This is a genomic window from Streptomyces natalensis ATCC 27448, from assembly GCF_000935125.1.
Classification (GTDB): domain Bacteria; phylum Actinomycetota; class Actinomycetes; order Streptomycetales; family Streptomycetaceae; genus Streptomyces; species Streptomyces natalensis.
Genome location: NZ_JRKI01000032.1, coordinates 1 through 85,443 on the forward strand (window position 1 = coordinate 1; position 85,443 = coordinate 85,443).

Sequence of the window (85,443 nt, forward strand, 5' to 3'; positions counted from 1 at the left end):
CACACGAGGGGCGGTACGAAACACGGGAATCGGAAGGTGGCGGGGCAATGAGGGGCGGAACGGCGGAAGGCGGGGCGGAAGCGGGACCCAGCACCAAGCCCAGGGCGGCCGAGGCCCCGGGACGTGGGGGCGGCCGGGCACCGGCCGGGCGCGGCAGCGGCGGCATAGCGGTGGGCGGGAGGACAGGAGGCCGGGGAGCGCCTCGCGCCACATCCGTGCAGGCTCGGTCTGCGCCTTGTTCGAAAGCAGCCAGATTTCGGCGTGCGGCGCAACGGGCGGCCTTCCTTTGAAGGAACAGGACGGGGGGCGACAGGGTGTTGGGTGGCGGTGCGGCGGCCCGGCCGAGCGAAGGGCCATGGTGGTTACCCCAGGCGGCTGAAGACCCAGCGCAGAAGTTCCCGGTCGACGCGGGTGCGGCCGGTGCGCTCCAGGCCGATACGGGCATGGGCGGTCAGCTGGGCCCAGGCCCGGAAGTTTCCGTGGGCGGCGTGGCGGTTGGCGAAGTCGATGTCGTCGGGATCGGCGTCGGCCCAGACGGGGTGGAACAACGGGATAACCTGCCGCACTTCGTCCTCGGCAAGGCGGGTGAAGTGCTGCCAGATGAAGATGCGGGAGGACAGCATCGGTTCGCGGCGCAGCACGGTGTGGCAGCCTTCGCCGCCGACGAAGATGATCGCGAGCTGGGTTGAGGGTTCGTCCCACAGGTAGCGGAAGTATTCGAACGCTTCGCCGTTGAGCCATTGAGCCTCGTCGACGAGGAGGGTGCGGGGGCGTTCCGCCAGGGCGTTTTTCAGCAGGCAGTCGAATTCGCTGGGGTGGCGCGGCGGGTGGCCGGGCAGGTCGAGTGCGGCGAAGAGTTCGTAGCGGACCGCGCGGGCCGTGGGGCGGGCGCGGAAGGTGACGCGGCGGACGTCCTCGTGCGGTTCGAGTTCGTGGAGGTAGAAGTTGACGGCGACGGTCTTGCCGAAGCCGGCGCCGCCGTGGATGCACATCATGGCGCGCGCCTCGACGGTGTCGCCGATGTTGTCCCGGGCGGTGAGCAGGGCCCGGGTAGTGACGACCTGCGCATCCGGCAGATCCACGTACTGGTATGCGGTGACGGTCACGGCTTCCTCTTATCGGAGTGGCTGGGCTGCGCGGGCGGTTCGGTTGCGGGCTCATCGCAGGAGGTGGGGGGCTGGGGTGCGGCCAGGGCCGGCGGAGTGTGCCAGTGCGCGGGCGGCGCGGCGGGTGGGATCAGATCGGGCAGCGCCAGCTCGGACAGATCCCTGGCTGCGTCCCCGGTGAGTTCGTGGTCGGCCTGTGAGCTTGTGAGCGCGTCGAGTCGGCGAGCCTTCTGGGGGACGGTGGCGGGAGCGAACCGGTCGCGGCGCAGCTTCTCGGCCGCCTTGACCTCGGCCCGCAAGCGGCGGGCCCGCCGGGAGCGGGCCTGGCGCAGCGCGGACAGCTGTTCGGGGGTGGCGGCGTCGGCCAGGTGCGCGGTGCCCAGGTGACGGCCGCTTGGGTCGCAGACCTCGATCTCATGGTCGTGGTGGGGCATGAAGCGCACGGTCACGTCACGGCCGGCCTGTCCGGTCATCCAGTCGGCGTGTAGTCGCGGTTGCGGAAGCGCACGCCGTGGCTGGTGATGGCGCGCAGGCGGCCATCGTCCTCGAGCGTGAACGACCACACGTCCTGGGCGGGGATGTCGTTGAGCGGGGTCGGGTCGGCCTGCCAGGCCTGAAGCGGGGTGGTGCCGTTCAGGGCGTCGGGGTGGTGTTCGGTGTTCCACCACGTCACCCAGGCCAGCAGCTGCTCGGTGAACTCCTCGAACGACATCGGTGGCCCATCCGGGCGCCGGTCGGGGCGGCGGTCGGGTTTCTTCTTCTTGGGGGTGTAGCCGGGCAGGGCAGCAAAGAGCATGCGGGAGGCGTTGAGGTTGAGGTTCTCCACCGTGCCCTTCAGGTGGGGGCTGTAGGGCGGCAGGACGGTGAGGTCTGCATCCAGCGCGGTCAGCGCGGCGGACACAGTGCGCGAGAGGAAGTCCTTGCCCCTGTCGAACCGCACCTGCTCGGGCAGCCCGCCGAAAGGCCCGTAGGGCTCGCAGCGCAGGACCGCGGAACGCAGAGCGGCCAGGACTGAGGCGCGGGTGGGAGGGCCGGGGGTGACGGCGAGGCCGGTGATGGCCTTGGTCGCACAGTCGATGAACCACGTGACGTAGGGAGGGACGAGGTCGCCGTCCGCGTCGACGCGCAGCGGGGCCTGGACGTGATCGGCCTCCCAGACGTGGTTACGCCAGGTCCGGGGGCGTTTGGCGAATACGTCCAGGGCGCGGGCGGCGTCGGGGCCGCCTCGGTAGCTGGCCCGCTCCCCTGGTGTGGTGTCCCGGCGCAGAGCGCGCAGGAACGTCGGCAGCGACGGTACGGGGTCCAGCAGCGGCACAGATGCGGGTGGGGCGCCGCCCGGAACGGAGGCGGCGGGCCGCGAGCCGGGGTCGATGTTCGTCGAGGTGTCGGTCTCCTCGGACGGCTCGGTATCGGCGGCTGCCTGGGCTCGGGCGACAAGTTCACGGTGAACCGCAGAGGCGTTACCGTGCCAGTACGCCAACAGCACCCGGATCTCGGCGGTGATCTCGAACCTCTCAGTACGGCGCACTCCGGGATGCGCGGCGCTCTGCGGTGTGGCGGTCGCATCCGCCAGCCATCGCCACACAGTGCGGTCCGAGACGTTCAGGCACTGGGCGGTGGTGTGCACGTGAGCGCGGGTGAGCCGACGCTGGGCACGCAGCGCGAGCAGACGGCGTACGGCCGGGGCGCGCAGTGCGGTCAACGACGCGGCGTCCAGGACGGGTTCGGGTCGTGGTGGCTCAGGGGCGCTGTGGTCGGAGGTGGACGCGGTCAAGGGAGGTCCTTCGGCCTGGGTGGGGTGTGGCTGGTCAGGGGGTGGGGCCGAGGCGGGAACAGGCACGCGACAGTAGAGCCCGGTCAACCGCGCTCTCGGGGCTGCAGGCGAGGGCTGCGTACGCGTGGGAGGTGATCTTCGCCCAGGTACGGAAGTTCCCCTTCGCGCACGTGGCATCAGCGTGCAGCAAGTCGGCTTCGGCCGCGGTGTCCCACAGCGGGTGGAACAGACGCAGCACGGTGGGGATTTGCTCGGTGTCCAGACGTGGCGTCTGCTGCCAGGTCAGCACCCGGGAGGCCAGCGCGGGAGCACGCGCGAGGGTCCGCTCGGCGCCCGTGCCGCACAAGACCATCGTCGTCTCGGTGGTAGGGGCGTCGATGAGCAGGCGCAGGTAGTCCAGCTCGGGCGCGGCGATGCGCTGCACGTCGTCGATGACCAGGACACCCGGCGTCTTCAAGGCATCGATCAGGGCACGGTCTGCCGTGTCCGTGCGGTTCGTCAACGACATGGCGGGCAGGCCGAACGCGGTGAGCAGCGCGGCCCGAAGCTGCGGCAGAGCCGGCTTCACCGACAGCACCGCGTGGCGTACCGGGTCACGGCGTGGGAGCAGGCGCAGCGCCTGGTGGACCGCGACCGTTTTGCCATGCCCGGGATCCCCGTACACGCACAGGACGCCACGGGCAGCTGTCGTGTGTGCGATCGCTTCGGTCACCTCCCCTACCTGCCTCGTCGCCACGACATGCGCGCTGGGCACGTACAGACGCACGCCCTCGGTGAACGGAGACGTGCTGGGCGTATCAGCACGATCGGCGCCGTCCTTCGGGGCTGGGTCGGCGACCGCGGGCTGAGCCTGGCCGGACTCGTCGATGGTGCCCGGCAACGCCAGCTCGGCCAACGCCCGGTCATAGCGGTCTGGATCCATCCGGGCGTAGCCAGGACGGGGAAGGTCAAGGACACGCCCTGCACGTCGTTCCCGGGTCACCGCGTGGTGCAGCGTCGACAACGACGGCAGTCGGTCCCGGTCCAGAGCGGGAAGCACGTCATCGGCGTGCTCGGCCATCCAGCGATGCAAGGCCTTCACGTTCCCGCCCAGCTCCCCCAGCTGGGCCCACAACACGTCCGTCAACGTGAACACCCCACGTCGTGCGGCAGGCTCGATCCGGCCCGTCTCCTTCGCCACAGCCAGCCAACGCCACACCGTCCGTACGTTGACCCCTGCCGTCGATGCGGCGATCCGGACATGCACCGTCTGCAGCGTCCCCACCTCATCGAGTGCGAGCAGGCGACGCACCACCACCTGCCGAGCCATCGCCCGGTCCCACGCCCGAGAAGTCGTAGCCGAGTTCTCGGCCACCACCGGCAGCGACCACGGTGAAGATGACGGATCAGCAGTCATGCCCTCCAGCACACACCCGCCGCCCTGACCGAGAACACAGGAATGGGCATCCCCATGACAGCCACAGACCCGGTGTGCTAGGCCGAACTCGCGTGCCACGACAGCGAATTGGCCACTCCGTGACAGCCGAGATCCAGCAGTTCCCACCACTGAACATGCCGGTCAGCAGACCATCCATCACGCCAGAACCCGCTGCCGATCAACCCACTGCCACAGCAACACACATTCACAAGGCCCTGCGCGAGGTCGATGAGGACTGGAACCCAGCGTGGCCGGCGGAATGGCAGCGGCACTACGCGGCCGTGCGGGAGATGCTCGCCGAGGAGAGCCACAGCGCCCTGGCCTACGTAGAGCCGGGGGTCACGGTCCACGGGATGGACATCGGCCGCTGGCTGGCACGGCAGCGCAAACACGACGTGTGGCAGGCGCTGATGGACGGGCAGCGCAAACGCCTGGCGGAGTTGGGGGTGGAGCCACTGGCCAAGGCGCCGAGGCCGGCCTCGGCCGCCGGGGGTGGCCGGGCGGCGGCGTGGGAGCGCAGCCTGGCGGCGGCGCGGGCCTACCTCGCGCGGGAAGGCACGCTGACCGGAGTGCCGCGTGGGCACGTGGAAGTGGTGGTGCACGAGGGCGAGCCCCACGCCGTGAAGCTCGGCGCGTGGATCTCCAACCAGCGTTCCCGGCAGGCGTCCTTGCCGGCGGAGCGGGTGGAGGTTTTGACCAGCCTCGGAGTCATCTGAACCGACCCGACACGACGAAGGGCGCCCGGATGCGGGCGCCCTCCTCACATCCCACCCGAGGCATGCGCCGAGCTACGCCCGTACCCGACACTGCGAAGCGAAATCCCGCACCGATCACTACATTCCGAGACGATCACTGAACTCGCAATTCAGACCGCTGCAACTTCCGCAGCCCCACGAAAACCCCAGCTCGACGCCAGACCACACCACAACCGAAATCCTCAAACGATCACTAAATCCCCAGGTCAGCACTTCGCCCATCTAGTGATCGACAACAGATTTGTCACGCGCGCTCGCGGTCGCCGGTGTCCTCGATGAGGCGGACGAGCACGTTCTCGTCGCTTCCGTAGAGACCGATCCAGTCACGCCAGGTGCGGCGCGCGGTGGCCTCGGCAGCCCATTCTTCGGTGACGGCGGGGCCGTTTGCCGTGAAGCGGAGGACAGCCGGAGCCACCACGCTCATCCGTCAGCAGTGGCCAGGCTCAGGGCTACCACTGGACAAGCACGGCGCCCGCCTGGCCCGGGCTGCCTGGCTCACCGTCGCCTGCCGCACTGCCGTCGCCTCCGTTGCCTCCGTAGAGTGTGCCAAGGTTGAGTGTGTCCCCGCTGGTGCGGTCCTCCACCGAACCTCCGTTGCCGCCGCCTCCGCCGTCGCCTCCGATACCGCCACGGCCTCCGGCCCCGCCCGCTCCGTACCCGGGCTTGCCCTCAAACTGAGGATCGGTGGCGGCGGGAGCTCCGGCGCCACCAGCCCCACCCGCTCCGCCGTGACCGTACCCCCGCACCTTCGGGGAAATTTGGGAAATATCGTCGCCAGAATCGCCGACCGCACCGGGCTGCCCGGCGGAGCCCGCCCGGGGCGCGCTGGTCCTGCTGTCGGCCGCCGCCTCGGGCAAAGCAGCGTCCAGCGGGGGGCTGCCTGGCTGTCCGCCCTCCCCTGCCGGGTTGCCCGCCGCACCGCCGTCACCGATGCTGCTGTCACTGCCGGCCCATGCACCGCCACCGAAGCCATAGGTGGTGGAGGGGACGGTGAAGTCCGCTGCGGCACCTCCGCCAGCCTTGACCACCAGCACATCCTCCGGTTTGCGTCCCGGCGTGGCCAGCAACGAGCTTCCGCCATCCCCCGGTGCGTTCCCGTGCTGCCCTTGTTTCCCGCCGGACCCGTGGTTCCCGCTTGCGCCGCCTGAACCCCCTGCCCCGCCGGGGGCCTTGGCCCCGGGCGAACCGCCCGCGCCCACGGTCACGGACAGCATTTCACCAGGAGTCACCTCCAGGACGCAGTGAGCGTAGGAACCGCAGGCGCCGCCCGCGCCGCCGCCGCCACCGGCGCCCCCTCCACCGTGGCCACCGCGTTCTCCGTCATACGCCTTACCTCCTTCCCCGTGCCCGAAGGCGTCCCCGCCCCCGTAGCCGTCGCCGCCGCACCCGCCCCCGCCGCCGCCCGCGCCGCCCGCGCCGCCGCCGCCGCCCTGGCCCGCGCCCCATGCCGAGACGGTCACGCGGGTGATCTTGTCGGGCACGATGAAGCCATAGGTGCCGGGCTGGTCGAAGGTCTTGCGCCGCCCGCCCTTGTCGACCTCACCGCCGGCCACCTGATAGACGGCGTCACGGGCCTTGCCGAAGACGCCGCCCAGTCCGCCGGTGCCCTTGTCCGTGTCCGGATCGATGACGCCCCCGGCCAGCGTGTACGCGGAGTCGCGCCACAGGCCCAGCATCGAGTCCCCGGCACCGTCGTAGGAGGCAGCGCGGTCGCCGAAGCACTCCAGGAACCACAACTGCCAGCCCCGCGGGAGCCCGTACTCGTCCCGGTACTGCACGACATAGGCTCCGGAGCCCTTGCTACGGACGGACGTCAGCGTCATGCCGCTGTTCACGTTGGAGATGACGCATGCCCCCGCCCCCTGGTCGAACACCCGCCAGCCGGCGCTGTTCCAGGGCCTGCCGTTGCCGGTAGACCCGAGTTGCTCGACATGCGCGGATTCGGACGTGCTGTGAGCAGCGACATGCAAGTCGAGGCCGCTGTGCTTGTTCGTCAGCGACGTCACCCACACATTTTCGGTCGAGTTCGCTTTTGTGACCGGCCTCCCATTCTCGCCATGAAGGGCGCGCCCCCGGGTTGCCCACACCTGGCTGGCGAATTTCTCCTTGGCGACTTTGCCCCCGTGCAGTGGCTCCAGCACCACCCGGGCCGAATCCGACTTACTGGCGCCCTGCACCGTCAGATACAGGCCCGACATGGCGTTCCTGATCAGATAGACGCCATCGTCAAGGACCCTCTCCTGCGACGTGACCATCAGCTCCTCCTCACAGCAAAGACAACCGAAAGATCGTCACCCACCGTAGATGATTAATCCACGTTAAGTAGCGATCAATTCGGTCAACCAGGACCCTCACTACGCGCAAACCCCAGCCCAAAGGCCAGCCACTGCCTCTCGGCGCGATTCGGGGCCCGCGGCCCGGCGCCGACTTCGACGTACACGTCGCCACCTTCGACGTCCTGGCCGTCGGCGACCGCGATCTGCACCCTGATGCCGTTCTGGACCACGACAAGACCCATCTGCCCAGCCACCCACCCCGCTGGCAACCTCATCCGGCCAGAGACCAGTACCTCAGACTCCATCCCGCCAGCCACGACACCGCTGGAGCAATACGAATCCCACGATCTCCACTACTTTCCAGACCTACATCAATAACTCCAGGTCACAGCCATATCTACAACCAGCACCCGACAAAACATGCAGCCCAGACCACGCATGACAGCACATCAAAAAATCCATAGGTTCCCACAATCGCCGCTGGTCAGAACGCTGCCCAAGTGGCAACCATCTCCGGATTCTTCAGATGGTCGCGGTGTGCTCGCTGGAGAACGACGCGGTCCTCAACTCGTTGGGAGTGCGGACCACCACCAACCCGATCCAGCTCGCCCTGTGGGCTGGGTCCGGGCCGGTCGTCGTGTTCGCCACGTACGCCTCCCTGGTGGACCGCGAGGACATCGACGCACCCGAGGGCCAGCGCAAGGTTCGCGGGCCGCTGGAGGCTGCCCTGGCAGGCGGAGACCGGCTGTACGGCCAGCGCATGACCGGCTTTGACCTCGCGATCGTGGATGAGGCCCACGGCACCGCCGGTGATCTTGGGCGGCCGTGGGCGGCGATCCACGACAACGCCCGCATCCCGGCGGACTTCCGGCTCTACCTGACCGCGACCCCGCGCATCCTCGCCGCGGCCCGGCCCCAGAAGGGCGCGGACGGCCAGGAGGCGGAGATCGCGACCATGGCCGACGACCCGGCGGGCACGTACGGCGCGTGGCTCGCAGAGCTCGGACTCTCGGAGGCGATCGAGCGCGAGATCCTCGCCGGGTTCGAGATCGACGTCCTGGAGATCCGCGACCCCTCCCCCGTTTTCGGGGAGTCCGAAGAGGCCCGGCGCGGGCGGCGCCTGGCGCTCCTGCAGACCGCGCTCCTGGAGCACGCGGCGGCGTACAACCTGCGTACCGTCATGACGTTCCACCAGAAGGTGGAGGAGGCCGCTGCGTTCGCGGAGAAGCTGCGGGAGACCGCGGCCGAGCTGTACGTCAACGACGCCTCAGACGAGGACCTGGCCGCCGCGGACCGGTTGCCGAAGTCGTCGATCGACGCGGAGTTCTACGAACTCGAGGCCGGCCGTCACGTCCCGCCGGACCGGGTGTGGTCGGCGTGGCTGTGCGGCGACCACCTGGTGGCCGAACGCCGGGAGGTATTGCGCCAGTTCGCCAACGGCATCGATGCGGCAGGGCGCCGGGTGCACCGCGCCTTCCTCGCCTCGGTGCGGGTGCTCGGGGAGGGCGTGGACATCACCGGCGAGCGGGGCGTGGAGGCGGTGTGCTTCGCCGACACCCGCGGCTCGCAGGTGGAGATCGTGCAGAACATCGGCCGGGCACTCCGGCTCAACAAGGACGGCAGCACGAAGGTGGCCAGGATCATCGTTCCGGTGTTCCTGGAGCCAGGCGAGGACCCGACAGACATGGTCGCCTCCGCCAGCTTCAAGCCGCTCGTGGCCGTGCTCCAAGGGCTTCGCTCACATGACGAGCGCCTGGTCGAGCAGCTCGCCTCCCGCACGCTCACCAGCGGCAAGCGCAAGGTCCACGTCCGTCGTGACGAGGACGGGCAGATCATCGAGGCTGGCGGCGAGGTCGACGGCGAGGACCAGGAGCAGGACGACACACAGGCCGCCGCCGAAGCGGCTCTGCTCCACTTCTCCTCTCCGCGCGACGCAGCCACGATCGCGGCGTTCCTGCGCACCCGGGTCTACCGGCCGGAGTCGCTGGTATGGCTGGAGGGCTACCAGGCCCTGCTGCGCTGGCGGGCGGAAAACGAGATCACCGGCGTCTACGCCGTCCCGTACGAGTGGAGACCGAGGTCGGCGTCACGAAGGACTTCCCTCTCGGGCGGTGGGTGCACCAGCAGCGCAAGGCGCTGCGGGCCGGGGAGCTGGAGAACCGGCGCAAGGTCCTCCTGAACGCGCCGGAGGCCGGGATGGTCTGGGAACCGGGCGAGGAAGCGTGGGAGGCCAAGCTCGCCGCGCTCCGGTCCTACCGGCGGGCCACCGGGCACCTCGCGCCGCGTCAGGACGCGGTGTGGGGTGAGGGCGAGGCGATGGTGCCCGTAGGGCAGCACATGGCCAACCTCCGCAGGAAGGGCGCGAAGAATGGCCTGGGCAAGGACCCGGAGCGGGCCGCCGTGCGCGCGGCGCAACTGACGGAGATCGAACCGGACTGGGACTGCCCCTGGCCGCTGGACTGGCAGCGCCACTACCGGGTGCTCGCCGACCTGGTCGACGCCGACGGCGTTCTGCCCTACATCGCGCCGGGCGTCGTCTTCGACGGCGACGACGTGGGCAAGTGGCGGTGGCGGCAGCAGGAACCGGGCACCTGGGCGCAGCTCCTCCCCGAGCAGCGGGAGCGGCTGACCGCGCTCGGCATCAAGGCCCCTGCGGCCCCGTCTCCTGCCCCGTCGGCGCCCCGTGCGACGAAGGGCCCGAGCAAGGCACAGCAGGCGTTCCAGCGCGGCCTGGTGGCCCTCGCGCAGTGGGTGGCGCGGGAAGGCGCGGACCGGGCGGTGCCGCGCGGCCACAGCGAGGAAATTGCGGTCGGCGGCGAGGCGGAGCCGGTGGCCGTGAAGTTGGGCGTGTGGGTCTCGAACACCAAGGCCCGGCGCGACAAGCTCAGCGCGGAGCAGCTGGACTCGCTGCGGAAGCTGGGCATCGACTGGGCCTGACGGTCCGGCGCTGAGCTGGAGTGTGCGAGATCCCGGGGCCGCGATGGCCCCGGGATCTCGTGCGTGAGCCTTCCGCCACCACGTCTGACCGAGCCGGTGCGCACCGCCAACAACGGTCAGGAGCCGGTCGACGGCCGCGAGCGCCATCGGATGCTCGGCATCCGGGAGCTGCGCCGTGCGCATCTTCCCGAGCACTCCCTCATCCTCATCGCCCGCCTTGATGGCCCGCGCCTGGTGATTGGCCATGACGAAGTCCAGCTTCTGCTCATCCATGAGCCCGGACGTCGGGGCCAGCGCGGGTCCTCCCCCTTCGTGAGCGCTTCGCGGCTCCGCAGCCATGCTGGGCCAATGTCTTCTGCCAGTTCGATCCGCCACCGGCCGACGAGGACAACGAGCGCAGCGACGACCTTGCGCTGACGGCGCGGCGGAAGCTTCCGTGTGAGACCGACAGCCTTCGCCGTGGGGCGTCGTTGTTCGGCCGCGCTGAAGTGGGGGAGGTGCGGCTTGGGACTGGCCGTCGTTCAGGACCTCCGTTCGGTCCGCACGGTGCCGGGTCCGGAGGAGCGACCGACACCGGACCCGACGTCCTCGCCCGCAGGCATCCTGCGCGCGACAGCAGCAAACGGTGTCACCCCAGGTCCATCGACTTCGGGCTGATCACGGCGAAGGTGGCGCCCTGCGGATCGGTCACCATGGCCATCCGTCCGGCCACCATGTCGATGGGCTCCTGAAGTGCCGCGCCGCCGGCCGCGGTCACCTTTTCGACGGTCGCGTCGGTGTCCGGCACTGAGAAGTACGTCAGCCAGTGCGAGGGCGTGTCGGGCGGCATCTGCTCGGGCATCGGCTGCATACCGCCCACCGGGCGGTCGCCTACCTTGAGCGCAAAATAGTTCTCGGCGCCCGCCATCTCCATGGCGGCGCTCTCGATGCCGAAGGATGCCTGGTAGAAGGCAGCGGCAGCGGAGCGGTCGGTGGTGTTGAGCTCGTTCCAGATCAGCGCGCCGTGCTCGTTGACGATGCCGGCGCCGGGGAAGTCCACCGCCTGCCAGATACCGAACACGGCGCCCGCCGGGTCGGCGGCGATACACATCCGGCCGAGCGTCATCATGTCCACGACCGGCATCTGGATCGTGCCGCCGGCGCTGCTCACGGCCTGGGCGGTGGCGTCCGCGTCGGCCGCCGCCAGATACGTGGTCCATACGGTGGGCGGCGGGGGCTGGCCGTCCATTGTCATCGCGGCCATGATGCCGGCCACCGGCTTGCCGTTCAGCTCGCACACGGCATAGCCGCCGGTCTCGGGCGGCCCGATCTCCCCGGTCCACCCGAAGACGCTGGAGTAGAAGTCGATGGCGGCTTGCTGGTCCGGGGCCGCGAGATCGACCCAGCAGGGGGTCCCGGGCTGATAGGCGGAGGTGACTTCGGGCATGTGGCCTCCTCGGTGGGGGCGCCTGCCGCGTCCGTGCGGCGGGGAAAGGAAGCAGGGCAGCGCGCCGCAGGGACACGTGGCGCTCACCTTGCACACTTCCCGTCCGCCGAGCCCGCCACTCGGATACGCGACGGCGCCGCCCATACGAGCGAACGGCGCCGTGGCGCGCGGCGGTGAGGCCGAGGCCGTCAGGCGATGTCGAGCGTGGCCCGGTCCGGGCCGAGGTGGTTGCCGGGGGCCAGACCGGCGAGGGCGGCCAGACACGGCGGGAAGTCTGTCGTACTGGGCGCGGCTACCGGACATGCGGCTGCGCCGCGATGGCGTACACCGGAGGTATGGCCGACACGCAGCGGACCTTCGCGATGCGCTCCGGCCGGCCCGACCAGACCGACGCCATCGCCGGCCGCATGAACCCCAACCCCCTCGGTACGCGGGCCCATCCAGCTCATCGAAGCCGAGGCCCTCCTGCGCGTATGGGGCGACGGCGGCATCCACCCGGACGACGCCGCCCAGCGCCAGGCCCTCGAAGACTTCGCCGCCGCCGAGATGGTCACGCGCGGCGACATTGTCGACCAGCTCCACGACAACGTCGCCTACAGCCTGCCGTTGCTTCCCGAGCCCCCACCGGACGGCACCTCTACGATGTCACTGCCGTACTGACACCCGCCATGGCCAGTCCGGTGACATCTCGTGTCCAAACCCGCGGGCATCTCGAGGCTCTGGCACGGCAAGCGTGAACCGGTGACTGACTGTGGCCATGTGGCGTTGTGATGGGTGTACGAGTTACCGGAGCCTGGCCACCTGTTGCCCCACCTGTCGGACGTGATCATCAACAGCATCGAGGGGGACGGCGCAGAAGTGCACATCCGCGCCCAGCCCCGCGCGCCGAAGGCACGATGCCCGGATTGCCGGGCCTGCTCGGCATCGGTCCACAGTCGGTACGAGCGTCAAGTCGCTGATGTGCCAGTCAGCGGTCAGCCCACGCGGATCAGCTTGTGCGTGCGCCGCTTCTTTTGCCACAACGATGCGTGTCCGCGCCGGACGTTCGTCGAGCAGGTGGAGAGTCTGGTCGGGCGTCGTCGGCGTCGCAGCATCCGGCTCTGTCAGGAATTGACCTCGATAGGTCTGGCGCTGGCGGGGCGAGCTGGCGCCAGGTTGGCGGAGAAGCTGTCGATCACGGTGAGCCGTATGACACTGCTTCGTCTGGTCCGAGCCATCCCCGACGACCGGCCCGTGATCCCAAAGGTCGTGGGCATCGACGACTTCGCTCTACGCAAGGGCGCCGTGTACGGCACCGTGGTGATCAACATGGAGACGCACCGTCCCATCGACGTGTTCGCGGAGCGCGACGCGGAGACCGTCGCCACCTGGTTACAGGCCCACCCCGGCATCCGGATCATCTGCCGGGACCGTGCTGGCGCGTACGCGGACGGCTGTCGGCTCGGCGCTCCCGAGGCCACCGAGATTGCGGACCGGTGGCACCTGTGGAAGAACCTCGGCGAGGCCGTGGAGAAGACCGTCGTGGTACACCTCGACTGCCTGCACGAACCCCCTGATGAAACGCCCGAAGCACAGACCACGGGCACCCCCGGTGAACGCGGTGCAATGACCGCAACAGCGGAGCATCCGCTCCCCGGCGGAACGTCGGTACAGGAAGCCGTATCGGAGAGTCGCCTCTCCCAGCGGACCTGCGAGCGTTACGCGGCCGTCCAGGAACTCGTGGCCAAGGGCTACTCCCTCAACGCCATGAGCCGGGAACTGGGGCTCTGCTTCCGCACTGTCCAACGCTTCGCGCATGCCACGACCGCCGACGCGTTGCTCAGGACGGTGAACCGCGGTAGCTCGCTCGACCGCTTCAAGCCTTACCTGCACCATCGGTGGAACGAGGGCTGCACCAATGCCACCACCCTGCACAACGAGCTGCACAACCTGGGGTGGCGGGGCAGTTCGCGCACGGTGAGCCGGTACGTCCAGCAGCTCCGCGCCCTGGAAGATCCACCGACTACGACCCCGGTGCCGCCCAAGCCCCGTCGTGTCGCCGGATGGATCATGTCTGACCCCAGCCATCTCGGATCCGCCGCCACGGTGCAACTGAAGAACATCCTCGCCCGGTGCCCGGAACTCCAGGCCGCCCACGGACATGTAAGGGCATTCGCCGAGATGATCCAGACCCTGGGCGGCGCCCTGCTGCCGCAGTGGCTCCAGCACGTCCGGGCTAACGATCTCCCCGCTTTCCACGGCTTCGCGAACAGTCTCGAACGCGACCTCCCGGCAGTCACCGCAGGTCTGACGCTGTCGTGGAGCAACGGGCCGACGGAGGGAACGGTGAACCGCATCAAGATGCTGAAGCGCCAGATGTACGGCCGCGCGAAGCTGGACCTCCTCCGCTGCCGAGTCCTGTACGCCACGTAGCGCGGCCACGGTCAGCCATCGGTTCACGCCTGCCGTGCCATTGGCAGGTGACCGGAAGTGTCGTAGCCCGAGCGGCGCGCTCGACCGTTTACGGGAGAGGCCGACCCCGGGTGCACGTCACTCGTCCCCCTCCCTCGCGTCGTAGTGCGCTTTTTCCGCCTCGTACCGCCTCTTGTCGCGCTCCGCCTTTTTCATATAGGGCGCCTTGTCCGGCTCGGACAGCTCGGACCACTCCCTCCCGAGGATCTTCCCGATCTCGCCGAATGAGACGTCCGGGTTCTCCTTCTTCACACGCTCGCGGTTGTCCTGGGAGTAGAACATGTAGGCAGACAGGGGACGCTGGGGGGCGTTGGCGTCCTTCTTCCGGCGAGAGCGGTGGGCCCGGTCTCCATCCTCGGCCTTACTACGCCTGGTGCGCTTACTTTCGGCAGTCTTCGTCGCTCTGGGCATCGGATCTCCGGTTCTCGAAACGGCGGGCGTGGGGCGGTCAGGCTGTCTGCTCGTGGACGCTGTCGAGGACGTCGTCGACGGTCTTCCAGCCGTGGACGTCCTCGTAGAGCTCGTCGATGTCGAGCTCCATCTCCAGCACTGCCGCCAGGTTGATCAGGGTCATCTCGTCGGCGCCCAGATCGGTGGCGAGGTCGGCCTCGGGGCGCAGGGCCTGGGCTTCGCACTCCAGCATGTCCGCCATGATGACCTTGGCCTGGGCGATCAGCGGTTCGTCGTCGAGACGGCCGCCAGCGGCCTGGTAGAGCGTGTCCCGGACAGTCTCGGCCGTGTTTCGAGGCCCGTCCTCTCTCACTCCCGGTGTACCGCCCGCTGCCTGGAACACCGCATCCCGTGCCTGGCCTGCCATGTCCTCCGGCCCGCCGAAAAGGCCACCGCTCATTGTCGTCTCCCTCCGAGCCCTGGACCACTTTGTGTGATCAGTCTGGTCTCCGCGGACACGAGTGGGCGCGGCTGGTTCCAGCTGTCGGGCAAGTCCACCCTTGTGGGTGTAGCCGACGGTGATCCGGGGCGGGAATCACAGGAAGCTCCCTTCGAGCGGGGCGACCACGCGGGAGGCGCCGAGAACCGCCGAGGCCGTGGCCCTACTCCGTGTCTGGGACGTCGGCAGCATCGAACCGGGCAACGCTTTCGATGGCCGCGTCCGACAGGTGAGGGAACAGGCGATCAAGCCCCGGTAGCTCGTACACCCATCACAACGCCACATGGCCACGGTCAGTCACCGGTTCACGCTTGCCGTGCCAGAGCCCATCTCGATGCCCAACGACAGAGACACCCCTGAGTTCCCGCTGAAGCATCCTCAGCGATTCCGAACTCTAGAAGATCTGATGCCCCGGGTATCGCTGCTGCGCGTCGTCTCGTAGACCTCGATCGCCTCAACTCGGAAGTTGATCACGATCCCCCCCAGATCGTCGATGCCGGCCTAGAACGTTGAGCTGACAGCTCGGGAAGATCTAGAGCGCCTACACGGTTCGGGCTCCTGGCCAGCGTGATCAAGGTTCGGCGCCACTGGACAACGAACCGTATGCGGGAGCAGTGCCATACCCGACCTAGAATCGAACTTGTGAGCGATACCCCTCCGCTACCTCCCGATCTTCCCCGGCTCCAGGCAATCGCGACGTACCTTCAGCTGGAGCTGGAGCGCGTGCGCCGTCGGATGGCAGAGGTGGAGCGGTGGGAGGCCACCCGACGGGCGTCGGCGCGGCCGGCGGTGCCGCCGGAGTGGACGCTGCAGATGGACATCGGAGCGGATCCGCAGCCGGTCGCCGTGCACCACGGCCAGTGCACCATGCGCAGCGCCAGGATGCGGAAGATCTCCCGCAGGGACGCGATCGAGGCGCTGGCCGTCGGCGTCCAGCCCTGTGTCCTGTGCCGGCCCGATCGTGAGCTCCAGGTCGACTGAGGAATGCCGCCGCGCCCCGCCGGATTGTCATGAGGTTGAGAGAAAGGTTTCACCATGACCACACCCACATCGAACGCACCGAGCCCCGTGCCACTCAGCTGTGCACTCAAGGATGTAGGAAGGTGCGCGCGGTGCCACCAGAGCTGCCAGAGGTACGGCGCGGGCGGGAACCCGCTGTGCGCTACCTGTCGCGCCAAGATCGAAGCCGCCCGTCAGAAGCCGACGAGAGGTGTCTGAGGCGCGGCTACTGGTGCTGGATTCCGGTGGCCTCTGCCGTCGGCTGTGAGCCGGCTGCCAGCGTATGCCAGCGGCCGGACAGCAAGCCGTAGAGGAGGGTGTCGGTCCATTCGCCGGTGTTGATGTTCAAGGTGAACTCGGGGCGCCGGCCTTCGAGATCGAAGCCGGCACGTCCCAGCAGGCGAGCCGAGCGCGTGTTGCGGGCGTCGCATTCGGCGGAGACCCGGTGCAGTCCCCGGCGGAAGAGGTCGCCGAGCACGGCGTGGACGGCTTCGGTGGCGTATCCCTGGCCGTGCAGGGCCGGGGCGAGGGTGTAGTCGGCCTGCAAGCGGTTGTCGTGGAGGTTCACACCGAGGTCGCCGGCCAGGCTCCGGTCGGCTTTGAGCTCGATGGCGTACTGGAACCAGCCGGGCTGCTCGGGGTCCTGCTCGCTGTAGACGCGGGCCTGGTCGGTGGCGCCTTCGGGGGTCAGGGGCGAGGGCCATGCCTGGTAGCGGGCTATGCCCGGGTCGTTGCGGTAGGCCGCCATGGGAGCCGCGTCCTGGATGCGGAAGCGGCGCAGGACCAGGCGCGGGGTCTCGATCTCGATCATCGGCGCAGTGTCACACGGCATGGCGGAACACAACTGTGCTGTCGGCCGGGGCCGTGGTCGACCTACTCGGTGGTGTGGTCGGTGTCGGGGAGTTGTGGAGGGAAGTGCCGGTCCAGGATCGACGCCCACTGGTGCAGGACGACGAAGCCGGTGGTGTCGGCCTGCGCCTGGACCAGTTCGGTCAGGGCGTCGATGAACGGCTGGGCGGCTGTGCCCGGCGGCATCGCGGCGGCGGCCTGCTTGAGGGCTTCGTGCGCGGCCGGGAAGACGCCCTTGGCCCAGGCGTCTTGTTCCTTGATCTGCCGGGATCCTGCCTCCCAGTTGATCTGCATGATGGTGAACTGTGGGCAGTCGGGCGCGTGCCAGATCTCTATCGGAAGCCCGACCCCGATGCGGGTGTTGGCCGGGTCGGGTCCGGCAAGGCAGTCGGGGCACAGGTTGCGCTCGGTCTCCGGCGTCTCGCTCATCGCGGCCCTTCTGTTCCTACGGGGAGGCAGAGCCTGCCATGGGCGATCACCGGCTGACCAGAGCTTTCCGCCGTGCGTGCTCAGCTTCGTGACCTCGGGGTATGGCCATCGCTGGTGGCATCGTCCAAGGTGGTGCGGTGAGCGAGAAGTACCCCGTTGAGATCACTGATGAGATGCGCCAAGCCATGGACGCGGCTCGGCGCCACGGCTTGCAGAAGGACCTGCGCACCCTGGCCGCCAACATCCGGGCCGATGCAGAAGGCCGGTATGCCGGCGCGGAGCCGGGGTGGCAGGCCGGAGTCGAATGGGCTCTGCTCTGCATCGAGAACACTGCCAGCCAGCTGACCGACAGCAGGTCGTAGGCGCTGCTCTTGACGTGCCGTGGTCGGGTGCGGGAGCCGCCAAGGGGTGGCGCCGGACGAGTCGAAGCGGCCGTGCTGGTGGCATTTCGGCCACCCCGGCCATCGGTCATCAGTCACCCTGCCCGGCCAGCGGCCACCATTGGCACCGCCGCGGCTGACTGGCCATCGGCCATGGCCGATGGCCGATGGCCGATGGCCGATGGCCGATGGCCGATGGCCGATGGCCGATGGCCGATGGCCGATGCTTGTATATCGGTCATCGGCCATCCGCATCAGGGCAGCCGTGGCCGGTGCGACACACCGGCTCCCTCACGCTTCAGACTTCCCGGCTGTCGAGCAACCGGAAAAGCCCCGGCGCCCACACCCGCCCTTCGCACACGTCGCAGTCGCACTCGTGCATGCACCGCCCGCACGACAGCTCATCGCAGAACGGATCTGGCCCGTGCCACTGGTGCGCGGGATCCGGGTCCGGGCACCCCCACGACGCACAGCTCCGGTCCTTCGACCACGTGGGATAGATGACGTGTTCGCGCCGCCCTTCGATCCCATGAGCCAGCGGAACGCCGGGGCACTCGAACCGGGAGGCCCGGCCACCCTCCCTCGTCAGGAAGGCGGCCCGGCACCGCGAGCACTGGTACCGCTGCTCCGGGCGCTTGATCAGGTGGTGAGTCACCGGACTACCGACCGCTGGGACCGGGATGTCGTCGTGCTTGCGTCGCGGATACCCCGGGCACCACGCCGCACAGCGGATACCCGAATGCTTACCCCACCCCGGATACCCGGCGGTGAGCAGGGCTTATTCGCTGCGCGTCGGACACGGCCATCACAGCGCAGCGCATCGGTCACCCCGCCGTGAGCTAAACACCGCACCGCCATGACCGACCGGCCACCGTCGGCCATGACCGATGGCCGATGCCGGAAAATCGGCCATCGGTCATCGGTCATGCAGCGGACCGGCCATGACCGATGGGGCACGGAATCCGCCACCGCCCGTGTGCTCCCGATCGGGCATCGGCAATGGCGCCCATGATCAACTTCGCGCGACGGCCTCGCCCGGGTGGCTGACGTCTCGGTGTGCGGATGACCGGTCGACCGATGCCGGAAGCCAGGCCGTACCGCACCAGCAGCTGGAGCGCGTGTGCCGGCGGATGGCCGAGGCGGAGCAGCGGGAGGCCGCGCGCCAGGCGTCGGCGCGGCCGGCGGAGTGGCCACTGCAGGTGAGGGTCGGGCCGGTTCCGCAGCCGGTCGCCGTGGCGCCTCGGCGCGTTCCGCCTCCCACTGTGCGACGAGCCGCGGATCCGGCCCGCAAAACACGTGCCGGAGGCGGCCACCCTCACGGGCCGGAGCCTTGGATGCGCTCCGGGCTCGCTTACGCTCCGCTTCCTCTCGCCGCGTCTGCTCTGCACGCTCATCGATTTGGCGACGGATCTCTTCGACACGCTCAACGGAGCGGCGCATGTCCGCGAACATTGCCTTCACGCGATGCTGCTCCTCTATGCCATGGGGAAGCGGCGGCAACCTGCGGGCAGCATTCTTGGCATCCTCGCCGCTTACCCCGGTTTTGCGGGCCGTCCGCAGACGGGCCGTGTACGCCTCCCGGTCGGTGACGTGCACGTCATCCGGGCATAGGTCTGCGAGGTACAGCGCGCGTGCGCCATCCGCCGTGGGCGTCAACGGGTTCCCGCGACGGGCACGGTTCAGCATCCCGGATCCGACGAGCATCAGCAGGCGGTCCGTACGCGTCTTATGACCCTGCCCGCCATTGGCTCCGACGATCCGCGGCTCGCCATCGGCACCGAGCATCAGTCGGCCCGTAGCCGCTGCCCGCAGCGCGTCGTGAATCAGCCGCGACCACCCCAGCTTCGGCACAATCTTCCGCGCGTCCTCAAGATCAATCTCTGCCTGCACCCGCGCACGAATCTCCGCTTCAGCCACCATGTCCGCGAGATCCGCGACGTCTGCCGCCCGGTCCCGCGCATCCGCCTCCGACGGGTCCGCTTCCGCCAGCGACGCAGGCGCGTACTCGCCGTACCGCGCCGCGCTCTCCGCAGCCACCGCGGCTGCCCCCTCCGTCGGTTCCGCGTCGTCCTGAGCAGCTGCCAGCTCCGCGTCGCCGAACAGCCCGCCGTCCTCCGGCGGGGCCGAGGGGCGCGGCTGGCGACGCTTCGGCGCCACGTACAGGTCTGCCAGCTCTTCCGCGCCGAACAGCGATTCCTCGGTGGTCACGACCGGAGCGGAAGAGGCGGCCACCTCAGTCACGAACAGCCCGTCGGCCAAGGACAACTCGGCGCGCCGCCGGTCCTCCGCGATCTCGTCGCACTTCCGGCAGGTGCGCATGATCCGGGACGCCAGTCCCATGGAGGCGGACTCCGGGTCGACCGGGTTCGGCGCGAACTTCCCGCAGTAGCCGTTGACCTTGCCCGCGTCCTGGCGGTGCAGCTCCGTCGCGTTGCTCTTGGTGGTGGCGTAGTGCATGGCAGTCCCCTTCTCGTAGTGGTGTCTGGTGGTGGATGCTCAGGCGGCGATCAGCAGGTTGTGCGCCGTCTGCCGTGCCCGGTCGGCAGCCTCGGTACGGGTCCCGCGCTGCATCTCGTCCCACTGCGCGTACGTGATCCGCGGCTCAACGTCGGCCCAGAAGCGGATCAGGTCCTCCGACGCCCGTGCGTAGGCGATCGTGGCCGGGCCGCTGAACAGGTCGCGCGGGTTGATGCCCTTCGCCGCGGCCTTGCGGTTCAGCAGGTTCCCGCGGCACCAGTCCTCCGCGCGCTCCCACTGCTCCTCGCAGTGCGCCCGGTAGCTCGAACGCGACTCGGCTTGAGAGTAGGCAGCGCGGGCCGACTCCTGCTCCTGCTCGCGCTCCTGCTCCCACAGTGCGATGCGGAGGATGCGTTCGCCTTCGATGCGCACCGCGGCGTCAGCGTCGCTCTCCAGCGGGAGGGCATCGCAGCCGGCCCAGATGTCGACGTCCGTTGCGTCATCGGCCAGGAACAGGTCCCCGAACAGGTCGTTGGCGCTGTCCTCCAGTTCCTGCCCGGCCAGGTCGGAGCGCAGCGCACGCAGTGCGTATGCCAGCTCTTCCCAGTCCATCGCGGGCAGGTGGCAGGTCGGCGCCTGAGCGGGACGAGCCGGCGACATCTCCAGGCGGATCTCCCGGAGTTCGCCCTGAATCGCCTCGAAGCTCATTGCCGACCCCTTCCGTGCCGTCCATCTGGTGATGCCACCATTTTAGTATGTGTCACATACCAAAACAAGAGAATGGTACGTGATTCATACGTGACGTGAGTCACGTCTATGCGGCGAGGGGGTCGCGGGACCTTGCCGCGCCCGGAAGTAGCCGGCGACGACACAGTCGGCGGCAATGGGGGGTGCCCGCACAGCAAGAAGACCCCCGAGGCAATCCCCGGGGGTCTAATGCTGTTCGAGACGCCGTTACGTCGCGGACGTGGCGCGGCGGCGCATGTCCTCAATCGCGTGCCGAGTGACGCCGTACAAGTCGGCCAAGCGCTGCGGAAGGCCCCGCTCAACTTCGGCTTCCTTGGTGGCGAGAGCCGCAGCATCCCGCTCCGCCTCCGCCTCCCTCAGTGCCCGCTCGGCCGCCTTGACCTTCTCCTGGGCCTTCAGAAATGCCTTCACGGTGCCGTCTTTCAGGTCCGCTTCACTCAACGCGTGAGGGTTCGGCTGCCGCTTCGGTGAATTCGCCATGCGCGCGATGGTACATGGCACGTACCACGATGGTGAATACGCCAGCGCTGTATATGAGCCAAGACGCAGCGCCTCCCAGGCCATGCCGCACCAGAAGCTGACGAGGTCCACTGGACCACACACCGCGCCACGCGGTCCCAAACGAAGAGGAGAAGGGCCTCTTCCTCCTCCTGAGGAAGAGGTGTCAGCAGCGGGGACCGCATACCCACATGCCCTGACCTGCATCAATTCGCCGGTGCTCCGAAAGCACCTGGTACGCACGGTGGTACTAACGGTGGTACGTACGGTGGAATGCACGATGGAACGCACGGTGGTACCTACGGTGGTACCAGTGCGGGGCTGCTTCCATGTGGCATCGATCAGTCCTACGGACCGGCCAGAACTCCCGGGGCCGAAGCCGCGAAACAGAGCAACCCGACACCGTCATCCCTCCAACTGCACACACGTCTTCCCTGCCGGCGCAGCCGATCGGCTGCCACAGGCAGAACGGGAGCGCCGGAGGGGACTCGTGGAGGCTGCGCTGACTGCGGGGTGATGTTGAGTGCGGTCACTCAGGCAACCGGCGCCTGAGTCGTAACCGGTCCCGCGGCCTGCCGCAGCGTCGTCTGAAGACGGCACCCAGACACCCTCCAAAAGGTCCTCGGCAAGCGGATACCCGCGGTGGGCGGTGCGGATACCCCACCGGTTACCCAGCTGGATACCCCGATTGACCTGCTCCTTTGTCCCTTTGGGGCAAGCAGTTTGGCAAGGGGTGCTGAGCAGAGTTCACGGCAGTCGATCCGGAAGGAGCCTGCCGTGGATGCCGTACAGCCGACGCTGGTCACACGTCTGAACGCCGAGTGGGAATGGCTGTGCGCCGACCGCGGCAACGCCGAGCGCGTGCGCTCCTGGATGCTCGCCGCCGGAGTGCTGGACGAGGACCAGGCCCCCACCGATCTGGGTGACCTCAGTGTCCTGCTGCGAAAGCGGGCCGACCGTGACGGACCGGAATTCAGCGATGCCTGGATGGGCGTCCTCCTGCACCGGGTCAGCTCGGGTAACGGGCGGGACGCCGAGGTAGCCGCCCGTGTCCTGGTCCAGGCGATGCTCCCGTGCGCCGTGGGAATGACGCGCCGATCCGTGCGCAGCGGCGAGCGCCCCGAGGACGTGGCGCAGTTGGTGATCGCCTCCTTGTGGGAGGTGGTGCGCAGCTATCCGGTGGCGCGGCGGCCGCGACAGCTCGCGAGGAATCTGCGCATGGAGCTGTGGCATCGCGTCTCGCGTGACCTCAAGCGGGAGCTGGCGGTTCTTGCCGAGCCCCTGGATGAGGTGTGGGCGTGCGAACTCCCCGGTGGGGACGACCCTTCGCACGCCGCGGAGCCGACGCTGCTGGCACAGGCCGCCGAGAAGGCCGGCCTTCAGGGCGCGGTGGATGCGGTCGAGGAGTTGGAGGGCGCTCGGGGCGAGGTGGTGGCGCTCCTGGTGTGGGCGCTGGAGGAGAAGGTCCTCACCCAGGAGGCGGCGGTCGAGGTCTGCGATTTCTACCGCGAGGGTGCGCCGCAGGATGCCGAGGCGGCGCGGGTGTCGGGAGTGAGTTCGGTGGCGCTGCGTCGCCGGCGGAGCCGGGCGGTGGCGCGGCTGCGGCAGGCGGCGCCGCAGTGGGCGGAGGCGGCGTGAGCAGGCCGTCAGAAGTTTTTCGGGTGCCGGTGTCACATCAGGGCCGATCTGGCTCCCCTCTCTTTGATGTGCGGGGATTCCGCGCACCGAGCACAGCGGAGGGAGCCGTCGTGACGGAGGGGCTGGGACATGAAGGGGATGCCGTGGAGCTGAAGGAAGAGGAGCTGCGGCTGGTGGCGATCCGTCGGCGGGCGACGCAGCTGGCGGTTGCGCTGGTGACCGAGCCGTTCTCGGCCGACACCTACGCGCAGCTGCGGTCGTACGTGGAGCGGGACGCCGATGAAGCACAGTTCTTGGTCCGGGAGGTGCTGGCGCTTCCGCCGGCTCGGCTGCGTGAGCGAATCGCCGAGCTGACCCGGGTCAACCGGGCCAAGACCGTGCAGGGCGAGGTGTCGGCGTGACAACGGTGTTCGGTCCTGCGGGCTACGGAAAGAGCCAGGCCCTGAAGGCGGTGCTCAGGAACCAGCTGGTGGCTGCTCGCCGCGACGGCAGCCGCGTCTGGTTTCTGGACCCGATGGGTAGTTGGGGTCCTCTGCTCCGCAAGGGGTCGCGGTCATGAAGTGGCGTCGCAACGAGGAGGCGCCAGCGGTGGAGGAATCCGCTGTCCCGGACACCGGATGGGCCACGACGTCCCTTTCCACGGGCGCGATGGCGAACTGGACGGCTGTGGTGCGGTGGAGCGCCTGGGGTCTGCTGCTGGCCGGGCCGCTGCTCGGCGGGTGGGCCCTGGCCTCCAGCACCCACCCGGTGCCAGTGCCCACGCGGGCGGAGAGGCCACGGGCGCAGCCGGCGTCGTCGGATGCGGTGGCACCGGCGGGCTTTGCCGAGCTGTACGTCGCCGCCTATGTGAAAGCCGGTGCCAGTGACGCGGCCGCGGAGGAGCTCGCCGCGTTCTACCCAGCGGCTCGCTCCATGACCTGGCCGACGCAGGACGGGGTGGAGCGCGCGGAGTCGGCGTCGGCGGTGCAGGTGCGGCAGATCTCGGCCGGCTACTGGTCGGTGACCGTGGCCGCACAGATCACCGGCTCGTCGAAGGACGGCGAAGGCCGCATCCGGTACTTCCAGGTACCGGTGCGCGCCACGTCCACCTCCAAGGGCGCGGCGTCGGGATGGGTGGCGGCCGCGCTGCCTGGCGAAGTGGCGGCCCCGACCGGGGGCAAGGGCGCAGCGCCTGAGCTGTCGTACGGATCGGCGCATGCGCCGTTGGCTTCCGACCCGGCGGTGCAGACGATCAACGGCTTCCTGGCCGCGTACCTGACGGGCCGGGGCGAGATGGACCGCTACCTCTCCCCCGGTACGACGCTGCACGCGGTGCGGCCGGCTCCGTACACGTCGGTGACCATCACGCAGATCGCCGACCACGGCCCAGGCCCGGCCGAGGGCGCCGAAGCCCAGACCCCGCCCGACGGTGTCCAGCGTCGGCTCCTGGTCGACGTCGAGGGCGAAGGCAGGCACACCAGCAGCCGTCCGATGACGTACGCGGTCAAGCTGCGCGCCCGGGGCGGCCGGTGGGAAGTCGCCGCGCTGGAAGCCGCACCCGCCCTGGCGACGTCCGACAGCTCTTCACATTCTCCGGAAGGACAGGACTCATGATCATGCAGATGGCAGGCGCCATTTCCGACGCCAACAGCCTCGTCACCCAGATCCAAAACTTCTTCCTCGTGGGCGTGCTGGGGCTGATGTACACCGTCTCGATCGCCTATGTGTGGGGCCAGACCAAGAGCGTGCTCAAGGCAGGCGTCGCGGCCATCGGCGGGGCTGTGGTCATGGCCATCGTGTTCAACATGACCTCGGTGCGGGACAAGATCGGTGAGGACATCAAGAACCCCTCCGGCAAGACCACCGGTGCTGCGGTCCGCGTCATCGACCGCATCGGCCCGCTGGACGGTGACCGGCGATGAGCACCGCTGTTCAGCCCGAGCCGCTGATCGGCCGCTGCTACACCAAGGCCCGCCGGCACCAGAACGTCGTCGGCAACTGGCCCGGCGGCGGCCGGATCTGGGGCGGCCCCTACACATGGCCGCAGATCGCCGTCGCCGCAGTCACCCTCGCGGCGCTGCTGCTCACCGCCGGGCTGTGGGCGCACCATGGCCTGCTCGACGCCGTGCCGCTGGTCGGTATTCCTTACGCCCTGGCCATGGTCGTGGGGCGGGTGCACGTCGATGGCCGCAGCCCCCTGGCTGTGGCGGCCAGTGCCCTCGGCCTGGCGGTGAGCGGAAACGCCGGCCGGATGGACGGCCGCCCCGTACGTCAGCCCAGGCGTGGTGCGGCGGTGGGCGTCTGCACGCTGACGTGGCAGCCGCCGACCGGGACAGACAGCACGAGGGCTCAGTCGGAGGCCGAACCCACCCCCATCAAGCCGGTGCGCACGGCTCCCGCAGCAGGCGCCCGGCCGATCGCGCCGGCCACCGACCGGCCGGTCGTCGACGCGCCTGTGGTGCGGGTGGCGTCGGGCGTGGGCGCACTGCTCGCCGCCCGCACCGCCGACCAGCCCGCCACCACGAACACGAACGAGCGGGGGCAGTGATGCGGATTCCCGTACGGCACATCGCCGGAAACGTCATCTGGACCCGTCACGGCACCTGTTGGGCGCTGTGGCGGGTGGAGGGCAGCGGGCACGCGCAGTCCTCCCGCACCGTGAAGGAACGCCGCCTGCGCGCCCTGGAATCTCTGGTCAAGCAGCTGCACGGCGAAGCGATGCTGTTGAGCCTGTGCCCGCAGGTCGACCCGGCCGCGGTGGTGCGCCGCATGACCGACGGCGTCGACCTGGCCGTGAGTGAGCGCTACGCGCAGCTGGCGACGCGTGTGTGGGACCAGCTGGAGCGCATGGAGCTGACCAGCCGTGTGGACTGGCTGGCCGTCCCGCTGACCGCCAGCAGCAAGAAGCAGGCGGCGGGCATGGCGTTCGATGCGGCTCGCGCGGAAATCGCTCTGCAGCTGGGCCTGCTGCCCGCACCGGTCAGCGCCCGCGAAGAGGAGCGCCGGATCAAGCAGGCCCAGGCGCTCGCCGGGACCTGGCCCTCCACGATCGCCCTGCAGCCCGCAACCGAGGCGGAAATCCTGTGGATCTACGGGCACAGCGCGCGACGCGGGGTGCTGGAGCCCCTGCTGCCCGAACCGGATCAGGGCACCGGGCGGAGCCGCGGCCGCGGAGCGGCGGCCCTGGGCGAGGTCATTCTTGCGGAGAGCGCCACTCCCGCCACCGACGCCGGCGAGGAAGAGGAGGCGCAGCACAAGGGCCGGTTCGGGCGGCGCTGGTTGCAAGTTTCCACGGAGTGGGGCGAGTCCTACCAGACCTTTCTGTCCCTTGCGGAGATGCCCGAGCGGTTCGTCTTCCCCGGCTCCGAGTACCTCGCCGCGCTGGACGAGTTCGGCTTTCCGGTGGACTGGGTGATGCGCCTGAAGGTCACCCCCGGTGCCGTCGCCAACGCCAAGGCGCGCCGACAGGCCAATGAGTTGGCGAACCAGCCCGGTGAGTACGAGGGGGAGCTCTCCGGTGTGCCGTCGCACGTGCACGAGGCAGCCGAGGACATGGAGGACTTCCGCAGCGCGGTGACTCGGTCGAAGTCCGAGGTCGAGGTCCAGGCCATGGGCACCCTGTGCGTCTGGGGTACTACCCCGGCCGAGGCCGAGGCCCGCGCCGCCGACCTCAAGACCCACTTCGGGGAGAACGACTACACGTTCATCCGCCCTATCGGGGAGCAGGAGCGGCTGTTCTACGGAATGCTGCCGGGCGCCCGCACTCCGAAGATCATGCTCAGCTATGCCCAGGTGCTCCTCGCGAGGGACTTCGCGATGGCCGGTGCCTTCGCCGGTTCGGCACTGGGCGATGCCAAGGGGCCGCTGTACGGGCTGCAGCTGTCCGGCGGCGGCACCCGTCCCGTGCTGACCGACTGGTCGCTGGGGCCGCGCAAGTCCGCCTCTGCCTCCGCGGCATTCATCGGGGAGCTCGGCGGCGGCAAGAGCGTTGCGATGAAGTCCGCCGTCTACGGCATCCTCGCCGCCGGCCGCAAGACCGATCAGCCCGGCAGCCGCGGACGGGCCGTCATCGTCGACCGCACCCCGCAGCAGGAATGGGTCCGCTTCGCCAAGGCCTGCCCCGGCACCACCCAGGTCATCACCATCGACGACCAAGCCCAGGTCTCCCTTGATCCGCTGCGCACCATCCGCGACCGCGCACAGGCACAGCGCCGCACCGAGAGCTTCCTGACGCTGCTGCTGGGCATCGCCCCGATGAGCGACCAGGGCGTCGCGCTGTCGGAAGCGATCGAGGCGGTCCTGGCCGGCCCAGCGCCGTCCATGGCAACGCTGGTGGGTGAGCTGCAGAGCCGGGGGAAGCGTGATGCGACCTCTCACGCGGTGGCGCGCAAGCTCGGCTCGGTTGCTCGCAAGGACCTGGCCCGCACCATCTTCGACCCCACTTTGCCCGTGGTGGACACCTCGAAGGCCGATGCGATCGTCTTCGCCACCGCCAACCTGGCGCTTCCCAAGGAACACGAACTGGCCGCCGACCGGCTGGCGACGCTGGAGTTCGAGAAGGTCTTCGGTCGGGCAGCGCTGTATCTCATCGCGGCGCTGTGCCGGGAAGTGTGCTTCGCCAACCCGCACGAGTTCTGTGTGGCGGTGTGGGACGAATGCTGGTGGCTGACGTCCTCCCCCGAAGGCATGAGCCTGCTCCTGGAGCTCGTACGCGACGGCCGCAAGCACGACGCCGGCGTGTTCGCCGGCAGCCACGATGGCGAGGACATCGGCCCGAAGGAATCCGCCATGGGGCAGGTCATCCGTGGCCTGTTCCCCCGCAAGTTCCTCTTCCGGCAGACCGACGTCACCCTCGCCAAGCGCGGCCTCGCCTTCCTCGACCTCGACCCGAACGACGAGGACCTGGTCGAGCTGGTCACCACCGGCCTGTCCCCCATGGACGTAGCTGACGAGATCCGGGCGCAGCGCGCCGGCGAGTGCCTGCACCGGGATCTGTACGGGCGCATCGGCGGGATGCAGGTCGTCATCCCGGCCGACCCCGAGGCGGAGGCCGCCATTCACTCCGACCCGGCGCTCGCGGCATGAGGTGGCTGCGCCTGGCCGGGCAGACGGCATGGATAGGGCGGCGGGGAGCCTGGCGGCTGGTGTTGGTGCTGTGCGCCGCGGCGGTCCTCACCACGGGGGTGGCTGCGCACGCGGCGGCGGCCCCCGAGCCCAAGCCGGCCGTGTCGGCCAGCGCGCAGCCCGCCCCCTCCCACACGGCGAAGCCCGGAGCGAAAGACCAGAAGCCGGCGCCGGACGGGCGCAAGGGCGTGGCCTACGAGGACACCGCGCAAGGCAAGGCAGCCGCGAAGAAGGCGTTGCGGGAAAACAAGGAGAGCCTGCGCAAGAAGCTGAAGCAGCTGGGGATCGGCAAAGACGACCTCCTCGACAGCTTCCACATCACGGACGAGCACGGCATCCCCGTCAGCGCTTTCAAGGTCGACTCCGATAGCGGCACGTGGTCCGATTGGGACCTCAAGGTCGAGGCGTGGCTGACGTCCTTGCTGTTCATGTGCGTCAAGTGGCTGGTGGCCTTTGCCTGCTGGCTGATCGCCTGGGCTCTCGGGTTCAAGTTGGCCTCGCTCCTCCTCAAGCCAGCCATCGCCGTGTCGGACTCCCTCTACAACAGCGTCCTGCTGCAGCTTGGCTTGCCCGGCTTGTTCCTCGCCTTCAGTGGCACCGTCGCGGCGTGGCACTTCTTCTTCGGTGACCGCTCCCGCGGCTGGGGCGAGCTCACCGCGTCCCTGCTGATCTCCGCGCTCGCGGTCACCAGCCTCGCCTCGCCGCCCCAGACGCTCCTCGGCCAGGACGGGGCCGTCGGCAAGGCGCGTGACCTGGGGGTGGCGGTCGCCGCCATCGTCATGGGCGGCGAGGACCCCACCGGTGCTTCCTCAAAAGACGCCGTCGAAAGCATCACCACGCCGATCACCGATGAGCTTGTCAAGGCCTTCGTGGTGCAGCCGAGCATGGTCCTCACCTACGGCCACGTCTTCACCGGCAAGTGCGCCTCGCGCTTCACGTCCTTGGGGATCCAGCAGGCCTTCTACAACAAGATCGTCGCCGAACAGACCAAGACCATGAAGGACATGCCCAAGGCGGGAGACATTCTCCTTCCCGTAATCGGCGGCAAAATCCAGGATTTCGTCACGGACAAGGCTTCCCAGTGGGCTCAGGACACCTTCGGCAGCACGCCCGCCGGGGGCTTCGAGAAGGCGTGCCTGGCCGGCAATGCCAAGGAGGCCAAGAAGGCATCCGTAGACAAACTCGCCGGGGCCTTCTTCATGCTCCTGGCAGCCCTGCTGGTCTGCGTGCTGGTCATCGGGATCGCCGGCGGCTACCTGGCCGCCCAGGTGTGGCTCGCCGCCGAGGCGATGCTGCTGCGCTGCGCCCTGATCGCCGGCACGCTTCCCGGACCGGGCCGGGCATGGCTGTGGTCCCGCGGCGCTGCCATCGCCCGCGGCCTGGCCTTGATGATCCTGCTCGTGCTCAGCCTGGCCGCCTTCACCGTGGCGGTTACGGCCGTGGTCTCCGCCGCACCCGAGGACATCCCCGGCGGCATCGTCGTCCGGTTCGTCGTTATCGACATCCTGTGTGTCGGCGCGATCATCTTCCGCAAGCGGCTCACCCGCGCCTCGCATCAGATGGCGGCCCGTCTCAAGGGCCGTGTCGGCGCCTCGAAACTTGGCGGTGCCTCGGCGCCCTCCGACCTTGGCGCCGGCGGTCGGCGGCGCGGCACCCTGGGCAAGATCGGTGGAGCCGCGCTGATGCTCGGCATGATGGCCGCCACCGGCGGCACCGCCGGCGCAATCGGCGGTGGCCTGGGCCGGACCGGCAGCACCCGCGCGCTCACCGGACGCCTGGCCAAGGGCGCCGGGCGCCTCGCCCGTGGTGCCGAGAAGACGGTGCGTGCCGGGGCCCGAGCTGGCGTGCGGGCGGGCCGCGTTGGACTGAAGGGCACGGTGGGACTGCCCGTTTACGGGCCGCGTGCCGCTCGCCGCACCGCGGCTGCGGTGCAGGCCGTACCCGGTCAGGTCACAGGCGCGGCCACCCAACTCAAGAAGCGCCTCGAAGACGCCAGGAATCTCTACGAGCCGCAGGTCTACAACTTCGCCGACGAGTACTGGCGCGGCATCGGCGGCCGCTGGATCAGCAACCGCATCCGCGCTCGTCGCGGTCTGCCTCCCGTGCTCTCCTCCCACTGGACGCGCCGTCCGACCACCCCGTCGCCCCGCCGCACCCCGGGACGCCCGTTCGCCCCGCATCCTGCCCCCGCACCGCGGCGCAGCCGCCGGACACAGATGGTCCCGCAGCGGCCGCTGACACCGCCGGCGTCCAGCCAGCAGGCGAGCCTGCAGCAGCGGCTGCACCGCATCCGCACCCGCGCCGCCGCGGCCAACCGGCCGGCCACCCCACCTGCACCGCCCCGCCGTCAGACCCCGCCGCCCCGGCCTACGCGACCGAGGAGGCGTTCGTGAAGAAGCCCGTCCTCGCTGCCGCGGTGGGGTTCGGCACAGGGGCGGTCGCACTGATCGGGGTCCTGGTGCTGTTCATCGCTGCCGTGGCCAACGGCGCCACCGGCCACCAGGAGGAGCAAGACGCCACCGCCTCGCAGATCTCCGCGGCCGGCGGTCCGGTGGGCGACATACCCTCGAACATGCTGGCCCTGTACCGGCGGGCGGCTCCGGCCGCGTGCCGCGGGCTGGACTGGACGGTGCTCGCCGCGATCGGCAAGGTCGAGACCGACCACGCCCGTTACCCCACCATGCGCAGCTCGGCCGGAGCCGTCGGACCGATGCAGTTCCTGCCGGCCACGTTCACCGGGTACGCCTACCCGGTGCCGCCCGGCGGCGCCAATCCGCCCAGCCCGTGGGATCCCACCGACGCGGTGTATGCCGCGGCGCGGATGCTGTGCGCCAACGGCGCCAAGTCCGGGACCAGCACGGGGCTCTACAAGGCGCTCTACTCCTACAACCACGCCGACTGGTACGTGAAGAAGGTCCTCGCCCAGGCCAAGTCCTACGCAACCACCCAGTCCAGCGGGTCCGAATCGGACATCGACGTAGCCTCCAACCCGATCGTCAAGGCCGCGTACACCCAGCTCGGCGTCCCCTATGTATGGGGAGGCGGCACCATCAACGGGAAGTCCGGCGGCGGATTCGACTGCTCCGGGCTGACGTCATACGCGGTGTACCAAGGCACCGGCCACAAGGTGAAATTGCCGCGTACCTCGCAGGAGCAGCGCCACGTCGGTACGTCCGTCCCCCGCGACAAGATGCAGCCCGGTGACCTCATCGTCTTCGACAAGGACGGCTGGGGACACGTCGGTATCTACGCCGGCGGAAACCGCATGATCGACGCGCCCAGACCGGGCAAATCCGTGGAAATAATCAGCTTGTCGGGATACTGGGAGAACTACGCCTGGGATATCCGTCGGGTGGCGTGATGTGTTGTGTGCCAGCGCCCGGTTAACGAGGCCGATTGGCCATGCACCTGAGTTGCCGAGAACCGAGTCAGACGGGGAACCTCAGAATCCGTGGGCTTGCAGTTCGGCGAAGGTCGCAACCTTCGCCGACCACGCCCGCTCGTTCGGGACACAGCGCCACCCGATCAGCGAGTCGGGCGTGACCGTATCGGGCCAGATCATGTAGCCGAGCATGACGATCTCGCTGCCGGCCGCTGCTGCAGCAGCCGGCGGGAACTCTGGCCAATCGGGCCAGTTGTGCAGCTCCTTTTCGGCAAGTGGCTGGGAGCTGCCGTCACGCACGACCTGCAGCACGTATCCGCTCTGTGCCGCTTTGCACACAGCCGTGAGGTCGCGGCGGGTCTCAGTCGTCATACAGGGACACTAACCGGCCGCAAGAGGTGCGCAGTCGGCCTTCTCCAGGGCGACGAGGAGGGGCTACCGACTTCCTCTGTGAAGGGGAGGGGCCCGGCGGCGGCAGCATCGGCCGGACGCAGAACCCAGCCGCCGGGCTCACCCAGTCTCACAGACTGCCCGCTGCCGGAAGCGCCATGGCGGCGGGGCATTGGGAGGCCAGCCTCGTTGCCAGGTCTCTCACACAACTCGTGTCACCGATGGTGGGCAAGGAATACGCGGGCTCGCTCGTCGAGAGCGGACGCGACCCGCACCCCGCGGGCGCAGTACGGGCGGAGGTCGGAGCGCAGGGAGCGGACGGCCTTGAGCGTGCGGGTGGACTTCACCCCGGTCATGGTGTCAATCGCCCGACCCCAGGTGGCGCACGCCTGCTCGATGCTGCCCTGCTTGGCCTGCTGCTCGGCCTGGGCGACCAGGTCGAGGGCGATGATCCGCGCGTAGGTCGTCCCAGGCCGGCTGGCCGCTGCGATCGCGTACTGCCTCGCGGCGTTGCGGCGGTCTCCGAGCGTCTCGAAGACCTTCGCCGTACGGGAGTGCACGGTGGCCGCGGGCGGCCCCCACGCCAGCGCCCAGAACGGTGGCTCGTCGTCGGCGCCGGCCGCCAGCGCGGCGTGGGCACGGTCGACATCGGCAAGCGCGGCCTGGCGCTGGCCGGTCTTGGATAGCGCATGCGCATGAGTGACGGCGAACAGCGCCTCGACCTGCGAGTCGACCCGGCCCTTGGCGCGCTCCCAGCCGGTCTCGGCGAGGGCCAGACAGTGCTCGGGCCGGTGCAGCTTCATACCCTGCTGCGACATGGTCCGGATCACGAACCCGTCCTGGCCCGGGGTTCCGGACTCCCGGGCGAGCCCCAGGGACTGCATGTAGTACCGCTGCGCGAGCCCCTGTTCGCCCGAATCGTAGGCTTTCCACCCGCACAGATGAGCCGCGGCCGAGGCGATGGAAAGCGCCTCGGCGCGGGCCTGTTCGCTGCTGAAGCGGGCGCGGCACAGGTCGCGGACATCAGTGATCAGGTACTGCACGACCGCGGAGCGGCCGTGCTCTCCGCCGTGGCGCTCGTCCATGTCCATGAAGAGGCGCACCATGTCCCGCACAGCCGCGACATCGGCGTGACCGGCGACTGCGCCGCCGTTGACGGTGCGGGTGCGGGCGGCGGCTTCCTGGACGCTCTCCAGTGGCAGCGTCGCGGCGGCCATGGAGTAGGCGGAGGCGGCCAGGAATCGGCGGCGGTTCACAACAGCCTCCCCGATGGTGGTCAGACTCTCGATGGAAAGCGGCGGGTTCCTTGGGGTGCGGGCCATGGTGGTGCCGCGTTACGCGGCGAGTAGGTCAGGGTCGCCGCCCCACGCGGTCACCCGCTCGCGGAGGTCAGCCAACTGCGGATGATCACCGAAACGCCCGCTGGCATCCACCAGCGTCTTGACCCGCGACTTGATCAGGGTCGATTCGAGTTGCTCGGCGAGGGTGAGTGCCTGACCGGCGACGGTGCAAGCCTGCTCGGGCTCACCCTCGTCCAGGAGGGCGGCGGCCTGCCCGACCGCGTCCATCGCCCGTACCCGGTCATAGCCTGCGGGCCGGCGCTCGATGGCCTGCCCGAAGTAGACAGAGGCCGGCTCGGTGCTCTTCCCGTGGAGGGTCTTGAGGTCGCGGTGGGATACCGCTGTCGCGCCCGCCAGCTCCGCATGGTTGAAGTAGGCGATGTACGGCGCAACCTGCTCCTTTGCCTCCTCGGCCTTGTGAAGGTGCTCCTGGGCCTGGCCGAGGAGCATTCGGGAGCGCTGCGCGTCGCCTAGTGCAGCGTGCATCCGGCCGGACTGCGCAGCCAACATCGCCCTCAGCCGGAAGTCTCCGGTCTTGCCGGCGGCGCGGGTCGCCACGTCGAGCAGGGCCAGGGCGTCATCGGGGCGGCCGAGGTACACCATCTGGTGAGACATGCGGCTGATGACTTCAGCTCCGCGGCCCGGGTCGTCAGCCTGTCGGGCCAGGGATACCGCGTGTGCCCAATACCGCTGCGCTGTGGCGTACCTGCCTGCGTCGTGGGATGTCCACCCGGCGAGCTGGGCGAGGTCGACAGCGGCCTGTCGCAGCCGCTGGGTCACGGTGGGCCGCTGGCCGTCCTGAAGAAGTTGAACGGTGGTCTCCAGCTGTGCCACGACCGCCTGTCGGAAGAGGGCGCCGCCGTGGGTCGCGTCCAGACTGCGGAACTTCGCCACGAGCGAGTCGATACCGGTGACGTCGGCCAGGCCGAGTTTTCCGCTGGTGGTCTCGCCGCGTGCCACCGAGTCCATCCACCACAGGCGTTCTGCTGTGGCCACGAGGGGGCCACCGACGGCTAGTTTCATCAGGTCACGGCGGTTGAACAAGGCGTCGCTCCTGGCGTACTCGTGGAGGGAAGCCAGGAGGCGATCCGGTCCCCATGACGGGTCAAAGGGATCAGTTCCGCCGTGGCTCAGTCCGATGTCCGCCAGGGTAAGCGCCTGCCCGGTCCGCTCCCGCAAGAGGACGGCCAGCAGCCCGGGGACGGGATCACGCGGACGTTCGCCGGCATTGATCCACCGACCGACCCTGGAAGCGTCAACAGCCATGTTCAGGCCGGCCGCTTTCGCGCGGGTGTTGAGCTGGCGTGCCAGTTCTTTGTTGCTGATGCCCGCCAGTCTTAACGCGGCGGCGAGCCGGTCATTTCGTTCGCTGGCCATGAGTCCCCTTCCAACTGCTTGGAGGGTCTCCGAACTTCGCAACCCTCCGCAACCCATGCAGCACTACTCGTGAGCGCCGTTGGGGCGTTGAGTAGGCGATGGCCACCGGATACCGGTTCCACGTCGCCCCGGTGGCCGGCCCTGCCGCCTCTGCTGTCCCCCGGCCGAGGCAGGCAGGGCCTCAACCCCCTGCCAGACGAGGAACCCGAAATGACTACGCGCGAGGAAAAGGCCCCCGCTGTTCTCTACATCTGCGCTCAGCCCAGCCCTGGCGCCGAAACCCGCGGATTGGCCGAGAAGCGGGCCACCGAGGAGGGCCGCGATTTCGCGACCCGGCACGGTCTGTCGATCACCGAGGTGATCACTGATCCGTACGGCGAGCCGGTACCGCAGAAGCGCAACGGCTGGAACAAGGTACGGGAGCTGGCAAAGCGCGGTGAGGTGGGCGCGGTCATCACCCGCTGGCCGACCATGATCAGCCCGAACCACGAGCGCCGCTACCCGGAGGTCGCGGCCCTTCAAGACTGCGGCACCCAGGTTCTGTTCTCGTGGGCGCCCCTGGCTGCGACAGTCGGCGGCGGAGCGACGAGGTGAGCGGCCGTCACGCACTCCCCCATCCCACGGTGGACGGCGTCCTGGCGTCCGCATGGGGCCTGGGGTCGACCGCCATCCTGGCCCTGTTAGGGGTCATGGCAGCAGACGGCACTGCCGACTCCAAAGAAGCCCGAACCGCCCATGCACCGGCCTCCGTCCCTGATGTGGCTTCGGAGGCCGCCACAGCATTGCAGGACACGCCGCTGAGTTCCGGTGTCCGGGTGTCCCTATCCCCACCCGGCCACCAGCCGCTACTTCGCCCGGCACCTCTGTACGCCATCTCCCGCCCGCACAGGCCGTCGGTCGAGAACAGCGTCAGCAGCAGTCCGCAGGCTAAGGACTTCCGCGACCGAGACCGCCGTTGTGCGGCTCGGCCGCGGGGGGTCAGGCACATTCCGTCACTACCCCTGGAAGGAGGAGAAATGGAAGCGAAGTCTCAGGTCATCGCGCAGGCCGTCGGTCCGGCGATTGAAGAGACCGACGTCGTGGATCTGATCGACCCGGCGAAGGTCGTCAAGAGCGAGGACGTCGAGCAGGAGGAGTGCTTCACCTTCTGACCGGCGCTCTGGCAGACCAGGGTGCCCCGCTGCTCGCAGGCGGGGCACCCCTGTCGTTCCGTCCTTCCAAGGAGGCTGGCGTGATTCACGCTTTCACCGGGCCGACGCTGAGCCCGGACGATCCCGCACTGTCACACGAGCGGTTCACCGTAAGGCCGCCGATCCAGCACGGAGACCTGTTCGATCCCCAGATCATGGAGGGTGACACCGTCGTCATCATCGACGGCCTGTACCACCACACCCCCGCCCTCCGGCACAAAGAGATCATCCGGGCCATGAGCCAGGGCATCCGCGTCATCGGCGCCGCCAGCATCGGAGCCCTGCGCGCAGCCGAACTCGCCCCGTGCGGCATGGTCGGCGTCGGCGAGATCTTCCACGCCTACGCCACAGGCGCCATCGAGGGCGACGACGAGGTAGCCGTCGCCCAATCGGCCGACACCGATGCGCGGTCCTACACCTGGCCTCTCGTCAACGTCCGCCATGTGCTGCACCAAGGCGTTCGGGCACAGGTCATCGACGAGTTCACAGCCGACATGATGCTGACAGGCTTACGAGACGTCTACTACGCGCACCGCTCCCTGACCGCTCTGAGGATCTACAGCCGCCAGTGCGGCGCCAACGGCTTCGCCGCCTGGCTCACAGAACGCCTCGCAGCAGACCCCCACTTCGGCGACCTCAAGCGCGCAGATGCCCTCAAAGCGCTGAAGGCCGCGCTGTCGCTCGACGGCACCCCCGTCACGCGGGTGCCGGATGTGGAATGGCGCACCCGCTGCTCCCGGCAGTGGGCCAACGCCTTCGCCGCCCAGACCATCGACGGCCTGACGCTCTCCACCCGCCACCGCGTCGCCTACCAGCAGATCTTCGACCCGCACTTCAAGGCCGTGTGGTCGACGCATCTCAAGGAGTCCGGGGCGGGCGAGGAACTGCCGCACCTGCTCGCCTGCGCGGCCTACCGGTCCGAGATCGACCTGACCGACCCCGGCACGGTTGACCGGCTGCTGGCCCACGAAACCTCGCACGACCGTGCCGCAGTGGCCCAGTACGCCGCGCTGAACGACCTGGCAGTCCAGGCGCAACCGGGCTTCTTCGTCGAGGCGATCAAAGACTCCGTGGCCCGACGGCTCCTCACCCGAGTTTGGCAACTGCCTGGCGATGCCCTGGAGAACGAGGCGTGGACCCGGGGATTCCAGGGCGCCAGAGATGCCGCCGAGACGGCCAAGTGGTTCGTTGTGGGCTTCCTGAAGGAAACGGAGACGGTGCAGTGACCGCGATTGTGCTCGTCGGCACGGTGCGCGCCAGGACGCCCGAGGAGACGTGGCAGATCCTGGCTGGGCAGATGGAGCGGCTGGGGATCACACGGGTGGCTCAGATCACCGGCCTCGACTACCTCGGCATCCCGGTCTGGACGGCCATCCGCCCGAGCGCCCGCACCCTCGTCACCTCGCAGGGCAAGGGGGCCAGCGACCTCCTGGCGAAAATCTCAGCCGTTCTGGAGAGCGCGGAGCTGTGGCACGCCGAACAGCCTCTCGCTGCGGCGGCGCGCGGCACTCACCGCGACCTCGGCGTCCCGTACCCGATGAACGCCCTGCCGGTGAAGCTGGATCACGACAGCCTGCCGGACACCCCCTTGGACTGGGCGCTGGGAACGGGTCTCACGAGCGGCCGGAGCACTCTGGTCCCGGCAGACCTCGTACGGCGCCATCTCCGGCGCGACGTGGTGGTGCCCAACATCTTCCACGTCACCAGCAACGGACTGGCCTGTGGCAACACCGCAGGCGAGGCCACTGTGCACGCCCTGTTCGAGGTCATCGAGCGCGATGTTCTCCACCGTGACTACGTCAGCGGAGGCGGGCACCGCACCCTGATCAACCCCGGCAGCGTCGAGGACCGCTACTGCCGAGACCTCATCGACCGGTTCCAGGACGCCCGCATGTTCCTGGAGATCGCGCTGGTGGACAGCGCGTACGAGATCCCGGTGTGCGCCGTCTACATCTGGTCGGAGGACTACCCGATTCTTTTCGCCGGCTCTGGGTGCCACCGCGACCCGCGCATCGCCCTCTCCCGGGCGCTCACGGAAGCCGCTCAGAGCCGGCTGACCTGTATCGCCGGAACGCGAGACGACCTGGAATCCCACGAGCACGCCTTCGCCGCCCGCCCGCCGCGCCCCGAGCACGCCGGGCCGAGCACCGGCGACTGGGCCGCCCTGACCGCCCGCTACGGGCCCGCAGAGCGCGACTTTCCGGCGGAGACCGCAGCCGTGGCAGCCCGGGTCGCCTCCGTCACCGGCTACGAACCCATCGCCGTCGACGTGTCCCGGTCCGATGCTTACGCGGCCGTGAAGGTAGCCGCCCCCGGCCTGGAGATGCGCATCACCCGCTCGATCCCCAGGCCCGGGAAGCGCCATGGATGAGCCCACCCTGTCACCGCAGGAGCAGCGGCTCGCCGAGGTCTACGACGCCTTCCACGCTGCCAGGGCCTCCAGTTCCCTGTCCGCCCGCCTCTACGCCCTCGCCATGGGCGAGGACTACCCGCCCGAGGTCAACGCCTCCAGCTCATGCGACTGGCAGCTGCTCGCCACCGCCGTCCGGCGGCTGCGGCTGCACCCGGGTCAGCATCTGGTGGACCTGGGGTGCGGCACCGGCGGCGAGGGCCTGTGGCTGGCCCGCGCCCTGGCCGCCCGACTGACCGGAATCGACGTCTCCTTGGTGGCCGTACATCTCGCTGCCGCCAGGGCCGGCCAGTTCGTTCCAAAGGGGCGTGCCGACTTCCGCGTCGGCACGCTGGCCTCCACCGGATTGCCCGACGGCAGCGCCGACGGCGTGATATGCGTGGACGCATACGGTTTCGCTCCCAACAAGCGGGCGGCGATCGACGAGGTCCACCGCATCCTCGCCCCCGGCGCCCGAGCCGTCATCACCTTCAGCGGTCAGGCTCCGCTCAGCAGCCGACCGTGGACCTACCAAGGCCTGGAACTGGAAGCCGAGGAGCACCGGCCCGGCGTAGGGCAGATGTGGCTGCGACTGTACGAGCTGCGGGCCGAACATGAGGCCGAGCTGCGCAGGGAATTCGGAGATGACCACGCGCAGGACATGCTCGACGAGGCACAGCGCAGGGCTCCGACTGTGAGCAGCCGTCACTTCTCCGTTGTTACCTTACGACGCACCACAGACTGAGGGATTGGGGCGACAATGACGGCTCACGTCGGCGTGTTCGGTGCGGGATCGTGGGGGACGGCCGCGGCGATGATCCTGGCCGACGCCGGGTGCAGAGTGACTTTGTGGGCGCGGCGCCCCGAGCTGGCCGAGGCGATCAATGAAAGCGGCACCAACCCGGACTACTTCCCCGAGTTTGCCCTGCCGCCGGGCATCACCGCGACGGCTGACCCGGCGGAGGCCGCCAAGGACGCGGAGGTGGCTTTCCTGGCCGTGACGGCACAGACCCTGCGCGCCAACCTTGCCGACTGGGCGCCTCTGCTGCCCCCGGAGAGCGTTCTGGTCTCCTTGATGAAGGGCGTCGAGCTGGGCACGGCCAAGCTGATGAGCGAGGTGATCGCGGACGTGGCGGACGCCGGGCCGGAACGGATCGCGGTCGTCTCCGGGCCGAACTTGGCGGGCGAGATTGTCCGTCGTCAGCCCGCAGCGAGCGTGGTGGCCTGCAAGAACCTGGCCGTCGCGGAACGCCTGCAAGCGGCCTGCCGCACCCCGTACTTCCGCCCGTACACCAACACCGACGTCATCGGGTGCGAACTCGGCGGCGCGGTGAAGAACGTCATCGCCCTGGCCGTGGGCATCGCCGACGGCCAGAAACTCGGCGACAACACCAAAGCCGCACTCATCACCCGGGGCCTGGCCGAGACCACCCGCCTCGGCCAGGCCATGGGGGCCGAGGCACTGACCCTGGCCGGGCTGGCTGGCATGGGCGACCTCGTCGCCACCTGCTCCTCGCCGCTGTCCCGCAACCACACCTTCGGCGTCAACCTCGGCCGCGGCCGGACGGTGCCCGAAACGGCTGCAATCACGAAACAGACAGCCGAGGGCGTCACGTCCTGTGAGTCCGTCCTCGATCTCGCACGACGCCACGGTGTTGACATGCCGATCACCGAGACCGTTGTCGACATCGTCCACGGTAGGAAGGCACCCAAGGAGGCCGTCAAGGAACTCATGTCGCGCACGGCGAAACCCGAGCTTCGCTGAGCAGGGAGCCCCCTTCGAGAGTGTGCACACCGTCGGCCCCGGTCGCCGCCCCTTCCCCCGTGGGGCAGCAGCCGGGGCCGGCTCGTATGCTCCGGGCGCCGAGTGGGGAGTGTGACGGCTCCCGCCCGGTGTCCGGTGTCTTTTGCGGGCGTGGATCGCCGGGATGTCGGCGGCTCCCGCAGTACGCGACGAAGGTGCGCCTGCTCCCGTGCTGCGGAATGGGCACGCGGACCTGCTGCCCATGCAGCCTCGCGAACAAGATGAAGAAAAAGATGAGGCCCTGTGTCACATCAGGGCGGATCCGCCTCCCCTCTCTTCATTGAGGCGGCAAGGTGCCGTCCTCGGTGAGGAGGCGCAGATGAATCCGCACGAGGTCACGCCGAGCGGGCGGGGGCTGCGATGAACGGCATTCTGCCGCGTCCGTCGGAGGTGGGGCACTGGCTGTGGGTGCTGGTGGAGGGCGGCCTGGCGCACCTGTGGTGGGTCGCGGTCGTCGCTCTTGTTGCTGTGGCTGTGTGGGTTGCGGCCGCGGTGTGGTGGCGTCGGTGGGCGGTGCGCGAGCTGGCCGACCGTGAGCGGGTGGAGCTGGTGCCGGCGGCCACGTTCGACCCCGAGCTCGCTGAGGTGGGTCGTGTGGCGGGTCGGCTGGCCAGTGTTCGCACGGCGAGCGGGATGCTGCCCCGGCGCGCGGCTGTGGTCCGTGTACGGATCGCAGCGGGTGATGAAGGGCGCCTGCACTACTGGTGGGAGGGCCCGCAGCGGTCGGCTGGAGTGTTGCGGCTGTCGGGATACCGGCGGGTCGAAGTCGTCGCTCCCCGTTCCCGCGGCGGGCGTCGTCAGCGCATCCGGTTCGCTGATGCTGCGCCGTTGAAGCGGGGTGGTTCGTGGTGAGCACCGTCGACCTGACCAAGCCCAGTGCCGACGCATCTGGTGATCAGGAGCCCGCAGCCGAGAACAGCACCGTCCAGGGCGGACCGCGCTACGTCGCGCGGGCCGAGCTGGTACTGGCTGGGCCGGATCACCGCCCGCTGGAGAAGGCCGGGCTGGATCCTGACCCCTTGGAGCACCTGGCCGCTGTGTTCGCCCAGGTGCGCACCGAGGCCGGTGAAGAGGCCGAGCTGCTTGTTGACCTGGTCCCGGTCCCCGGTCGGAAGGTGGCCCGACGGCGCCGTGCCCTGATGCGGCGTACCACCCGGCGAGGGCCGTCCGCGTACGGCGAGCAGCTCAGTACGGGCGGCCGCGGGGGCAGCCTGATGGAGATCCTGCGCGACGGCCTCGGCGTCTCGGGAGGCGGAGGGGCCAAGCAGAGCTCGGCGCGGATTCCGCGCCAGAGTGACCTGTCCGAGGGGGTCGGGAAGTTCACCCCCGGTGCGGAGGTATTCGCCGTCCAGGTGCTGGTGCGGTGTGTGGGACGGCATCCGCAGCAGGCGCAGGCCCGTCTGCACCAGGTGATGGCGGCGATGGAGGCCTTCAGCGGCGAGAACCGTTTCGTGCCGGTGGGGCCGAAGCACGGCCCCTGGCGCGGGTATTCGAATGTGTGGTGGCTGCGGCGTCGCTTCGACCGACGGTTGGAGCGGGGGGATTTCGCGCCGGCGCGGCGTCAGTGGGTGACGTGGCAGGAGATCGCCGGTCTTCTCAAGCCGCCCACCGCCCGGTGTGACGCGCCCAATGTGGCCCGCTGCGGCGGTGTGGTTCCGCCGGCGCCGGCTGCATTGCCGACCTGGACCGGGCAGCGCGATGTGCTGCCGCTGGGGCTGGTTTCCGGCCCGGACGGTACCGAGCGGCTCGCGGGCGCCCGCACCGCGGATGTCCTCTTCGGTGCCTTCTACGGCAAATCCGGCTTCGGGAAGACGGAATTGGGCCTGGTCCAGTGCCTGGCCCGTGCCTACGCCGGCGACGGGGCCTGGTTCCTCGACCCGCACGGCGCGGCGTGGCAGCGGGCCCGCCCCTACCTCGCGCACCCTGCCGTCGCCGACCGTGTGTGGGAGATCAACCTGGCCCGCCCGGCCATGACGGATCGGATGGCGTGCTGGAATCCGCTGTCCATGGAGGGGCGGGACATCGAGGAGGTTCAGGAAGTCATCGGGTCCGTGGTGGGGGCAATCGCCTCCGCCCATGCATGGGGGGAGAACGCGACCCGGGCCCGGACGATCCTGTCCAGCGTGGTGCGTACCCTAGCCCAGCTCTCGCACCACCTTGTGACCAGTGGCCATCCGGAACTGCAGCCGACCGTGTTCCAGATCAAGACGCTGTTGGAGGACGAGGAGTGGCGTGAGGCGGTGCTGGCAGTTCTGGATCCGGCGGAGGCTGTGTTCTGGCGCCGGTCCTTCCCTCATCTGGAAGCTTCCGCAGTCAATCCGGTGACCAATGCGCTCTACCGGCTCGACAACTCGCGGTCCTTGAAGGCGTTCCTGGGCTCGCCGCGATCGGCATACGATGTTCGGCGGGCGATGGATGAGCGGCAGGTCGTCTTCGTGTGCCCGTCCGGCACCGGCGAGAGCGACGAGCTGGTCACTGCGCTGTTGCTGTTCGACCTGTTCCGGGCGGGTGCCTCCCGCATCGATTCCCCGGTGGAGGACCTGGCAACGTTCTGGGCGTGGGCGGACGAGCTGACCGCGGTCGACGGGGCCTCCCACGGCCACATCGCCAAGATCCTGGAGCAGCTGCGGAAGTTCGAAGTGCGCTTCATGGGGATGACGCAGATGGCGATGCGGCTGTCCCCCGAGACCCGGGCCGCCCTCATGCAGAACCAGTCGCTTCTGTCGGCGACGGCTGCGGACTACGACGAGGCCGGCTTCGTGGCCAAGCGCCTACCAGGGATCGACGCGGAGACGGTGCTGGGCCTGGACAAGTACGAGTACATCCAGTCGGTCATGCTCCGCGGCAAGCGCACCACGCCCTTCAGGGTCCGCGGCGTCCCGGTGGATGAGGTCTACGCCGACTACCGCAACGAGGCGGGTCTGCCAGCCCTGGATGCGGCGATCGACAAGAACCTGCGCCGTCTCACGGTCGGCGACATCCTCGCGACCCAGCGCGGCCTGGACGACGCGATCCTCGCCCACCTCACCACCGGCCGGACACAACCGCCGCGCACCTCCGGCCACGGTTCCGGCGACGTGGTCCGCACGCTCCGCCCCGTCTGACCTGCTCCACAGAAAGGCTTCCGATGCCACGTCCTCGCTTCCTGGACCCCACTCAGCGGGGCCTGTCCCAGCTGGGACAGGAGATCCTGCCCGTGCTCTACCGCCACCGGCTGCTGACCGCCGGCCAGCTCACCCAGCTCCTGCGCCCGGCGGCCACCTCCACCCGCTACATCCGCCGGCAGCTGGAAGTGCTCCACGACCGCGGTCTGGTCGATGCGTCGGTCCGTCGCAGCAGCCGCGCCGGCGAACTCCTCTGGTACACGACCGCGCTGGGCTGCGAGGTCGTCGAGAGCGGCGGCGAGCTCGCGCCGCGGGCCTACCGCATGACGGAGGACGCGGCCGCCAGCCAGCTGCAGGAGCACACCTTGGCCGTCAACGAGGTGGGGCTGGCGTTCGTCCAGCACGCCCGGCGCCTCGGTGACGAGTGCGGGCCGCTGGACTGGGACCCCGAAGTCGCCCACCGCCTTCGCGACGGCGACAGTCGCCTGGGCGACGAGGCGTTCCTGGTGCCCGACGCGGTGCTCCGCTACATCCACACCGCCCCCACCGGCGACGGTGGCCGGCAGCGGATGCTGCTGACGTTCTTCTGCGAGATCGACCGCACCACGATGAGCATCGCCCGCCTGGCCGCGAAGCTGCACGCCTACGCCCGCTACGTCCGCTACATTCCCCAGCCGGTCCTGGGCCGCGGCCGGCCGAAAGCAGGTGGGTACCGACAGGAGGCATGGCGCGCCCGCTACCCGTCCTTCCCCCGGATTCTCCTCGTGCTGGACGGAGCATCCCAGGGCCAGCTGGCGAAGCGGACCGACGATCTTCGGGCTCTGGTGGCCGCGGACGCACGTCTGCAGCCGACCGCCACGGAGCTGAAGGCTGGCATCACCACCTTCAAGCAGCTACAGCAGCACGGGCCGTTCGCACCGATCGTCACGCCCGTCGTCGGTGATCCCGAACCGACCGATGTCCTCTTGCGTCCGTCTGCCACTGCCGCATCAGCGGCCTGAGAGGAGAGCACCATGTTCGCCTTCCTTCGCCGTACGCGCCGCCGTAAGCCGGCCGGACCCTCCATAGCTGTCATCGACATCACGGCCTTCTCCAGCCGGCACAACGACACCACCTGCGCTGATTTCGCCGCCATCCCCCAGCCCATGGGCCCCCTGGTCAGCGAGCTGATCGCCCTGCATACCCACACCCGGCACCTGGAGTGGCTCTCCGAACGTGAGAACTGCCGGGACGAATACCGCCTGCTGGCACGCTCGATCGTGCGGCAGGTCCTGGCCGGCTGGCACCACCAGACCGACGGCCGCGGCACCATCGACGACCTCCTGACCGACGACATCCGCCCGACCCGCGTGCCTGTCCAGGACGACCACCCGTCGGATTCCGGCCCCATCTGCAGCGAGCCTGATCTTCGAGCGCCTGAGCTGGCACAATCGGCGCCCCAACAGGGCGCGGTGCCGTGGTGGTCGCAGGCAAGGGGGCAGCAGTGAGGAAGGCCGGTTGGATCGCTGTCGGCATGATGGTGGCGGGGCTGGTGACGGGATGCGCCGGCGACCCGCCCCCGAAGCAGCGTCCCGCCGCCGACAGCAAGTCCAAGGCCTCACACGCGCCGAAGCGTGAACTGCCCGAGGGTATGCACAAGCTCGGCGAGAGCGTGAGCACGGAGGAAGGGGCCTGGGCACTGGCCCCGTCCAAGCTGACGGAGGTGACGCCGACCGGCAAGGCCCGGGGCGTACCCCGCGGGTGGCGCACCGCGAAGATGACCTGGACGCTCACCAACAAGACCGGCGAGATCCAGCAGCTACTGGATGTCTCCCCCACCACCCGGTACGGCGCGACCGGTCGGCCAGCCGCCGAATTCACCGACACCGGCGTCGACGGGATCCCCGACGCGATCAGCGACGATCCGCCGCGAGTCAAGCCCGGCGGGTCCTACACCCTGACGGTAGGCGTCGCGGTCCCGGCCGACGCGGTCGGCGACCCCGTCACCATCACCACGCGCCCGTCGACGGTGTATGGGGACACCGGCGACGTCGCCTTCTTCGAGGGCACGTTCCCCGGGGCTCCTGCCCGCAAGGACTTCGCCCTCCACCCGCAGCCGGCCACGGAGACCAACAAACCGCTGGCCTTCGGGCAATGGAAGGCAGATCCGCGGATGACCGTCGACAACGTCCGGGCGGACGGCGGCACCGACGCCCAGGGGCGGCGTACGTACACCGGAGAACTGACCGTGTTCAACGACGCGACAGCGGCCGACCTCCCCTACACCCCTATGAAGAAGAACGTGCGCGTCTATTACGGGGCCGGGTTGAAAGAGGCAGATCTCCTCCAGGGCGGGCCTGGTACTGCCGACAGCGGCTTCATCGCGCCACAGCGGGCTGCGACCCACACCTTCCGATTCGCCCTGCCGAAGGGGGCGAACGCGGCATCGGTGTCGGTGGAGGTCACCGACCTCGGCAGCGCCGAGGCCACATTCGAAGGGAAGATTTCCGACCGGTCGTCGTGAAGCCGGGCGGGACTCTCGTCACATCACAACGGCGTTGACGAAGAAGTCGGTTACCAATCCGCATCGATTTGCCGCAGATGCCGCAACCGCCCGCAAAAACAGACTTCAGGGTTTGCAAATCGGGCGGTAGGGTGCAGGTCCAGCCACTCCGATGGCGCAATACCACCCTTGCGGTGAGTGATCAAGAACAACGTCACAACATCACAGCATGACTAAGAAGACCTGGTGATCAGGCCATCGGGGAGGGAGCACGAATGCGAACAGTACAGAACAGGGTCGGCGAGCAGAGCCCGGTCAAAAACAGTCTCCGCATGCTGTTTGTCGCCGGATGCACCGCATTGAGCGTCACCGCGTGCAGCAGCGGATCCGGCAGCACGGACGCCAAGCCCACACCGACCAAGTCCGCGGGGCAAAAGCCCTCTCCGACGGCGAGCGCCGACCCTCAGGCAGCGGCGAAAAAGGAAGTGCTCGACGCCTACGGCCACTTCTGGGACGAGCAGGTCAAGGCGTACTCCAAGGGAACCGAGAAGGGCACGGACCTGGAGAAGTACGCCTCGACGGAGGCTCTGGCCCGAGCGCTGGGTGACCTGGCGAGCCTGCACGGCTCCGGAAACGTCACCTCCGGCAAGCCGACCCATGACGCGAAGGTGACGGCACTGGGGCTGGAGAAGAAACTCCCCGAGGCCACCATCACCGACTGCATGGACGTCTCCAAATGGCGGACGGTCAACAAGAAGACGGGTAAAGCGCTGGCCGCTCCCAAGGGCAAGCTGACCCGTTACGTTTCCATAGTCTCGGCTCAGAAGTGGGGGAAGCAATGGATGATCACAAAGGTCGAATCGCAGCACCGCTCCTGCTGACCCGCGGGCTCACCATCGCAGCCGCGTCCATGCTCGCCCTATCACTGCCAGGCCCCTTCGCCATGGCCGACGACGGTGACACGACCGTTGGCGACTGCGCAGGACAACAGTCCTATATCTGCGTTGATGCCAAGGATCCGGGTACCGACAACGCCTCCGGCACCCAGGCCTCCGACGGAGGCGGGAAAGCCAAAAAGAAGCCCTCTGCCGTGAAATGCTCGGTGAAGAAGCTGGATCCGCAGCCCCCCGCTGAAAACCTCGGTTGGGAAGGCCACAAACCAGGTGACGGCGCGGTTTACGCCCGCACCTGCACCGGCGGAGGCACCTTGTCCTCCGGCGTCTTCTGGTCGAAACAGCCGCCTGCAGCAAACGCGGTCAATCCGGCTGTTCTGGCCCGGCAGGCCGTGGACAAGATGAAGCTGGCCGGCCCGGATATCGGCATTGTCCCGAAACCGGGCAGCCAGGGCCTGGTGGGCCTGCCGGTGTGGATGTGGACCGAAAAGACACCCGAGGCGTACGGGCCCAATACGGCTACCGCGACCGCAGGTGCGGTAACGGTGAGCGCGACCGCGAAGGTCTCGCAGATCGTGTGGGACATGGGTGACGGCGACACCGTCACGTGCACCACCGCCGGCACGCCGTACAAGTCCTCCTACGGCAAGCGCCGCTCGCCGGACTGCGGCTATCTCTACCAGCACTCGTCCAAGGACGAGCCCGGACAGAAGTACACGGTCACCGCCACGTCGACCTGGACGATCGACTGGAAGGGGGCTGGCCAGTCCGGTCAGCTCACTGAGACCCGTCAGTCCCAGACCCAGGTCACCATCGGTCAGCTCAAGGTCCTCAACTAACTCTGCGGGCCAGCACGTCATGGAAAGTCGGGCGCGACGATGAAGAACAGCACCTCCCAGATCCCTGCTCCCACCGCAGCGCCGCCGATGCGGCCCGAGACCCCCATCGGGGCCGGCCCCGTACCCCGGCGCCGCAAACGCTCGATGCTGGTGCTCGGCGTGCTCGTCACCCTGGTCGGTGTGCTCGGGACCAGCATGCTGGTGCGCAGCGCCGGTGATCGCGTGGACGTGCTGGCGGTGGCTCGTGACGTGCCGGCCGGCCAGGAAATCACCGCGGAGGACCTGACCACGGCTGCCCTGCCCAGCGACCCTGCGCTCACGCCGGTGAAGGCGAGCGAGAAGTCGAGTGTGATCGGACGGCGGGCCACAGCGCCCTTGCACCGTGGCGAGCTGCTGGCCGACTCGCAGTTCCGCGGCGGCAAGGTGCTCCCCGTTGGCCAGGAGCTGGTGGCCGTTGAGGTGCAGCGCGGAGCTGCTCCCATCGACGCGCTCGCGCCCGGCGACCAGGTCAAGATCGTCTCTACTCCGGGCAAGGACGAGCAGATCACGAAGAACGCCTCGGCTCCCCAGGAGATCGAGGCGCAGATCGTGAAGGTCGGTGCGCCCAATGCGTCCGGCGCGGTTGTCGTGCAGGTCTCGGTTGCCGGTACGGACAGTTCGCTGCTGGCCGCGCGGGCGGCGACGGGCCGGGTGGCGATCGTGCTGGCGTCGAAGGGCTGAGCGCGGTGTCTGTGATCGCGCTGACCTCGGCGCACGCGAGCGGTGTGACCGTCTCCTCCCTGGCGATGGCGCTGGCCGGGCCTCGGCCGTCGCTGCTGGCGGAGGCGGACGCCAAGGGCGGTTCCATCCGTACCGGCTACCGCATGGGCGAATGGGGCGGCGAAGTCGGCCTGTGGCACCTGGCCCAGGCCGATCGCGAAGGCCAGGTGGCTGAGGCCTTCGAGGCGCACCTCAGGCGGCTGGATGCGTCCGGCAACCGACTGTGGCTGCCGGGACTGACCGATCCGCTGCAGGCAGCGGCTCTCGCTCAGACCTGGGAGCCGCTGAGTGTGCTGCTGCAGGCCATGGACCAGCAGGCCGGCTACGACGTCGTCATCGACGCCGGCCGCGTCGTCCTCGAACCCGGCGGGGTGCACCCTTCCCTGTGCCCGCGGCCGTTGCTGCACCGCGCTGACTTGGTCCTGCTGGTGATGCGCAACACCATGACGTCCGTCGCGCAGTCGCTGCCCGTCGCCCGGTCTCTCCAGAAGGAGTTGGCGGAGCGGGGTACGGGTGCCGATGCCCTGCGGCTGCTGCTGGTGCAGGAGGGCGACGTGTCGGGCCACGACATCGCCCACCGTCTGGGAATCCCGGTCATCGGCACACTGCCGTGGGAGGAGAAGTCCGCCCGCATCCTCACGCACGGCACGACCCGGCAGGTGAAGCCGTCTGCGATGCGGCTGTTCAAGCACGCTCGCGAAGCGGCCCGCGCCGCCGAGGTCGATGCCAGCACGCGCCGCCTGCGGATGCAGCTGCCCCCACCGCCCGCGAACTCGCCGGTGGTTGCCGGTGTGGTGCAGCGGCTGACCGCCCCGCGCCAGGAGGCGACGATCAGTGGCTAGCCGCAACGGCACCCCGGTGAACGGAGCAGGCACCCCCCTGTCCGGGATGCTCAAGGACGTGCTCGCGCAGCAGCGCCCGCACGGCGGGCCGCTGGCCCCCGCGCCGCAGCCGGCAGCACCGGCGGTAGAGCTCGGCAAGAACGACGCTGCTGGTCCCGGTCACCTGGACGAGCTTCCCGGTGTGCTGCCTGTCTCGCGTGCCGTGGTCAGGGAACTGCAGGACGCGGTGTCCCAGGACCTGGTGGAACAGGAGCGGAGCAGCGAGAAGCGGCTCAGTGCCGAGGACCAGCTGGAACTTGCCCGCTCCCTGGTCGCCAAGCGGGTGTCGGCCTGGGCGGTTGAGGAGGCACGCACCGCACGGCCGCTGTCCGGCGCCCAGCTGGAGGCGGTGCGCCAGGCGATCCTGGACAGCCTGTTCAAGGCCGGCCCGCTCCAGAAGTACCTGGACGACCCGACGGTCGAAAACATCGTTGTCGACGGCGACCGGGTCCTGGTGGACTACTTCGACCGGCCCACCCAGCGCGTGGACCCGGTGGCTGACGACGACGAGAGTCTGGTGGCGCTCATCAACCGGCTCGCTGCGCGCTCCGGGCACGGCGACCGCGTGCTGAACCCCGCGACGCCCATGGTCAATTTCCGGCTGCCGGACCGCTCCCGTGTCGCGGCGACGCTGCTGACCACCCGTCCCACCATGGCGATCCGCCGCCACCGCGTCATGAGCGCCTCCCTGGAGGACCTCGTCGAATGGGGCACGCTCAGCCCCGCGCTCAGCGCGTTCCTGCAAGGCCTGGTCGCGGCGAAGCAGACGATGTTGATCGCCGGGGACATGGGCGTGGGCAAGACCTCGTTGCTGCGGGCGCTGGTGCGCAAGGTCGGTGCGGGTGAGCGCATCGTGACGCTGGAGACCGACCGGGAGCTGTTCCTCGATGAGGATCCGGACGTCGCCGCGCATGTGATGGCGATGGAGGAGCGGGCCTCCAACGGCGAGGTCGGCAAGGACGGTCGGGAGACCGGACGGATCACGATCTCCGACATGTACCCGCACACCCTGCGGATGCTGTCCACGCGCGTGGTCGTCGGTGAGGTCCGCTCCACCGAGGTCGTGCCGATGCTCGATGCGATGAGCTCCGGCGGCCGCGGGTCGATGTGCACCCTGCATGCCGCCTACCCGCGCCTCGTCCTGCCCCGGCTGGTGCAGCTGTGCCAGAGCGCCGGCAAGGACGTCGACTCCACCCACCAGCTCGTCGCCAACGCGGTGAATTTCGTGATCTTCATCCGGCAGACCGACCAGACGCAGATCGGCGGCCGCCGCCACCGCTACGTCTCCGACGTCCTCCAAGTCACCCCCGGGGAAGGCGGTCAGCCCGCCTTCAGCCGCATCTTCGCGCCGGCCGGCGACGGAGACCCGCGGGGAGTACCGACGGATCTGCCGACCGGCGAAGTGATGCAGGAGCTGGCCGACACCGGCTTCGACAAGCGCTGGCTGACCGAGGAGCAGTACGGACGCTGGCCCAAGCCGATGGAGTGGGTGCGGCGATGAGTCTGGGACAGCTCGGGATGCTCGGCGCGCTGTGCGGCCTGCTGATGGTGGCCGGCATCGTCCTGGTCGTGCGGTCCTTCACCGCGCCGGCCGAAGCCGGTCGCGCACGGCCGCAGCGGGCCTCGTTGTGGCAGCGGGTGTGTGAGTCGCTGCCCGGGGCCTGGGCGGAGCGCTACCGGTGGATCGTGGTCGCCGCCGGCGTCGTTGCGGTGGGGGTGTGGGTCTGGACGGCCCGGCCCGTTCAGGGGCTGCTGGCCGCCGCGGTGGTCGCCGGTTTCCCCTGGATCTGGCATCCGTCGGTGACCTCCACCCGCCGCATCGTGCGGCTGGAGGCGCTGTCGCGCTGGCTTCAGCACCTGGCCGGCGCGCACGTCGTCGGGCACACCCTGGAGGCCGCGATCAGCGGCGCGATGCGCCAGGTCCCCCCGGACATTCACGCACCCGTGCGCACACTGGAGGCCCGTCTGCGGATGGGCGTCGATCCGGAAGCCGCCTACCGTGCGTTCGCCGACGACTTCGATGACGGCGCGGTCGACAACGTGGTGCTGGTGTTCATCACCCACATCCGCGACCGCGGCCGCGGCATGGTCGAGACCCTGCAGACCCTCTCCGACCTGACGGCCGAAGAGGCCGCGTCACTGCGGACGGTGGACGCGGACCGCCAGAAGGTGCGCACGCAGACCCGTTGGGTGGCGATCATCGTGCTGGCCATGGGCTTCACCATGGGCAGCAGCTTCGGGCCCGCGTACAACAGCGCGGGCGGGCAGATGTGGCTGCTGCTCATGGGCGCCGGATTCGTGGGGGCACTGGTGTGGCTGCGGCGCCTGTGCGCGGTCAAGCCCTCGCCGCGGCTGCTGCAGCCGCGACCGGCTCAGGAGACGAAGCAGGCCGCGATGGCCGGGCAGGGGGGCGTCGGATGATGTCGATGGCAGGCGCCGTATACGGCGCGATGATCGGTGGCGGCGCCTTCCTGGTGGTCCGGGAGTTGCTGCCGTCCCGCCCGGACCTGGGCACCGTCCTCGACCGCCTGGAGAACACCACTCCGGCCCCGAAGGACCAGTCGGCTCCGGGGACTTCCCGCAGCGTGATCTGGACCGAGCAGGTCGGCACGCGCGTCCTGGGGTCCTTCGGCGACCGGGTGGGAGTGCCGCGCAAGGACCTGGATCTGCTGGGTATCTCGCCGGCCAAACACATCGGTGACAAGGTCATCGGCGCTATCGGCGGGTTCGCGATGCCGCAGATGGCTCTGGCCATGGCCGCACTGCTCGGCGTGCCGCTGCCGTTCGTGGTGCCGCTGTTCGTCTCGGTGATGTTCGCGGCGATCATGTGGGTCTCCGCCGACACCAACGTGCGGTCCAAGGCGACCAAGCTGCGGCTGGAGTACCGCTATGCGGTGGCCTCCTTGATGGAGCGGGCCCGGCTACAGCGCGGTGCGCACTCCGGCGCCGAGCGGGCCCTGTACGAGACGGCGGCCGTCGGGGACGGGCGCGTCTATGTGCGGATCCGGGCCGCGCTGGACCAGGCCCGCCTCTCGGGCACCCCGCCGTGGGACGCGCTCAAGGCGCTCTCCGAGCAGTTGGACGTCCCCGAGCTGGCCGGGCCGGCGGATACGTTCGCGCATGCCGGCGGTGAGGGCGCCTCGATCATCGCGGCGCTGGAGACGCAGGCGAAGGCTCTGCGCAAGCGGCTGCAGACCGACGTCCAGGCCGAGGCCAACGCCGACTCCGAAAAGTCGGTGGTGCCCGGCACGGTCTTGTTCGTCGTGCTGTTCGCCACCCTCGGCTACCCGCTCTTCCAGACCCTCATCAGCACCTGACCGCTGCGGCGGCCACCGACCCAAACCGTTCACCACGAAGGGGGAAATTCCCATGAAGCACACCGCCCGCACCCTGCGCTCCCGGCTGGCCGATCGCTGGCTGACCTGCGTGGCCCGTATGACGACGACGCGGAGCGACGCCGGCCTGGAGACGCTGGAAAAGCTCATCATCGGTGCCGTTCTCATCGTCGCGGCCACTGCCTTCGGCGTCGTGTTCAACGGAAAGTTCCACAGCCTGATGAACACCTTCAAGAGCAGCTTCTGACATGTGGCGGAGCGGGAGGGAAAGGTGGCGAGCACGACGCCTGCGGGGCGATGAGGGGATGGGGACGCTGGAATTCACCATCATCGCCCCGGTCATCATGCTGATCCTCTGCGCCGGGCTGCAGCTGGGCATGTGGTACCTCGCCCAGGAAGCCGCGCTCACCGCTGCCCGCAAGGCCGCCACCGCCGGCGCCGCCTACCAGGCATCCCCCGCTGATGGCACCGCCCGTGCCCGCAACTGGCTCGCCGGGGTCCACCTCATCAAAGGCACGAACGTCTCCTCGGCTGGCTCAACCGCCGACCGGGTCCGTGTGACCGTGACCGGCACCAGCCTCTCGCTCGTGCCCGGCTGGACCCCGCAGGTCACCAAGTCCGCCGAAGTGCCGGTCGAGCGCTGGAATGTGGGGCGGTGATGGCCATGCTGCGCCGCCTTCACTGGCGAGACGACCGGGGCACCTACACCCTGGAAACCGTCATCTGCGTGACGTTCCTGCTGCCCTTCCTGGGGCTGCTCGCCGCGTACGGGCTGGCCGGCGTGTTCGACAACTCCGTCGACAACGCAGCCAACTCCGCCGCCCGCGCTGCTTCGCAGGCCGCCGACGCGGACACCGCTCAGGCCCGCGGCCGCGCCGCAGCCAACGCGGCCCTGCGCCAGGATGACCGCAACTGCACCAGCCAGACCGTCCGCATCGACACCAGTTCCTTCAACGCGCCACTCGGGCAGGCCGCGAGCGTGACCGCCACCGTTACCTGCGCCATCCCGCTCTCCCAGCTGACGGTCCCGGGCCTGCCCGGCTCCAAGACGCTCACCTCCACTGCCACCAGCGCGCTGGACCAGTACGCCGACCGCGCGGAGTGATCATGCTGCCCCTGCCCGCCGCCACCCGCCGGCTTCTGCGCCGCCGCTGCCCTGGTCCGCGTGACCGCGGCTCGGCCACCCTGTTCTGGTTGATCGTCGGCGTGGTCTTCCTCGGTCTGCTGGCCCTCGTCGTGGACGGCGGTGGACAGCTCAAGGCGTCCGCGCACGCCGACGATGTCGCCAACGCGGCTGCGCGGGCGGGCGGTCAGCAGATCGACGCCGGCAAGGCCGTCCCCGGCGGGGAGGTCGTCGTCGACCCCGAGGCCGCCGCCTCCGTCGCCCGGGACTTCTTGCGTAAGGCCGGAGTGGACGGCACCGTCACGGTCTCCGACGGCGGCAAACGTCTGAACGTGAGCGTGAGGGACACCTACCACTGTCTGATGCTCGTCGGCGTCGGCCGCCCCACACTGCCCGTCACCGGGCACGGCACCGCCCAGCTCGTCCACCAGGTCGGAGACTGACTGACATGCTCCACTCCCCCATGCGCCGCCGCCCCTGGCCGCTCACCCTGGTACGCATCACCGGCAGCCTGGTAGCCCTGGCAGCCCTCGTCGTCGGCCTGCCGATCGCGCTGCTGCGCATCGGCACGCTGCCCAACGGCATGCCCTCGGTGGGCGACATCGGCGATGCGCTGATGGCGCCGGACGACGGGCAGGTCCTGTTCACCGCCATCACCCTCGTGTGCTGGGTGCTGTGGGCATGGTTCATCGCCTCCCTGGTCGTGGAGGCCGCAGCGCTGCTGCGCCACCGGGCCGCACCGCGCGTGCGGGGCCTGGCCGCACCACAACGCCTGGCGGCAGTGCTGCTGGGCGGGCTGCTGGTCCTTCCGTCGGCCACAGCCATTGCCGCAACACCTGCGACCGCGGTCGCCCACAACGCCACCGCAGCGCCCGGCCCCTCCACTGCCCACACGCCCACCCCGCAGCAGGCCACGCACAACGGCCCCCGGCACACCGTGGGAGCGACCGGCGAGACGCTCTGGGACCTGGCCGAGCACTACCTCGGCGACGGGCGCCGCTACAGCGAACTGCGCGCCCTCAATCCCGGTTTGCCGCAGACCGCGACGCTGCCCGCGGGGACCATCGTCAACCTGCCAGCCGACGCGAGCGGCATGCACACGGACCTCGCCGCGGCCACCCCAGCCTCCGCCGAGGCCGGCACGCAGCATGAGGCGAAGACCGAGACCTACACGGTGGCTTCGGGCGATTCGCTGTCCTTCATCGCGCAGAAGAAGCTCGGCGACGGTGACCGGTGGCGCGACATCTACGCCGAGAACAAGGACACGATCCACGATCCCGACCTGATCTACCCCGGCGAGCGCGTCGACCTTCCCCCGCAGGCCACCCCGAGCCCTCCGAGCGAGTCCGGCAAGCACGACCAGGACACGGCTCCGGGGCACGAGCGACCCGCGCCCGAGCCACACGACGGCAGCAACGCCGCACCCCACCACGAGCACCAGGAGCACGGCGGGCACGGAGAGAAGGAGAAGCCCGCGCCCGACGCCTCCGACTCGAAGTCCGGAGGGCAGACGGCGGCACCCTCGCGGAAGCCCTCCGCGGACCCGGAGTCAGCTAAGCCTTCTGCTCCGCACTCCCCCACCGAAGCAACTCTTGCCCCCCACACGCCCGCCCGCGCCACGGCCTCGGAGCAGGTCAGCTCCGGCCAGATCGCCGGGATTGGTGGCGGCGTTTTGGCCGCGGCCCTGCTCTCCGCGGTGGCCACCCGACGCACCCTGCAGCAGCGGCGTCGGCACCGCGGCCGCCGCATCGCCCTCCCCCAAGACGAAGCCGCCGCCACCGAGCAGAACCTGCGCACCGCCGAGGCCTCGCTGGACACCACAATGCTCGACGGCGCCCTGCGTACCGCAGCCGTCCATCTCGCCGACGCCGGCCGAGAGCTGCCTTCCCTGTCCGCGGCGGTGATCAGCCCTACCGAGATCATGCTGCACCTGACCGAACCAGCTGATCCCGTACCGCCGTTCACCGCGGCCGACGACACGCAGCGGCGGTGGACCTGCCCAACCCACGGGAGTGAGCTGCTGCCCCAGGAGCAGAGCGACGACATCGACTCCCCGTATCCGGCATTGGCCTCCCTGGGCTGGGACGAACAGGGCCACCTGATCCTCATCGACCTGGAGAACGTCGGCCACCTCCATCTGACGGGCCCCGACCGGCACCGCGTGCTACGCACCGTGGCCCTGGAACTCGCCGCCAGCGAGTTCGCCGACCACCTCGTCGTCGGCTCCGTCGCCGATGCCGCGCCCGGTCTGGTCAGCGAGATGCCCGAGCGCGTCATCGAACACGCCACCCTCAGCGAGGCAGTGTGCGGTCTGCGGGCCCATCATGCCGAGCAGCAGCGCGCCCTGGGCGTCCTGGCGACCGACAACCTGCACCGGGCTCGGACCGGCGTGGACACCGCGGCTGCCTGGAACCCTTATTGCCTCCTCGCTGGCGACCTTGACACCAGCCTCGTGGAGACAGCCGAGGCCCTGGAAGGGCTGCGGGAGGTCGTCACGCAGCGGCCGCGATCGGCGACCACAGTCGTCACCACTGGCCCGGAGGCGCCGGACGGCGCGCACGTTCTGTATGCCGACACCGCCGCCGGACCTGTCACCTGGACGCTTCCGGGCACCGACGTAGAGGTGCGGTGCAGCCTCCAGGCGCTGACCGATGAGCACTACGCGCAGGCCCTGGAAGTGCTGGCCACTGCCCGTGCCGACGACGTCCCCGCATCTCAGCCCGTCATCACCGCACCCAAGGCCGTCCCCGACGCACCACAAGAGCCGTTGCGCGAGACTCAGGACTCGGTGCACGAACCGGAGTCGACTGGTGAGGACACGGCAAGCTCCGCAGGCCGGAGCATCTTTGCGGAATGGGTCAAACCGAGCGCTGCGCCAGCGAGTCTGATGGCACAGTTCGCCATGTACGAGGACACACCGGACGCCACGGTAGATGGACCGGAGCCTCCGTCAGAAGAATCCAATGCGGCCGATGAAGCCGGGGTCGGGGTGCACTTGGTCGACGCGTCGCAAGGAGAGCATGGAGGTGCCAGCGAGCCCATCCCCTCCCCTAGCGAGGCAAAGGCCCCGCACGAAACCACGACCCTGGAGCAAGCCGAGGCACAGACGGGTGGCGGGTTGGTCGTGCGGATGATCGGCCCCGTGGACATCCTGGGCACCCGCGGAACCATCGAATCCAAGCGCAAGAGGACCTGCCTCGAGCTGGCTGCCTTCCTGGTGCTGCATCCCGGCCGCGACCACCACGCCCTGGACGAAGCGATGTGGCCCGGCCGCGACATCGACCGCAGGTACCGCAATGCCACTGTGAGCCGGCTGCGGACCTGGCTCGGTGCCGACGACCACGGCGAGCCCTACCTCCCAGCCGTCGCCAACACCACCGACGTCCGCTATGCCCTGGCTCCCAGCGTCGACTCGGACTGGCACGCATTCCAGCGCCTGACCGCAGCCGCAGCCATCAGCTCCGGCCTCGAGGCCGCAGAACACCTACGTGCTGCCCTCCACCTGGTGCGGGGCCGGCCATTCGCCGGCGTGAACCCTCGCCGGTTCGCGTGGGCCGAGCACCAGATGCAAGACATGATCTCCGCGATCGTCGATGCCGCCGCCGACCTTGCCGAGCACTTCCTCGCCCAGGGGGATCCACGTGGCGCTCTGTGGGCGGCAACCAAGGGGCTGGACGCAGCGCCCGAGATGGAGAGCCTGTTCCGCATCCTGTTCCGCGCCTACGCGGCCCTCGGTGACTATGCAGGGCTGGAGCGGGCAGCGGAGAAACTCGACACCCTCAATATGGAGATCGGGGTCGATATGGAAGAGTCCACGGCCGCCGTCCTGGCCCAGCTCAGCAAGTCGGCCTGAGCGAAACCCCGGGTCGCCGCTCGTCGGCGGCGCAGCACGAGAGGCAGCAGTGCATGTTGAGCCAGCTGGTGGCCACACTTGTGGGGCTTGCGGCGGGGGCTGTTCTTCGCCCGGTCGTTGTCGCTCTCGCTGTCCCGGCCGGACAGCCTGCTGGTGTACCTTGCCCGGCCTGCTCACCACAATCGGTGCCGACGTGGGGCCTGCACGCACTGCGGCTTCTGCCGCCTGGTGGACGCTGCCCCGACTGCCGTGTCCGCCTGTGTGCGCCCTGGCTACCGGAGCTCACCACGGCAGCCGCGTTTGCTGTGGTTGCAGCCGGCGGAGCGGTCGGCTGGTACTGCGTCGCTCAGTACTGGATCGCTTTCCTCGGCGCCGGCCTGCTGTTGATCGACAGTGCCGTGCAGCGGCTGCCGAACCCACTGACAGTGGCTGCCACAGTCGGCACGGTGGTGCTGCTCGCCGCCGCATCCGCTGACCACGAAGCCGGGAGTTTCCTGCGCGCCGCAGCCGTCGCGGCCGCCGCCGGGGGGCTGTTCATGATCCTCGCGCTGTGTGGCATGGGACTTGGCGATGCGAAGCTGGCGATCTCCCTGGGCGCGGTGCTCGGATGGCGTGGTTGGCAGGCCGCACTCCTTGGGCTCGTCCTGACCTATCTCCTCGGCTGCGTGGTGGCGCTGCTCCTCCTGCTCGCCGGGCGTAGACACCGCAAAAGCACCGTGGCCTTCGGGCCGTTCCTGATCGTCGGCACCCTGGCCGCTGTCCTGCTCACGAGCGCCTGAGACGGCTTTTCGGAGCTGCCTGCGGCTTGGTGTCCTACGCCCCGCCGAAAGCGATCGCCGCATTGGCGGGCGTGGGTGTCTCGGGCGTAGGCGTATGCCCATGGCCGTGGCCATGCCGGGGCTGCTCTCACGAGCTGGAGGTTCGGGATGGACGCGGCGGTCTCGTTGCTCTCCGATGCGGTGCCGGCCAGCACGGCGATGGCGGTAACGGCGGATCCAGCCGTCGGAGTGGCGGCGGTAGTCGAAGTGATGGGCGAGCGAGAAGGCGAGGGATGTCGTGATGTCAGTTCCGCGCCGCACTGCAGGCCATGGCCTCTCGGATCGCGTGTCGACCCACAGCTGTACGCCAAAAACCGCTGTGCGGCCCACTGAGGGCCTGCCAGGGCCTGCCAGGGCAGGCAGTCAAGCAGGCTTCAGTTCGGGCCGCACACAAGTTTCCGCAGGTCAGAAGGCATGCACCATGCGACATTTAGTGGCAAAACGCACCTCGATCCGAGGCTGCACATCTGTCCCCGGAGAATACGAAGGCTCAAGCTGGCGGGCCTCCAACGTTCCTGAGCCCACCAGCCCAACCGCTACCTGACGTCAGTTCAGTCCTTCTTGCAGGGCTTCTCAGGAAGGCAGTAATTCAAAGCAACGGCGATGTACGTGGACTCGTTCGTGAGCCCGGACATCTCCACCAGCTGAGCCATCACCTGCCGGTCCTCGGGCCGTGGAGACCACTGCCGCTGCTCCGACCCAGTCCCCTTCGGGGGGCCAGCAACACCCTGCGGAGCAAACAAGGAAGTCTTGACCTTCGGGCCCTGCACGGCGTACGTCAACATCTCTTCCATCACGCTCACGGACTTGTCGGCCATCAGCATGACCACCTCCGTGACCGTCAGGTTCTTGTCCTTCCGAAACCGCTCAAGCCTCTTGGCCACGCCAACCGACACCCGAAAACCAACAGGTCGCCGGTACGGCTCACGCCCATCCGAGGCCACCTCCTGCTGCGCCTGGGAAGGTGCGGGCTTCACAACCGGAGCTGGAGCCGGAGCCGCAGCGGGCGCAGGCACGGCCGCAGCCGCGCTCCCTCCGCCTTGCCATGCACCGAAGACACCACCACCCCCGGCGCCGGCGCCACCCCCGGAAAACGCGTCCTCCAGCGACTCCCCCGCCGTCTCCTCGGGCTCCGATGTGGCGTCCTTGCTCTTAGCCATCAGGTTGCGCTCCTCAGCATCTGGGCTCGTTCAAAGATCTCGATGGTCAAAGCGTCGTGATCCTCAGACAGTGCGGTCGCCGCTTCGGGAATCGAGCGCTCCCCCGCCTTCCGCCGCTCATGCAGTTCGTACACAGGGCAGAAGAACCCTGGCCGACGCGCGAGCTCGGCCGCCTTCTCCGACTGACCGATGACAGTGTCGAACGTGTGGGAGACCTTGCCGAGGATCTTCTTCGCGCGTTCTTCGACGTCCTTGTGGATGCCGGTGGCATTCCGCGGCGACGCAAAGTGCACCACGCCCAGCAGGGTGAGCATGGGATTGATCTGAGACTTCACCATGCCAAAGCTGCTTGCGATGTCCTTGAGTCCGTCCTCAAGGGAGGCACTGTCACTCTTGACCGGCGTGACCAGCCACCGGGCCGCCGCCAGGCACATGATCAAGAGGTTGGGGTTCTCCGGCGGACTGTCGATGAATACGGCATCGTACTTCGGCAACAGAGGCTGCAGACACTGCGCGAGGCGCAGGAACGCGGGCAGAGGACCCTGGCTGGTGGCGATGGAGACGAAGATGTCGTTGAGGTCGCGGACCTTCCTCCCGCCAACGACCACGTCCAGATTCTCTCGAACGCCCGTGAGAGGTACGAGCGGGGTTCCGCTGCGCATGGACTGTGCGAAGGCCTCGCCCTCGTCCTGTTCGCCGTAGCCCAGCTCACGTCGAAGATTGCCCTGGCCGTTGACGTCGATGGCCAGAGTCCGCAGCCCTTCCCGAGCCGACTTCGCTGCTGCATTACCGGTCAGCGTCGTCTTGCCGACGCCTCCCTTCCCGTTGCCGAACATGAAGACGTTCGCGAAAAGAGCGTGGTCAATGCCCAGGTCGGCGGCCGACATTACGAGACCTCCGGAGGGTGTCATGGAACTCATCTGAACCTCTGCTGCGTTGGTCCTGCCTGTGGGCCAGGGTTGGGTAGTACGACGGCGCACATTCTGCCACGTGATCACCAAACCGTCGCTCCCGCCACGCAGCGCCCCGGTCACAAAAGCTCATCAGTACGCAAACGCCGGTTCGGACGGGCCGCCAGAAAGGGCAGCACCCAACACGCCGATGCTGCACACGGCCCAGGAAGCACACAAGCCGCCACACAGGACAGCTTCAGGGGAGACACGTCTACGTCAAAGCTGGGCACGCTGTGCGGCACAAAGACAGGTAGCCGTCCCACAGCCGAGCGATGCAGCCGGCATACAGACGGGCTCTCAGTCACGCGGACAGGGCAGCTCTCCTCAACAGTTGGTGCTCCAGAAGGCAGCACAACGGCTGCCCACCGAGGTACTCCATGGGCACCGCCTCTGGATAGCAAGCTCACCCGCTGGCGTGACTCAACATCCCGTACTACACAAGCCACCGTGCACGGCACTATGTGCCGTCACTTGCCTCAGACCAAAGAGCGCAGCGCGCCAACAGCCGCGATGTCCGCCAACTCAGCACGCACGCACAGGCTCCCAAAGAGCAAGAAGCACCCCACCTGGTTGCAAGCCACAAACAATGTCGCGCTTGACTGCACGTCTCACCTCGCGACAGCAAGCGTTCATGCAAGCACACCACGCACGACACACCTGCTCATTCTCGCCTGCAGCGCGGCCATCCACTAGGCGGGCGGATAGGTCCACCAGCAGCCACACCGGTACGCCAAGCCGCATCCCATCGCGCTCTGCGTCTTGCTCGTAGCTATGCCAGCAAGCAAGGAGACTGGCCTGGAGACCGGCACAAAGGCATAGGGCTTTTCGCGCACATCTCGTTCCATACATGCAGTCAGCAGTGCAAGGAACTATGGGGACAGGCGCGTGGGCGTAGTTAGGTGCACGGTAGTGAAGCGGCATGCTTCCAGTGCCCTGGCCACACGAGCAGCAAGATCTCGAAACTTACGAGCAGTCAACGCTGCACGTTCAGGATCACACCATGATGACGACACAGTGCCCAACATAGCTGCATCCAGGAGACGAGGCACTCAGATAGCCAGCGGTTCACACAGCGCTGACACCGCGTTTGGCAAGGTGTTTGGAAGCTTGTTTGGGTTCACGTTTTGAGACAAACGTGGATCTCCGATGGAAGCGACCTGAAGAACCAAGGCACGACTGGGCAAACCTGCTGAGAGGCCCCGAGAAGCGAGGGCTCTCCGAGCCGTGACAGGTCGCCCCATAGGGTTGCATCCGACGCCAGGATCGCAAGGCAGAAGGTCCGCCTTCAGCACTTGTAACAATCTGCATCGCACACTCCTGACACATGCAATGCCCACCTGGAGCCGACCCCCTGCTGCGATGCACAGATGCCCAGCAGGGCACAGTCATGACGGCATGCCATCTGCCACATCATGGTCGCGGGTGACTGCGTAGCTCTTTGCAGATACTCGTGTCCTGCCCGCGGTGACAGCTCTCGCCTGCCTGCAGGTCACCGTGCTGAACGTGCAGCTCTTCCAGCATGCGACCCCTGAGGCTTCATCCGTTTAAGCGACAGGCCGGGAATTGCGACACCACGAGCAGAACGCAAGGAGCCTTTGGGGAGCCATCGTCCGGAGCAGCTGCAGAGCGACACATCAGGGGACTCAGCATGCGAGGAACAGCGCCCGGATCCAGCAAAGCACGCCGCAGCATTGACCCAGCGCCGATGGATCCGCCTGCCATTTCCAGGGCGAAACCGAATTCCTACAGGGCTGTTTCCCATCAGAATTCGAGCACTGGCTCATTCAGCGTCTGCCCCCACACCCTTCTGGCCTATACAGGCATCCGGTCCGCCAGCCTCCACCCAGGAAGGACTCAGGTCGTGCAGCACGTCTGCTGCCTCAGGTGCATCGCCCTAGCCATCTCGCTAGTCCGGAATGGCCAGCGAGACGTCTTCAGGTCAAGGTGAACCCACTTGTAAGTTCACCAGTTCCTGCCCTCGGACCCACCGCTATCCGTGCTCGTTCCTGATACTGGGGCATCGTTCTACGCAGACGTCGGCTGACCACGTCTCGTGCATGGCATCCGCAGTCACGTACTTCCTGCCCTCGCAAAGTCGGGACGGTGACGACGAACGCGGGAGCCGGGAGAGCTTCGCCGCCGGTTTCATGAGGCGTCTGCAGCAGCCGGGCTCTCCGCATTCGGCATAGGGGAGAGGCCGCCGACTGTGCACTTCAGCTGACATCACGCTGCGGATCATCTTCGGCGCGTTACCTCCGTTGGCGGAGGCGTCGCACTGGCACATCGTGATCTCGGTGCGGGCATCGACGATGCCTCGACAGCAGATCGCACCGTGACGGCACGGTGTCCACGTGGCCGACGCATGGGCGAGCAGGACAACCGCACGCAGAGGAGAGCGCCGACTGGGACAACGCCCTTGGCCTGGCTCCCGATCGCCGCCACAGGTGCCGTCATGACACATTCCACGGAGCCTGTGCACGAGCGCCTTGCCGTCGGCGGATCCTCCCTTGATTCCTGGCGCGAGCGCGCAAGCACAGGACACCAGCGAGCGCATCAGGCAGAGCGAAATCCCGGCAGGCACGATCAATGGGCACCGCGCCTACTCCAACGGAGAGTTCGGTGAACAGTCGTTGCCTCGAATCGTCGAGGCCGAACCCGCCGAACCAGATTTGCGCAAACGTGACAATTCACGAAGAAAGCGACGCACATAATGCCGCCTCTCGCGGCCTTTCAGAGAGGACCTGGGGCGATGGGACTCTGAACCGTCTCCCAGGCCGTCAGGCACCCGCCTAGGGCCTTTGAGGTGCCGCCAGCCTCAGCATGTGACCCAAACGGAGCGGAATCTCACGAGCACCGCAGTCCCGGACCGGCCGGCAGCGCCATGAACGGAGAGCCGGGTCACGGGGGCGGGGGAGCAGCATGCTGATGCGCCGACGCATACCCCTGGTGCAGGACGCGTCGTCACAAGCCCGCACAGCAGACGCCGGGCGGCCGGCAGAACAGACGCCGTGGCCACGCGACGCCGACGGCTTCCGTGACCGTGCGCAGAACCCCATGTTTACCGTCCCGGTCAGTGGTCTGGCATGTGCCCACTGTCCGCTGGTGCCCACGCCCGGGGTGAAGGGCCTTCCCTCATGAGCTACCTCTACGGCACCTTCAGCACCGATGACACGGTTCTCACCGGCGCAGCAGGCCAGGATTCGGTGGCGTGTTGCGCCATCGGCTCCCGACATCAGCGTGGTCACATAAGCGGGAAGGGGAAGTGTCGGTGCGGGCCCCGGTGCCCCGACGCAGGGCTCGCACCGAGCGCCGACATCTGGATGCCAAACCGCTTTGCGGGCTAACAGGCCGCGGATGCGAGCGTGTTCGTCTTTGCGGGGGCGGCTCCTCGAAGCCCGCAAAAGTGGATTCGCCCGGAACGCCCCTGCAGTCGGCCAGGCGAGGCCCAGCAGGAATCCGCCGCGAAGCGCTCGCCATGAACTCAACGATCCGTCCGCATATCGCCGTCCGGAGTCACCCGTTCGGTTGAATGGCGGGCTGGTCGGGGGAGAAGTGGGCCTCGGGATTCGTCGGGAGGGGCGAGGACGCACACCGTGTCCCTGCCCGATAGAGGGAGAACCACTAGATGACACCGCCCTTGGAATGGACCGGATACCTCCCGGCCGTCGTGAGCGCGGTACACGCGCTGGGCGTCTTGCTGTGCCTTTGCCGGGAGCGCGTCCCTGGCGGAGGAGAGCCCCGTCGACCACGAGTTGCCGAGGAGCAGCCGGGTCGTGAGGAATGCGGTTGCGTTGCTGGTCCCTCGGCGGTGCGGGTGGACGTCGCGGCGCCGCCGGCGGCGGCGTCACTGCGCGTCGTGGTCGTCGCCGGCATCACCCCAGGCGGTGGCATGGCGGGGGAGGAGCGGGTTCCGTGGTAGGCAACGGCCTGCCCGGAGAGCCGGGGGATTTGGGTGGAGAGGCGGGGGCCCGACTTGCACTTCCAGGCGCAGGTGGAGGGACCGTTCGACGCGGTTGGCCACGAGACCGTGGCCCGGGTGCTCAAGGATTGGGCCAGCGAACGCCCCAGCTGGCGGGAGGCACTGCCGTGGGTTGCATGGACCCCGACCTCTGAACCATCTCAGTGAGGGCACAGGCTCGGCGCGAGTCGGCGTGTGGGTGTGGACCAAGACGACGGCGATGAGGTCGGGACCGTGATCGTCGCCAGGCCTGGTGTGGCCGCGCGCTCGATCCACGGTCCGATCCAGACGGCGACGTCCTACCAGCGGCCCGGCGTCCAGAGCTCCGGACCACGCAGGGCGGCGAGCATCGCGCGGCACTGGTCGACGGCGGCCTGAGTTGGGCGCGTGGCGTCGTCCGACGGGTTCAGGAGTTCGTTCGTCAGGTTGCTGCCGAGGACGGCGGCGCGGTAGCGGGGTGGGGGAGCGTCCTGCCAGCGCGCGCCGAAGCAGCCGAGTTCACGTGAGGGGTCGTCACGGAGCCTCCAGGCTCGTAGGAATGGAGATGCCCAGGGGGCCGCGCCGGCCGCGGGGGGCAGCCGATCGCGACGCGGGGACCGGCCTAGACGGTCAGGCGGGCCGCAAGTGACTTGAGGAAGGCATCGCCGGTCTCGTGGCCAAAGCCGTCGTTGATGGCCTTGAAGTGGTTTTCCTGGACTAAAAAGTCGATCTTGTGGTCGGCGCGCACCCTTGTCGCTGCGGTGCCATCGAGCACGGATATCGTCGCGTCGTAGACACGCGCGATCTGGCACCGTTTCTGCTTGAAGACCTCGATTTCGATCCCGGTCACAGCCTTCGGCTCACGGACTGGAACGAGCTGGTGCCGGTGCTCCAGGCTGCGGGTCGAGAGGGGAACGGCTATACCTGGGAAGGCATCGCACGACTCCTGGTAGCCCGATATCTGCCCGATGCGGCGGATCAGTTGGAGCACGACTCCGAGTCCGGGATGTTCGCTGTGTACTCGTCGAATCGTGAGGTCCTTGAAGCTCTGGGCGTCCTTATGAGCGACCTGTATCGATCACCGGAGCGACTGGCTGCGTTCTTGGCCTCGGTCGATCCTGATCTGTTCGACGACTGACCGCTGTTCGGGCCAGCGTCCTCCCGGTGATTCGCGCACTCGTCGTGCCATGCTGGAGCCCTCCATGAAGGTGGAGGCGAAGTGCGGCATGCTTGGCTTGGTAGGTGAGCCGTGGCCCTGGTCGATCAGGACGCCGCATACGTCGTCGCTGTGGCGGCGCAGGATCTGCCGGGCCTCGTCGGCAGCCGCATCGCCGCACTCCGAGCCCTCGTCTCCGAGATGCCGCCCGCCATTGCCGCACAGGCCGTTGGCTACACCGCTCAGTGCGCCAAACGACATGCCAAGGCATCAGGCATGACATGGGCGAACTACGTCCCCGCCCGCCACCCTCCCGCCAGTGAAATGGGGAGATGATGCCGCCATGCCAGATGAGCCGAAACGCCCCCTCAGCGAGCTCCAACCGGGCCAAGTAGTTCAGGCAACCATCACTAGCCATCAGCCATGGGGCATCACAGCGAACCTCATCGCCTATGAGTCAGTCGGCGCGTCACTGGACGTCATCCGCCGAGGCAGTGAGCCAGGCGTGAAGGCACTGGCCCAGGACCTCCCGCCGCTGGGAGCGACCATCGATCTGGTCATCGGCGAATTGCGCTCGTGGCACCACGAACCGTGGGTCTGGGTCGATCTCACATGCCCCTGAACAGCTGCAATGGAGCTCATCGCCGCGGCCAGCGACTCCAGCTCACGACATCGTGATACGTGATGCCGTCAGTAGTCACTAGACATCAACGAGACCAGGGCGGCTTGCTTTCAGCGGAAGACAGGCAAGGAGCCATCGTCGGGGTCGTACGGGGCGACGTCGACCAGGTCCTCGTCCTGCCCGTCCATCACCTGCTCCAGGCGCCGGGGAAGCAGACGATGCGGGGGCCGGGCGCTGCGGGCGGGGCCGGGGCTACGAAGAGGTCGACCGTGAACGATACGGCGAGGCCAAGTCCGCCTGCGAAACGCTCACCCGCACTGCTCTGGTTGACCGCCTCCTCATCGCACGCGCCGGACTCATCGGTGGGCCCGGCGCCCACAGCGACCGCTCTGGCTACTGGGTCGCCCGCGCCGCCCGCGCCCCCCAGGCGCCGTTGCTCGTCCCCGACACCCCGCAGGTCCCGGCGCAGACCATCAACGTACGCGACCTGGCGACCTGGCTCCTCGACGCTGCAGAAAACGAGCCACAGGCGCCTACAACGCGGTGGGCCCGGCCGTGCCCTTCGCCGAGTGGATCAACCTGTCCCGCAGCGTCGGCGGACACACCGGACCAGTCATCACGGTGGCGTCCCAGCAACTCCTCGCGCACAGAGTGGCCCAGTACATGGGCCCCGACTCACTGCCCCTGTGGGTGGTCGAACCGGGATGGGAGGGCTGGGCAGCACGCGACGGCCCTGCCACCACTACCGCGGGCCTACGCCACCGCTCCCGCACCGACCTCCTTGCCGACACACTGCGCTGGGAACGCGAGCAGGGACTGCACCGGCCACGCCGCGCAGGACTCACCCCGGACACAGAGCGCGACCTTCCGGCGTCCTTCGGATAAGGTTTGTTGACCGGAACAACTCATGAGTCTTCGCAGGCCAGGTGGCATGTCTGCTGGGCTTTCCACCGTGCCCGATGAACGTCCCGAGAGGGATCCGCAGTTCCTGCATAGGCTGCTCGCATGATCGTCCGATGCACCCAAATCATCAGCCCGGCGACCGGGGAAGTCGTGCCCGATCACCCCTCCATCCGCGTCGGAGCGGAGTACCCGGTGCTGGAAGTCCTCACTACTGCGAACCGAGTGCAGCTGCGTATCCCTGAGCTGCTCGACACCATGGAGCACCGGGACAGCCCAGGACTGTGGGACGCATCGATGTTCACGGTCGTCAGCAGTCGGATGCCGAGCTGCTGGGTCGCAGAATTGGAGGACGGCAGGCTGACATTGGCGCCGCGTGAATGGCAGCGCACCGGCTTTTGGGAGGACTACTTCGACGTCGTGCCTGCCGCCGTCGACGAGTACGACCGGTTGAGGGCCGAGATCCTCGCCGAGCTTTGATGGCCGAGCTCCACCCCGGCCGATAGACCTGCTCAGGCGGACCGGCATGATGTGGCTGAACCGTAGGTCAGGCCGATGCGCGCGTCACGACCCTGCGGGCCGCATGCCCGGCCTACAGCGATTAACCGGCGCAAGGCGCGGGGCAGGAGCACTGCGGGCAGGGCCGGCGGATTCAGCGGCGCGGGCGGGAAAGGAGCACGGGCAGTTCGAGCGGTTACAGGTCGCGGGCGTCAGCGAGGCGGGATGCCTGGTCGGCCATGCGGATCGGGATGCGGCCTGTGCCGTGCGCGTCGTTGAAGGACGGCACGGAGTCGACGTCGTCGCCGAACTGGCGACGGATCGCGTCCAGGAGTACGGAGGCCGCGTCGGCTTCCAGGCCGCGGTCGCCACCGGCCTCGGCTCGGACGGCTCCGAGCATGCAGCGGGTGCCTTCTGCGCCGGCCAGTACGCCGGAGCACCAGCCGCCGGTGAGCAGCCGGTTATGGGCGCGCTGGAGGAGGGCCGCAACCGGCGTCGGGTACAGCTGCGGGAGCAGGGTGGGCCCGGTGTCGGCGGGGCCGGTGACGACGGCGGCGAGGTCCACGGGGTCGGTGGGGATGTGCGCGGTGTTGACCTCGTATTCGACGGCGGCCTCGTCCAGCTTGGCCGGACCGGGACATGCAAACCTTCACTGTCCGCGCCACGCTCTGAGTCCCGGCGTCGACACCCAAAGGGAGACGCACCAAGCTGCGCGTACGGGTATCCGCGAGCTGGTGACTGGTGCTCTTGGGCAGGCAATCGACCTGGCCCCTGACACGTTAGTCCGGAAAACCAGCACGCCGATCACTTGGCGGCCTGGATGCTCCCGCAGGACGGGATGGCTAGAGCGAATTTTGTCCGTCCTACGGGAGCGCGTAGGCAGCCGACTGGAACTTCTTGGCAGGGCCTGCAGGATGTGGTCAGTTCAGATCACTGAGGAGGTGCGACAAGTGGATGGGACAGATGAGCTGGCGGCAGCGACCACGGCTTGGCCGAGATGCTCGATGGACCGTCAAAGTCTGCCGGTCGCGCCGCCGGTGTAGGGGCGCGCGGCGCGCGATAGGGTGGTCGGCGTTGATCAAAAAAATAGTGGCCCCGTCGATCGCCCTTGGACAAGGCGAGAGGGGCCACCGCGGCCGAGGGACCTTGTGATGGGGGTCCAGTCGGCCTACCGCACACCCTTGAGAAGAAGGACGCGCGACGTGATCAGGGTACCCGTACCCAGCACCGGGCTCATCGCACCCTGCCGTGGTGCCAGCAGCTACACACGCACGCTGGTTCTTCGGTGGGGTGTTCGTGCTGTTTGGGCGCACCTCGACCAGCCCTCCGTGGAGGGGGTCGAGATGACTTAGGAGCTGGGGCGGCTTAGCCGCCTGGGACGCTCAGCCACTCGGTGTTAGCAGCACCTCGGCTCAGCGCCCCACATGTCTCCGGAGGCTTAGCAGGCCCCCGAAGGGATTGTTCGCCGGTTAGCAGCCGGGCGAACAGTTCGAATCTTGGTTCTCCACGAACCCGAAGCGCCACGAGGGGCTTCGTTGTACGCATCCACGTGAAGCGGAGCGGTGTCATTTTGCATCACCGGTCTACCTTTGGCCAGCCCAGCCATGCCCGAATGGCGCGCCTTGGGCGTTTTTTGCGGTCGTGCCGGTCGGTTTCGGCCACCGTCAGTGATCCTTTTCAGCCGCCGACCGCGCCCCCGTCTCATGGGCAGCGGCCGGCTCGGGGGCAACGGATCCGGAGCCGCCAGACGATCTTTTTTCGGATGCGTGTCACATCTGGCCGTTTGTCGGTCCCCTCTCTGTGTGTGACCAGCTGCTCCGCCCTCGTCCTCACCCCGGCCTCCGTGTCCGCTTCGCTGCGGGTGCGCTGGTGAGCGCCGCGGCGGCGGCGGCCGCCGTCATGGTTCCCGGCCCGCGGCTATCGATCGACGACGACGCGGTCGACACTCCGGCCGGACTTCCCCCGCGGCGGCGTCGGCTGCGGTCGATGCCCGCGCAGGCTGGACCAGTGCCGGTCCGTGGCGCGGGTCGCCCGTTGGCGCTGGGGCGGGATGCCCGCGCCCGGCTGGGCGCTGCGGTGCGCACGCTGCTGGAAGCGGCTGGCGTGGAGAGTGCATCGGATGCGGTACGGCTGGCCACGGTGGTCCTGGCGGCGCGGACGCCGTCGGCGTCGGGTGTGGTGCAGATCCGTACAGGTGAGTTGGGCCGGTGGCTGGGACTGTCTGCGTCCTATGTCGCCTCCAACGTGCTGCCGGTGTTGCAGCGGTCCGGCGTGGTCTCCGTGGTCACGTCGGAGGGCGAGTTCGGCCAGCATGACGGCCTGGAGTGCCGGGTGTTGCCACTGTGGAAGGCCCGGGAGGCGGCAGGTCACCCACTCGCGCTGCGGCGCCCGGAGTTCGCGACGCTGCTGCGGCTGCTGGAGGCCGTGATGGCACCTGGTTGGACACACCGGGACGGCCGGGTCACTCCGGCCGGGCTGCTCGGGTCGCGTACGGGCCGCGGCGCGGCGACGGACCGCCTCGCGCTGCTGCTGTTGGTGCTGGAGGCGCGGGAGACCGGGCGAGTGCGGCAGTGTGGCGGCGCGGTGGACACCAAGCGCGGCCGCGCGGCGGCGACGGTGGCCCGGCTGCTGGGCTGCACTGCGTCGGCGGGGGAGCGGGTGCTGGAGCGGCTGGAGGGCCGCGGCGTGGTGAGGCGCATCCGGCTGCGGACGGCGTCCGGTCTCGCGCACCGAACGCGGCTGATGGTGCCGGCGGTCGCCGCCGCGCACGGCCGGGGCAGTGTTGCCGACGGCCAGGAGGACCGCGCGGCGGTCCCGCATCCCGTTTCCACAGAGCCCGACGTTGCGGCAGGGGCTAGTGAGGTTCCTGAGTCGGAGGAAGAGCCGCAGGTCAGCGGCGTGCCGGGGGTCGATGAGGCAGCAGTTGCAGAGCCCGATGATGCGGCAACCCTTCACACTGACCACCCTTCCCTGGCTATTCCCGTCTCGTCTCTCTCGCTCTCTGGTGGTTTTTCCGGCGAGAGCCGTGGGGGGAACCCTGGTCTGCCGGACCGCGCGTGCGTGCGCGAGGACGGCGGCCCGCTGCGCGGGGAACAGCCGAACGAGACCCCGTCGAGCAGCGAGAAGTCCGGCCCCCTCGGGCCGGTGGCCGACGCTCACGCGCGGATCGTCGACGGCTCGGGTCAGAGCAGGCAGCAGTGGGGGAGGGTGCCCCTTCCACCGGAGGACCTGCGGGCCGTCCTGGCCCCGGTCGACCTGGTGTGGGCGCGCCTGGAGCGCCGGGCTGCCCGGAGGTTGGTGGAGGCTGCGGCGCGCCGTGAGCTGGCCTGGGTGACGGGCCATGTGGGCCGCATCGATGCGCCACAGGTCCTCGCTGACCGCCTCACTCGGCGTTTGGATGAGCAGATGCGGCTGGGCGTTTCGATCACGGACCCGGTGGGCTGGCTGATCGGTAGGGCGCTGCCGCGGCGTCAGGGGTGTGCTGAGCCCCGGTGCGACGACGGTGCACTGCTGGACTCGGGCCGGGGCTGCCCGCGGTGCGAGGACCGGCAGCTCGACCGCCGTGCGCAGCGCCGCGCGGTCGCGGCCACCGTCGACACCGCGATGCCCGGAGTCTCCGAGGCGGAGCGGCGGGCGGCCACCGAGCGGCAGCTGCACCGGGACGTGACGGCCAGGGCGTGGGCCCGCGAGCGGGAGTGGGAGCACGCCCGTGCCAGGCAGGCCGCCGCCGAGGCCACCATCCCGGCTGCGCCGGTGGCTCAGGTCGTACTGCCCGCTCCCCGCCCGGCCGCCGTCATTCCCGCTCCGGAGCCGGAGCCCGCCGAGGTCGGCCAGGAGCTGGACCTCGAGGAACTGACCCGCGAGCAGGTCTGTGATTGGCGTGCGCGGGCGATACAGGACCCACAGCTCGTCATCGACCACATCGACCACTATGGCGAGACGTCGGCCAGGAGGCTGTTCACTGGGCGGCTGCTGGACCGGGCACGGCGCCTGTCGGGCACCCATCACTTGGTCCTCGAACACACCACCTGGGGGCAGGCTGAGCGGTGGTGAGAACCGACCCCGCACGCTCTGCTCCGCCCGGATCACCGGACCATCCCCTCTGCTGCGAGGAGAACGACCAGTCGACATCGACCACCCAGTGCACAGACGAACCATCCACGCACCTGCGGGGAAACCCAACGGCTGGAACCGTTCCTGGCCGAAGAGGTCGAACCCTCCCTGCGCCTTCGGCAAGAACCTGGCCGCGGAGGCGAGGGAGCTGCTGCGCTCCGAACCATCCCTGCGCCTGCAGGGAAAACGGTGCGCAGGGCATCGGAGACCACCTGGCCTACGAACCACCCCCGCGCCTGCGGGGAGAACCGCACCCGGGGCGCCGATTTCGGCGTCCCCTCCGAACCATCCCTGCGCGTGCAGGGAGAACTCCGAGATCGCCAAAGCCGACGTCAAGAGCGGCGAACCATCCCCGCAGCTGCGGGGAAAACCAGCCATCGGTGGTATCGCTTTCCGGCGGGGCCGAACCACGCCCGCGGCTGCGGGGAGAACTTCGTCGCCGACCAGGCCCCCGTCACCGTCTACGAACCATCCCTGCACCTGCAGGGAAAACTCACCGGCCTTCGGCATTCCCGCTGGTGGTTCCGAACCATCCCTGCGCCTGCGGGGAGAACAGGCGTTCCACGAGCGGGCGGGTAAGCGGGTCCGAACCATCCTTGCGCCTGCGGGGAGAACAAGGCGTGGCCCATCATCCCCGTGTCCGTCGTCGAACCATCCCTGCACCTGCAGGGAAAACTCACCGGCCTTCGGCATTCCCGCTGGTGGTTCCGAACCATCCCTGCGCCTGCGGGGAGAACAGGCGTTCCACGAGCGGGCGGGTAAGCGGGTCCGAACCATCCTTGCGCCTGCGGGGAGAACAAGGCGTGGCCCATCATCCCCGTGTCCGTCGTCGAACCATCCCTGCACCTGCAGGGAGAACATACTGCCCGACTCCGCCGCCCCTGTGATCAGCGAACCATCCCTGCGCCTGCAGGGAGAACACCAACCTGACCCGGAATCGGCCAGACCACAGCGAACCATCCCTGCGCCTGCAGGGAGAACTCTCCAGCTGAGGACGGCCGCTTCGTATCTGCCGAACCATCCCTGCGCCTGCGGGGAGAACCGCCCCCCAAACGGTCCTGAACGCCCCTGCTGCGAACCATCCCTGCGCCTGCGGGGAGAACGACAGAGGCATGTCGGCCTCCACGAGCGGGAGCGAACCATCCCTGCGCCTGCGGGGAGAACATCGGCAACAACATCGGCCGTCGCAAGACGCGCGAACCATCCCTGCGCCTGCGGGGAGAACACCAGGCCGCGCTTCTTCAAACGACCGAGCACCGAACCATCCCTGCGCCTGCGGGGAGAACTCTTGCTGACCTGCAGCGTTAGGAGTCCTTTGCTGTTCTGTTATCAACCTTCGAGGTGTACACGCGGCCATCGTACGGGCGCCGTCTGACAGCGCGTTATGCGCGTTGGGTCACGATGCCGAGGGTGGGGTCGAGGTGCATGCGGCGCCCGGCGATGGGGAGAGTGGACCAGCCGCCGGCGGTGGGGTGGTGAGGCAGAACAGCAAGCCGGGCGAGGCGGGGGTCGCGTTCCCAGGCCGCTGGTGGGCGGTTTTCGTCCGGGAGTCGTTCGGGCCAGCCGGTGGCGTTGACGGGCACGGCGTAGCGCATCAGGTCGCGGGCCTGTTTCTTGGTGAATCGTCCGCCTGTTGCCGAGCCGTGCTGGGGCAAGCGGGTGGTGCGTTCGGGGTCGAGGTAGTGGTTGCCGGCGTGGTCGAGGAATGTGGGGATGAGCTGGAGGGCGTCGGCTCCGAGGCGGGTGGTGATGAGGTCGGGGTCGGTGGTGGATTCGGTGAGCCGGTGGAGGTTGCTGTAGGAGACGCGGGTGGGTGTGGGGATGAGGGCGAGGTTGGCGAGGGCTCGGCGGGCTGCGTCGTCGCCGAGGCGTGCCGCGTCGGTTTTGGCGAGGGTCTCGGGGGAGGTGCTGGTGAATGCGGGGTCGTAGCACTCTTCCAGGAGGGGTTGGAGGGTGTGCGGGATGCCGATGGGGGTGGTGAGGCGGGTGATGAGCTCGTCGGTGCGTTGCAATGCTGATGGCTGGTAGACCTCGCCCCAGCGGGGTGGTGCGTAGTCGGGTGTTGCGTTGGTGTGGGTGGGGACGAGCACGGTGATGCGGGGGTTGGTGTTGGCCCAGGTGGGCCGGGTGAGTCCGGCTTTTTTCCAGATGTCGGGGCCGTGGCGGTGTGCTCGGCCGGCGCGTTGCATCAGGAGCTCGAAGGGCGCCAGCCAGCTGATGATCAGGTCGAAGTCGAGGTCGAGGGACTGCTCGATGACCTGGGTGGCGACGATGATGCCGCGGCGGGGCCGGCGGGTGGTGGGCTTGTCCACGCGGCCGAAGGCGGTTTCGGCCCGGGCGGTGTAGTCGGCGCGCTGCCACTGGGGGAGCCGGGCGTGCAGAAGGTGTAGGTCGGTGTCTGTGTGCTGTTCGGCTTTGAGGGTTTCGGCGATCTGGCTGTAGGTGGTCTGGGCCTCGGTGACTGTTGTGCAGATGACTGCTGCGCATCCCTGGTCGTTGAGGAGGGGTGCGAGTTCGCGGTGGATGGCGAGTAGGGCAGTGCTGGTGGTGGCGGCGCGTCGTGTGACGGTGAGGGTGCGTTCACGTGACGACCTCACAGGTTCGGGGGCGGTCTGGATGGTTTCGGTGTCGGCGGGGGACCACCACCAGCCGGGGTAGGCGCCGTCCAGGGTGGCTGTCTGTTGGCCGGCGCCTTTGCGGTAGGCGTTGACGAGGGCAGCGCCGGTGGTGCCGGTGAGGGTGGCGGACATGACGATCACGGGTGTTTTCCAGGCGCCGCACCATTGCAGGAGCCGGAGCAGGAGGGCCTGGGTGAAGGCGTCGTAGGCGTGTGCCTCGTCGATGACGAGGGTTTTGCCGGACAGGCCGAGGTGCCGTAGCGGGTTGCGGTGCAGGGGCAGGACGGACAGGAGGGCTTGGTCGATGGTGCCCACGTTGAGGTGGGCGAGGAGACCGCGGAGGTTGTTGATTCGCAGCCAGCGGGTGGCTGACAGGTCCGGTCCGTGTCCGGTGATGACGCGGGCGTCAGGGGTGTCGTCGTGCATCCATGCGGCGCCGTGCAGGAGCGTTGACCGTGCCGGCAGATGGCTTTCAGCCCACGTTCTGACGCGGCCGTCCATCTGGTTCGCGGTGGCTTGTGTCGGCAGCGCCACGTACAGGCCGTGGGTGCCGCAGGTGTGTGCCAGGTGGTGGGCGGCGTACAGGGCGGTTTCGGTTTTGCCGTCGCCGGGCGGCGCGGTGATGAGGAGGATGCCGGGTCCGGTGGCGAGATCTGGCAGGTGGGTGGCAATCGATGTCTGCAGGGGGTTGGGGGTGTCGATGTGCGGGAACATGTCGTCGAACGGCGCAGGCGCCGCGGGGGTGGGGGCTGTGAGTCCGGCCTCGTCCAGCAGGTCCTCACACAGCGGGCGGACCTTCTTGGCCCATGCCAGCGCGGCCTGGGGCGATGTCACGTCGAACGGCGCGGCCTGCCTGAGGAGGCCGATCAGATGGTGCTCCTGCGACACCAGCCAGTCGGCGAGCATGATCAGGCCGGTGATCACCGGCATCACGAACCCAGGGATGCGGATGTCGGCAGCCAGCCGGGGTGGGCTGGTCACCGCGTCAATGGCCTGCATGATCAGTGTCCGCTGCACCGACCACAGGCCGTCCCCCAGGGCCCTGTAGGCGGTCAGAGGGCACGGGAGCAGACGGGGGTTGGTCGGCGCCTGAAACGATCCGTGGTGACCTCCCAGCGCGATGCCAGCGAACGCGGCGGGCGTACCGCGCAGGTCTCGCACTGTGCCGTAGCCCAGCTCAGCCAGCAGCGGCGGTATCAGCAGCTGCGAACCGGTGTCATGCCGACGGGCCGTGTCCTCGCCCTCCGATGAGGTCGCGTAGCCCTCCTTGGCGCCGGGGCCGCCAATCATGCCCTGCCACGGCGGCACTGCCTTCCCGATGTCGTGCAGCCCTGCCCACAACGCCACCGTCGCTCGGGCCTCCACCTCCGACAGGCCCAACGCGCGGCTGATCAGGCGGTGTTGTGAACGGGACAGGTAGCTGTCCCACAGGACCTCGGCCACCACTGCAGTGTCGATGAGGTGGCAGATCAGCGGGTAGCCATCCGGGCTGACGTCCTCCAGGCCGCGCAGCTTGCCACGTATGCGGGTATCGATCACTATCCGTTATTCCCTTCACCGAATTGGTGGAATACAGCCCCCGCCCAGGGGAAGGGCAGCCGGCGGAGCAGCTCATCCGCGGATCCATCTCCGCACGTATAGGGAGGTCCCCTCCCGGAGCAAGAGCAGGGGCCAGCCACGGAACCATCCCTGCGTGTACGGGGAGGACCCTTACTCACCTGCAGCGTTGGAGGCACTTTGCCGTCTCTTTATGCGGGTGCGAGGGAGAGGAGGCCCGCGCCGTACGCTCTGGCACGCCCGATGCCGGTGGTGATCGCGTCGCGGGTGGCGTAGAGGTTGGTGATGGTGGCGTACCCGGTAAACGTGAGCAGGGTGTGCCGATAGCGCCGTTGACCTCTCTGGGCTTTCATGAGGATGGCGGGCGGTGTGGTCTGGGAGAGGTTGTGGATTGCGAGCCCGGCTTGCTCGGCGCGGTTGGTCCACCATTGGTCGGCGTCGGCTCCGGCCAGGGGTACACGGTCCGGGGGGAGTTCTCGTAGTCCGTGAGTCGTCTGGATGTCGCGGCGTACGCGGAGGCTTCGGGAGCGGACGGGGTTGGCGGTGATGCGGTAGCGGACCTGCTGTCCCTGTTGGAGGTGGTTCAGGAATGCGGTCATGTCGCGGGTTTCTGCTTGGCCGTAGTCGTCAGGGAGTGCCGTCAGGTCTGGCCGGTGCCAGGTTTGGGCCAGGATGAGGGGGCCGGTGGGGGTGTCGTCGAGCCGGTAGAGCAGGCCTGCGGATTGGCGGGCGTGTGGGGTGCCGGCGGGCTGCTCGTCGAGCTTCATGAGTCGCTTGTGCAGGCCGTCGCCTGTGGTGAGGTCGCACTGCACCCAGTAGCTGTCGTAGTTGGGGACGATCTGGGTGAGCCAGGCAGATGTGGCAGCGGTGTTCGGGCCGATGGGGGTGTCGAGGGGGGTGGTCACAGGGTCTCCAGGGTGCTGCGGTAGGTGGCGACGGCGCTGATCCAGTCCGTGCCGTATCCGGCGCATTGGTTGGCGGGGTGGGTGCGGGTGGTGACGTATTCGGGGCGTTCCTGGTGGGTGCGGTTGAGCGGCTCGAAGGAGACGGGTTCGTCGGCGAGCAGGGTGCGGGCTGTGTGGGTGGTGGGTTGGTCGCTGGCGTATTCGACCGTGACCTCGGTTTCCCACGGCTGGGCGTCGCGGTGGAGGGGGAGACGGATCAGTTCCTGGTTGGGGTCGGGTACGCGGGCGATGAGGATGGGGCCGGCGAGGGGGAACGCTCGACGGCCCGCGTAGAGGGGGTAGCGGGGCTGGTCCAGGGCGGCAGCAACCTCGTCGATCATGTCGGCTGGTCCGGTGACGGCGACGGTGAATGCCGCGTCGGCCAGGTAGTGCCGATGGGTGATGACGGTCGCGACGAAGGGCTTTTTGCGGCCTCCGTCGGCGCTGGGGATTGTCCGAGCGGCGGCGTACCCGCCACCAGCAGTGTGGAAATCGGATTGCTGCTGGCCGGGGCGGTCCGCACGGATCGTGAACCGCAGCTGGCGCAGGTCGGTGAGGTCGGCGTCCCGGGGGAGCCCGAGGGCAGCGGCACACAGGCCGATCAGGGCCGAGCGGGTGGGCCTGCTGTGGGTGTCGCGGATCGTGAATGCCGAATGGGTACCGAACGACATCATCGGCGCGGCAAGGTGCAGAAGAAGTCCGTAATCCATTGAATCTCCAGGTTTAGAAGCGGTCCCGCGCCTGCGGGAAGCCCATCCCCGCGTGGACGGGGAAGACGCAGGATCCGGTTTGGGAGCGCCGTCCTGGCCCGAACCAGCCCCGCGTGGACAGGGAAGACCAACTCGGCCTGGAACTTGGGGCCTACACCCACGAACCAGCCCCGCGTGGACGGGGAAGACAGGGTGGGGAGGTGGAGGGGCTCGCGTGCTGCCGAACCAGCCCCGCGTGGACGGGGAAGACTCTCCCTGACCTGCAATGTTAGGGGCGCTTTGCCGTCTTGTTATGCGCGTCGAACAGTTCTTCCGTGGCCGTCTTGGTGAGTGCCGGGTAGGAGGTGGCCCGGGCGCCGAGGCCGGGGTAGTCGTCGGCGGCGATGGTTGCGTAGCCGGACCAGGGCGATGCTCCGGTGTCGGGGTCGCCGATGAGGGTGGTCAGGCGCTGGGCGTAGTGGGCGAGGGCCTGGCGGGACGGTTCGGCCCACCCGGACCGGTTGTGGTCGGTGATGGGGCGCTCGAATGCGGGGCTGTAGTTGAGGGGTTGGTCGGTCCGCACGGTGAGGTGGACCAGGTCAGGTGCGGTGGCTGGTGCTGTGGTGTTCTTCTTGGCTTGGGGGAGGGTGCGGATGAATCCGTCGGTGAACGCGGTGACGAGGATGCGGGCGGTTTCGGTGTCGCTGTCGAGGTTGTTGAGGAGGCTGTCCAGGTCGAGGACGGCATATCGGTAGAACGTGCCGGATGCGTAGTAGGCGTGGTTCATGTGGCCGGAGCCGGTTTCAGAGTCGCCCTGCAGGTCATCGACAGCGGTGAAGAAGTCGGACATGGGCACGTTGGGGACGGCGTGGGTGGTGAAGCCGTGTGCCATCTGGCGGGCGGCGTCCACGCCGGCGTCGGGGAGTTCGGCGAGCATCCGGCCGAACAGTCCGATGCTGCCGTTGGAGCTGGTGAGGATCTTTTGTACGTCGGTGGCGGGGATGCCGGTCGCTGAGCCTTTCTTGCTTTTTTTGCCGGTGTTGTCGTTGGCGTGTTGCTCGATGGCCTGGCGGTGGGTGTCGCAGAGGTCGGCGAGCTGGTCGATCGCGGAGGCGCTGATGAAGGCGAGGACGGTGTTGCCGTTGCGGTCTACGCCGAGGCCGGCGGAGGTCATGGTCTGCTCAGCGGCTGACGCGGCGAGGTCGTTGGGCCAGTCGCGGGCGGTGAGGCGGTTGGTGAGCTGCTGGGGGATGCGGCGGGTGCGCAGGGCCTGGATGCCGGTTGCCTCCTCGATGTGGAGGCGAAGGGGGCGGGACTGGGCCTGGGACGACCAGCGTTCGCGCGTGGCACCGCCGTACAGCACCTTCTTGGGCTCGCCGTTCTCGTCCCTGTTCATATTGCTGAAGGGCACGGTGGTCAGGGCGTGCAGGCACAGGAAGGTCACTGGTCAGTTCTCCTTGCGGGTGTGGTTGCTCAGGGTCTGGTAGTAGGTGTGGGCCCAGCGGAGGGCTACGCGCTGTCGGGTGTTGGGGCGGTTCCAGTGGGCGATGTCTGCCAGGAGGACGCCCCAGTCCGGGAGGGTGCTGGAGGCGTCGAGGCGTCGTAGCAGGCGGGGCAGGTGGGCGTGGAGGCCGTCGAGGTCCTGGGCGGCGAGGGTGTGGAGGGTGCGGGCGTTGCGCCCCTCGGGGTTGTCGGTTCCCGGTTCGATGTCGGGGGCGTCCATGCCGGCGGTGGCGGCGCCAAGAGATCCGGTGCGGCGCCGGCGGTCGCGGGCGCGGCGTGCGGCGTCTTCGCCCTCGGTGTTGTTGTCGGCGGGCGGGTCTTGATCCGGGTCGTCGTCCTGGTCGTGGTGGAACTGGGTGGCCCGAGGGTCGTGTGCGGCTGCGAGAGCGGCAACGGTGTAGAAGGCCCATGCGGTGTCGGGGCCGGGTTCGGTGTCGCCGTAGATCCGGTGGAGTTGGGGGACGATGTAGCGGTGGGCGCGCGCTGCGTGGGCGGGTGGCCGGCCGGTGCCGGCGGTGAGGGCCTGGCGGGCGGCGGTGTCGCGGCGGCAGGTGGTGACGATGTGCCGGATGAATCGGTCGGCTTGAGCAACGCTGATGGTGACCGGTTTCTTGGCGCCGGTGGCTGCGGGGGCGGGGGTGGTCATGCGGCCGTCTCCTTCGGGTCGTCGGGGCCCTTCCGGTGCAGGAGGGAGGCGATCTTTCCGCGCTGGTGGACAGCCGCGCGGATGATGCGGGTCGGGTCGGTAGCGGCGGCGGTGTCGACGATGTCGTCGTAGATGTCCAGAGCGAGTGCCGCGAACGCGGTTGCCTGCCAGTCGTGTTCGGTGACGATGCGCCAGAACCGAGCCTCGGCTTGTGGCCAGTAGTCGCGTTCAGCGGCGCGGGCGAGGCCGGTTGCCGAGGTGGTTGCCTCGATGCCTTCCAAAGCCCAGGTGAGGCGTGAGGCGGCGAGTTCCGCAGCCTGCCGGGTCTCAGCGATGCGAGCCGCGGTGGCGTGCTCCCCAGCCCGCAAGGCGCGCAGAACGGGCGGGGTCTGGGCCTTCCACCACTGGTGGTCGACGGCGTTGACGCGGTCCTGGGCGAACCCGTAGGCGGTGACACCAGCGTGGTCGAGCACGTCGAGGGGAGCATCGTGCAGCGCATCCATGATCAGCGGCCGATGGGCGTGCCGGTCGGGGGTGTGCTCGAGGAGCAGTGCGTCCAGGTCACGGAACAGGGCCCGGTGCGCCTCGGCGTCTCGTGGGTAGCGCTCGCCCTTCTTGTTCTCCTGCCAGATCAAATACGGGTCCGGGGCCGTGGGGAGGGTGGTCGGCCAGGCCCAGGAAATCCACGCGTCCGACACAGCTGTTTTGTCGGCGGTGGGTTCGAGGAGCAGGGCGTGTTGGTAGCGGCCTGTCAGTAGGGTGACCGGCCCGGTGACCTCGGGTGGGGTGGCGTCAGGGTCGTTGAGGTCGCTCTCCCATGGCGCGGGGTCGTCGCCGGGCCCCGGATCGTGGTCGGTCTCCGGAATGCCGAGAACGATCGTCTCGAACAGGTTCCGGCCGGTGGGGTGGTAGGACATGCGACCCCGGAACGGGCCGATACGGCAGTGCCTGCCCTTGTTGCTGCTGGTCGCGCGGACGACGCCGGTGGGGCCGCCCTGGCCGTATCCGAACCAGCACAGCATCTGCATGACCGCCTGCTCCCAAGGCACGGCCGTGGTGATGCCGTCATGGAACGCACCGAAGAGGGTGCTGCTGGACTTGGAGGGGCGGGAGACGGTGAGCGCCGGGATCCCGTTCGGCTTGGCCATCTGGTCAGCCAGGCGCGGGTCCTGCATCCACGGGCGTTCCGGGTGAAACAACTGGAACCGGTTCGCGTACCGGCTGCAGTACTCGTCTACCCGGTCCGGGTCGAACTCCCCCTTCTCCAGCAGCTCGTACCGGCTGTCAGCGTCGATGGCGTCAAGGCCGGCGGCGCGCAGGCCGAGAACGTACAGGATCCGCAGCAGTACAGATTCGGCTGGCGGGACACCTAAAGCGAGGCGCTGGATATGCCGAGCCTGCACCTGGAGATCGCGCAGCCCGACGGTGTTGTCAGTGCCATCCACTAGCGTCACCGGAATCCACGGTTGGTGGAATAAGTCAGGCTCAGACACGGAGAGTGGAGTGTTCGTCACACGAGCGACGCTAGACCAAAAGGATGATTAGCATCAAGCCCGATCACCCCCCTCATACTCCCCCTAACCTTGAACTAAGGTCAGCAAGCCGCCGCGCGATGAGCAACCTGCCTGACTCGAAGGTTGATAACGGAAGAGCAAAGCACCTCTAACCCTGCAGGTCAGCAAGGGATCTCCCTGCACGCGCAGGGATGGTTCGGTGGGCTGGTACCAGACCCGGGTCTTGTAGCCGATCTCCCTGCACGCGCAGGGATGGTTCGCTGCGAGGGCTTTCGCCGCTCCACGGCACGAAGTTCTCCCTGCACGTGCAGGGATGGTTCGACCTCGGTGACCAGCGCCAGTTCCTGGGCCCGGTTCTCCCTGCACGCGCAGGGATGGTTCGGCTCATCGGCCACCCGGACGACGTCCGGCGCCGTTCTCCCCGCAGACGCAGGGGATGGTTCGGCCAACGCGCTGGTCCTGGGCTTGCAGGACGAGTTGTTCCCGCAGTCGCAGGATGGTTCGGTTGGTTCCGGGGCCGTAGAATTCCGAATTGTGGAGCCTCCCCATGCGTGCGGGGCTGGTTCGGTTAGCGGGATCCGATAGATCGGTGTCCGGTTGCTCTCCCCGCAGGCGCGGGGATGGTTCCGTTTCCTTGCGTTCGCACGTGACACGTGCGTTCTCCCAGGTGCCAGGGCTGGTTCGAGCCTTTCTTCAGCCGGGACAGGGGCACGGTCGAAGGCATCACTACGGTTGTCCCGAGCAACGCATCCCTCACACGCCACTTTCGCCTGCGAAGGCCTGACGCTATCTGTCCGTCTGCCTGCTCGGCGGATATGTCTGCTGGCAGGATGGGATGAGGCGACGGAGGGTGGGGGCTCTTGCGGTTAGACAGGCGGCGGATTCAAACAGCAGTCCTGGGCAACGCCGACTCCGACCGGCCGCTGGCGCTCCCGCTAGAGCCCATCGAGCTGGACGCTTTCCGCCAGCACCATCAGCGCGACACGTTCTGGTGCGGGCATCTCCTCGGCGGCGTTCTGCCGCCGCTTCCCCTCCCGCTGATCCCAGCTAGCGCCCGCCGTGTGTGGTCGACGCGCGCTAGAGTCCAGCAGCGGGAGCGTTGAGAGACGAAGAGGCGCCGATGTGACAAGGCACTTCAGCGCGCTACTGCGGTGGCTGCGCCTTCGAGCAGGGATGACACGGGAGGAACTCGCGGGGCGTTCCGCAGCAGGTGTGCGCGCCATCCGGGAGTCCGAGACTGGCGAGCACGCCGACGTGCAGGAAGCCCAACGCGGGCACTTCGCGCACAACCAGATGAGCGGGACCGTCTACGGGCCGGTGATCCAGGCAGGGACGATCAGCGGTCCGGTGACAGTTATGGACTGCTCTGGCGCGGTGCTCCGGGACCCCGCGGCGGAGGCTGCTGAACAGCTCGCGCAAGCGGTCGGCGCCCGCTGGCGGCGTGAGGAGGAACAGCGGCAAATACAGGACCCGTTCCCGCTGCCCGTGCGGTGGCAACCGGCACCCGAGGACTTGACGGACCACTGGGCGAACATCTGCCGTGCACCGGCCGGGGTCACACCCGGCCCGCTGCCCTTGGCCGGCCAGCTGGACGGGGTCGTAGACCTGTACCGACGGTTGCCGTCGGGAAGGCTGTTGGTGATAGGCCGAGCAGGGTCGGGAAAGACGATCCTGACTCTACGCTTCGTCCTGGACTTGCTGAGGACCCGCACCACCGCCGACGCCGTACCGGTGATCTTCAGCCTCGGGTCGTGGAACCCCGAAACCACCGTCTTACGGGATTGGCTGACCGGCCAATTGGTGCGCGACTACCCCGGCTTGGCCGCGACCGCCCCTGGTGGGTCGACGCTGGCCGCCTCGCTGGTCGAGGCCGACCGTATCCTGCCCGTCCTGGACGGGTTCGACGAGATCGCCGAGGGCCTGCACCGTGACGCGCTGGAAAAGCTCAACGCCACTACCCTGCCGCTGGTGCTGACCAGCCGCCGCGCCGAATACGCCTACGCCGTAGCGCAAGCCGATGTACTAACCTCCGCCGCTGGTATCGAACTGACCGATCTCACCCTGACGGACCTGGAAAGCTACCTGCCCCGCACCACCCGCAAGGCTGCCTCCAACGGAACCCGCGCCACCGCGACCGCGTGGGATCCCGTCCTGAACGAGCTGCGCGACCATCCCCAGAGCCGAGTAAGCGTCAGTCTTGCTGCAGTGCTGAAAATTCCCCTGATGGTTGCGCTTGCCCGCACCATTTACAGCGACAACCCCGACCACGACCCGTCCGCGCTGCTGAACGCCGACCAGTTCAGCACCCCGGAGGCCATTGAAGATCACCTCTTGGACAACTTCGTCGCCACGGTCTACCGCCGCCACCTCAACAACGGGCATCACCGGCGCTGGAACCCCGAGCGTGTCCAACATTGGCTCGGCTACCTTGCCGAGCACCTGAGCCAACTCGGCACGCGCGACCTCGCCTGGTGGCAACTCGGCAACACCACACGCCGTTCGTCACGCGTACTCGTGGTCGCGCTCGTGTCCGGGCTGGCCGTCGGGATCGTGTTCGGGCTCGTGGTCGGGTGCGTGAACTGGCTGGCGGTCGGGTTCATGTTCGGGCTCACGGACGGGCTCGTGTCTGGGCTTGCGGCAGCGCTCGCGGGCGGGTTGGCCTTCGGACTCCTGCACAGGTTCGGGGTCGAACTCGGGTCTGGAGAGGCAGCGCTTGAGCCGTCGCGCGTACGAATGCGGATCATCGGTGGCATGAGGCGGGTGCGTGAGAAATTCATGTTCAGGCTCATGGCTGGGCTCGGTGGCGGGTTCGGGATCGGATTTGTGGGTTGGTTCGGGTATGAGCTCCTGAACGGGCTCAAATCCGGGCTCGTCAACGGGCTCATGGTCAGCCTTGTCAACGGGCTGGTGTACGGGCTCTTGAGCGGACTCGCGTTCGGGCTCCTGGCCGGGCTTGAGGCTCCCATTGACATCAGAACTGCCGTCAGCCCTTCCGACCTATTGGACACAAACCGCACGACTGTGATCTTCGAGTTGCTCGCGTGGGGGCTCGTGTTCGGACTTGGAGTCGGAATTGTGATCGGGCTCTGGGGTGAGTTCGTTCAGGGGCTTGTGCTCGGGCTCCATTCCGGGCTCGTATCCGGACTTGCCAACGGCCTCGCGTTCGGACTCGTAGGGGGGCTGGGAGGTGGGCTCGGATACGCGCTCAGTGCGACCGCATGGGGGCGATGGGTGGTCCTTTCACGCATGTGGCTGCCGCTGACCGGGCGGTTGCCGTGGGCGGTGATCGCCTTCCTGGACGACGCCTACCAGCGAGGCGTGCTGCGCCAAGCGGGCGCGGTCTACCAATTCCGCCACGCTCGACTGCAAGACCATCTAGCCCATGCCTTTCAGGCACACATGGACGCCAGGCCCAACAGCCTGGCGCCACCTCGGCGGAGCAACCCGCCGACGTCCCCCAACCCGCACCACGAACAGGCAAAACTGTTCTGAAACCCCAGGTCACGAAGTGTCCGGTCCGGGTGTGCGAGGGACGACCGATCTCCTTGCACATCGGGCAGACCGGGTACTTGTCCGGTCCGGGTGTGCGAGGGACGGCCGGCGTCGTAGACCTCGGCGAGCCGCTGTTCCTGGTCCGGTCCGGGTGTGCGAGGGACGGCCGAAAGCCGCGACTTCATGGAGCGGCTTGCCATGATCGGGCCCCACCACGGCGGCCACGCACCGATGGCTGCTGTCCTGCTCAGGCGATCGGCACGTCCAGTGTGGTGTCCGGGCATGCCTCGGCCAGCTGCTGAAGCGCCCGATGCTCGGCGTCGTCCGCGGACAGAGCCCACCGGGTCTTCACCGACACCCAGTCGTCCAAGTACTGGCACTTGGCGTCCTCGGCCGGCGGCATCCACTCGGCCACGTCCTTGTCGGCCTTGCTGCGATTGGACTTCGCTGTCACCGCCACCAGTGACCTGGGGAACGCCAGGTCGTTGGAGTACAGCTCACGGCGCTTGGCCGTCCAGTCGTAGGCCCCGCTGTCCCAGCTTTCTGCGAGCGGGACCATGTGGTCGATGTCCAGGACGGATGGGCCGTTCACGGCGGTGTCGTCGTAGTAGGACCACCACTGGCCGCCGGTCAGCTTGCAGCCTCTTGCCTGCACCGGCGCCTCCACGGCCTCCTGCTTCAACACCTCCTGGCGGGTGTTGCAGCCGTCCTTGTCCGCATCCACCCAGTGCTTGAACTTGCTGCGCTGGTAGCCCTCGCGGTGCTCACCGGCCACCGGTAGATCCGCGACGAGCTGGCGCACCGTCGCCACCCGCGTCTGCCCCTGTGCATGCGCCCCCACTGCCGGCGTCACCGCGACCAGGGCAGCTGACAACAGACCGATCATTGTCTTCTTGGCTCTCATGCCGACATGACTACCGAGAAGAAACGATCAACCTGCCTGAGGGGCAAGGCGATTCACCTGGATCAGGGAGTGGGCGAACTCGCGTCCGCACTCCGCCAGGCGGCGCCCTCGCGCCAGTACATGCCGCACGCGCTTCGGGCTACGCCG

At 68.6% G+C, this 85,443-nt stretch carries 68 protein-coding genes, 3 pseudogenes and 1 CRISPR repeat array; of the genes and pseudogenes, 44 read left to right on the forward strand and 27 right to left on the reverse strand.

The window, feature by feature from the left end; all coding sequences use genetic code 11:
* Window positions 1–362: 362 nt before the first annotated feature.
* From SNA_RS24070 to SNA_RS24080, 3 genes and pseudogenes are all read right to left on the reverse strand, one after another.
* The gene (locus SNA_RS24070; RefSeq protein ID WP_030073884.1) at window positions 363–1,106 is read right to left on the reverse strand and encodes an AAA family ATPase; all 744 of its coding nucleotides are present in this window, start codon (window positions 1,104–1,106) and stop codon (window positions 363–365) included.
* Window positions 1,103–2,775 (reverse strand): annotated as a pseudogene (locus SNA_RS38535) (transposase). Before SNA_RS38535 ends, SNA_RS24070 begins: the two are co-directional and overlap by 4 nt.
* 139 nt (window positions 2,776–2,914) lie before the next feature.
* On the reverse strand, window positions 2,915–4,276 hold the full coding sequence (locus SNA_RS24080; protein ID WP_078970155.1) for an AAA family ATPase: 1,362 nt from the start codon (window positions 4,274–4,276) through the stop codon (window positions 2,915–2,917).
* A 119-nt stretch (window positions 4,277–4,395) separates the two neighbouring features.
* Here SNA_RS24080 and SNA_RS44795 point away from each other — a divergent pair, with 119 nt between their 5' ends.
* Complete coding sequence (locus SNA_RS44795) at window positions 4,396–5,013, forward strand: helicase associated domain-containing protein (RefSeq protein WP_157880065.1); 618 nt, start codon at window positions 4,396–4,398, stop codon at window positions 5,011–5,013.
* A gap of 283 nt (window positions 5,014–5,296) precedes the next feature.
* Here the strand turns inward: SNA_RS44795 and SNA_RS24090 are convergent, their stop codons facing one another.
* Together SNA_RS24090 and SNA_RS43385 are read right to left on the reverse strand one after the other, a co-directional pair.
* Window positions 5,297–5,467 carry a hypothetical protein gene (locus tag SNA_RS24090; protein WP_241779809.1) on the reverse strand — a complete coding sequence of 57 codons (171 nt, stop codon included), beginning with the start codon at window positions 5,465–5,467 and terminating at the stop codon, window positions 5,297–5,299.
* 34 nt (window positions 5,468–5,501) lie between these two features.
* A complete protein-coding gene (locus SNA_RS43385; RefSeq protein ID WP_198535125.1) occupies window positions 5,502–7,058 on the reverse strand; it encodes an RICIN domain-containing protein in 1,557 nt (518 codons plus the stop codon).
* Window positions 7,059–7,854: 796 nt separating this feature from the next.
* Here SNA_RS43385 and SNA_RS24100 point away from each other — a divergent pair.
* Window positions 7,855–10,265: pseudogene (locus SNA_RS24100) on the forward strand (helicase associated domain-containing protein); the annotation flags it as partial.
* Between the two features lie 63 nt (window positions 10,266–10,328).
* Window positions 10,329–10,682 carry a hypothetical protein gene (locus tag SNA_RS42710; protein WP_157880066.1) on the forward strand — a complete coding sequence of 118 codons (354 nt, stop codon included), beginning with the start codon at window positions 10,329–10,331 and terminating at the stop codon, window positions 10,680–10,682.
* A 211-nt stretch (window positions 10,683–10,893) separates the two neighbouring features.
* On the opposite strand, the gene SNA_RS24110 is transcribed toward SNA_RS42710, so the two are convergent.
* Complete coding sequence (locus tag SNA_RS24110) at window positions 10,894–11,691, reverse strand: VOC family protein (protein WP_044366788.1); 798 nt, start codon at window positions 11,689–11,691, stop codon at window positions 10,894–10,896.
* A gap of 822 nt (window positions 11,692–12,513) precedes the next feature.
* Between SNA_RS24110 and SNA_RS24120 the strand changes: the two genes are divergently transcribed.
* A complete protein-coding gene (locus tag SNA_RS24120) occupies window positions 12,514–14,103 on the forward strand; it encodes an ISL3 family transposase (protein WP_198535126.1) in 1,590 nt (529 codons plus the stop codon).
* Window positions 14,104–14,220: 117 nt separating this feature from the next.
* Here the strand turns inward: SNA_RS24120 and SNA_RS44800 are convergent, their stop codons facing one another.
* Together SNA_RS44800 and SNA_RS24130 are read right to left on the reverse strand one after the other, a co-directional pair.
* A complete protein-coding gene (locus SNA_RS44800; protein ID WP_078970156.1) occupies window positions 14,221–14,553 on the reverse strand; it encodes a non-histone chromosomal protein 6 in 333 nt (110 codons plus the stop codon).
* 37 nt (window positions 14,554–14,590) lie between these two features.
* On the reverse strand, window positions 14,591–14,992 hold the full coding sequence (locus SNA_RS24130; protein WP_030065806.1) for an acyl carrier protein: 402 nt from the start codon (window positions 14,990–14,992) through the stop codon (window positions 14,591–14,593).
* Window positions 14,993–15,673: 681 nt separating this feature from the next.
* Here SNA_RS24130 and SNA_RS24135 point away from each other — a divergent pair.
* The gene (locus SNA_RS24135) at window positions 15,674–16,012 is read left to right on the forward strand and encodes a DUF6233 domain-containing protein (protein WP_030065807.1); all 339 of its coding nucleotides are present in this window, start codon (window positions 15,674–15,676) and stop codon (window positions 16,010–16,012) included.
* Between the two features lie 244 nt (window positions 16,013–16,256).
* On the opposite strand, the gene SNA_RS24140 is transcribed toward SNA_RS24135, so the two are convergent.
* Both SNA_RS24140 and SNA_RS43390 read right to left on the reverse strand, forming a co-directional pair.
* Window positions 16,257–16,841 (reverse strand): GNAT family N-acetyltransferase, encoded by a 585-nt coding sequence (locus tag SNA_RS24140; RefSeq protein WP_044366792.1) that lies wholly within the window; start codon window positions 16,839–16,841, stop codon window positions 16,257–16,259.
* Between the two features lie 62 nt (window positions 16,842–16,903).
* Entirely contained in the window at window positions 16,904–17,308 is a 405-nt protein-coding gene (locus SNA_RS43390) for a hypothetical protein (protein ID WP_030065809.1), read from the reverse strand.
* A gap of 137 nt (window positions 17,309–17,445) precedes the next feature.
* Here SNA_RS43390 and SNA_RS24150 point away from each other — a divergent pair, with 137 nt between their 5' ends.
* Entirely contained in the window at window positions 17,446–17,670 is a 225-nt protein-coding gene (locus tag SNA_RS24150) for a hypothetical protein (RefSeq protein WP_030065810.1), read from the forward strand.
* Between the two features lie 669 nt (window positions 17,671–18,339).
* On the opposite strand, the gene SNA_RS42720 is transcribed toward SNA_RS24150, so the two are convergent.
* The 3 genes from SNA_RS42720 to SNA_RS24175 all read right to left on the reverse strand — a co-directional run bounded on the left by SNA_RS42720 (window position 18,340) and on the right by SNA_RS24175 (window position 21,372).
* Window positions 18,340–20,145, reverse strand: coding sequence for a hypothetical protein (locus SNA_RS42720; protein ID WP_157880067.1), 1,806 nt, complete (start codon window positions 20,143–20,145; stop codon window positions 18,340–18,342).
* A 39-nt stretch (window positions 20,146–20,184) separates the two neighbouring features.
* On the reverse strand, window positions 20,185–20,853 hold the full coding sequence (locus SNA_RS24170) for a hypothetical protein (RefSeq protein WP_030065814.1): 669 nt from the start codon (window positions 20,851–20,853) through the stop codon (window positions 20,185–20,187).
* Window positions 20,854–21,099: 246 nt separating this feature from the next.
* On the reverse strand, window positions 21,100–21,372 hold the full coding sequence (locus SNA_RS24175) for a hypothetical protein (RefSeq protein ID WP_157880068.1): 273 nt from the start codon (window positions 21,370–21,372) through the stop codon (window positions 21,100–21,102).
* Window positions 21,373–22,167: 795 nt separating this feature from the next.
* Between SNA_RS24175 and SNA_RS41590 the strand changes: the two genes are divergently transcribed.
* From SNA_RS41590 to SNA_RS24215, 8 genes are all read left to right on the forward strand, one after another.
* Window positions 22,168–23,028 carry a hypothetical protein gene (locus SNA_RS41590; protein ID WP_030065816.1) on the forward strand — a complete coding sequence of 287 codons (861 nt, stop codon included), beginning with the start codon at window positions 22,168–22,170 and terminating at the stop codon, window positions 23,026–23,028.
* Window positions 23,029–23,138: 110 nt separating this feature from the next.
* Complete coding sequence (locus SNA_RS24185) at window positions 23,139–23,429, forward strand: hypothetical protein (protein ID WP_157880069.1); 291 nt, start codon at window positions 23,139–23,141, stop codon at window positions 23,427–23,429.
* A gap of 154 nt (window positions 23,430–23,583) precedes the next feature.
* Window positions 23,584–24,621 (forward strand): conjugal transfer protein, encoded by a 1,038-nt coding sequence (locus SNA_RS24190; RefSeq protein ID WP_037789577.1) that lies wholly within the window; start codon window positions 23,584–23,586, stop codon window positions 24,619–24,621.
* Window positions 24,618–24,929, forward strand: coding sequence for a hypothetical protein (locus tag SNA_RS24195; protein ID WP_030065819.1), 312 nt, complete (start codon window positions 24,618–24,620; stop codon window positions 24,927–24,929). Before SNA_RS24190 ends, SNA_RS24195 begins: the two co-directional genes overlap by 4 nt.
* Entirely contained in the window at window positions 24,926–25,555 is a 630-nt protein-coding gene (locus SNA_RS38545; RefSeq protein WP_052808976.1) for a hypothetical protein, read from the forward strand. The genes SNA_RS24195 and SNA_RS38545 overlap by 4 nt, the downstream gene beginning before the upstream one ends.
* The gene (locus SNA_RS24205) at window positions 25,555–28,092 is read left to right on the forward strand and encodes an ATP-binding protein (protein ID WP_044366795.1); all 2,538 of its coding nucleotides are present in this window, start codon (window positions 25,555–25,557) and stop codon (window positions 28,090–28,092) included. Before SNA_RS38545 ends, SNA_RS24205 begins: the two co-directional genes overlap by 1 nt.
* A 62-nt stretch (window positions 28,093–28,154) precedes the next feature.
* A complete protein-coding gene (locus SNA_RS24210; protein WP_157880070.1) occupies window positions 28,155–30,524 on the forward strand; it encodes a hypothetical protein in 2,370 nt (789 codons plus the stop codon).
* A complete protein-coding gene (locus tag SNA_RS24215; RefSeq protein ID WP_051877267.1) occupies window positions 30,521–31,492 on the forward strand; it encodes a C40 family peptidase in 972 nt (323 codons plus the stop codon). The genes SNA_RS24210 and SNA_RS24215 overlap by 4 nt, the downstream gene beginning before the upstream one ends.
* 81 nt (window positions 31,493–31,573) lie before the next feature.
* Here the strand turns inward: SNA_RS24215 and SNA_RS24220 are convergent, their stop codons facing one another.
* From SNA_RS24220 to SNA_RS24230, 3 genes are all read right to left on the reverse strand, one after another.
* Window positions 31,574–31,885 carry a hypothetical protein gene (locus SNA_RS24220; protein WP_030065826.1) on the reverse strand — a complete coding sequence of 104 codons (312 nt, stop codon included), beginning with the start codon at window positions 31,883–31,885 and terminating at the stop codon, window positions 31,574–31,576.
* A gap of 233 nt (window positions 31,886–32,118) precedes the next feature.
* Window positions 32,119–33,159 carry an NsdA family TPR-like regulatory protein gene (locus SNA_RS24225; protein WP_051877268.1) on the reverse strand — a complete coding sequence of 347 codons (1,041 nt, stop codon included), beginning with the start codon at window positions 33,157–33,159 and terminating at the stop codon, window positions 32,119–32,121.
* Between the two features lie 78 nt (window positions 33,160–33,237).
* Entirely contained in the window at window positions 33,238–34,620 is a 1,383-nt protein-coding gene (locus SNA_RS24230) for an NsdA family TPR-like regulatory protein (RefSeq protein ID WP_030065828.1), read from the reverse strand.
* A 210-nt stretch (window positions 34,621–34,830) separates the two neighbouring features.
* Here SNA_RS24230 and SNA_RS24235 point away from each other — a divergent pair, with 210 nt between their 5' ends.
* The 24 genes from SNA_RS24235 (at window position 34,831) to SNA_RS24345 (ending at window position 58,051) form a co-directional block, all read left to right on the forward strand.
* On the forward strand, window positions 34,831–35,214 hold the full coding sequence (locus SNA_RS24235; protein WP_030065829.1) for a hypothetical protein: 384 nt from the start codon (window positions 34,831–34,833) through the stop codon (window positions 35,212–35,214).
* A gap of 422 nt (window positions 35,215–35,636) precedes the next feature.
* Window positions 35,637–35,771, forward strand: a complete 135-nt coding sequence (locus SNA_RS44805; RefSeq protein WP_275042030.1) for a hypothetical protein — start codon at window positions 35,637–35,639, stop codon at window positions 35,769–35,771.
* A gap of 80 nt (window positions 35,772–35,851) precedes the next feature.
* The gene (locus tag SNA_RS24240; RefSeq protein ID WP_030065830.1) at window positions 35,852–37,036 is read left to right on the forward strand and encodes a TfuA-like protein; all 1,185 of its coding nucleotides are present in this window, start codon (window positions 35,852–35,854) and stop codon (window positions 37,034–37,036) included.
* Window positions 37,033–38,181: a YcaO-like family protein gene (locus SNA_RS24245; protein WP_030065831.1), complete on the forward strand. Its 1,149-nt coding sequence runs from the start codon at window positions 37,033–37,035 to the stop codon at window positions 38,179–38,181. The genes SNA_RS24240 and SNA_RS24245 overlap by 4 nt, the downstream gene beginning before the upstream one ends.
* Window positions 38,174–38,944 carry a class I SAM-dependent methyltransferase gene (locus SNA_RS24250; RefSeq protein WP_030065832.1) on the forward strand — a complete coding sequence of 257 codons (771 nt, stop codon included), beginning with the start codon at window positions 38,174–38,176 and terminating at the stop codon, window positions 38,942–38,944. The genes SNA_RS24245 and SNA_RS24250 overlap by 8 nt, the downstream gene beginning before the upstream one ends.
* A gap of 15 nt (window positions 38,945–38,959) precedes the next feature.
* The gene (locus SNA_RS24255; protein WP_030065833.1) at window positions 38,960–39,964 is read left to right on the forward strand and encodes an NAD(P)H-dependent glycerol-3-phosphate dehydrogenase; all 1,005 of its coding nucleotides are present in this window, start codon (window positions 38,960–38,962) and stop codon (window positions 39,962–39,964) included.
* Between the two features lie 399 nt (window positions 39,965–40,363).
* Window positions 40,364–40,855 carry a hypothetical protein gene (locus SNA_RS24260; protein WP_051877269.1) on the forward strand — a complete coding sequence of 164 codons (492 nt, stop codon included), beginning with the start codon at window positions 40,364–40,366 and terminating at the stop codon, window positions 40,853–40,855.
* A complete protein-coding gene (locus SNA_RS24265) occupies window positions 40,852–43,107 on the forward strand; it encodes a type IV secretory system conjugative DNA transfer family protein (RefSeq protein WP_157880071.1) in 2,256 nt (751 codons plus the stop codon). The genes SNA_RS24260 and SNA_RS24265 overlap by 4 nt, the downstream gene beginning before the upstream one ends.
* A 23-nt stretch (window positions 43,108–43,130) precedes the next feature.
* Window positions 43,131–44,108: a replication-relaxation family protein gene (locus tag SNA_RS24270; RefSeq protein ID WP_030065836.1), complete on the forward strand. Its 978-nt coding sequence runs from the start codon at window positions 43,131–43,133 to the stop codon at window positions 44,106–44,108.
* 12 nt (window positions 44,109–44,120) lie between these two features.
* On the forward strand, window positions 44,121–44,594 hold the full coding sequence (locus SNA_RS24275; RefSeq protein ID WP_051877271.1) for a hypothetical protein: 474 nt from the start codon (window positions 44,121–44,123) through the stop codon (window positions 44,592–44,594).
* A complete protein-coding gene (locus SNA_RS24280) occupies window positions 44,591–45,610 on the forward strand; it encodes a hypothetical protein (protein WP_157880072.1) in 1,020 nt (339 codons plus the stop codon). The genes SNA_RS24275 and SNA_RS24280 overlap by 4 nt, the downstream gene beginning before the upstream one ends.
* Window positions 45,611–45,864: 254 nt before the next feature.
* Window positions 45,865–46,470 carry a hypothetical protein gene (locus tag SNA_RS24285; RefSeq protein ID WP_241779810.1) on the forward strand — a complete coding sequence of 202 codons (606 nt, stop codon included), beginning with the start codon at window positions 45,865–45,867 and terminating at the stop codon, window positions 46,468–46,470.
* Complete coding sequence (locus tag SNA_RS24290) at window positions 46,428–47,321, forward strand: ATP/GTP-binding protein (RefSeq protein WP_241779811.1); 894 nt, start codon at window positions 46,428–46,430, stop codon at window positions 47,319–47,321. Before SNA_RS24285 ends, SNA_RS24290 begins: the two co-directional genes overlap by 43 nt.
* A gap of 39 nt (window positions 47,322–47,360) precedes the next feature.
* Window positions 47,361–48,041, forward strand: a complete 681-nt coding sequence (locus tag SNA_RS24295) for an SAF domain-containing protein (protein WP_030065841.1) — start codon at window positions 47,361–47,363, stop codon at window positions 48,039–48,041.
* A 5-nt stretch (window positions 48,042–48,046) separates the two neighbouring features.
* Window positions 48,047–48,922, forward strand: coding sequence for a CpaE/TadZ family protein (locus tag SNA_RS24300; RefSeq protein ID WP_241779812.1), 876 nt, complete (start codon window positions 48,047–48,049; stop codon window positions 48,920–48,922).
* Window positions 48,915–50,462 (forward strand): TadA family conjugal transfer-associated ATPase, encoded by a 1,548-nt coding sequence (locus SNA_RS24305; RefSeq protein ID WP_044366799.1) that lies wholly within the window; start codon window positions 48,915–48,917, stop codon window positions 50,460–50,462. The genes SNA_RS24300 and SNA_RS24305 overlap by 8 nt, the downstream gene beginning before the upstream one ends.
* Window positions 50,459–51,382: a type II secretion system F family protein gene (locus SNA_RS24310; RefSeq protein ID WP_157880073.1), complete on the forward strand. Its 924-nt coding sequence runs from the start codon at window positions 50,459–50,461 to the stop codon at window positions 51,380–51,382. The genes SNA_RS24305 and SNA_RS24310 overlap by 4 nt, the downstream gene beginning before the upstream one ends.
* Window positions 51,383–51,387: 5 nt before the next feature.
* Window positions 51,388–52,278 (forward strand): hypothetical protein, encoded by an 891-nt coding sequence (locus tag SNA_RS24315; protein WP_241779813.1) that lies wholly within the window; start codon window positions 51,388–51,390, stop codon window positions 52,276–52,278.
* A 52-nt stretch (window positions 52,279–52,330) separates the two neighbouring features.
* Entirely contained in the window at window positions 52,331–52,543 is a 213-nt protein-coding gene (locus SNA_RS24320) for a hypothetical protein (protein WP_030065847.1), read from the forward strand.
* Window positions 52,544–52,601: 58 nt separating this feature from the next.
* The gene (locus SNA_RS24325; RefSeq protein WP_051877275.1) at window positions 52,602–52,955 is read left to right on the forward strand and encodes a TadE family protein; all 354 of its coding nucleotides are present in this window, start codon (window positions 52,602–52,604) and stop codon (window positions 52,953–52,955) included.
* Window positions 52,956–52,960: 5 nt separating this feature from the next.
* Window positions 52,961–53,401, forward strand: a complete 441-nt coding sequence (locus SNA_RS24330) for a hypothetical protein (RefSeq protein WP_051877285.1) — start codon at window positions 52,961–52,963, stop codon at window positions 53,399–53,401.
* A 2-nt stretch (window positions 53,402–53,403) separates the two neighbouring features.
* A complete protein-coding gene (locus SNA_RS24335; RefSeq protein ID WP_044366801.1) occupies window positions 53,404–53,862 on the forward strand; it encodes a TadE/TadG family type IV pilus assembly protein in 459 nt (152 codons plus the stop codon).
* 5 nt (window positions 53,863–53,867) lie between these two features.
* Window positions 53,868–57,272 (forward strand): AfsR/SARP family transcriptional regulator, encoded by a 3,405-nt coding sequence (locus tag SNA_RS24340; protein ID WP_037789587.1) that lies wholly within the window; start codon window positions 53,868–53,870, stop codon window positions 57,270–57,272.
* Between the two features lie 305 nt (window positions 57,273–57,577).
* Window positions 57,578–58,051 (forward strand): prepilin peptidase, encoded by a 474-nt coding sequence (locus SNA_RS24345; RefSeq protein WP_052808979.1) that lies wholly within the window; start codon window positions 57,578–57,580, stop codon window positions 58,049–58,051.
* A gap of 590 nt (window positions 58,052–58,641) precedes the next feature.
* On the opposite strand, the gene SNA_RS42725 is transcribed toward SNA_RS24345, so the two are convergent.
* The 3 genes from SNA_RS42725 to SNA_RS38550 all read right to left on the reverse strand — a co-directional run bounded on the left by SNA_RS42725 (window position 58,642) and on the right by SNA_RS38550 (window position 65,131).
* Entirely contained in the window at window positions 58,642–59,250 is a 609-nt protein-coding gene (locus SNA_RS42725) for a hypothetical protein (protein WP_157880074.1), read from the reverse strand.
* Entirely contained in the window at window positions 59,250–60,137 is an 888-nt protein-coding gene (locus SNA_RS24355; RefSeq protein ID WP_030065853.1) for a ParA family protein, read from the reverse strand. Before SNA_RS24355 ends, SNA_RS42725 begins: the two co-directional genes overlap by 1 nt.
* Before the next feature lie 4,625 nt (window positions 60,138–64,762).
* Entirely contained in the window at window positions 64,763–65,131 is a 369-nt protein-coding gene (locus tag SNA_RS38550; RefSeq protein WP_241779814.1) for a diguanylate cyclase domain-containing protein, read from the reverse strand.
* On the opposite strand from SNA_RS38550, the gene SNA_RS45325 reads away from it, so the two are divergent.
* The 4 genes and pseudogenes from SNA_RS45325 (at window position 65,027) to SNA_RS24375 (ending at window position 67,298) form a co-directional block, all read left to right on the forward strand.
* Window positions 65,027–65,278, forward strand: a complete 252-nt coding sequence (locus SNA_RS45325; RefSeq protein ID WP_157880075.1) for an Imm51 family immunity protein — start codon at window positions 65,027–65,029, stop codon at window positions 65,276–65,278. The two genes, SNA_RS38550 and SNA_RS45325, sit on opposite strands and share 105 nt — an antisense overlap.
* A 111-nt stretch (window positions 65,279–65,389) precedes the next feature.
* Window positions 65,390–65,632, forward strand: coding sequence for a hypothetical protein (locus SNA_RS40405; RefSeq protein ID WP_198535127.1), 243 nt, complete (start codon window positions 65,390–65,392; stop codon window positions 65,630–65,632).
* A 542-nt stretch (window positions 65,633–66,174) separates the two neighbouring features.
* Window positions 66,175–66,803 (forward strand): annotated as a pseudogene (locus tag SNA_RS24370) (Rossmann-fold NAD(P)-binding domain-containing protein); the annotation flags it as partial.
* A gap of 120 nt (window positions 66,804–66,923) precedes the next feature.
* Window positions 66,924–67,298 (forward strand): hypothetical protein, encoded by a 375-nt coding sequence (locus tag SNA_RS24375; protein WP_030065856.1) that lies wholly within the window; start codon window positions 66,924–66,926, stop codon window positions 67,296–67,298.
* Between the two features lie 214 nt (window positions 67,299–67,512).
* On the opposite strand, the gene SNA_RS24380 is transcribed toward SNA_RS24375, so the two are convergent.
* Entirely contained in the window at window positions 67,513–67,881 is a 369-nt protein-coding gene (locus tag SNA_RS24380) for a DUF6197 family protein (RefSeq protein ID WP_241779815.1), read from the reverse strand.
* Window positions 67,882–69,185: 1,304 nt separating this feature from the next.
* On the opposite strand from SNA_RS24380, the gene SNA_RS24385 reads away from it, so the two are divergent.
* Window positions 69,186–71,369 (forward strand): hypothetical protein, encoded by a 2,184-nt coding sequence (locus SNA_RS24385; protein WP_241779816.1) that lies wholly within the window; start codon window positions 69,186–69,188, stop codon window positions 71,367–71,369.
* Between the two features lie 463 nt (window positions 71,370–71,832).
* A CRISPR array of direct repeats spans window positions 71,833–72,715; the repeat unit is 29 nt; unit sequence CGAACCATCCCTGCGCCTGCGGGGAGAAC.
* A gap of 96 nt (window positions 72,716–72,811) precedes the next feature.
* Here SNA_RS24385 and SNA_RS24390 read toward each other — a convergent pair.
* The 6 genes from SNA_RS24390 to casA all read right to left on the reverse strand — a co-directional run bounded on the left by SNA_RS24390 (window position 72,812) and on the right by casA (window position 80,900).
* Window positions 72,812–75,586: a CRISPR-associated helicase/endonuclease Cas3 gene (locus SNA_RS24390; protein WP_051877281.1), complete on the reverse strand. Its 2,775-nt coding sequence runs from the start codon at window positions 75,584–75,586 to the stop codon at window positions 72,812–72,814.
* 209 nt (window positions 75,587–75,795) lie between these two features.
* On the reverse strand, window positions 75,796–76,509 hold the full coding sequence (gene cas6e / locus SNA_RS24395) for a type I-E CRISPR-associated protein Cas6/Cse3/CasE (protein WP_157880076.1): 714 nt from the start codon (window positions 76,507–76,509) through the stop codon (window positions 75,796–75,798).
* Complete coding sequence (cas5e, locus tag SNA_RS24400) at window positions 76,506–77,258, reverse strand: type I-E CRISPR-associated protein Cas5/CasD (RefSeq protein ID WP_030065861.1); 753 nt, start codon at window positions 77,256–77,258, stop codon at window positions 76,506–76,508. Before cas5e ends, cas6e begins: the two co-directional genes overlap by 4 nt.
* A 268-nt stretch (window positions 77,259–77,526) precedes the next feature.
* Complete coding sequence (cas7e, locus tag SNA_RS24405; protein WP_037789589.1) at window positions 77,527–78,681, reverse strand: type I-E CRISPR-associated protein Cas7/Cse4/CasC; 1,155 nt, start codon at window positions 78,679–78,681, stop codon at window positions 77,527–77,529.
* Between the two features lie 3 nt (window positions 78,682–78,684).
* Window positions 78,685–79,386, reverse strand: a complete 702-nt coding sequence (gene casB / locus SNA_RS24410; RefSeq protein ID WP_030065863.1) for a type I-E CRISPR-associated protein Cse2/CasB — start codon at window positions 79,384–79,386, stop codon at window positions 78,685–78,687.
* Window positions 79,383–80,900 carry a type I-E CRISPR-associated protein Cse1/CasA gene (gene casA / locus SNA_RS24415; RefSeq protein ID WP_078970162.1) on the reverse strand — a complete coding sequence of 506 codons (1,518 nt, stop codon included), beginning with the start codon at window positions 80,898–80,900 and terminating at the stop codon, window positions 79,383–79,385. Before casA ends, casB begins: the two co-directional genes overlap by 4 nt.
* Window positions 80,901–82,112: 1,212 nt before the next feature.
* Here casA and SNA_RS24420 point away from each other — a divergent pair.
* A complete protein-coding gene (locus SNA_RS24420) occupies window positions 82,113–84,392 on the forward strand; it encodes an NACHT domain-containing protein (protein WP_063752388.1) in 2,280 nt (759 codons plus the stop codon).
* A gap of 247 nt (window positions 84,393–84,639) precedes the next feature.
* Here SNA_RS24420 and SNA_RS24425 read toward each other — a convergent pair whose 3' ends face one another.
* The gene (locus SNA_RS24425; RefSeq protein ID WP_052808980.1) at window positions 84,640–85,296 is read right to left on the reverse strand and encodes an HNH endonuclease family protein; all 657 of its coding nucleotides are present in this window, start codon (window positions 85,294–85,296) and stop codon (window positions 84,640–84,642) included.
* Between the last annotated feature and the right edge of the window lie 147 nt (window positions 85,297–85,443).

Excerpts from the sequence above, each read along its gene's own strand:
- SNA_RS24080 (WP_078970155.1), bottom strand. The coding sequence starts at position 4,276 with ATGACTGCTGATCCGTCATCTTCACCGTGGTCGCTGCCGGTGGTGGCC.
- SNA_RS24110 (WP_044366788.1), bottom strand. The coding sequence starts at position 11,691 with ATGCCCGAAGTCACCTCCGCCTATCAGCCCGGGACCCCCTGCTGGGTC.
- SNA_RS44800 (WP_078970156.1), bottom strand. The coding sequence starts at position 14,553 with ATGCCCAGAGCGACGAAGACTGCCGAAAGTAAGCGCACCAGGCGTAGT.
- SNA_RS24130 (WP_030065806.1), bottom strand. The coding sequence starts at position 14,992 with ATGAGCGGTGGCCTTTTCGGCGGGCCGGAGGACATGGCAGGCCAGGCA.
- SNA_RS24140 (WP_044366792.1), bottom strand. The coding sequence starts at position 16,841 with ATGATCGAGATCGAGACCCCGCGCCTGGTCCTGCGCCGCTTCCGCATC.
- SNA_RS43390 (WP_030065809.1), bottom strand. The coding sequence starts at position 17,308 with ATGAGCGAGACGCCGGAGACCGAGCGCAACCTGTGCCCCGACTGCCTT.
- SNA_RS42720 (WP_157880067.1), bottom strand. The coding sequence starts at position 20,145 with ATGCACTACGCCACCACCAAGAGCAACGCGACGGAGCTGCACCGCCAG.
- SNA_RS24170 (WP_030065814.1), bottom strand. The coding sequence starts at position 20,853 with ATGAGCTTCGAGGCGATTCAGGGCGAACTCCGGGAGATCCGCCTGGAG.
- SNA_RS24175 (WP_157880068.1), bottom strand. The coding sequence starts at position 21,372 with ATGGCGAATTCACCGAAGCGGCAGCCGAACCCTCACGCGTTGAGTGAA.
- SNA_RS24190 (WP_037789577.1), top strand. The coding sequence starts at position 23,584 with ATGAAGTGGCGTCGCAACGAGGAGGCGCCAGCGGTGGAGGAATCCGCT.
- SNA_RS24195 (WP_030065819.1), top strand. The coding sequence starts at position 24,618 with ATGATCATGCAGATGGCAGGCGCCATTTCCGACGCCAACAGCCTCGTC.
- SNA_RS38545 (WP_052808976.1), top strand. The coding sequence starts at position 24,926 with ATGAGCACCGCTGTTCAGCCCGAGCCGCTGATCGGCCGCTGCTACACC.
- SNA_RS24205 (WP_044366795.1), top strand. The coding sequence starts at position 25,555 with ATGCGGATTCCCGTACGGCACATCGCCGGAAACGTCATCTGGACCCGT.
- SNA_RS24220 (WP_030065826.1), bottom strand. The coding sequence starts at position 31,885 with ATGACGACTGAGACCCGCCGCGACCTCACGGCTGTGTGCAAAGCGGCA.
- SNA_RS24230 (WP_030065828.1), bottom strand. The coding sequence starts at position 34,620 with ATGGCCAGCGAACGAAATGACCGGCTCGCCGCCGCGTTAAGACTGGCG.
- SNA_RS24235 (WP_030065829.1), top strand. The coding sequence starts at position 34,831 with ATGACTACGCGCGAGGAAAAGGCCCCCGCTGTTCTCTACATCTGCGCT.
- SNA_RS44805 (WP_275042030.1), top strand. The coding sequence starts at position 35,637 with ATGGAAGCGAAGTCTCAGGTCATCGCGCAGGCCGTCGGTCCGGCGATT.
- SNA_RS24250 (WP_030065832.1), top strand. The coding sequence starts at position 38,174 with ATGGATGAGCCCACCCTGTCACCGCAGGAGCAGCGGCTCGCCGAGGTC.
- SNA_RS24255 (WP_030065833.1), top strand. The coding sequence starts at position 38,960 with ATGACGGCTCACGTCGGCGTGTTCGGTGCGGGATCGTGGGGGACGGCC.
- SNA_RS24260 (WP_051877269.1), top strand. The coding sequence starts at position 40,364 with ATGAACGGCATTCTGCCGCGTCCGTCGGAGGTGGGGCACTGGCTGTGG.
- SNA_RS24270 (WP_030065836.1), top strand. The coding sequence starts at position 43,131 with ATGCCACGTCCTCGCTTCCTGGACCCCACTCAGCGGGGCCTGTCCCAG.
- SNA_RS24275 (WP_051877271.1), top strand. The coding sequence starts at position 44,121 with ATGTTCGCCTTCCTTCGCCGTACGCGCCGCCGTAAGCCGGCCGGACCC.
- SNA_RS24285 (WP_241779810.1), top strand. The coding sequence starts at position 45,865 with ATGCGAACAGTACAGAACAGGGTCGGCGAGCAGAGCCCGGTCAAAAAC.
- SNA_RS24290 (WP_241779811.1), top strand. The coding sequence starts at position 46,428 with ATGGATGATCACAAAGGTCGAATCGCAGCACCGCTCCTGCTGACCCGC.
- SNA_RS24295 (WP_030065841.1), top strand. The coding sequence starts at position 47,361 with ATGAAGAACAGCACCTCCCAGATCCCTGCTCCCACCGCAGCGCCGCCG.
- SNA_RS24310 (WP_157880073.1), top strand. The coding sequence starts at position 50,459 with ATGAGTCTGGGACAGCTCGGGATGCTCGGCGCGCTGTGCGGCCTGCTG.
- SNA_RS24315 (WP_241779813.1), top strand. The coding sequence starts at position 51,388 with ATGGCAGGCGCCGTATACGGCGCGATGATCGGTGGCGGCGCCTTCCTG.
- SNA_RS24320 (WP_030065847.1), top strand. The coding sequence starts at position 52,331 with ATGAAGCACACCGCCCGCACCCTGCGCTCCCGGCTGGCCGATCGCTGG.
- SNA_RS24325 (WP_051877275.1), top strand. The coding sequence starts at position 52,602 with ATGGGGACGCTGGAATTCACCATCATCGCCCCGGTCATCATGCTGATC.
- SNA_RS24330 (WP_051877285.1), top strand. The coding sequence starts at position 52,961 with ATGCTGCGCCGCCTTCACTGGCGAGACGACCGGGGCACCTACACCCTG.
- SNA_RS24335 (WP_044366801.1), top strand. The coding sequence starts at position 53,404 with ATGCTGCCCCTGCCCGCCGCCACCCGCCGGCTTCTGCGCCGCCGCTGC.
- SNA_RS24340 (WP_037789587.1), top strand. The coding sequence starts at position 53,868 with ATGCTCCACTCCCCCATGCGCCGCCGCCCCTGGCCGCTCACCCTGGTA.
- SNA_RS42725 (WP_157880074.1), bottom strand. The coding sequence starts at position 59,250 with ATGGCTAAGAGCAAGGACGCCACATCGGAGCCCGAGGAGACGGCGGGG.
- SNA_RS24355 (WP_030065853.1), bottom strand. The coding sequence starts at position 60,137 with ATGTCGGCCGCCGACCTGGGCATTGACCACGCTCTTTTCGCGAACGTC.
- SNA_RS24375 (WP_030065856.1), top strand. The coding sequence starts at position 66,924 with ATGATCGTCCGATGCACCCAAATCATCAGCCCGGCGACCGGGGAAGTC.
- cas5e (WP_030065861.1), bottom strand. The coding sequence starts at position 77,258 with ATGGATTACGGACTTCTTCTGCACCTTGCCGCGCCGATGATGTCGTTC.
- casB (WP_030065863.1), bottom strand. The coding sequence starts at position 79,386 with ATGACCACCCCCGCCCCCGCAGCCACCGGCGCCAAGAAACCGGTCACC.
- SNA_RS24425 (WP_052808980.1), bottom strand. The coding sequence starts at position 85,296 with ATGAGAGCCAAGAAGACAATGATCGGTCTGTTGTCAGCTGCCCTGGTC.